General features: G+C 25.5%; 94 protein-coding genes, 1 tRNA gene, 3 rRNA genes and 1 riboswitch (2 of these 99 only partly in view). Of the genes, 85 read left to right on the top strand and 13 right to left on the bottom strand.

The window, feature by feature from the left end:
* The 9 genes from gmk to STABA_RS04565 all read left to right on the top strand — a co-directional run.
* On the top strand, nt 1–762 hold the 3' portion of the coding sequence (gene gmk, locus STABA_RS04605; protein ID WP_156006999.1) for a guanylate kinase. It extends 123 nt beyond the left edge of the window; only the last 762 of its 885 coding nucleotides appear in the window; its start codon lies off the left edge, out of view; the stop codon is at nt 760–762.
* Entirely contained in the window at nt 749–2,014 is a 1,266-nt protein-coding gene (gene rsmB, locus STABA_RS04600) for a 16S rRNA (cytosine(967)-C(5))-methyltransferase RsmB (RefSeq protein ID WP_170264706.1), read from the top strand. Before gmk ends, rsmB begins: the two co-directional genes overlap by 14 nt.
* Nucleotides 2,015–2,060: 46 nt before the next feature.
* The gene (locus STABA_RS04595; protein WP_156006995.1) at nt 2,061–4,583 is read left to right on the top strand and encodes a hypothetical protein; all 2,523 of its coding nucleotides are present in this window, start codon (nt 2,061–2,063) and stop codon (nt 4,581–4,583) included.
* A 68-nt stretch (nt 4,584–4,651) separates the two neighbouring features.
* On the top strand, nt 4,652–5,728 hold the full coding sequence (gene rlmN / locus STABA_RS04590) for a dual-specificity RNA methyltransferase RlmN (protein WP_156006993.1): 1,077 nt from the start codon (nt 4,652–4,654) through the stop codon (nt 5,726–5,728).
* A complete protein-coding gene (locus STABA_RS04585) occupies nt 5,715–6,476 on the top strand; it encodes a PP2C family protein-serine/threonine phosphatase (protein ID WP_246157318.1) in 762 nt (253 codons plus the stop codon). The genes rlmN and STABA_RS04585 overlap by 14 nt, the downstream gene beginning before the upstream one ends.
* Before the next feature lie 55 nt (nt 6,477–6,531).
* A complete protein-coding gene (locus STABA_RS04580) occupies nt 6,532–7,551 on the top strand; it encodes a serine/threonine-protein kinase (protein ID WP_156006991.1) in 1,020 nt (339 codons plus the stop codon).
* A gap of 2 nt (nt 7,552–7,553) precedes the next feature.
* Nucleotides 7,554–8,447, top strand: coding sequence for a ribosome small subunit-dependent GTPase A (gene rsgA, locus STABA_RS04575; RefSeq protein ID WP_246157349.1), 894 nt, complete (start codon nt 7,554–7,556; stop codon nt 8,445–8,447).
* 3 nt (nt 8,448–8,450) lie between these two features.
* Nucleotides 8,451–9,128, top strand: coding sequence for a ribulose-phosphate 3-epimerase (rpe, locus tag STABA_RS04570; RefSeq protein WP_156006987.1), 678 nt, complete (start codon nt 8,451–8,453; stop codon nt 9,126–9,128).
* Complete coding sequence (locus tag STABA_RS04565) at nt 9,118–9,735, top strand: thiamine diphosphokinase (RefSeq protein WP_156007524.1); 618 nt, start codon at nt 9,118–9,120, stop codon at nt 9,733–9,735. The genes rpe and STABA_RS04565 overlap by 11 nt, the downstream gene beginning before the upstream one ends.
* 34 nt (nt 9,736–9,769) lie before the next feature.
* On the opposite strand, the gene STABA_RS04560 is transcribed toward STABA_RS04565, so the two are convergent.
* Nucleotides 9,770–9,854 (bottom strand) — tRNA-Leu (locus STABA_RS04560).
* Between the two features lie 153 nt (nt 9,855–10,007).
* On the opposite strand from STABA_RS04560, the gene STABA_RS04555 reads away from it, so the two are divergent.
* The 5 genes from STABA_RS04555 to STABA_RS04535 all read left to right on the top strand — a co-directional run bounded on the left by STABA_RS04555 (nt 10,008) and on the right by STABA_RS04535 (nt 13,326).
* Nucleotides 10,008–10,319 (top strand): Asp23/Gls24 family envelope stress response protein, encoded by a 312-nt coding sequence (locus tag STABA_RS04555; RefSeq protein ID WP_156006985.1) that lies wholly within the window; start codon nt 10,008–10,010, stop codon nt 10,317–10,319.
* 105 nt (nt 10,320–10,424) lie between these two features.
* The gene (locus tag STABA_RS04550; protein WP_156006983.1) at nt 10,425–12,074 is read left to right on the top strand and encodes a DAK2 domain-containing protein; all 1,650 of its coding nucleotides are present in this window, start codon (nt 10,425–10,427) and stop codon (nt 12,072–12,074) included.
* Between the two features lie 88 nt (nt 12,075–12,162).
* Nucleotides 12,163–12,420, top strand: coding sequence for a hypothetical protein (locus tag STABA_RS04545; RefSeq protein WP_156006981.1), 258 nt, complete (start codon nt 12,163–12,165; stop codon nt 12,418–12,420).
* A gap of 9 nt (nt 12,421–12,429) precedes the next feature.
* A complete protein-coding gene (locus tag STABA_RS04540; protein WP_156006979.1) occupies nt 12,430–12,852 on the top strand; it encodes a hypothetical protein in 423 nt (140 codons plus the stop codon).
* 243 nt (nt 12,853–13,095) lie between these two features.
* Nucleotides 13,096–13,326, top strand: a complete 231-nt coding sequence (locus STABA_RS04535) for an IS3 family transposase (protein ID WP_343031708.1) — start codon at nt 13,096–13,098, stop codon at nt 13,324–13,326.
* Nucleotides 13,327–13,412: 86 nt separating this feature from the next.
* Here the strand turns inward: STABA_RS04535 and rpmB are convergent, their stop codons facing one another.
* Together rpmB and STABA_RS04525 are read right to left on the bottom strand one after the other, a co-directional pair.
* Nucleotides 13,413–13,613, bottom strand: a complete 201-nt coding sequence (gene rpmB / locus STABA_RS04530) for a 50S ribosomal protein L28 (protein ID WP_156006975.1) — start codon at nt 13,611–13,613, stop codon at nt 13,413–13,415.
* Nucleotides 13,614–14,073: 460 nt separating this feature from the next.
* Nucleotides 14,074–14,601 (bottom strand): hypothetical protein, encoded by a 528-nt coding sequence (locus tag STABA_RS04525; RefSeq protein WP_156006973.1) that lies wholly within the window; start codon nt 14,599–14,601, stop codon nt 14,074–14,076.
* 113 nt (nt 14,602–14,714) lie between these two features.
* Here STABA_RS04525 and STABA_RS04520 point away from each other — a divergent pair, with 113 nt between their 5' ends.
* The 17 genes from STABA_RS04520 to STABA_RS04440 all read left to right on the top strand — a co-directional run bounded on the left by STABA_RS04520 (nt 14,715) and on the right by STABA_RS04440 (nt 43,482).
* Nucleotides 14,715–18,725 carry an ABC transporter permease gene (locus tag STABA_RS04520; protein WP_156006971.1) on the top strand — a complete coding sequence of 1,337 codons (4,011 nt, stop codon included), beginning with the start codon at nt 14,715–14,717 and terminating at the stop codon, nt 18,723–18,725.
* A gap of 46 nt (nt 18,726–18,771) precedes the next feature.
* Nucleotides 18,772–18,987 (top strand): hypothetical protein, encoded by a 216-nt coding sequence (locus tag STABA_RS04515; RefSeq protein ID WP_156006969.1) that lies wholly within the window; start codon nt 18,772–18,774, stop codon nt 18,985–18,987.
* Between the two features lie 814 nt (nt 18,988–19,801).
* The gene (locus STABA_RS04510; RefSeq protein ID WP_156006967.1) at nt 19,802–19,990 is read left to right on the top strand and encodes a hypothetical protein; all 189 of its coding nucleotides are present in this window, start codon (nt 19,802–19,804) and stop codon (nt 19,988–19,990) included.
* Between the two features lie 1,215 nt (nt 19,991–21,205).
* Nucleotides 21,206–22,339: an ATP-binding cassette domain-containing protein gene (locus tag STABA_RS04505; protein WP_156006965.1), complete on the top strand. Its 1,134-nt coding sequence runs from the start codon at nt 21,206–21,208 to the stop codon at nt 22,337–22,339.
* Between the two features lie 29 nt (nt 22,340–22,368).
* Nucleotides 22,369–23,169, top strand: coding sequence for a hypothetical protein (locus tag STABA_RS04500; RefSeq protein ID WP_156006963.1), 801 nt, complete (start codon nt 22,369–22,371; stop codon nt 23,167–23,169).
* A 58-nt stretch (nt 23,170–23,227) separates the two neighbouring features.
* On the top strand, nt 23,228–25,345 hold the full coding sequence (locus tag STABA_RS04495) for an ABC transporter permease (RefSeq protein ID WP_156006960.1): 2,118 nt from the start codon (nt 23,228–23,230) through the stop codon (nt 25,343–25,345).
* Nucleotides 25,346–25,460: 115 nt separating this feature from the next.
* Nucleotides 25,461–25,649, top strand: a complete 189-nt coding sequence (locus STABA_RS04490) for a hypothetical protein (protein WP_156006958.1) — start codon at nt 25,461–25,463, stop codon at nt 25,647–25,649.
* Between the two features lie 1,264 nt (nt 25,650–26,913).
* A complete protein-coding gene (locus STABA_RS04485) occupies nt 26,914–28,938 on the top strand; it encodes a hypothetical protein (RefSeq protein WP_156006956.1) in 2,025 nt (674 codons plus the stop codon).
* Between the two features lie 21 nt (nt 28,939–28,959).
* On the top strand, nt 28,960–30,942 hold the full coding sequence (locus STABA_RS04480; protein WP_156006954.1) for a hypothetical protein: 1,983 nt from the start codon (nt 28,960–28,962) through the stop codon (nt 30,940–30,942).
* 1,399 nt (nt 30,943–32,341) lie between these two features.
* Nucleotides 32,342–33,349 (top strand): phosphate acyltransferase PlsX, encoded by a 1,008-nt coding sequence (gene plsX, locus STABA_RS04475; protein ID WP_156006952.1) that lies wholly within the window; start codon nt 32,342–32,344, stop codon nt 33,347–33,349.
* A 1-nt stretch (nt 33,350) separates the two neighbouring features.
* Nucleotides 33,351–34,040 (top strand): ribonuclease III, encoded by a 690-nt coding sequence (gene rnc / locus STABA_RS04470; protein WP_156006950.1) that lies wholly within the window; start codon nt 33,351–33,353, stop codon nt 34,038–34,040.
* Between the two features lie 1,393 nt (nt 34,041–35,433).
* The gene (locus STABA_RS04465; RefSeq protein WP_156006948.1) at nt 35,434–38,385 is read left to right on the top strand and encodes an AAA family ATPase; all 2,952 of its coding nucleotides are present in this window, start codon (nt 35,434–35,436) and stop codon (nt 38,383–38,385) included.
* Nucleotides 38,386–38,415: 30 nt separating this feature from the next.
* Nucleotides 38,416–39,573 (top strand): phosphate ABC transporter substrate-binding protein, encoded by a 1,158-nt coding sequence (gene ptsS / locus STABA_RS04460; protein ID WP_156006946.1) that lies wholly within the window; start codon nt 38,416–38,418, stop codon nt 39,571–39,573.
* Nucleotides 39,563–41,719: a phosphate ABC transporter permease PstA gene (pstA, locus tag STABA_RS04455; protein ID WP_156006944.1), complete on the top strand. Its 2,157-nt coding sequence runs from the start codon at nt 39,563–39,565 to the stop codon at nt 41,717–41,719. The genes ptsS and pstA overlap by 11 nt, the downstream gene beginning before the upstream one ends.
* A 22-nt stretch (nt 41,720–41,741) precedes the next feature.
* Nucleotides 41,742–42,554, top strand: a complete 813-nt coding sequence (gene pstB, locus STABA_RS04450; RefSeq protein ID WP_425505174.1) for a phosphate ABC transporter ATP-binding protein PstB — start codon at nt 41,742–41,744, stop codon at nt 42,552–42,554.
* A 12-nt stretch (nt 42,555–42,566) separates the two neighbouring features.
* Complete coding sequence (gene phoU / locus STABA_RS04445) at nt 42,567–43,265, top strand: phosphate signaling complex protein PhoU (protein WP_156006942.1); 699 nt, start codon at nt 42,567–42,569, stop codon at nt 43,263–43,265.
* 58 nt (nt 43,266–43,323) lie between these two features.
* Nucleotides 43,324–43,482 (top strand): hypothetical protein, encoded by a 159-nt coding sequence (locus STABA_RS04440; protein ID WP_156006940.1) that lies wholly within the window; start codon nt 43,324–43,326, stop codon nt 43,480–43,482.
* A gap of 709 nt (nt 43,483–44,191) precedes the next feature.
* Here the strand turns inward: STABA_RS04440 and STABA_RS04435 are convergent.
* Nucleotides 44,192–44,842, bottom strand: a complete 651-nt coding sequence (locus tag STABA_RS04435) for a hypothetical protein (protein ID WP_156006938.1) — start codon at nt 44,840–44,842, stop codon at nt 44,192–44,194.
* Between the two features lie 72 nt (nt 44,843–44,914).
* Here STABA_RS04435 and ftsY point away from each other — a divergent pair, with 72 nt between their 5' ends.
* The 10 genes from ftsY to STABA_RS04385 all read left to right on the top strand — a co-directional run bounded on the left by ftsY (nt 44,915) and on the right by STABA_RS04385 (nt 55,686).
* On the top strand, nt 44,915–45,895 hold the full coding sequence (gene ftsY / locus STABA_RS04430; protein ID WP_156006936.1) for a signal recognition particle-docking protein FtsY: 981 nt from the start codon (nt 44,915–44,917) through the stop codon (nt 45,893–45,895).
* Nucleotides 45,888–46,205, top strand: a complete 318-nt coding sequence (gene ylxM, locus STABA_RS04425; RefSeq protein WP_156006934.1) for a YlxM family DNA-binding protein — start codon at nt 45,888–45,890, stop codon at nt 46,203–46,205. Before ftsY ends, ylxM begins: the two co-directional genes overlap by 8 nt.
* On the top strand, nt 46,205–46,966 hold the full coding sequence (locus STABA_RS04420) for a TIGR00282 family metallophosphoesterase (RefSeq protein WP_156006933.1): 762 nt from the start codon (nt 46,205–46,207) through the stop codon (nt 46,964–46,966). Before ylxM ends, STABA_RS04420 begins: the two co-directional genes overlap by 1 nt.
* Nucleotides 46,967–47,187: 221 nt before the next feature.
* Complete coding sequence (locus STABA_RS04415; protein ID WP_170264705.1) at nt 47,188–47,451, top strand: hypothetical protein; 264 nt, start codon at nt 47,188–47,190, stop codon at nt 47,449–47,451.
* A gap of 71 nt (nt 47,452–47,522) precedes the next feature.
* Nucleotides 47,523–48,479 (top strand): serine aminopeptidase domain-containing protein, encoded by a 957-nt coding sequence (locus tag STABA_RS04410; RefSeq protein WP_156006929.1) that lies wholly within the window; start codon nt 47,523–47,525, stop codon nt 48,477–48,479.
* A gap of 28 nt (nt 48,480–48,507) precedes the next feature.
* Nucleotides 48,508–48,600, top strand: a riboswitch (SAM riboswitch).
* Between the two features lie 68 nt (nt 48,601–48,668).
* The gene (metK, locus tag STABA_RS04405) at nt 48,669–49,808 is read left to right on the top strand and encodes a methionine adenosyltransferase (RefSeq protein WP_156006927.1); all 1,140 of its coding nucleotides are present in this window, start codon (nt 48,669–48,671) and stop codon (nt 49,806–49,808) included.
* Nucleotides 49,809–49,848: 40 nt separating this feature from the next.
* The gene (gene trmFO, locus STABA_RS04400; RefSeq protein ID WP_156006926.1) at nt 49,849–51,141 is read left to right on the top strand and encodes a methylenetetrahydrofolate--tRNA-(uracil(54)-C(5))-methyltransferase (FADH(2)-oxidizing) TrmFO; all 1,293 of its coding nucleotides are present in this window, start codon (nt 49,849–49,851) and stop codon (nt 51,139–51,141) included.
* Between the two features lie 89 nt (nt 51,142–51,230).
* Complete coding sequence (locus tag STABA_RS04395; RefSeq protein WP_156006923.1) at nt 51,231–53,399, top strand: biotin/lipoyl-containing protein; 2,169 nt, start codon at nt 51,231–51,233, stop codon at nt 53,397–53,399.
* A gap of 64 nt (nt 53,400–53,463) precedes the next feature.
* Nucleotides 53,464–54,432: a 3'-5' exoribonuclease YhaM family protein gene (locus STABA_RS04390; protein WP_156006921.1), complete on the top strand. Its 969-nt coding sequence runs from the start codon at nt 53,464–53,466 to the stop codon at nt 54,430–54,432.
* An 894-nt stretch (nt 54,433–55,326) separates the two neighbouring features.
* On the top strand, nt 55,327–55,686 hold the full coding sequence (locus tag STABA_RS04385) for an integrase core domain-containing protein (RefSeq protein ID WP_156006919.1): 360 nt from the start codon (nt 55,327–55,329) through the stop codon (nt 55,684–55,686).
* Between the two features lie 38 nt (nt 55,687–55,724).
* Here the strand turns inward: STABA_RS04385 and STABA_RS04380 are convergent, their stop codons facing one another.
* Entirely contained in the window at nt 55,725–56,138 is a 414-nt protein-coding gene (locus tag STABA_RS04380; protein ID WP_156006916.1) for an HIT family protein, read from the bottom strand.
* A 175-nt stretch (nt 56,139–56,313) separates the two neighbouring features.
* On the opposite strand from STABA_RS04380, the gene STABA_RS06025 reads away from it, so the two are divergent.
* Complete coding sequence (locus tag STABA_RS06025) at nt 56,314–56,445, top strand: hypothetical protein (protein ID WP_281349597.1); 132 nt, start codon at nt 56,314–56,316, stop codon at nt 56,443–56,445.
* 1,709 nt (nt 56,446–58,154) lie between these two features.
* Here STABA_RS06025 and STABA_RS04375 read toward each other — a convergent pair.
* Nucleotides 58,155–59,024 (bottom strand): aldo/keto reductase, encoded by an 870-nt coding sequence (locus STABA_RS04375; RefSeq protein ID WP_156006914.1) that lies wholly within the window; start codon nt 59,022–59,024, stop codon nt 58,155–58,157.
* A gap of 122 nt (nt 59,025–59,146) precedes the next feature.
* Between STABA_RS04375 and STABA_RS04370 the strand changes: the two genes are divergently transcribed.
* The 4 genes from STABA_RS04370 (at nt 59,147) to STABA_RS04355 (ending at nt 61,921) form a co-directional block, all read left to right on the top strand.
* Nucleotides 59,147–59,512, top strand: coding sequence for a MerR family transcriptional regulator (locus STABA_RS04370; RefSeq protein ID WP_134297159.1), 366 nt, complete (start codon nt 59,147–59,149; stop codon nt 59,510–59,512).
* Between the two features lie 91 nt (nt 59,513–59,603).
* The gene (locus STABA_RS04365; protein ID WP_170264704.1) at nt 59,604–60,218 is read left to right on the top strand and encodes a flavodoxin; all 615 of its coding nucleotides are present in this window, start codon (nt 59,604–59,606) and stop codon (nt 60,216–60,218) included.
* A gap of 439 nt (nt 60,219–60,657) precedes the next feature.
* The gene (locus tag STABA_RS04360; RefSeq protein WP_156006910.1) at nt 60,658–61,002 is read left to right on the top strand and encodes a helix-turn-helix domain-containing protein; all 345 of its coding nucleotides are present in this window, start codon (nt 60,658–60,660) and stop codon (nt 61,000–61,002) included.
* Between the two features lie 115 nt (nt 61,003–61,117).
* Complete coding sequence (locus STABA_RS04355; RefSeq protein WP_156006908.1) at nt 61,118–61,921, top strand: DDE-type integrase/transposase/recombinase; 804 nt, start codon at nt 61,118–61,120, stop codon at nt 61,919–61,921.
* 458 nt (nt 61,922–62,379) lie between these two features.
* Here STABA_RS04355 and STABA_RS04350 read toward each other — a convergent pair whose 3' ends face one another.
* The gene (locus tag STABA_RS04350; RefSeq protein WP_156006906.1) at nt 62,380–64,188 is read right to left on the bottom strand and encodes a lipoprotein; all 1,809 of its coding nucleotides are present in this window, start codon (nt 64,186–64,188) and stop codon (nt 62,380–62,382) included.
* Entirely contained in the window at nt 64,188–66,488 is a 2,301-nt protein-coding gene (locus STABA_RS04345; RefSeq protein WP_156006904.1) for a lipoprotein, read from the bottom strand. Before STABA_RS04345 ends, STABA_RS04350 begins: the two co-directional genes overlap by 1 nt.
* Before the next feature lie 177 nt (nt 66,489–66,665).
* Here STABA_RS04345 and sufC point away from each other — a divergent pair, with 177 nt between their 5' ends.
* From sufC to STABA_RS04305, 8 genes are all read left to right on the top strand, one after another.
* Nucleotides 66,666–67,406: a Fe-S cluster assembly ATPase SufC gene (gene sufC, locus STABA_RS04340; RefSeq protein ID WP_156006902.1), complete on the top strand. Its 741-nt coding sequence runs from the start codon at nt 66,666–66,668 to the stop codon at nt 67,404–67,406.
* A gap of 1 nt (nt 67,407) precedes the next feature.
* Nucleotides 67,408–68,175, top strand: a complete 768-nt coding sequence (locus tag STABA_RS04335) for a SufB/SufD family protein (protein WP_156006900.1) — start codon at nt 67,408–67,410, stop codon at nt 68,173–68,175.
* 1 nt (nt 68,176) lies between these two features.
* Entirely contained in the window at nt 68,177–69,391 is a 1,215-nt protein-coding gene (locus tag STABA_RS04330) for an aminotransferase class V-fold PLP-dependent enzyme (protein ID WP_156006898.1), read from the top strand.
* A gap of 13 nt (nt 69,392–69,404) precedes the next feature.
* Nucleotides 69,405–69,845 (top strand): Fe-S cluster assembly sulfur transfer protein SufU, encoded by a 441-nt coding sequence (sufU, locus tag STABA_RS04325; protein WP_170264703.1) that lies wholly within the window; start codon nt 69,405–69,407, stop codon nt 69,843–69,845.
* Nucleotides 69,845–71,257, top strand: coding sequence for a Fe-S cluster assembly protein SufB (gene sufB / locus STABA_RS04320; RefSeq protein WP_156006894.1), 1,413 nt, complete (start codon nt 69,845–69,847; stop codon nt 71,255–71,257). Before sufU ends, sufB begins: the two co-directional genes overlap by 1 nt.
* 33 nt (nt 71,258–71,290) lie before the next feature.
* Nucleotides 71,291–72,049, top strand: a complete 759-nt coding sequence (locus STABA_RS04315) for a hypothetical protein (RefSeq protein ID WP_156006892.1) — start codon at nt 71,291–71,293, stop codon at nt 72,047–72,049.
* A gap of 15 nt (nt 72,050–72,064) precedes the next feature.
* Entirely contained in the window at nt 72,065–72,523 is a 459-nt protein-coding gene (locus STABA_RS04310) for a hypothetical protein (RefSeq protein WP_156006890.1), read from the top strand.
* Between the two features lie 106 nt (nt 72,524–72,629).
* Entirely contained in the window at nt 72,630–73,454 is an 825-nt protein-coding gene (locus STABA_RS04305) for a hypothetical protein (protein ID WP_156006887.1), read from the top strand.
* Nucleotides 73,455–73,486: 32 nt separating this feature from the next.
* On the opposite strand, the gene STABA_RS04300 is transcribed toward STABA_RS04305, so the two are convergent.
* Together STABA_RS04300 and STABA_RS04295 are read right to left on the bottom strand one after the other, a co-directional pair.
* Nucleotides 73,487–73,966: a hypothetical protein gene (locus STABA_RS04300; protein WP_156006885.1), complete on the bottom strand. Its 480-nt coding sequence runs from the start codon at nt 73,964–73,966 to the stop codon at nt 73,487–73,489.
* A gap of 20 nt (nt 73,967–73,986) precedes the next feature.
* Nucleotides 73,987–74,235 carry a NifU family protein gene (locus tag STABA_RS04295; protein WP_156006883.1) on the bottom strand — a complete coding sequence of 83 codons (249 nt, stop codon included), beginning with the start codon at nt 74,233–74,235 and terminating at the stop codon, nt 73,987–73,989.
* A gap of 88 nt (nt 74,236–74,323) precedes the next feature.
* On the opposite strand from STABA_RS04295, the gene STABA_RS04290 reads away from it, so the two are divergent.
* From STABA_RS04290 to STABA_RS04265, 6 genes are all read left to right on the top strand, one after another.
* A complete protein-coding gene (locus tag STABA_RS04290; RefSeq protein ID WP_246157316.1) occupies nt 74,324–74,650 on the top strand; it encodes a S1 RNA-binding domain-containing protein in 327 nt (108 codons plus the stop codon).
* A gap of 24 nt (nt 74,651–74,674) precedes the next feature.
* A complete protein-coding gene (locus STABA_RS04285; protein WP_156006881.1) occupies nt 74,675–75,955 on the top strand; it encodes a glucose-6-phosphate isomerase in 1,281 nt (426 codons plus the stop codon).
* A gap of 664 nt (nt 75,956–76,619) precedes the next feature.
* Nucleotides 76,620–77,375 (top strand): hypothetical protein, encoded by a 756-nt coding sequence (locus STABA_RS04280; RefSeq protein ID WP_156006878.1) that lies wholly within the window; start codon nt 76,620–76,622, stop codon nt 77,373–77,375.
* Nucleotides 77,376–77,409: 34 nt separating this feature from the next.
* Nucleotides 77,410–78,264 (top strand): hypothetical protein, encoded by an 855-nt coding sequence (locus STABA_RS04275; protein ID WP_156006876.1) that lies wholly within the window; start codon nt 77,410–77,412, stop codon nt 78,262–78,264.
* Nucleotides 78,264–80,954 (top strand): endo-beta-N-acetylglucosaminidase, encoded by a 2,691-nt coding sequence (locus STABA_RS04270; RefSeq protein ID WP_156006874.1) that lies wholly within the window; start codon nt 78,264–78,266, stop codon nt 80,952–80,954. Before STABA_RS04275 ends, STABA_RS04270 begins: the two co-directional genes overlap by 1 nt.
* 134 nt (nt 80,955–81,088) lie before the next feature.
* Nucleotides 81,089–81,802 carry a hypothetical protein gene (locus STABA_RS04265; RefSeq protein WP_170264702.1) on the top strand — a complete coding sequence of 238 codons (714 nt, stop codon included), beginning with the start codon at nt 81,089–81,091 and terminating at the stop codon, nt 81,800–81,802.
* Nucleotides 81,803–82,239: 437 nt separating this feature from the next.
* Here STABA_RS04265 and STABA_RS04260 read toward each other — a convergent pair whose 3' ends face one another.
* Nucleotides 82,240–82,935 carry an ABC transporter ATP-binding protein gene (locus STABA_RS04260; protein ID WP_156006870.1) on the bottom strand — a complete coding sequence of 232 codons (696 nt, stop codon included), beginning with the start codon at nt 82,933–82,935 and terminating at the stop codon, nt 82,240–82,242.
* Between the two features lie 556 nt (nt 82,936–83,491).
* Here STABA_RS04260 and STABA_RS04255 point away from each other — a divergent pair.
* The 8 genes from STABA_RS04255 to STABA_RS04220 all read left to right on the top strand — a co-directional run bounded on the left by STABA_RS04255 (nt 83,492) and on the right by STABA_RS04220 (nt 93,742).
* A complete protein-coding gene (locus STABA_RS04255) occupies nt 83,492–85,162 on the top strand; it encodes a glycoside hydrolase family 32 protein (protein WP_156006868.1) in 1,671 nt (556 codons plus the stop codon).
* Between the two features lie 20 nt (nt 85,163–85,182).
* Nucleotides 85,183–86,772 carry a glycoside hydrolase family 32 protein gene (locus STABA_RS04250; RefSeq protein ID WP_156006866.1) on the top strand — a complete coding sequence of 530 codons (1,590 nt, stop codon included), beginning with the start codon at nt 85,183–85,185 and terminating at the stop codon, nt 86,770–86,772.
* A 4-nt stretch (nt 86,773–86,776) separates the two neighbouring features.
* Nucleotides 86,777–88,345, top strand: a complete 1,569-nt coding sequence (locus STABA_RS04245; protein ID WP_156006864.1) for a glycoside hydrolase family 32 protein — start codon at nt 86,777–86,779, stop codon at nt 88,343–88,345.
* An 80-nt stretch (nt 88,346–88,425) separates the two neighbouring features.
* Nucleotides 88,426–88,926 carry a dUTP diphosphatase gene (locus STABA_RS04240; RefSeq protein WP_156006862.1) on the top strand — a complete coding sequence of 167 codons (501 nt, stop codon included), beginning with the start codon at nt 88,426–88,428 and terminating at the stop codon, nt 88,924–88,926.
* A gap of 23 nt (nt 88,927–88,949) precedes the next feature.
* Nucleotides 88,950–90,065, top strand: a complete 1,116-nt coding sequence (locus STABA_RS04235; RefSeq protein ID WP_156006860.1) for a hypothetical protein — start codon at nt 88,950–88,952, stop codon at nt 90,063–90,065.
* Nucleotides 90,066–90,083: 18 nt separating this feature from the next.
* Nucleotides 90,084–90,830, top strand: coding sequence for a TrmH family RNA methyltransferase (locus STABA_RS04230; RefSeq protein WP_156006858.1), 747 nt, complete (start codon nt 90,084–90,086; stop codon nt 90,828–90,830).
* Between the two features lie 44 nt (nt 90,831–90,874).
* On the top strand, nt 90,875–92,290 hold the full coding sequence (locus STABA_RS04225) for an NADP-dependent glyceraldehyde-3-phosphate dehydrogenase (RefSeq protein ID WP_156006856.1): 1,416 nt from the start codon (nt 90,875–90,877) through the stop codon (nt 92,288–92,290).
* 102 nt (nt 92,291–92,392) lie between these two features.
* Nucleotides 92,393–93,742, top strand: coding sequence for an ABC-2 transporter permease (locus STABA_RS04220; RefSeq protein ID WP_156006854.1), 1,350 nt, complete (start codon nt 92,393–92,395; stop codon nt 93,740–93,742).
* 87 nt (nt 93,743–93,829) lie between these two features.
* On the opposite strand, the gene STABA_RS04215 is transcribed toward STABA_RS04220, so the two are convergent.
* A complete protein-coding gene (locus STABA_RS04215) occupies nt 93,830–95,200 on the bottom strand; it encodes an ISNCY family transposase (RefSeq protein WP_156006782.1) in 1,371 nt (456 codons plus the stop codon).
* A 439-nt stretch (nt 95,201–95,639) separates the two neighbouring features.
* On the opposite strand from STABA_RS04215, the gene STABA_RS04210 reads away from it, so the two are divergent.
* The 16 genes from STABA_RS04210 to STABA_RS04135 all read left to right on the top strand — a co-directional run bounded on the left by STABA_RS04210 (nt 95,640) and on the right by STABA_RS04135 (nt 113,652).
* Nucleotides 95,640–97,159, top strand: a 16S ribosomal RNA gene (locus STABA_RS04210).
* A 282-nt stretch (nt 97,160–97,441) separates the two neighbouring features.
* A 23S ribosomal RNA gene (locus STABA_RS04205) occupies nt 97,442–100,352 on the top strand.
* A gap of 109 nt (nt 100,353–100,461) precedes the next feature.
* Nucleotides 100,462–100,567: ribosomal RNA gene (gene rrf / locus STABA_RS04200) — 5S ribosomal RNA — on the top strand.
* Together the 16S, 23S and 5S rRNA genes form the textbook arrangement of a ribosomal RNA operon.
* Before the next feature lie 111 nt (nt 100,568–100,678).
* Nucleotides 100,679–101,260 carry a hypothetical protein gene (locus STABA_RS04195; protein ID WP_156006852.1) on the top strand — a complete coding sequence of 194 codons (582 nt, stop codon included), beginning with the start codon at nt 100,679–100,681 and terminating at the stop codon, nt 101,258–101,260.
* Between the two features lie 35 nt (nt 101,261–101,295).
* On the top strand, nt 101,296–102,348 hold the full coding sequence (gene pheS / locus STABA_RS04190) for a phenylalanine--tRNA ligase subunit alpha (protein WP_156006850.1): 1,053 nt from the start codon (nt 101,296–101,298) through the stop codon (nt 102,346–102,348).
* A 9-nt stretch (nt 102,349–102,357) separates the two neighbouring features.
* Nucleotides 102,358–104,775, top strand: a complete 2,418-nt coding sequence (pheT, locus tag STABA_RS04185; RefSeq protein WP_156006848.1) for a phenylalanine--tRNA ligase subunit beta — start codon at nt 102,358–102,360, stop codon at nt 104,773–104,775.
* A 1-nt stretch (nt 104,776) separates the two neighbouring features.
* On the top strand, nt 104,777–105,271 hold the full coding sequence (locus STABA_RS04180; protein ID WP_156006846.1) for a YceD family protein: 495 nt from the start codon (nt 104,777–104,779) through the stop codon (nt 105,269–105,271).
* 17 nt (nt 105,272–105,288) lie between these two features.
* On the top strand, nt 105,289–105,465 hold the full coding sequence (gene rpmF, locus STABA_RS04175; RefSeq protein ID WP_156006844.1) for a 50S ribosomal protein L32: 177 nt from the start codon (nt 105,289–105,291) through the stop codon (nt 105,463–105,465).
* Nucleotides 105,466–105,585: 120 nt separating this feature from the next.
* On the top strand, nt 105,586–105,891 hold the full coding sequence (locus tag STABA_RS04170) for a hypothetical protein (protein ID WP_156006842.1): 306 nt from the start codon (nt 105,586–105,588) through the stop codon (nt 105,889–105,891).
* A gap of 99 nt (nt 105,892–105,990) precedes the next feature.
* Nucleotides 105,991–106,422, top strand: coding sequence for a division/cell wall cluster transcriptional repressor MraZ (gene mraZ / locus STABA_RS04165; RefSeq protein ID WP_156006839.1), 432 nt, complete (start codon nt 105,991–105,993; stop codon nt 106,420–106,422).
* Complete coding sequence (gene rsmH / locus STABA_RS04160) at nt 106,422–107,366, top strand: 16S rRNA (cytosine(1402)-N(4))-methyltransferase RsmH (RefSeq protein WP_156006837.1); 945 nt, start codon at nt 106,422–106,424, stop codon at nt 107,364–107,366. The genes mraZ and rsmH overlap by 1 nt, the downstream gene beginning before the upstream one ends.
* A 1-nt stretch (nt 107,367) precedes the next feature.
* On the top strand, nt 107,368–108,816 hold the full coding sequence (locus STABA_RS04155) for an acetate and sugar kinases/Hsc70/actin family protein (protein ID WP_156006835.1): 1,449 nt from the start codon (nt 107,368–107,370) through the stop codon (nt 108,814–108,816).
* Between the two features lie 20 nt (nt 108,817–108,836).
* On the top strand, nt 108,837–110,144 hold the full coding sequence (gene ftsZ, locus STABA_RS04150) for a cell division protein FtsZ (RefSeq protein ID WP_156006833.1): 1,308 nt from the start codon (nt 108,837–108,839) through the stop codon (nt 110,142–110,144).
* Between the two features lie 3 nt (nt 110,145–110,147).
* On the top strand, nt 110,148–110,639 hold the full coding sequence (gene sepF / locus STABA_RS04145) for a cell division protein SepF (RefSeq protein WP_156006831.1): 492 nt from the start codon (nt 110,148–110,150) through the stop codon (nt 110,637–110,639).
* Nucleotides 110,640–110,840: 201 nt separating this feature from the next.
* A complete protein-coding gene (locus STABA_RS04140; RefSeq protein ID WP_156006829.1) occupies nt 110,841–112,292 on the top strand; it encodes a glycoside hydrolase family 32 protein in 1,452 nt (483 codons plus the stop codon).
* Between the two features lie 103 nt (nt 112,293–112,395).
* The gene (locus tag STABA_RS04135) at nt 112,396–113,652 is read left to right on the top strand and encodes a hypothetical protein (RefSeq protein WP_156006827.1); all 1,257 of its coding nucleotides are present in this window, start codon (nt 112,396–112,398) and stop codon (nt 113,650–113,652) included.
* Between the two features lie 36 nt (nt 113,653–113,688).
* On the opposite strand, the gene STABA_RS04130 is transcribed toward STABA_RS04135, so the two are convergent.
* Nucleotides 113,689–114,174 (bottom strand): Vmc-like lipoprotein signal peptide domain-containing protein, encoded by a 486-nt coding sequence (locus STABA_RS04130; RefSeq protein WP_156006825.1) that lies wholly within the window; start codon nt 114,172–114,174, stop codon nt 113,689–113,691.
* Between the two features lie 156 nt (nt 114,175–114,330).
* On the opposite strand from STABA_RS04130, the gene STABA_RS04125 reads away from it, so the two are divergent.
* Nucleotides 114,331–115,343, top strand: partial view of a DDE-type integrase/transposase/recombinase gene (locus tag STABA_RS04125; RefSeq protein WP_170264701.1) — the 5' portion only. 343 nt of this gene lie beyond the right edge of the window; 1,013 of the gene's 1,356 nt are visible here — the first part of the coding sequence; it begins with the start codon at nt 114,331–114,333; its stop codon lies beyond the right edge, outside the window.

Raw genomic sequence — 115,343 nt, 5'->3', positions numbered from 1 at the left:
ACAAGACCTCCAAGACCAGGAGAAGTTGATGGAGTAGATTATTTTTTTGTTGATAAAGAAACATTTAAAGATGCAATTCAACATGATGAATTAATTGAGTATGCAGAATTTATTGGAAATTTCTATGGAACTCCTAGGAAGACTGTGTATGAAAGAATTGGAAACGGGGAAAATGTAATTTTAGAAATTGAAGTTGTAGGAGCAACCCAAGTTTTGAAAAAAGAAAAACAAGAAAATTTAGTATCAATATTTTTAATGCCACCAAGTTTAAAATCTTTAGAACAAAGATTGAGAAGAAGAGGAACAGAAAAAGAAGAAATTATTAAACAAAGATTAGATAAAGCGCTTTTAGAAATTCCTTTAAAACATAAGTACAAATATGTAATTGAAATAGATACAGTAGAAAATGCTGTTGAAAAAGTAAAAGATGTTTTAATGAAAGAAGAGACATTAGAAGTTTCGAAATATTATAGTAAATATCACGTTTTAAGAAAAGAAGTAAATACAGTTGTCAAACAAAGTTACATGTTTTTTGTAGACAACTGAAGAGAAAATGTTGAAAGAATAAATACTATAAGAATTCCTGATGGATTTGATTTTAAAAATTATTTAGTAGATATTTTGACAAATAAAATATATTCTCATGTTTTAGCAAATGAAGAATTGTCTGTTATTGAAAGTAAAGAATTTATTGAAGCAATCATTGAACATTTAATGATTGATGTTAACTTCTTTAGTATTGAACAAAATGCATTCCAATAATGCAAGATTAATTTCATTAAATATTTTATATGGTGTATTTAAAGAGGACAAACAACCAAATAAACTATTAAATGAATTAAGCAACACAAAGGCTATGTCAAAATCAGACATAGCCTTTGTGTTTAAAATGGTATATGGTACAATTCAATATAAAATCTATCTAGAATATGTTGTTAATAAAATTATTAAGCCTAATAAAACTAATTATAAAATTCAATTATTATTATGATTAAATCTTTATCAAATTAAGTTTTTAAATACACCTCAATACTCTGTTAATAATGAAGCGGTTGAAGTTGCTAAAATTATTGATAATAATCTAGCTGGTTTTGTTAATGCAACAACAAAAAAATTAGCAAACTTAGATTTATGAAAAGTTGATATAAAAAATAATCAAAATAAAATTCCACTAGAATATGGCTTTCCATTTTGATTGTATAAAAGTTTAGAGCAAGATTATTCAAAAGAAATAGCTTTACAAATTGTACAAAGTTCGAATAATCAAACTATGTTTAGTTTTAGAGTTAATGAAAATAAAATATCACAAATTGAATTCGAAAAACTATACAAACATAAATTTAATTTAAAAAAATCTAAAATCGCAAAAAATTGCTATCTTACAGATTTCAATATTATTAATACACAAGTATTTGACCAAGGCTTAGTTTTTATACAAGATGAAACAAGTATATTAGCAGTTGAATTATTAGATCTTGAAAAGCAATCAAAAGTTATTGATATGTGTTGTGCTCCAGGTGGAAAATTAAGTTATATAGCTTCATTAGTTGATAAAAAAAACCTTGTTGATGCTTTTGAAATTAATGAAAATAAAAAAAATATAATTTATAGTAATTTAAATAGACTTGGTATAAATAATGTAAATATAGAATTTAAAAGTGCCTTGAATATAAATAAAAAGTATGAGCGGATTTTATTAGATGCTCCTTGCTCTGGATTTGGGGTATTAAAAAGAAAACCAGATATAAAATTAAAAAAATTTAGCAAAAAAGATATGGATGCTCTTTATCAATTGCAATTTGATTTACTTCAAAAAGGTTTTGAACATTTATTAGATGAAGGAATTTTAGTTTATTCAACTTGTACAATAAATAAAAAAGAAAATCAAAATCAAATTAAAGTTTTTTTAGATAATAATAAAAATGCAAAATTAATTTTCGAAAAACAATTTTTTGGTTTTGAAGGAAATAATAATGGATTTTATATTGCTAAAATTAAAAAACTAAAAAAATAAGATACTTTTTAAATTTTTCTAACGATTAATATAATGGGAGGATTATATGGGAAAATTTAAAAAGTTTTTAATATCAATTTTAGGATTTTCGGGATTATCAATTGGTGCAGTTTCAACAAGTGGATATTCTAAAAATTATAATATAGAGAATAAAGATGAAATGAAGAAATATGATTACACTAAAAATGAAAGTGTAAAGCAAATAGATGATTCATTCTATCAAAAAACAATCGAGGTTAGTTCTAAGTTTATAATAACTAGTATTTATAATGATAGTAGTCAAGATTACGATAAAGCAGTTGAGTTTGATGGAACAAATTATTACGCAAAAAGAACATTTGATATAACAATAAGTCTAAAAGATTTAGGAATAATGAGTTTAGTAAATTACTTTGAATATTCAGATATTGATTTAAGTTTTTTATCTACGTCAAAGTATAAAGATGTTCCAGATACTCATACTCGTAACGCTATAGCTTTTGATAATAAAGATTATAGTTTTGATATAAATTTAAAAAAACAGCAAAAATATAAACAAATAGTTTATGAAACTTCAATATACAATAAATTTTCATTGCAATATTCTCAATATAAATTGAATTTTAAAATAGAAAGAACAAATGAAAAACTAGATGCTTTTAGAATTTCAGGAACTTATGAATATGAAAGAGAGTTAAGTGATTTTAGTAAAAATATTAAAATGTTACAACCTAAATTTAGTTCTCTATTTTTAGAAAATATAAAATTAACTTTTCTTACTAAAGATCCATCAATTAAAGCTGATGTTGTGCAATTAAAAAGACTTGATTTAGGGCAAAAAAGATTTGGCTATGATTTAATAAATAGAAGTTATCGAGATAAATATATGCAAGGATGAATTGATAGGTTTTCAGTACTCCATGGAGGTTTATTAGATTATTCTTATATTGAAAACGGTAAAGATTATAAAGTAGATCAAATTTTAAATGTATTTTATAGGGATTTCAAAACTAAAATAGTAGTTAAAACTTCTTATCTTTATCATATTGAAGATAAATTTGATGCATGATTTTTTGCAATAACAGGAAATTATGATAATTATATTGAAAGATTTAAATATTATATAGAAAGTAGATATGATTTTGTAGCAAGTACATTCAAATTATCTTTTATGCCAAATAGTCCAGAAGAAATAAAATTTAAGCAAATTGCTAATCGTGAAATATGAGAACATATGACTTTTTATTACTCCATTGAAGATAATGCTGGAAATAAAATAAGTAAAGCTTCTGTTATAGCTGCTTATTGTGAGCAAAGTGATAAAAATGCAAAACTAAAAACTTTTGATCAAGTTGTTTATAAAAAATTTCAAGTTAAAAAAAATAGTAGTAGTTTAAAAATTGTAAATGAAGATGATAAAGAATACAAAAATCTAGTTAAAAAAGATATCAAATTAAGCGTATATGATTTAACTTTGAATGTTGGTGAAGAGAAGTTAGTTGTTGTTGAAAATATGGATGAACTTAAAAATTTTTATATTAAAAGTAGTGATGGGTTAATGGTTAAAAATGAATCTGATAATAAATTTTATGTAACTTTAGATTTTGAAATAAATACTTGTTTAGTGTTTGATGCATATAATGCAAAAGATTTTGCAATTGTAAATGTTCATATGATTCATCATGAAGATTATAGTTTTAGAATGAATAAAACTTATTTCGAAGTTCAGCAAGGTAAAAAACAAATGTTTGAATTTAGTTGAATTAATAGCAAAGACAGTGTTTCGGTATACAATACAAATAAAGATTTGGAAGTTTATGTAGAAAAAAAAGTATTTTTTGTTTATGCTAAAAAAATGGGTGAGTATAAAGTAAAGTTTATATCGCAAAAACAAAAAGTAGAAATAGAAGTAAATATTAAGTGTGTAGAAAGTGAAATTGATTATTTTTACTATACTAATTTTTATGTTATAGAAGGTAAAAAAAATCTTGAAATAAAATTAGTTAATTTAGAGCAGGTTAATAAGGACTTATTAAAAGTTGAATCTAATGATAAAGATGCAATTTATAGTAACGGTAAATTATTTTATACTTGTGTAAATGAAAAAAAAATAACTTATACAATTATGTATAAAAATAAAAAAACTTATTTTGATATATTTTCATTTGATAAATTAGAATATGATGACCCAATCGATTTTTATAATATAGAAAAAGAATTTGAAATTGATTTGAATAAATACTTCGTAGATGTAAACACTATAACAGCACATTGAGAAAGATTTGGTAATAAAATAATTGTTAATTATAAAGTTAAAGAGCAAAAAGAGTTGAAATTATTTACAAGAGCAGGACGTGTTTTAACATACAATTTAAAAATTAATAAAAAAAACAATGATGAACAACAAAACCAATCAGATAATAAGGAAGATAATAACAGTGATAATAAATCAATAGATGATCAAGTAGATGTTGCTAAAACAAAAATAAGTTTTTTTATAAAATATGGTATTGCAATTATTATTGCTAGTTTAGTTATTATAATCTCGTCAAGTTTATTATTACTTAAAAATAGCAAAAAAAGAAAATAAGAAGCAATCTTAAAACCTAAAACTAATTAATAGTTAAATGTGTTAAAATTTGTTATGGAGTTATTTATATGGGAACAAAAAGCATTTTTAATTATTCAATTCAAGATTTACAAGAAATTTTAGTAGCAAATGGTTTTAATAAATTTGCAGCACAACAGATATTTGACTGAATATATGTAAAATTAGAAACTGATTTTAATAATATGTCAAATTTAAAAAAAGATTTAAGAGATTATTTAATGAGTAATTTTAATGCAAACCCTTTAAAAAGTTTAGTAGTTGAAGAATCGAAAGATGGAACTATAAAAATATTATTTTTATTAGATGATAAAAAAACAATTGAAACTGTTTTAATGCCTCAAAAGTATGGACAATCAGTATGTGTGACAACTCAAGTTGGTTGTAAAATGGCTTGTAAGTTTTGTGCTTCTGGTTTAATAAAAACAGAAAGAAACTTAGAAACAAATGAAATAGTTAGACAAATTTTTACAATGAATCAAATTTTAAAAGAAAAATTTAAAGATGATCTATCTAATCCAAGGTCTAGAGTAAGCCATATTGTTGTAATGGGAATTGGAGAACCAATGGATAATTTTGAAAATGTTATGAAGTTTATTGAGATAATCAATGAAACAAAAGGTTTTCAAATTGGTGCAAGACACATTACAATTTCAACATGTGGTGTTGTTCCAAAAATAATTGAGTTTGCAGATATGAAAACACAAATAAATTTAGCTATTTCATTACATGCTTCAAATAATGAAGTAAGAAGCTCAATGATGCCAATAAATAAAGCATATCCGATTGAAAAATTGCTAGATGCAGTTAGTTATTATATAGAAGCAACTAATAGAAGAATAACATTTGAATATATTTTAATAGAAGATGTAAATGATAAAAAAGAACATGCAGTTGAATTGGCAAGATTAATTAGAGGTATGAATGCTTATGTGAATCTAATTCCATATAATGAAGTAAAAGAAAACCCATATAGAAAATCAACAAAGATTGATACTTTTTTTAAAATCTTAAAAAAAGAAGGAATCAATGCAATTGTTAGAAAAGAATTTGGTGCAGATATTGATGCTGCTTGTGGTCAATTAAGAGCAAAAAGAGAAGGGGTATTCAAAAATGATGAAGTTTAATTTTGCGAAACTATCAGAAGTTGGAAATTATAGAAAATCAAATCAAGATTTTTTGGATTTCGCTATTAATAAAGATGGTGCTGCTTTTGGAATAGTTTGTGATGGTATGGGTGGTCATGCTCATGGAGAAATCGCATCAAAAATGGCAGTAGAAAAATTCATTGACTTATTTAAAGAACATAGTTTTAAAGGTGAAAATCAAAAAACAATCAATCGCTGATTGAGAAATTGTATAAGTGAAATTTTAAATGAAATGATTGAATATTCAAATGAGGATTTTTCCACAAAAGATATGGGGACAACTTTAACAGCAATTCTATTTACAGAAATTGGTGGATTTGTTATAAATATTGGGGATTCAAGAACTTATAAATTGGTTGACAATAAGTTATTTCAAATTACACAAGATCAAAACTTATGAAATTCAACTCCTGAAGCAGAAAGAAAAGATATTCAAATGTCTGGATTATATGAAAGAGCAAATGATATTACATTTTGAAAAGTTTTAACTAGTGCATTGGGACCACAAAAGACTCTTAAAATAGATACTTATTATATCGAAGCACCATTAGGAACATATATTTTAACAACAGATGGAGTTCACGATTATATTGATGAAGATATGGTTGCAGCAATTTTATCTAATAAAAAAGTTAAATTAAAAGATAAAGGTCAAGAAATTATAGAAGATGCAAAAGATAACGTTTCTACTGACAACTTATCAATTTTGCTTATTGAAGCAGAGTAATAATTTACTTTGCTTTTTTTGTTGATATAATTACTTTAAGAAGGGTTAAATAAATATGAGCGATTTTTTTGAAGGAAAAGTATTAGCCGATAGATATCAAGTTATAAGTAATCTTGGTTCTGGGGGAATGGCATCAGTTGTAAAAGCAGTCGATTTATTGACTTCAACAATTGTAGCAATAAAAATTATTAATACATCAAAAATAAAAGAAATTGAAATAGGGAACGAAAGATTTGAAATAGAAAAAGAAGCTTTTGCAAAATTAGGAGATAATCCAAATGTTGTAAAGCTTTTTGATATTATCAAAAATGATCAAACCGGTGAATGGTATATAGTTTTAGAATGTGTTGAAGGTGGAACTTTAAAAGATAAATTTAATTTCTTTGGTGCAATGACATTGCAAGAAATTAAATACTATTTTAGTAAATTGTGTATTGCTTTAGAAGGTGCGCATAAATATAAAATTATTCATAGAGATATAAAACCAGATAATGTTTTATTAACGAAGGCTGGTGAAGTTAAACTTGGCGACTTTGGTATATCAATTATGGAAGGATTTTCAAAAGAAGAAACTAAGACAATTGGTACTCCAAGATATATGTCTCCAGAAGTAATTATGAAAAAAAAGGCTACTCCTGAAAGTGATATTTATTCTCTTGGATTAATGCTTTATGAGTGTGCAACTGGATCTCCGGCGTTTCCAGGAAAAGATGCACATCAAATTGCAAGAAAACAAGTTAAAAATAAACCAATTCCTCCAAGGTTAATAAACCCAACTATTCCTCAAAGTCTAGAAAACATAATTTTAAAAATGATTGAAAAAGACCCAGAAAACCGTTATAAGTCAGCAAGAGAAGTTTATAATGAAATTCAAAAAGTTAAATTAACAGACTCCTCAAAACCATATAATTATCACATTAAAACAAAATTAAGTGATGAAAGTAAAACAAAAAGAATTAATATTGGTACTATTTATGAAAAATTACCATTAATAAACACAACTAAATACTTTGTAATTATTATTTTTTTACTTTTTGCATTGTTAAGTATTTTATTGGCAGCCATTTTAATTTAGTGATGCTCAAAGGAATTATTTTAAAAATTTTAAGTGAATACGCATATGTATTTTATGAAAATAGTTTATATGAGTGTAAAGCGAAAGGGAAAATTAGGCACCAAAATCAAAGTCCTATAACAGGCGATTATGTTATGTTTGAAATTTTAGATGAAATAAATTTAAAAGGTTCAATCGAAAAAATAGTGGATAGAAAAAACGAATTATACAGACCGAGAATTGCTAATGTTGATCAAGTTGTAATAATAACATCAGTTAAAGAACCCGATTTTAATTCATATACTCTTAATAAATATCTTGCTTTTATTGAGTTTGTAAATATTAAACCTGTATTAGCATTTACAAAAGTGGATTTATTAAGTAAAAATAGTGATGTTTGAGCTTTAGCAAATGAGTATAAAAAAATAGGATATGAAATTTATTTAATAAATAATATAATTGAAACAGATAAAGAATGACAAAAATTTATTAAATCATTAGAAAATAAAGTATCAGTATTCACTGGACAAACTGGCGCTGGGAAATCCACAACTTTAAATCATATCCTTCCAGAAGCGTTAGAAAAAACTCAAGAAATATCAAAAGCCTTAAATAGAGGAAAACATACAACTACTAAAAATGAATTATTTATGTATAAAAATGGTTTGATTGGAGACACGCCAGGTTTTTCTTCGTTTGATTTAAAATCAATTGAAAAAAGTGAATTAGCACATAGTTTTAAATTTTTCTCAGATCATATAAATGATTGTAAATTTAAAGATTGTCTTCATTTGAAAGAAACGCCAGGCTGTGCAATTACTAAGTTTGTTAAAGAAGGAATTTTTCCTGAATTTATTTATAATGATTATTTAAAAATGCAAAACGAATTAAATCAACAACCAAAAAAGAGGTGATAATTTATGAAAAGATTTATAGTTGCTCCAAGTATATTAACTGCAAATTTTTTAAACTTAGGAAAAGAGTTAGATAACTTAAAAGAAGCAGGTTTAGAATGAATTCACTATGATGTTATGGATTATAATTTTGTTCCAAATTTAACTTTTGGACCAAAGATATTAAGTGATATTACTTCTAAATATGATTTTAAAATTGATATTCATTTAATGGTTCAGGTTTTAAATATATCAGTTGAAGAATATTTAAAACCTTTTATTAATAATAAAATTAAACAATTAACTTTTCATTTTGAATCTTTAAACAAAGAACAAGTAGTAGAATTTATTAGTTTTTGCAAAAAAAATAACATTGCAGCTTCACTGGCGGTTAATCCAGATACTTCACTAAGTTATTTAGATGAATATTTAAATGATTTAGATAATATTTTAGTGATGAGTGTGTTTCCAGGTTTCGGTGGTCAAAAATTTATAGAAAAAACATATGAAAAAATAAAAGCATTAAAAAATCTAAAACTTGAAAAAAAATTAAATTTCAGAATTCAAGTAGACGGGGGAGTAAACGAACAAACTTTTAAATTAGTTCAAGAAGCTGGAGCTGAAATGATTGTTGCAGGAAGTTATTTAGTTGGTGGTCTATCGGTTGAAAAAATTAAACAAAGGGTGTGAAAACTTGAAAACTAAATTTTTAATTGTAACGTGTGAAAATGACTTAAATTTAAGTTATTATTATGATTCTTTTTGATTAATTGGAGTAGAAAGAGGTTGTCTGGATATAATTTCTAAAGGTTATAAAATTGATTTTGCGATAAGCGATTTCGATCATGTGTTTGATGAAGAGTTAGATTTAATTAAGCAAAACTCAAATGAATTTATAAAATTAAATAATGAAAAAGATTTCTTGGATGGAAAAGAAGCAATTCAAAAAGCTTATGAGTTAGGTGCTACAGAAGTTTTGATGATTGCAAAACCAACAAAAAGATTAGATATGAATTTTAGCTTAATTGATTTTTGTTCAAAGGATCGTGTTAAAGTTTTTAATGAAAATTCAATTATGTTTTGTTTGCAAAAGGGTAAAAATATAATTGAGTTTGATAAATATCAAGATTATACTTACATAACTTTCTTTCCGGTACACCAAACAACTATTACAATAAAAAATTTAAAATATGAAGTATCTGATTTGATGTTATTACCTTACTCAACAAGAGCTTATTCTAATTGTTTTGTAGATCATCAAGATGGAATAATCAAAACAGATAAAGCTATCATAGTTATTTTTAATAAATAAAAAAACCACAGATGTGGTTTTTTGGTTTTTTAATTGGTGCCCTCTATCGGAGTCGAACCGATACGATTTTACTCGGCAGATTTTGAGTCTGCTGCGTCTACCAATTCCGCCAAGAGGGCATACTTGATAATTATACAACTATTTTAAAAATTATATAATATTTTTAAAATCTAAAAAAATTACATATTACTTTTATTATTTTTAGATAATGATAGAATATATATGTACAGTTTGAAGTGTTTCGCTTTTTTTAAATTTGGAGGTATTGTTGAATGGCAGATATATCAATATATGATGTTATAAATGACATAGTTGTAACAGTACCAGGAGTTATTTCTTTTGCAAATAGTAAAGCAAAAAGTGAAGAAGAAATTTTGACAAAAGATATCACAAGAGCAATTGAATTATCTTCTTCATTAGAATTTGAAAGAGTAAAAATTCATGTAGTGTTAATTAATGGAATTAGCATAAGAGATGTTTTAAGTGAAATCCAAACGCGTGTAAAGTATGAATTGGAAAAAGCAAGTAAATTCATGCGAAATTATATTGTAGATGTTGTAGTTGACGATATTCATATTGCTTAACTACAACATAAATGTAACTGGCAAGCTAATAAAAATAGTTTTGCAATTTTTTTATTATTTTTTTACAATAAAAAAAACAAATAAATACTAGAGGGTGACAGTACTATGAAAGATGTAGAAATTTTAAAAGGCATGATCACTAGTGGTGTGAATAATTTATATAATAATTATCCACACATTGATAAGTTAAATGTTTTTCCAGTTCCAGATGGTGACACAGGAACAAACATGAATTTAACTTGCACAAATGGGTTAGCCGAAATAGAAAAAGAAAACTTTGATAGTATCGGTGCTTTAATGACAAAGTTTGCAAGAGGATTAATAATGGGGGCAAGAGGTAACTCGGGTGTTATTTTCTCGCAAATCATTAAAGGATTTTCAAACGCAATGAAGAATAATGATTCTTTAACCTTAGATACTTGAAAACAAGCCTTTTCAAAGGCAAAAGAAGTAGCGTATGCTGCTGTTATGAAACCAGTTGAAGGAACAATGTTAACTGTTGTACGAGAAACAAGTGATTTTATTAATTCAATAGAAGATGAGAACATTGATGTAAAAACTTTTTGAGCAAAAACTATAGAAGTAGCAAATAAATCATTGGAAAACACACCTAATTTATTACCAGCCTTAAAAGAAGTTGGTGTTGTAGATAGTGGTGGATATGGTTTTGTTAAGTTTTTAGAAGGTGCACAACACTATGCTGTTAATTTTAAACCAGTACAAAAATTAAAAAAATTAGAAGAAAATACTGGTGGTAATATAGATTTAGAAATTGAACAAGAGTTTGGTTATTGTACAGAAACTATAGTTATTTTAAATAACGATTTAATAAATAAATTAAAAGTGGACCCAATTCGTTCACAACTAGAACAATATGGAAACACATCAATTGTTGCTGTTATTGATGAAAATATTTTAAAAATTCATACACACGCATTATTACCAGGACAAGTTTTAACATATTTACAACAATATGGAGAATTTAAAACAGTTAAAGTAGAAAATATGAATATTCAAGCCGAACATCAAGTAAAAGATGCAAATAATTTACCAGGTGGAGCAAAAGCTACAGCGCAAAAACAAAGAACTTTAGCTAAAAAGTTTGCAACAATTGCTGTTGTAAGATCAGCAGGAATGCAAAAATACTTCAAAGAAGAGTTGAATATTGACTATGTGATCGATGGGGGAGCAAAAATGAATCCTTCTACTAACGATTTTTTAAAGGCAATTGAAGAAGTAGATGCAGAAATAGTTTATATTTTCCCAAATGACAGTAATGTTTATTTAGCTGCTAAGCAAGCAAAGGCTGTTGAAAAAATGTCAAAAGTTATTGTTTTAGACACCAAAACTATTCCACAAGGTATGACCGGATATTTAAGTTTAGATCCAGAAGAAACACCTAGAAAAAACGAATCAAATGTCTCTAAAGCAATAAAAAATGTTACTTCAGTAACAATTAATAAAGCTGCAAGAGATGCGAATATTGATGGTATATTCGTCAAAGAAGGACAATATATGATGTCTGTTGATAAAAAAGTAATAGCATCTACAGATAAACTTGTTGACCTTTTCAATAAGTATTTATCAAAATATATCTCAACCAAAACAGAAATAATCACAATATTTACTGGAACAGATGCATCTTTCAAAGATATTAGTGACCTAAGAAAAATTTTAGATGAAAATTTTGATGTAGAATATGAAGTTGTTGATGCAGGACAAGAAGTATATTCTTTCATTATGGGAATTGAATAAAAGAAGCACATTTTGAATATCTAAAATAAAATTGACAGTAAAAAAGTACTTTTATTGTTAAAATTTTATTGAGAGATGTTCTTTTTATATGGCAAAACAATGATCAAAAAACGAAAAAATTAATATTATTGAAGATTCTAAAAAAATTGGAATAACAGATGCTGCATTAAAATATGATGTTAGCACAAGTACAGTAAAAAGATGAAAATCAGAAATTAAAACTAAAGGTGAAGGCGCTCTTGAATGAGGGAACGGAATCCAAACAAAAGGAAATATTAAGAAATTTAAATCTCATGATTGAATTTTTGAAGACCCTGACGATATGACAACAGAAGAATTAAGATAAGCTTTAAAATTGGAGCGAGCTCTAAAAAAGCATTTGGCGAAGACAACTAAAGAAAAGTACTTCACCATTTTTAAATATTCAAAAAAGTTTACTTTGTCATTAGTTTGTAAATATTTAAGCGATTCAAGATTTGGTTATTTAAAATGACTAAAAAATGGAAAACCTATAAACAAAAACTATAATCGAATTCTTGCTATAAAAATTAAATTTATTTTCTATTTATTTAAAGAACGTTTTGGTTACAACATGATAACTCTACTTTTAAACAAATATTTTAATCAAAACTTAAAACCATGAGTAGTTTATAGATATATGAAAATCAATAATTTAAAAGCTGTTCGCAAAAAAAGAGTACCTAAATATGATAAATCTAGTCCTTTGAGATATGAAAACTTATTGAAAAGGAACTTCAATGCAGATTGTTTAAATTAAAAATGAGTTACAGATGTTACTTATATAAAGACGGCATCAGGAAATGCATATTTATCTGTTGTAAAAGATTTATAAAATTCAGAAATTGTTGATTGAAAATTATCTAACAGTCCTAATGGTAAATTATGTTATACAAACCTTATCTCTGCAATTAAAAAGAGAGGCACTCCTAATATTATTAATTCTGATCAAGGTAGTCCTTATACAAATGAAACTTGAAAAAGTTTATGTGATTAAAACAAGATAAGTATATCCATGTCAAGAAGAGGTAACTCTCCTGATAATGGAGCGTGCGAATCTTTTTTTGGAACAATAAAAAATGAATGTATTTATACTTATAAAATAAAAGAGTTAAACTTTTCAAATATTTATATAATAATTTCAGATTATATTGATTTTTATAATTATGTTAGACCTATGTTGAAACATAAAAAAACTCCATACGAATTTCGTATGGAGAAAGCACATTTTTAATGTCAATTTTAATTGACAAGTTCAATTTGTGCTTTTTTATTGTAAAATAAAAAAATTTCTTACAAATGTAAGAAATAATACTTATTTTATTTAGCTAATTGATTGTGTTTTTTCAAAGTTCTTAAGGTTCTGGCTGAAACTTTTACGCTTAATATTTTTCCATTTTCATCCATAACTTTAACTTTTTGCAAATTAAGGTTTCATTTTCTCTTGTTTGAGTTCATAGCATGAGATCTAGAACTACCTGATAATGGACCTCTATTTGTTAAATTGTCTTTTCTTGCCATATTTTTCACCTCGGACTAAAATATAATATAATATTTATAATACAAAAACAACTAAATTATTAAAAATTATATTTATTTAAAATACAATTTTATTAAGAAGTCTCAAAAATTGATTTAGCTTTAAACATATTTAAAACTAATTAAAAATAATATAAAATAGGTAATAAATTAAATGAAAATGAGAAAATATTAAAAAACTAATTGATTAATTAGATATATCCGTAGTTTTTTTAAATCTATGATCATTGTTGGTTGTAATATAAAATTAAAATTTCTTGATAAAACTGAAAATTAGATCTAGGCGAAATTAGCATGAAACAAGTTTGTAAATTTCACATAAGCATGTACATATGAAGTAACCTTACTAAATATTGTTGTTAAAGTTATTAATATATTTAAAATAAAATATCGCTACAAATTACATATTTTTTTATCAAATTACTTAAAAAATTTTTTATATTTATAATTTTTCTTGATTTGCTGATTCAAAACCAAACTTTTTTTGATTTATTCTTGATTTTTTATTTTTCAATCAACTTTGATAGGTATAACCTTCTAGTTCAGCCTTATTTTTCATTGTAGAATAAAAAATAATATTCAAAAAATATCCTAGAACAGGTGTTAAAACTATAAACATTATATAAAAAGTTCTTAGTGCTTTTGACTTACTATCTTTTCTAATTTTTTTATATAAATATGTACATCCAATTGAAAAAGCAATTTGTTCTAGATAAATGATAAAACCAAAAGTTGCACATATATAACCAGGAATATCTGCACAATACGAATATTTTTTTTCAAAACTAAGCTGTAGTAATAATGCAGCCGTTAAAGTAATGATAATAATAAATATATATAAAAAACCAGTTTTTAAGTATTGATTAAAATATCTTTTGTTTATTTTCTTTTCATCGTTATTAAAAATATCTCTAATATCTACTAAAAAAAACAAATTTATAACCAATAAAACAACTTCAAATATTTCCATTTTAAAATCCCCTTATTTTTTATAATTATAAACTATAATAAAAAATATTTTTTAAATTGATATTCTAGATTTTATTGCTTTTAGTTATAATAATTTAGGGAATAGGTGAAACTGTGAAAAACATATTTAAATCATACCTAAAGTTATTTACAAAAACCTGAGTAGAAACTTTAGGAACAGTTTTATTTTTAGCGGTTTTTACAATGATTGTTATGGGTATGTTAGCGATACCCTTACAACTTTCTTTAAAAGCTAACGGAGTCAAAAATGCTACTAACACTTGAGATTCTCAAATGCAAAATAAATTTAACTATAATGCAAATTTTTTGGATAAAGTTTTATATAAAGGTGAATCCTATAAAATAAAATACGAAGATAAAGACATAGAAATAACTGAAGATTATTCAAAAATTGATGAAAATGGATGGTTCACAAAAAAAGCACACCAGACAATTCAAGATTATACAGACAATTGAATAAGATTTACTGAAAGTAAATCTGAAAACCCATTTACAGATGATGAGAAAAAAGATTTAGTTCTCGAATTTGAATCACAAATAATTAGTGAATATGCTTATTACTCTACAAGATCTGGTATGAATTATGAGTATCAAATTCAAGTTGATCCAAATAAAGCAGAAGAACAAAATGGTGAAACACAAAGAAGAGAAGAAAATAAACTATATGAGTTAGATGATGAAGGAGTATTATCTATTGCTTTCAAAGATATTTTTAGACCAGAAATTCATCAAGAGTTAGAAGAATATAATGCATCAAGAAATGTTCAAGGTTATATTGCCAATAAAGTATTAGCGTTTATTTCTTCAAAAGAATCAGATTTTAGATTTAATATGTTTCAAAAGTTATTTACAAAATATAACAAAGATGGAACCAATTTTTCATATCAGATACAAGGTTACAATTCAAGGTTGTCGAGCCAAATTGATGCTAACTTAAATAATCTAGTTATTGATAAAGCATTAAAAAAAGATTTACAAAAAGTTACAAAAGATACAAATGAAATTGAAGCCTTTGTTAATGATGAATTTTTAATACAAAATGATTTAAAATTAGGAGATATGTTTTATCTAAATTTTCCTATAAGAGGAAATAAAAATGCTATTTTTAATTTTAAAATAATTGGTATTGCCAATAAATATTCAGCTTTAACTCCGGATAATAGTAATATTTTAGACTCGTCAAAAAACTATTGTCAAATTTATGTCGATAAATCATTTTTTGATAGTGACATATTATATGCAAATAATTTCTTAGGAGAAAACTATAATCTTCCAAGTAATTCAACTATGGATCAAGATAGAATGATTAAAAATAGTAAATACGATATAAATTCATATTTCGTATCTGATGCTACAAAAGGATTTACAGGAATGATAAATGCCGGAACTACTGTATTTAAAAATATGAGTAAGTTTAATCAAATTGATAATTTGACAAATTTAACAATAATGACTTATATTTTCAGTGTAATTGGTGGAATTTTGTTTGTGTTAGCTTTCTTCTTTATTACATTTGTTCTTAAAAAAGAAATTAACGCTACTAGAAAACAACTTGGTGTGTTTAAATCATTAGGTTACAAAACAAAAGATCTTACTTGGGTTTTTGCAGTTAAGACTTTTATAACGATGTTTGTAGCAATAACTATAGGTTATTTTTTATCAATACCATTTCAAATTAAAGCAGCAACAGAAGTTTATCAAAATATTGTTATTTTTGACTATCAACAAGTTTATACTAATCCGTGATTCTTAGTTGTGTTAATTATAGGCATACCTTTTATATTTTCTATAGTTTCGTATTTAGTGATTTATCGTTATTTAAATGAAGGTGCGCTTGATTTAATGAATAGTGGACCAAAACAAAAAAAATATAAATTATTATTGTTGTTTATATATATTTTCATTCCAATTACTTTAATTTATGTAGGAATTAATAAACTGGTTTTAAAATGATTAAAGAAAAAAGGTATTGGATTTACATATAGAATGCAAGAAACGTTTATTAATTTTGGTAAAGGAAAATTTATATTAATTATGATATTAATTGGATTTAGTTCATTCTTATTTACTTTACAAATGAGAGCTCTGCCGATTATTAATAATATGATTAATGGGGCATTTAATATCTTCACAGATAAAACAAATCACTATTATAATTATTGAAGACAATCAAGATTAAGTTATCGAGATAAAATAAGAATTGATCCAAGTTCTAAAACTCCAACAATTAATTATATAGATTATGCTCAATATGGAGATGTAAATAATTATACAAAATCTCAGGGATTGAAAGACTTTAACAAATATCAAGAAATTTCTGATTTATTTACAAAAATTTCAGATATAAGAAAATTCATATTAACCAACAATACATATAAAATTCCTGATGAATACAAAAAGATGATGCCATTAGTATTTAATACATTTTCTTTGATATATCCTTTTTCAGAAATTGATAATTTAGATAATAATATTTTAGAAGTTTTAAATGATCTTATTAATATAAATAATCCAAATTCTCAAGCAGATTTGAAAACCAAACTGAAAAATTGAATTGCCCAAGATAATTTATATAATGTAAAAAATTATGAACAAACTAAAACTAAAGTTACAAACGCAATTAAGTTAAGTGATGTCGCAAAATACATTTGCGTTTCAAGTGAAACAGAATATGAAGATTGTAATAATGTTGAAGCATATAGACAAAATATTTATAAAAACTACTTAGGTGGAAGTGGAAATTTTATAGAAAATAATGAAAATGAAAACATTTGAAATAATATAAACGAAAATAATAACGAACAATCAGAAGTATCAAATGTTGATAAATTTATGAGCAATATTTTAAAAACTTGATTATTTGAGTTTGCAACAAAAAATTTTAATGCAACCGATGGGACAAATGATCAATTTATAGCATCTAATGGGATTTTATATAATTCAAATACTGATTTATTAGCTTTAATAATTTCCGGATTTGCTACTGATTATCATGATATTGATATTGATAATACAAATATTGTTGCCATAGATTTTTCGAATAAATATGGAAACCCAAAAACAATATTGAATTTATCAGGTATTAAAGAAAACCAAATAGAAGAAATAAAAGACTCTTCTAATGATTATGTAAATGTTTTTGTATCTCAAAGAATTGCAAGAATTTTAAAACTTAGTGTAAATCAAAACTTTAAACTACAAGTTGGAAGAAATGGAGAAATGGTAATTGATGCAAAAATTGCAGGAGTTCTTAAAGCTGACAATATGTCTCAAAAAATTTTGATAGATTATAATGTATTAATGGATAAATTAGGAGATAAATTTTTACCAAAAGATGAATTATTTTTTAATCAAAAATATAGTATAAATCCAAGTTTAGAAGGAAATTTTGATATAAAAAATTTACAAAGTTCTCAGTTAAATATCGCAAATAAATTAACAACAACAACTGTACTTACATCTTTTGGAAAAGGTGCAAAAGAATGATTAGGTCCTTCATTAGATATATATTATAAAAACTTAGACGAATTATTAAAATATGCAAATGTCCCAATTAGCGACAGTATAAAAGATATTTTAAAAATAGTTCAAAATTATACTAAAGATGCAGACCCAAAAATGGTATATGCATTGAATGCTAGTTCTACAGATTTAACCTTAGTTGTAATTCCGATTTTAAAATCCGCTATAAATGCAATAATGCAAGAAATGTCAAATACAATGTTAATGTATATTTTAATAGATATATTTTTATTGGTTATTTTATTAATAGTAATAATGAATATAGTTGTTACTGATGCTATAAACATAATAACAATAATGCGGTCAATGGGATATAAAGATAGACAAGTCAATTGAATGGTTATGGGCAGGTACCTAACTGGAGCTTTAGTAGCATTTTTAGGGGCTTATGCAATGTCATGAGTTGTTTGATTAGTTATTAAGTATGTGATATGAATTAAGTTGCAGGTTTTAATAGCTATGCCGATATTATATTATATCCCTTTAGTCTCCTTTGTTGCGGTTGGCGGAATAATGTTTATAGGTTGATTAGCAGCAATGCGCCAAATAAAAAAACAACCCCTTACATACTTGGTTGATTAAAAAATTTTTGGTATAATTTTATTAACACTATAAAAGGAGAAGTAATATGCCTTTATCTAAAAAAATAGAAGAAAATAAAGATATTTGCTGTCCGGGTGGAGCGCACAATTGCTATAGTTGTAGAGTTTGTTCTGGTTCTTTTCATGGATGCCAAAGTTGTTTGAAATGCATTAGTTGCCAAATATGTCTACAAAAGAAATGTCCATGTTGTTCGAATGGAAGTTTAAGACAAAAAGAAAATAAAGAGAAATATAATAAATAATTGGATAAATAATTTAAAAAAAATTTTACACTATAATAGGTGTAATTTTTTTTTTAAAGAGTTAAAAACTAGACTATTAACAAAAATGCAATATTATATAAACAAAAAGAAGATCAATATAAAGTTAATATTAAGAATAGGTAAAAAATATAGGCGAAATTGACAATAATTAAACTAGTCAAGCATAATATTTTTAGCAATATTTTTACAAATAAATATAAAAGTGTTATATATAAAAAATTATTAAGAAATTAAATATAGGTGTTATAAAAATGAATTGGAAAAAGTTCTCAATTAGTGTAAATTTATCTTCTGTAGTGATAGTCCGATGTTAAATATTTAATAGCTATAAAAAAACAAATAATAAATTAAAAAATATATTAAATAATAAATAGTTCTAAAAAACCTTAATTCATTAAAAGGTCACAACAAACAATATAAAATTATGTATATAATTTTTGTAGTAGAGTGATTTTTTTATTGCAAAAACAAAGTTATTTAGCGCTGAAGAAAAAAAGAAAATAATAGATGAATTTACAACTACAGATATTATCGCAAGAATATTGCATTAAAATAAAACAATAAACAAACATCAACTATTTATGTTTTGAAAAATAGTTATGAACAAAAAGGGATGTTGAGTTAATTTATGCACAAAGAGGTAGAAGTAGAAAATATGTCAACAATTTAGTTTGGAAAATAGAAGCAAGTGTTGGAACGTTTAAGAAGAAAAACTTAATATAAAGAAAAGAGAATAAAAACTAACAAGTAAAGTCGAAGTTATAAAAAATTATACATTATCTCTAGTTAAGGAATGCAAAAACAAAAAGTAAATATTGAATTTTATAAAATAGCAAAAAATTACAATCAAAAATATATAGCAATATCATGACTAATTAATCTTTTAAACATTAATCCTAAAACTTATAAAATATGATTGGCAAATGGTTCAAAAGAATATGTAACCAAAATAGACACATGTTATGATTTATTTATAAGATAAGTTCTTATAATAAAGATCTAAAATATGGAAGATATCAAAATGAGGACATAAAAAATTGCACTAAAATTTGTTTTATGCTGAAACACTATTTTGAGTTCTATCGAAGCATAAGATTTAGTTATCAAAATGGTGAAAAAAGAAGAAAATGAAAACCTTATAATAAAAAAACAAAGATCCGATATATACATCTCCTAATTCATAAAAAAACAAAGAAAAAATAAAATGAAATTTATGTAAATAAATCATTAAAAAAATATGTTTGGATATATAAGAGTTTAAAGTAAAAATACTTATTTGCTTATAGATAAATATTCTAAACTATATTTTTAACATATTTGGCAAACAATAAAACAAATGAATAACTTATTAACAGTATGAAGTTCTGGTTAATAAATATGATTTAAAAAAATAGTATTTTCTTTATTGATAGATGATCACAATTTAGAGCTTAATTATAAAAAAAATTTACCAACAATCTCAATATTATTTAAAGCGTGATAGAAAAATATGCTTCTTGACAAACTCGATAGTAGAAAAATTTTTAAAAGTATAAAACAAAATTATTATGTAAGTTATAAATTTGAAGACAATAAAAGTTTTATAAATTATATTAAAGGTTATATATAAAATTATTCTAATAATAGACTAATAAAAATTTTTATAAAATACTTCCAAAGAATTTTTTAAAAGTAATTTATTAAAATATATATAGTTTGGGTTGACCTTAAATATGTGAATCATTTTTTTTTTTTTTTATTAATTTAATTTCTTAATAAATGATTTTTTATAATTAAATTGTTTAATTAGTAAACATCTCTTTTTCTTTATTTGGAATAGTTGAAAAAATTTAGGCTCAATCTATCTTTAACATTTGAACTCTTAAATTAAAAAAATAAATAATATTATATACAAAATCTTCTATCCTACTGGATTGTTTATATTTTTAAATTGGTATTTATAATTTAAGAAATATGTAACATATTTTTATAAAAAATTTTATTTTCATTATACTTTAATTATTTAGAAACTCTTTATAAAAATTAAATATAATCTATAAAAACAACATATTAAATTTATATTTATTTACTATATTTATGTAATATATTATTATTAATTAAACTAAATTTTAAAAATAAAGTTTTATAGATTGGTTACATTATAAGGTTGTTAAAAGTCCATTTTTATTGTATAATAAATAATATTGGGGTGAAAGTTTTGGAAAACTATGTAATGGAGTTTAAAAATTATATAAAGAAATTTAAAAAAAATGCAATAGGCCCACTGAATTTTCAAATTAAAAAAGGAAAAATAACAGCTATTTTAGGTGCTAGTGGTAGCGGTAAATCTGTAGCAATTAAAACAATGATTGGAGCAATTACAAATTTTTCAGGAGATGTAAATATTTGCGGTTATTCAAAAAAGAAAAGGAATTCGCATTTAGCAAATAAAAATGTAAGTTTTTATACACAAATGGATTTTTCGCTTTATGAAATGAATGTAGTTACATACTTACAAAATATGTGTATTGTTCTTGGTGTTGATAAAAAAGTAGTTAATGAAAAAATCGATTTCTGACTAGATTTTTTTGATTTAAAAAAAGACGCTAAAAAGAAAATCAAAAATTTTTCTTGAGGAATGCAAAATAGATTAAGTTTAATCATTTGCGCAATCAAAGATGCTGATATATTAGTTTTGGATGAACCTGGAGCAAATTTAGATTCTTCATGAAGGAATAAAATGAGAAATTTATTAGTTGACTATAAAAATAATAATAAAACTATCTTAATAACATCTCATAATATTGACGAAATTAACGATTTGATAGATGATTATATAATTTTAGAAGATGGAAAACAAGTTTTTAACGGATCAAAAGAACAATTAAATATGTACTCTAAATATAAAATATATTTTTACGGAAGTTTTAATTATAATGGTTTTAAAGAGTTTTTAATTAAAAAAAACATTAGTGTTTTTAAATATGATGAAAAAGAAAATTCAGTAGTATTTGGTACTAAATCAACAAAAGAAATTAACTGAATTTTCTTGTTTTTATTAAAAGAAGAAACCCCAGTTTTAAATTTAGTTAGATTACCAATAAATATGGAGTCAATTTATAAAGCTATTGACGGAGGAAAAAAAACAAAAGAAAAACAAAATTTAGAAGACTTAAATAATAATGAAGAGCCTAGCGAAAATAAATTAACTGAGAAAAAAAAGATGAAGAAAAAAAAGTCAAAAAATAATATTAATCAAGAAACACAAGAAAATAATTCATTTGAAATACAAGAAAATAATTCATTTGAAACAAAATTAAAAAAGAAGAAAGAAAAAAAGTTAAAATCGTAAAATAAATAAAATGAAAAAGGAGGTTATTTATGTACTACATTCTATGCTTAAAAGATAATATTTACTATATTTTAGACCAAAATAGGTTTTTTTGTGGGGTTTATAATAATTATCAAAGTGCTTTTATGGTATGTCAACAATTGAATAGAGGTATGCTACCTATGACGAATCCATACTTTAATCCATATTACCAAAACTCATTTTTTGGGCAACAAGCACCTTTAATAAATAACTCGTTATACAATAATATGAATCAGATGAATGGTTTGCCTCAGAATTTAATGGAACCTGATATATTTTCTCAAAATAGTAGTTTGCAATATCAAGGTAATTATCCATATATGAATAGTTTCAATAAAGAAGTTTTCAAACCAAATACTCAACAAAATCAAAAAGATAATTCAGCTGATTTTATTAATAAAAGCGATTTAGTAAATAACGATCAAAAATATAAAACAAATAACAATATAAATGATAATATATCTTTTAATATAAATGCTAATGAAAACAAAAACGAAAATAATTTAATTAAAGAAAGTCAAAAAACAACACTTACAAATCAGGAAAATAGCACAAAATCTTTGAATAATATTCAAAATGAGGAAAGTGAAATAAACGACAACCTTGAATTAAATAAAGAAAGTGATAATGATAAAGTAGTAATTATTGATAAAAGTATAGTAAATAAATATGAGTACGATGATGAAACTATTTATGATGAACCTATTGAAGTTGAAAAAGAACTTGTCTTTCAAGATGGCGAAGATAATATTGAAGACTGAAATATAAATACAAAAAAAGTAAAATCATTTATAGACAAATTTTCATAAAATATGAAAAAACTTTTTACTAGATTTAAAGTTTTCAAAATTATTAGAAGGTGGAATTATGGAAGAAAAATTAAAAAAAATTAGTTCTAATGTTAAAAATATATCTTTATTATCTTTAATAAGGTTTTCTTTTAAAATATTATTTTTCGAAAAAACTTTTTTAATATTTATTTTTATAGCAAATTTGTTTAGTATTTTAGTAGCTGTTATTTTTTCTTTTATGAAATCTGGAGAAATGATGAATGAAGTTTATGATTTTTATGTAATTATTTTTATAAATGTTTTTATGTTTTTAATTATTATAAGAATTATTAACTTTTATTTTGTGAGAAAAAAAGATGATAAAACAATTTTCATAGCATTATCCAATCATATTTCTAGAAGTAAGTTTTTTATTGCAGAATATTTAACAATGTTCATAACTATTGTATTTTCTGTTATTTTCTCTTATATAATTTTCAATGCATTATATTTTTTTATGCACGGCTTTAAAGTAAGTGAATATGTTTTTCACAAAACAACCTACTTTTTAATTTTTGCTTTAATTATTGTAATAGCACTTTTAAATTTTATTATTTTTTTAATTTTAATTTTAGGTTCACAACCAACTTTAATAATTTCTACAATTTTAATGTCTTTATCATTTGTTGCGAATATACCTGCCAAACTAGTTCAATCTAAATATGAAGCATTAAATTTAACTATTAACGAAAAAGATAGTAGTGCAATAAAAACTGTAATTTCAGTAAAAGATATTTATGAAAGTTTTAATTTACAAAATTCTATAAATACTGGAAAAATTAAGTATAAATATTTAGCAAAAGCTTTAAATAATTATTTAACTGATTTCTCATCAGAAAACCCAAATGATTATAATCTTAAACCAAATAAAGATTTAGCATCAAATTTAAAAAACAGATATAACAATTTTTGAGATCAACAATTAAATGTAATTGATAAAACAAAAAAAGATTACAAAATGAGCGGCAAGTTAAGTTATTTAAACAGTGATATGATTTCATCAAAAACTGGTAATTGAAAAATAACAGATCAAGTTGATGTTAACTTTTCTTTGGGGAGCACTTTCAAAACAACACAACAATTACAAGAAATGATAGCTTCTGAAGAAACTTCAATTGAGCAAAAAAATATTTTAAATGATTTATTAAACTTTAATCAAGAAATTTGAACAAAAATACCTAACATGTTAAGCGATAAATCTAGTTTATTTAAAACTTATATTTGATTATATGGAGAAGAACTTAACTCTCCAAAAGTGGAAAAATTTGTTAAGGGAGAAGATGACAAGTTTGATTTAAATAATTTGCCTCAAAAAAATTTAAGTGATATTAAATTAGAAATAAATCAAGATTTACCAAATCTTAAGCAAATAATTAATTCGCTAAATAAAGCTAATACAGGTTTGAATATAACAGAAAATGATGTTGAGATAGATAATCAACAAACACAAACAAAAACTAATTGTTCTATTAAAGCTAAGAGTGAATCTGAAAATTTCAAAGGAAGCGTAAATGTAAGTTACAATTCAATTGAACAAACAAATTATGTTTTAAAACAAGAAAACAAAGAAAGTGTTGTGTTGGCAAAATCTGATCTAATTTCTATTTATAATATATTAATGACAGGTTCTAGACCGGATGCAACAAATCCAAGTGTAGGTTTATTTGATGATGATACAAATTCTTTGAAAGAATATATAAATACAAATATGAACTTTCCATTAATGTTTACTGCTAGAATATTAGAGGAATATTTCATTCCTTACACTACTAATTATTACTACTTAACAACATTAAATTTACGAGAAGATAGTAATTATGTGCAATTCAAAAAAAACCTAAAAATAGCAGAAGCAATTTCGTATTTAAATCCATTTTATGCAACATGAAGTTATTTTACTCAATATACTGGGTTTTATAATGATAATATTTGATTTGAATATTCCAATGATTCTCTTATAAATACAAGAAAACAAGAAAACATTTTCCTGCCATATGTTATTTATAATCTTAAATCAGATGACTCTAATGTTATTATTAAAGATACTTATAATAAATATTTTGATCCACTATATTCATTATTGATTATTTTTTCATCAACAATAGTTTTAATATTTATTGCAATGAATAGATTTAGAAAAATTGACATAAGTTAATAAATTTTATATTAAGAAAAACAAAACTAAGTGAACATCTAAAATAAAATTGATAGTAAAAATTACTTTTATTGTTAAAATTTTATTGAGAGGTGTTCTTTTTATATAAAAAACAATGATAAAAAAAAGAAAAATTAAAATTATTAAATTATCTAAAAAAAGTTGGTCGAAAGATGTTGCATTGAAATATGATGTTAAAAAAAGTACAGTCAAAAGATGAAAAGTAGAAATTAAAAATAAAGGTGAAGGCGCTCTTGAATGAGGGAAAAGAATCCAAACAAAAGCAAATATTAAGAAGAGGTAATTCTCCTGATAATCGAGAATAAGACTTTTTTTAAAACTATAAAAAATGAATGTTTTTATAATTATAAAATAAGATAACTAAATTATTTAAATATCTATACAGTGATTTTAGCTTATAATGTGTTTTTATAATTATGTTACACATAGTTAAGAACTTAAAAAACTATATACATAATTCGTATGGAGAAAATATCTTTTTAATAATAATTTTAATTAATGAGTTCAAAGTCTACAAGTTTTGCAACGGGTCTTTTATATTAAAACGGGAAGTGCGCCTAAAAAATATACAAAAAATAAAGGTTCATCATAAATAAATATGACCATTGGCTACATTGGCAAATAAAATGCACAAAATATTATAGCACTTATCCAATTAATAAGGACTTAAGATAAAAATAAAAAGTTTATTGTGTTTTTAGTAAAAATAAAATTTGTAATTAAAATTGATAATGTGAGCAAAAATTAAAAATATTGCTCACTACTAAATAAATAAAATATAAAGTAAAATAAAATATAAAAAAATAATTTAGAATCTTTAATATTTTTGTATAAAAAAAGTTTAGAATTTAAATATAAGCTTAGTTTTGTAATTTCAAATTACAAAAGAGATATTTAATTAATAAAAAGTTTTCAAAAATAAAAGTACAAAGTATTTAAAAAAAATAATTAGAAAAATAAGAATGTAAAACTAAAATTTTAAAAACCCCAGTAAAGTACCTAAAAAGGTCTGTTTTAAGTAAATAAAAAAATAATAATTAAATTAGAAAGATTTAGGTAAAATATTTTGTAAAGTAGTTAATTTTGTAGGTATTGATGGAGTTAAATTTAAGGTTTTTTTAATAACTCAAAAATTATAAATAAGCTATAATTTTAATCTATTAATATCGACTATCCTTTATGATTTACATATAAAATTATGATCAATGGTAGAATATCATGTTTGCTATATTTTAAAAAAAATAAATAAACAGCTATGCACTTAAAAATATAAAATTATGCAATCAATGTTAAGAAAAATATTTAAACATATTGACACTGCTAAATGTTTGAATAATTGTATGAAATAAAAGTTTTGTAAAATACAGAGATTGATTAAAAATAATAATAGTTTAAAAATTTTAAAAAATCTCTAATTATATATTGAATTATATAAAAACAATTTCTTTTTAAATAAGAAGAAAGAAATTTAAACTTTTATATAAATATTTAATATTTATATTATAAGTTTTATATTTTGGTATAAAATAAATCTAAGGGGAGATGTTATGAAAAAATTATTAATATTATTAAGTTCTTTATGTTTATCTATTTCAGCGAGTTCTTATGAGATAGCATGTAAAGCAAAAAAAACAGGAGAAAATATTGATGATGAAAATGCAGAAGAAAATACTTATGAAACTTTATTAAACGATTATAAATCCGTAGTTAATGATATAGTAGCTAAAAAATTAAGTGAATCTAGTATAAATTGATACGCTAAAGAAGAAAGCACATATAATAATAAATTTTTAAATTTAGATAAAATAAAAAATTATATACCTAAAGATTCGCAAGCCAATTCAAACGTATTATTAAGTGATATTTTTAAAAATAATGAAGCAAAAAATTATTATTATGAAGATGTAAAACCATATATTGGATTTGACTCAATTAAGTATAGTTTAAATCTTTTGAAAAGCACCGGAAAATATGACTTGTTAATAAAAAATATAAGTGAAGACCAATTAGTTACAATAAATATGGAAAAAACTGATGAAACAGATGTAAGTGATTTTAAAGCTTTTTTAAAGCATGATAGCGATTTTAATAACGTTGATGTTCACTCTAAGATTTATTTACAATTTAATTATTTAGATAAAAGCGGAACTAAAATAGAAAATTTTGAAAATAAATTTAGTTTTGATTATTCAATAACAAAAAATATCAATTTATATGATGCTATCAACAAATCTTTAAAGACTTTAAAATATGATTTACTAGCAGAAACAGATGCGAATACATCTAGTATAATTGAAAGTTCAATTGAAGATAAAGACAAAATTATTAATGATTTTGCAAATATAGAAAAAACTTTTAATGAAAAATTTAATAATGATAATTTAAAAAATAAAATTTTAAATACTTTTAAAAATAACGCTCAAACAGATGTGAATACAAGCTTTGTGTTTGACGATAAAAATGAATCTATTATTAATAATTTTGGTAAAGATATAAAAGAAATATGGAATTATGCTTTAGATAAAAATGTTGATGAAACTAAATACGCTTGAAAAACTGAAAGAGATGTAAATGCTTGAAAAGATGAATCGATTTTAAGTAACCAAGATTTATATGATTACATCTTAAAAGATGTATCTGCAAAAAAAGATGAAAATGGTTATGAAATTGCCTTAAAAAATCACTTTATAAACAATTTTAAAGATATGTATAGTAAATATTACAATCTAATTAAAGATGATTTTAATGTAGATAAAGTATTTTCTGAGGGAAGAGAAGGGAATAAGTCGGCAGAAGACATTTTAAAGGCTATTCAATCCACTATAAATATAAAATTATTGGATATAACTGGTTTAAAAGTAAAAATTGGTGATTATGAAAATGATATAGCTAACTTAAAAATTTATTCTGGTTTTAGTGTTAATAAAAATGAAAATATATTAGAATTAACAACAAACAATGAAGCTTTAGAAAAAGCAACTATTTTTAATGCTGTCTTAACAAATGTGGAAAAAGGAATAAAATCTTTTAAAGATATTTACGGTATTGGTACTCCAACAAAAATTGACAAAGATGGATATGAAGATTATAGATTATTTGCTTTTGATGGTGGAAAATATGATATCTGAAACACCTTTGAAAATACAAAACTTGCAAATATGAATTGAGTATTCTATATATATTCTCCGTTTTATAACAGCATCCTTTCATTAAAAGAAAATATTGCCAATCAAGTATTGGCGAGAAATGATTTGTTAACTTCAGGTAATCAAAAAAACTTTGAAATTGGTTTTGATTTAAATAGAGATTCAAGTAAACCTTTAGGTTTTAGTTTAAAGCAAAGTCTATCAAATGATCCGTTTAATCAATTATGAAATCAAGATACACCTGGAATAATATTTAATCAAACAGGAGGTTCTGCGTCTGGAAATACTTTATATATGGATTTTATATATAAATTAGATTTTTTAAATTTAAGTTTTAGAACAGACAAAGTGTATGGTAGTTACACTGTTGAAAATGTTTTGTTGCATAAAAGTTATATTGAAAAAATAGTTAAAAAAGAAAACTAATATTTTTAAAAGGAGATAGAAATGAAAAAATTAATGAGTATTTTATGTACAATTACTTTGGGTATAAGTGCATCAACTTCAATTATAGCTTGTAAACCTAAATCAACACAACAAGATAGTGATCAATCAGAAGATGGTCCAATAGCAGATAGTTATGAAGAAGTTTTAAGTAAATATAAGTTTGAAGTTAACGATATTATAGCTAGTCATGTTGAAGAGGTTTCAAAAAAATGATTTCAATCTGCATCGTCAAGTGAATCAAATCAGGAGCATGAGTTTTTAAACTCTAATAGTCTTGAATCTGCAATAAAAGGTTTACAAAATAATAATAATCAGTATAAATTAAAAACTGTTTTTGAAAAGACCGACGGACCACAAAATAAAACTAAATATTTTAACGATATTCAATCTTTATTAAACTTTTCAGATCTTAAAAAAAAGGTAATTGATTTAACTAAAAAAAGTGAGTATGATATTTTATTTAAATCCTTGAATGAAGATAGTTTAATCAATATAAATAGAGAGTTTTTTGAAAATGATCCGGAAGAAGCATTTGTACAGTACTATAAAGGTAATTTTAATAGTTCTAATAATGATGTACAACAAAGAGAAGGTAATGAATCATTTTTTGCATATGCAAATTCATGATTAAAAATCAATTTAAATTGTAATTCAAAAGATGGAACTTTAACAACTTTTGAATACTCTAACCCTATAAATTTTAAGTATTCAATAACAGATAATACAGCTTTGTATGAATTTATACAAAGCAAAAAATCAAAGTTAAAGTTTGATTTTTTGCAAGATAAATCATCTTTAATAGACGGTAATAACGATTTTACTAATGATTACGAGTCTATGATAAAAAAATTTAATGAAAATTCAAACAGCATAAAAGGTAATATTCAAAATAAATTAACTGAAAACTTAGAAAATTATGGAGTTAAAATTAATACAACTAATTACGAAATTGAAACAAATTGATCAAATATAAAAGATTTTTGAGACCATTCATTTAATGCTAATACAGAATCTAAAATGGCTTGAAAAGAAAAAAAAGTAAATTGAACAAATAAAGAAGATGAAAATATTTATAAATCAAATCAAAACTTATATGATTATATTTTTAAAACTAAATATAACGAAAATGCAAAGCAAGAAGAAAATGAGTATTTAAAAAGTTACTTAAGTGAAAACTGAAATGAATGATATAAAAATTACTTAAATAGTATTATAGATAGTAACACAGAACTTAGTGATGATTCTAATTATGAAAATAAAGATGAAGTTATAAAAACTCTTAAAAAAACAGTAAATTTAAAGTTTGTAAAAATTAAAGGTTTGAAATTAGAAATCAATGATTTTGAAACAGATTTAAATGATATTGTTGTTGGAGTTGGTTATGTTTTAAATAGAAATAATGATAATACAGATTTAAGTGTCGTTGATAAAAATTCAAGTGAATTTAAGTCTGTGTTAAATAACATGATAGATGGTGTTGAGTCATATCATAAAGTTTTTGGAACAAATAAAGGAACTGATGATTATAGAATAGCTGCTTATGATGGTGGTGATTATAAATTATGAGAATCTTATAGCGTTAGTGAGTTATATTATGATAATGTGCATAAAATATATTTGCCTTTACAAAGAATCCGAGATAAATTTAGCGATAATTTATCATTAATTGCAGTAAATAACAATAAACAATTTGAGGCTAGAAGTGAATTATTAAGTAAAGGTAATCAAAAAGATTATCAATGAAAAATTGACACAGATCCATCAAACGTTGCATGAAATAGATTTTCTATTAATGTTCAACAAAGCGATTTGCAAAAAGGTTTTGTAATGGACGGTTATTATAAAAATAATGTTAGTCAATTTGATTTTGACTTTAAACTTGACTTTATAAATATAAGATTTAGAACAGACAATATTTGATTTAATTGAGGAGAACAAAGTCAATCATTTTGAAGATACAAATCTGTAATTGAAATGGTTTAAATATAATTTATTAAAAAATTTTATTTGTAAAATAAATCACTCTTTCTAAAAATTATATACATAATTTTTAGAAAGAGTGATTTTTATTATATGTAAAGTTAAATGCCCATAAATAATAAACTTATATAATATTGTAATTATCGAAATAAATAAAAAAATAACTATATTGTTAGAACGGAATAACAGTATTATAAAATTAAGTTGTTATAATAGTAATAATAGTTTTTTTTATAATGTTGGCTTTTAGATGATGAAAAAAAAACAGATAATAAAGAAAATTATTTGCTATTAAAATTTGCGCTATTCAAAACTTTAAAAAGAGCTAAAAATTTAGCAGAAAAAATTTTAAAATATAGATAAATGTAACTTAAGAAATCTAAAAATTAAATTATTGTTGAAAAGAAGCTGCTATTTAAATGAAAAATGACAAAAAAGAATGGGCTTAAAGTCGGAAATAAAAACTAAAAAATAAATGAAAAGACCTAATTAAATTGCTAATTGTTTTGCTAATTTATGAAAAATTTTTAAAGATAAGTGCATTCCCTCATTCATAAACTTTCTAAATTAACATACAATAATAAAGATATACTACTAAAAAAATAAAATAAAATTAAACATAAATAAATAGCAACTTAGTTAATAAATATTTTTAGATAAAAATAGGTTAAATTTGGTTCTACAAATATAGTTTTTGAAATTTTGATGCATTTAAGATTATTAGTAACTACAAATTTATAAAGGGGTAACGATATAATAAAATTATTATTGTTGCTAAATACAAGCAAACAAAAAAACAAACTTGAAAAAAAATTAATACTTGCTTAATTTATTAAAACAAGTTTTTACTATTATTTATAGTTTTCAAATAGTTTTTAAATAATCTTATTTAAAAATTATAATTTTAGATAAACAGTTTAATTGCTTGAATATTTTCGTATAATTAATATTAGAAATATCATAGTTTTTAATTTTGCTTAAATATAATTTTAGAAGCTGTTAAAAAACAATTTATGAAGTTATAATAATTATTAAGCAATATAAAATTTAATATGTAATACCAATAGTAGTTAAAAAACTACTGATGAATAATATATGATACAAAATTTAATAGATTCTTATTTGTTGATTATTTAGAACGTTTTAAACTTGATGCACTTAATGTAATTGAAAACTATTATTGAAAGATTGTTTTTTCGAATTATATATAAATAAATAAGAAATACATAAGTGGTTATAGGATTATCGTCTGAATTCATAATAAAAATAATAATTAGCATTAGATTAATTATATTGCCTTTAGAATCGCCTATTCCAATTTAAATATACAATATTATTCATTATGCATTTTTTTATTTTAATATATAATGTAAATATATTTTTTATAAGAGAGGAAAATTAAATGCAATACATAAAGATAGCGTTCGATGTTATGGGCTCTGATAATGGTTTTAAACCAGCGATTGAAGCTGCTTTAAAAATACTAAAAGAAAAGAAAGATCTAAAAATCATATTTGTAGGGAAAGAATTTGAGATTAAGAGTTTTTTAAAAAATAAAAAGTATAATCTTGAACAAGTAGATTTTTTCAATTGCGAAGAGACAATTGACATGAAAGATGGAATTATGGATATTAGAAGAAAAAGAGATTCTTCTATGGTGAGAGCCTTAGAACTTGTGAGAGATGATATTGCTGATGGAGTTACGACTGGGGGTGCAACCGCTCCATTTATAGCTGGATGTATATTTATTTTAAAAAGATTAGAAGGTATAGAGAGACCTGCATTTATGCCTGTTATACCTACAATTTTAAAAAATAAAGTAACATTATTATTAGATGTTGGAGCAAATTTAGAGAGTGATCCAGAAGATATTGAAAAATTTGCAATAATGGCAAATGCTTACTCAAGAGTTATAAAACAAGTAAAAAATCCCAAAGTAGCTTTACTTAATATTGGAGAGGAATCAACAAAAGGGACAGAAATTCATAAAAAAGCTTATGAATTATTAAAAAATAATAAATATTTAGATTTTTATGGTAATCTCGAACCGAGATATATCACATCTGGTTTTGTAGATGTTGTTGTAACTGATGGCTATAGTGGTAATGTGGCTCTAAAATCTGCCGAGGGTATGGGGAAGAACTTATTAACAGAAATAAAAAATAGTTTGACTAAAAACATATTTAGAAAAATAGCTGCATTTTGCTTGAAAAAAGCATTTATAGAAGTTAGAGAAAAGTTTGACTACAAAAATCATGCAGGTGCTATACTTCTTGGAGTTAACAAAATAGCGTTTAAGTCACATGGTTCGAGTGATGCTATATCATTTTATGCAACTTTAAGTATGACTTATAGTGCTATAAAAAATAGAATAGTAGAAAAAATGAAAGAGGCATTAAAAATTACCTAATATGGATATTGAAGAATTTTTTAAAAAAATGAATATAATTATAAAAAATAAAGAACTATATGTAGAAGCTTTAACTCACAACTCATATTCTAATGAAAACAAAAAAGAAAGACATTATCAAAGACTTGAATTTCTTGGTGACGCAGTATTACAATTAAATGTAAGTTTATATCTTTTTAATAAGTTTAAGAAAGCAAATGAAGGAGAATTGTCAAAATATAGAAGCTCATTAGTTAAAAGAGAAAGCCTTGCAATGATTGCAAGAAAGTTAAATCTTGGAGATTATGTAAGATTAGGAATTGGTGAACATGATTCTAGAGGTTTTGATAAAGATAATATACTAGCTGATTTATACGAATCTTTAACAGCTGCTATTTATTTGGATTTAGGTTTGGAAAGTCTTCAAATTTGATTAAATAAAACAATTTTAGAACCAAATAATTTATTAGCTTGTTTGGACTTTAAATCTGACTTTAAATCTGAACTTCAAGAATTAATACAAATAGATAAAAGAAGTGATCTAGTTTATAAACTTGTAAATCAAGAAAAAATAGATAATAATAAAATATTATTTACAATAAATTGTATTTTAGATAATATGGTTTATGGAATAGGTAAAGGTTTAAACAAAAAACAAGCAGAACAAAATGCTGCCAAGGATGCTTTGTCAAAAATAAAATTATTTAAATAAAAATATAAAAAACTTAATAAAATGATAATTTCTAATATACTTAATAGTCAAAAAATAAATTAAAAGCATTTTTGATTATACAAATTGTCTTTCGTAAAAATACTTCTCCCTATTTTGAAGTATTTTTTTATTATTATTCATGTATTTAAAAGCTTTATAAAATTATGATATTTTTTTAAATTTTACACATCAAACTTTTATATTTTAATAAAAAAAGGCATAGTAAAAATTTTTATAGATTTTTGAGTTTTTTAAATATTGTTTACGCTCTAGGCAAAACAATTACTAACTTTTATAACGCTTAAATAAGTATTTTCTTATTACATGTTATGCAAGTAATATTTTTATTTTATTATATATTTTTATATTAAAATGTTCTTTTATATACATGAATAGTACTATATATTATTTTTTAGCTTTCATTTGTTTTATACATTCTTTTATTTGAATGATTTAATATAATTTAAATTTCTCCTTATTTTAGTTTGTCTTACTATAATATATCTTTTATTATATATTTCTAATTTATGTCAATTATTGATTAATGATGATTTTTTAGATAAATAATATCAACTATTAATAGTATTTGTTAATAGATTAAATAAACAATTAAATTTATTTAATCTTTTAATTTAAATAATTTTATAATGATTTATTATTTACTTTTCGACTCCTTAATTAGTATTCATTTTTTTTATTCAATTTTTTTTAAAGTTACTTAATTGTCTTTTAAAACTTTTTTTGTGCATACTTTCTTTTAAATTATTGTATAGATATTTTTTTGTATACATTAGGTTTTTTGAATAATATATATTTACAACTACATTTTAATATTTGTTTTTTAACGGCAGTAATATAAATTGCTATATTTATAAAAAATCTTTATATATAACTGAATTAACAACTTATATTTTTTTTGCTTGCTAATTAGAATTCGTCCTTGTTATGTTTATAGTTTTTATTTTTTAAGTTTAAATGCTTTTTTAATTTAGTAAATCATAATATTTTCTACATTTTTGTAGCAAAAACTTTTATGATGAATTTTAAATATATAACTTTGCATATTAGACAAACAAATCATTTTACCTTTATAATTAACAACTCGTTCTTTGTTGTTAATTTTTCTATTTTTCAATATGTATGTTCTTTTTATAAAAAAAAGACTTATGTACATGTGCTAAACTTAAATATTTTATTAGATCAAATTTATATACGTTTTTTTGCTTATTAATATTTATTATTCAAAGTATATTTTACTTGCAACATAATCGCTTTTTATTCATATTAGTAGCCATTGTATTTTAAAAAAAATATTTTTTTTTATAAAAAGCATATATAATACAAATGTAAGTTAGATTATATAGGATTGCTATATACAAAACAGGAGAAAAACATGATTTTTTTAAAAAGAATTGAAGCCTTTGGATTCAAGTCTTTTGCAGAACCTGTAGTTATTAACTATGATTTTGCAATGACTGGTATTGTTGGACCAAACGGATCAGGAAAATCAAACATAACAGATGCTATTATGTGAGCATTAGGTGAGCAATCTTCTAAATCGCTTAGAGGAGATTCAATGGAGGACATTGTTTTTTCTGGAAGTTCTGATCGAAGCTCATTAAATATGGCAGAAGTTACTCTTGTTTTTGATAACAGTTCTAGAGCATTTAAAACATTAGATTATAATGAAGTATCAATTACTAGAAAATATTTTTTAATAGATAAAGAGTCTCAATATTTTATAAACAACTCAAGAGTTAGGCTAAAAGATGTTCAAGAAATTGCACTCGAGACTGGTTTGACAAAATCTAGTTTAGCAATTATATCTCAAGGTTCAATTTCAAATTTTGTTGAATCAAGTCCTGAACAAAGAAGAAGACTTTTTGATGAAGCGGCTGGAGTAGCTGTTTATAAAAAAAGAAAAGAAGATGCGTTAAGAAAACTTGTTAAAACACAAGATAATTTAGATAGAATAAATGACATAATTAATGAAATTGAAAGAAAATTACCATCTTTAAAAAGACAATCTATTAAGGCTAAAAAATATCAAGAAAAGTTTGAAGAATTAAAGCAAATTGAAATATCAGTACTTGTAAAAGATATAAAAGTTTATAAACAAAGAATAGAAGAAATAGAATCACAAAGAATCGATTTAAAAAATTTGATAAACTCACTAGAAAAAAGTGTTAATAATAAAGCTGATCAAGAAAAAATATTTAGAGAAAATGCTTATAGTAATGACAATGAGTTGAATGTTTTAACAAGTAAGTTTCAAAAAGTTGTTGAAGAAATAGGTAAATTAAAAGTTTCTAAGGTTAATTTAGAATCTAAAAAAACAATAACCAATGCTAATGATAAAGAATTTAAAGCAAATGATTTAAAAACAAAATCAAAGCAATTGGATATCAGATTTAGAGCAGAAGAACAAAAATTGGCAAAATTAATAAATGAAAAAATAGTAAAAGAAGGTCAACTTGAAACTTATAATAAAGAAAAACAAGAAAACAATAAAAACATAGAACAGATTAGAAAAAAACTTTTTAAAATAGAAAATGATTTAGAAACATTGATAAATAAAAAAAATTCTTTTGATGGACTTTTTGAAGGTGTTAAAAATATATTAGAAAACAAAAAAGTATTATCTGGAATAATTGGTTCTGTGAAAGAATTGATAAGTGTAGAAGATAAATACGAAGTTGCGATATCAAGCATTATGCAAAATTCAATCCAATCAATTGTTGCTAAAACTACAAATGACGTTAAACAAGCTATTGATTTTTTAAAAAATAATAAAGCAGGTTTTGCTACTTTTTTACCGCTTGACACTTTAACAGCATCATATTTATCAAGTGATATAAGATTTGCAGTTCAAAACTTAGAAGGGTTTGTTGGTTTTGGAAATGAACTTGTAAAAATAGAAAAAAAATATCAAATAATTTTAGATTATTTATTAGCAAATTTTATAGTCGTTAAAGATTATGAAAGTGCTATTAGAACAGCAAAAATTATAAAATATAAATTTAATATAGTTACTCTTGACGGGCAAAGAATATTACCTCATGGAGCAATTATTGGAGGAAGCAGAAAATCTAAGCATTCTTCATTTAATGAAAATATAAAAATAGAAAAATTAGAGCAAGAAAAATTAGAGTTAGAAAAAGTTGAAAAAGAAAAGCAAGAAAAAATAAACTCATTAAATTTTAAAATAGATCATTTAAGAGAAGAAATATCTGAAATAAAATCTAGTTCAGGTACTTCTAGACAAGTTATTTCTCAAATTGAAAATGAGCAAGAATCAGTAGAAGAAGAATATCGAATAATTACAGGAAAAGAATTAAATAAAGAAGAAAACACTTATAAAACTGTTGATGAACAAATAATCAAAATAAGTGAAGAAGTTGCTGTAAAAGAAATAGAAAAAGAAGAAATTCAACAACAACTAAGTGTAATAAGAAATTTAAAAGAAAAAGCCTTTGAAAAACAAACACTAATAAATGAAAGTTTAGATGAAGAAAGAAAATTATTAAATGCGCATAAAGAAAATTACTCAAAAGTAAATACAGATTTAACTTTATTAAAACAAAAACAAATGTCAGCTGTTGAAAGATTATCAGAAAACTATAATTTAACATTTGAGTCTGCATTTGATATGGATATAAGTGATTTTAATAACGAAAATGAAACTAGAGATAGAATTAATTGATTAAGAAGTTCTATAAAAGAATTGGGAAATGTAAATATAGAATCTATTGAAGAATACGATAAAGAAAATCAAAGATATCAAGAATACGTTGAACAGTCAAGTGATGTACAAGATTCAATAAAAAATTTAAAAGAAGCAATTACGGATATGGACGAACAAATGATATTACAATTTAAAAGTATTGTAAAAGAGGCTAATGGAGCTTTGCCTACAACATTTTCAACTTTATTCGGCGGAGGTACAGCTCAGATTGTTTATACAGATCCTGAGGATATTTTAAATACTGGAATTGACATTAAAATAGCTCCACCTGGTAAAAAAATTAGTAATTTAAATTTACTATCTGGAGGAGAAAAATCATTAGTAGCTTTATCTGTATTATTCTCAATACTTAAAGTAAAACCAATACCTTTGGTAATATTGGATGAAGTAGAAGCGCCATTGGATATTGCAAATGTTGAAAGATTTGCAAAATATATTAAAACATTTACTCAAAAAACTCAGTTTATGATTGTTACACATAGAATTGGAACAATGGAAAATTGCGATGTTCTTTTTGGCGCTACAATGCAACAAAAAGGGGTAACGAAGCTAGTTCAAATTAAATTAATTGAAGCTAAAAAATTGAGTAATGCAAATTAGTTTTTAAAACTTATAAGGAGTCTTAAAAAAATGAACAAAAAAGTTAGCATCCTCTTATTGGCAATTATTTCAATAATTACAGGATTATGAATTTGATCATCGTTATCAACTCAAAATTATGTAGTTTTAGGAGGAAGCACAAGTGTAAATACATTTATGCAATCTTTTACAAAAGATTATTTAGCAAACGAAAAAAAAGATTTTATATACAACTCAACCGGAAGTCAAGCTGGTGTTGGAGGGGTTGAAAAAGGAATGTATGGAGCTGGTTTTATATCAAAAGATGTAGGAACTGGAACTTTAACTGGAAATAATCGTTTTAGTAGTTTTGGTGAAGATGATAAATTAGTATTTTTACCAGGAGAGGCTACCGGTTTCTCAGAAGAAATGATTGATTTAAAAACTCACAACAATGATATTGATATTGATAAAAGTTATGTTGCATTTGAATTTGCGCTTGATGCAATTGTAATTATTTTTAAAAAACCAGATTGAGTAACAGAAGAAACTGTAAATAAAATTAATTTTGATATACCTAAAAATAAAACAGATGAGTCAGTTTTAAGTAAAATTTATTCAAACAACTATACTTGAGAAGAGTTGGCAAAAGATGCTGGACAAAGTGATGTGCCAAGTAGTTTAACCAAAATTGTAACATTTACAAGAGAAGATGGTTCAGGAACAAGAAGTGCTTTTGGAGATTTAACAGGAATAAAAAAAATGGAAACAGCAAACGTTGTGAACTCAAACGGTTCAATGTTTGAAAATATCCAAAAATCTCAAAGTGCAATTGGATATATATCTTATGCGTTTATAAAACAAGTAACAAAAGAATCGGGAGTAAATGTTGCAGGAGTTAATAAAACAAAATTAGGTAATCCTGCTAATTTAGGAAATGATAATTGAGAGTTTGGTATGGAGTTAAACGAACAAACAAAAGCTTTTGAAAAAATTGCTGGTGATGTTTCTAATGAACAGTTTATTAAAGGTTATGATGGCAAAGAGTATAAGTTTAAAAGACCATTTATATCAATATTTAATACTCATTTTAAAAAGTATGAATTATTGATAGAATTCTTTTCTGCGATGATTGGAATAAGTAAGGATGAAAATATTTATAAAGAAAACTTTGTAGATGAAGGATTAGTCCAAAACTTTGAAATCAGAAAGGTAGTTTATGAAAATTAATTTAAACCCAAATTTTAATAGTAAAAAATTGATGGAAGCTAAGAAAAAAATGCATAAATCTAAACAATCAAAAGTTGATTTAGTTTCCAAAAGCACTATTATAATTTTTACTACGTTTACTCTAATAATTCTTGCTATTTTGATTTCGTTTATACTATATAAGTCAGTCCCTGCATTAAAAGAAGTTGGATTATTCAAGTTTATTTTCTCAACAATTTGAGCTCCAGACAAAGATGGTGCTGGAAGTTATGGAATATTAAAAATAATTTTTTCTACAATGGTAATGCTATTTATTTCTCTATTGATAGCGGTACCATTAACTATATTTTGCTCAGTTTTCATAACAGAGTATTTATCAACAAGATTGAAAAAAACCATTATAACATTTGTGCAGTTGTTAGCAGGTATTCCTTCAGTTGTGTTTGGATTATTCGCCTTAGATCAGATTGGACCATTATTTGTAAAAATGGGTGCACCAACTGGAGGAAACATGATGACAGCAAGTGTTACTCTTGCATTCATGGCTTTACCAACAATGATAAGTTTGTCAATTAATGCGTTAGAAGCAGTTCCTGATAGTTATCGTTTTGCCTCATTAGGATTGGGAATGTCAAAAGAAAGAACAACTTATAAAGTTGTTCTAGTAAGCGCAATGCCAAAAATAATCACAGCTATTATAACAGGAGTGGCAAGAATTATCGGAGAAACTATGGCAGTTATCTTGATTGCTGGTAATTCTTCTCAAGGACTAAACTTTTCAGAAGGTTTCAGAGGTTTTATATTTTCTTCAATTAGAACATTAGCGGGAACTATTGGATTAGAAATGTTGGAAAATCATGGAACAGTCCATGAATCTGCATTATATGCAATTGGATTAGTCTTATTTTTCTTAGTTATTATTATAAATTTATTAATTATTGCAATTGGTAGTTTAAATAATAAAAAAACTAGAAAACTAAAAATTAAAAAAGATTTAAAACTTTCTAAAAATAGTGGATTGCATAATTCTTATTATTATGAACCATATAAACTTAAAGTTCTTGTAAGAACTTATACCGAAAAGAGAATATATAAAACATTTGAAACATTTATATATAAGTTTTTCATGATATTATCAACATCAATTATTGTTGCATTTACAATGTGAATTATATTAGTTGTAATATCAAAGGGGATTATTGGTTTTGATCCAGCAACGTTTATACAAATCTCTGGTCAAAAATCTGGGATATTTGCAACTTTATTAACTACTCTAATGTTAATAATTGCAACAATTATATTAGCGATACCATTAGCGTTATTTGTAGCGGTTTATCTTGCAGAATATGCACATAAAAATAGTAAGTTTGCAAAAACAATAAGATTTTCAATTAATGTTTTAGCATCAACTCCTAGTATTGTTTTTGGGGTATTTGGTCTAAGTTTATTTGTTGTAATCTTTAAATTACCAATGTCAATATTTGCAGCAAGTTTAACAATGACTATTGTAGTTTTACCATCCTTGATAACAACGTTTGAAGATGCACTAACAAGTGTTCCAGATTCTTATCGAGAAGCTGCATACGGAATGGGATTATCAAAAACCAAGGTTACTTTGAAAGTGGTATTACCAAATGCAATGCAAGGAATTATCACAGGACTAATTCTAGCAATTTCTAGAATTATTGGTGAATCTGCTCCAATTTATTTAACGCTTGGAACATCTGTAAGAATGCCAAGTGAAGGTTTTTTTGCATCTGGAGCAACATTAACAACTGAAATTTATATGTTAGCTTCTGAAGGAAGCAACGCAGAAGTTTTAAATACAGCATATGAATTAGCAACAGTAACAATAATATTAGTTTTAGGTTTAAATGCTTTAAGTAAATTAGCAGCATCAAATTTAGATCCGAATAAAAGTAAATTAAGTTTTGAAAAAAAATGGAAACAAAGAATAGTAGGTATTTTTAAGCATAATTATATAAATGATTTTAAAAAGTTTGGAAAATCAATAAGAATCAGAACAAAAAAATGATTTAACTATATCAAATTTAAAAGACTTAAAATATATGTTAAAAACTCAAGTATAAAAAACAAAGTTATTAAAGATATTGTAAAGGAAGCAAAAAATAATGGCAGAAACAAAAAAAACAGAGTGGAACAATAATCAGGATAAAGAGCTTGAAATTTTAGATGAAGCAAAAATAATGAAAAAACCCAAAAAGGTTCCTTTGAAACAAAGAGAGAATGTTATTGAAATAAAAAATTTAGACTTTTTTTATAATCACGGTGAAAAACAAGCTTTATTTAATATCAATATGAAAATAAAAGAAAATACAGTAACTGCTTTTATTGGTCCTTCTGGTTGTGGTAAATCAACTTTATTAAGAACTATTAATAGAATGAATGATTTAGTAGACGGAACAATAATTGATGGTGAAGTAATGGTAAATGATTTTAACATATATGAAGCAGGAACAGATGTTGTTAAACTTAGAACTCAAGTAGGAATGGTTTTTCAAAAAGCAAATCCATTCCCTATGTCAATTTATGATAATGTTGCTTTTGGTCCAAGAAATCAAGGTGTTAAAGATAAAAATGCATTAAATCAAATTGTTGAAGATGCATTAAAAAAAGCAGCTCTATGAGATAATGTAAAAGACTTTTTAAAAGATTCAGCTTTAGGATTAAGTGGTGGACAACAACAAAGATTGTGTATAGCAAGAGCAATTGCGATGAGACCTAAAATTTTATTAATGGATGAACCAACGAGCGCTTTAGACCCAATTGCAACACTTAAAGTTGAAGAACTTATTTTAAAATTAAAAGAAGAATATACAATTGTAATAGTAACTCACTCAATGGCTCAAGCAACAAGAGTAAGTGATTATACAGGTTTCTTTTTACAAGGAGAATTAGTTGAATTTGATAGAACTAAAAAAATTTTTACTAATCCTAAAGATAAAAAAACAGAAGATTATATTTCAGGAAGATTTGGATAGAGGTGAAAGTGTATGTCATATAATAAAATATTGGATAATGATATTAAAGCAATTAAAAAAGATTTGATATATTTAGTTGAAACTACTAAATCTCAATATGCAAAAACTTTTACCGCTTTAAAAAATAAAGATTATGAGTTAGCAAAAAAAGTAGAAGCAGACGATTTAATAATAAACGACTTACAAAATAAATTTACAAGTATGGCTTTATGAAAAATTGCAAAACAGCAAATGGTTGCGGGAGATTTAAGGCTTGCTGTTGGTGGAGTGTTGATTAGTAAGGAAATCGAAAGAATCGCTGACGTCGCAAAACATATTTGTAAATTTACGATTAAATATAAACCTATTACATTAGAAATTGATTATATTTCAAAAATGTTTGACCTAGTTAACGAGATGCTAAATATAGTTTCTTCGCTTATTGAAAACTATAATAATGATCAAAACGAAAAAGTTAAAAAAATGGAAAAAGAACTTAACTCTCAATTTTCAGACTTAAGTTTAAATTTAGCAGAAAGATTATATGGTTCCAAAGAACAAACTGAAGTCAAAAAAATTATAACTATTGTAAGACAATTGAAAAATTTAGAAAGAGCTGGAGAGCATCTTATAAATATTGATGAAACTTTACAGTTCATAAGAACTGGGAAATTTGAAGAGTACGGGGAATCTATTGAAAATAAGTTAGAAGATATTAAAAAAGATAAATAAGCAAAACATTTTTATATAAAGTATAAAAAGTTAGGACAAAAAAGAATTAAATACTTATTTGTGAGATGATGCTAAAATTCCAGTTGAAATAATTTGTATTGCTCATGATTTATGCAGGCATGCTTTTAGTCATAGCAAATATGCAAAATATTTAAATAAAATGAACTGATTAGTTATAGGATCTGATCGTAGAAGGCATGGTAAAACTGCAAATTAAGAAGAAAATTGTTTTTTGTAAAAGAAAGTGAATGAGAAACATTGGTAGAAGATTTAAAAGTATCAACAAAAATATAAAAGATAATATAAATGTTATTCTTGTTCATTTAATTGGAAGTTTAGTGGTTAGAGATTAAATTGCAAAATATTGAAATTCAATTAATGAATCAATACTTATATGAACTGGATTTTATGGAAGTAACTTTTTAAAATATTAAAAAAAGGGTCTACAAAAATCACCTAAATATGGTGAAAAACATATTGATAAAAAAGTTTGAAAGCTTACTTATAAACCCTTAAATGATAAAATTGAAGAAACCTGAAGTACAGGATTACAATGATTAAGTGTTAAAAAGAAAATTTTAACGCTTCTATAAATAATCAATTATCTATAGAAAAGTTTACAAGTTTTGCTTTAAAGATATTTTTACAGGATGACTGGATATTCAAAGAAAAAATATTAATCCATACCAAAAGATTTACTTATTTAATAAATGCCGGTAATGAAGATGGGGTTGTTAGTTTTTTTAACATAATCAGTGAAATTGTATAAAATCTATAAAAAATTAACTTAGATATAAAATTAGATTTATTTTGTAATATGAGACATAATAGTCTTTGTGAATATGGATACTACAAAATTTATCAAGATATAAATACATTTTTAAATAAAATAATAAGTAAATAAAAACACTGTTTTTGCAGTGTTTTTAAATAGTTACTGATAATTGATATAGTGGAATTGATAAAATATTTGAACCTAAAAATTCTGCTTTTAAGTTCCCATAATCATCAATTTCAAAAAAGCTTAAATAGTTGAAAAAGTCTTTTTCATCATTTAGATAAATATTTTCACTTGCTATTTTATTAAATTCTTCTTTATACATATTACTTACATAATCAACAACTTCTTTTAAATTCACTATATTCACAGGAATTACAACTTTGCTATTTAAAAGAACTTCATTTTGTAATTTTTCAAAATTATCATAATTATAAATTAATACATCAAATGTTTTAATTACACTTTTTCCTAAGCAAGATTCACCATATTTATCAAAAAATTTTAAGGTAACTTGATAATTATCATAACTTATAAATTCATAATTTGTAAGTTTTAAAAATTCTTCGCCTAAGTCATAATCAGCAAAGTTTTCTTTAATCATATCGTCTAAATTTTGCAATACAAAATCTTTGTCGCTACCAATAAAAGATAAATCTTTTTTAATGTATAAATCAATTTCTGAATCTTGTAAAAAGCCTTTGTACTTATTACTTTTTCTTTCAGTTATACTGTAAAGTTCTTTTAAAGGAGTTGCGTTCATATTTAATGCAAATAACACTTTTAATCATTTTTTCATAAATATCACCCTAAAACTCTAAATAGTATAAAAATACTATAAAATTATTATATAGCAAAAGGGGACAATATTATGGGATTTTGAGCAAATTTAAAAGAAAGAAGAAAAATAAAAAAAACACAAAAAAAACACTTAAAAGAACATAAAAATACTTTAACTTTTTCAAGTGATATAAAAAAATTAAGTAAAAAATACAAAAGCGCAAATAGTGAATTTTTTGAAGAGTTAGAAAATGTTTTGATAAAAACTGATATGGGTATGAAAATGGTTTTAGAAATATCTAATGCAGTTCAAAAAAGAGTTAAACCAAAACATAATTTTGATGATATTAAAGAAATTCTTGCAGAAGAGTTATATTATGCATATAATGATTCAGGAAAATATGATATTAAATTAAACTGAAAAGATAATCGTTTAAATATTTATGTAATGGTTGGAGTTAATGGTGTTGGAAAAACAACAAGTATTGCCAAAATTGCCAACTATTATTCAAAAATGGGGAAAAAAGTTTTAATAGTAGCAGCAGATACATTTAGAGCAGGAGCTGTTGAACAATTGGAAGAATGATGTTCAAAAAGATTAAAAGGTGTTGATTTAATCAAAGGAAATTCTTCAGATCCAGCTAGTGTTGTTTTTGATGGGGTTAAAAAAGGATTAGAAAATAGTTATGACCTTTTGTTAATTGATACCGCAGGAAGATTACAAAATAAAGAGCATTTAATGAGAGAACTTGAAAAAATGACAAAGATTGTTAAAAAAAGTGTTGAAGATGGACCTCATGAACGTTTATTGGTAATTGATGCTCAAACTGGACAAAATGGTGTAAATCAAGCAAAAGCCTTTTCAGAAGCAACAAATGTTACAGGAATTGTTTTAACTAAAATGGATGGAACAAGTAAAGGTGGAATTGCTCTTGCAATTAAAGATATTTTAAATATTCCAGTTAAATTAGTTGGTTATGGCGAAAAAGTTGAAGATATTAAAGAATTTGATTTAGATGACTACATTTGAGATTTGGCAAGTGACTTTATGGAAGAGGATTTAGATGAGTAATATTAACAAAAATGAAGAAATAAGTAGTTTATATGATTACTACAAAGAACTATTGACCGAAAAACAAAAAGAGTATTTTGAGCTATATTATTTTGAAGATTTAACATTTCAAGAAATTGGAGAACAGCTAGGAATTTCAAAAAATGCTGTTTTTGATAGTATAAATAAAACAATAAATAATCTAAAAGATTTTGAAAATAAACTTCATATAAAAGAAAAAAATGATTTTATAAAACAACAAATCGATAACTTTAAAGAGAGTAAAATAAATATTGAAGTATTAATTAGAAATATAGAGGAAGAAATTTAGTGAATATATTAATAATAGGAGATATTTACTCAAAATCAGGTAGAGATGTTTTAAAAAAACATTTAAATAATATTGTAGCTAAAAATAATATTGATTTTGTTGTTGCTAATGCTGAAAATATATCTCATGGTAAGGGGATAAATAAAAATCATTATAACTTTTTAAAACAATTAAAAGTGGATGTTATTACTTCAGGTAACCACATTTTTAAAGTAAAAGAAACTCAAGAATTTATAATAGAAACAAATGATTTATTAAGACCTTTAAATATGTATGAAAGTTTACCAGGAAAGGGAACTGTTTTATTTGAAAAAAATGGATTTAAAATCCGAATTACCAATTTACTTGGAACAACTTTTATGGATCATGCAAATAGTCCATTTGAAGTTCTTGATAAATTACTCGAAAATGATAATAGTGATATCCATATTGTTGATTTTCATGCAGAAGCAAGTGCTGAAAAAATAGCTTTTGCTTGAAATTACGATGGTAAAATTAGTGCTTTAGTAGGAACTCATACACATGTACAAACTGCAGATGAAAGAATTTTACCAAAAGGAACGGCTTTTATAACTGATATAGGAATGACGGGTCCAATAAATTCAATAATAGGAGCAAATCCAGATGAAGTAATCTATAAAGAAAAAACAGGATTACCAACAAAGTTTATTCCATCAGAAAATGCAGGGAAGTTACAAGCTGTTATAATTAGATTTGAAAATAAAAAAGCAAAAAGTATTGAAAGAATTCAAGTTATTTAATTTTAAATATAGGCTATTAAAACGTAGTATTATAGCATATTTAATAAAAAAATAATTTTTATGATATAATATAATATATCAAGGTTAGAAGTTGGCCTAATGTGGGAGAAGAATAAAAGATGAAAAGACATGATAAACTTAGAAATTTACATGAAGCATTGTTTGCCCTAGATAAAGAAGTTAAAAATGTGTGTAGAGGATTAGAGACACGTTTGAAAACAGTGGCTAAATATAGAGATACCTATGAAAGAATTTTAACAGAAGTAGAATTTGAACGTAAAAACGAAATGTATGGTAGATCTACTATTTATGACTTTGAAAGAATGCGTATAAACTTAGAACAAGATGCTGGGAATGTTATTTATGAATCAATTAATGTTATGGGTAACGATGAGTTTATCGTAAGAAAGCAAAACGTTATTTTTGCATTTTGATTTATGGGTCAATTTGATGTATATGCCTTAGATCTTTCACATGGGGATTAGTTAGCATTTATAAGTACAACCTTTGTTGTATTTTTTTATGTTAAAATCAATATGCTAAAGGGGGTACATTAATGGTTTGAGAACCTTTATTGGAACTAATAACTCCAATTTTTTATATTATTGGAGCAACATTTTTATTTTTTATTTTTTTATATTTTCTACATAGATTTATTAAAATGAGTAGTTTGAAATTTAAAACACAAGCAAAACAAAGAGGTGAGTTTGTTGATTTAAAAAGTTATAAAACAAAAGATGGATATGATTTGTCATTAAATGGTCAAATTAATAAAAAAAATAAAAAAATAATCATTAGCATTCATGATTTTAAATCAACAAAAAATGAGTATGATAATTTAATTAGTTATTTTATTAAAAAAAATTTAGATATAGATATTATTGCTTATGACCAAAGGGGTTGTGGAAAAAACGCCGTTTATAAAGATGCTAGTCAAGCAACTTTTATATCTGATTTGGATGAAATTATTGAATCGATAAATGAAAAATATCCTAAAAAAAAGATTATTTTGTTAACTTCTGGATTTAGTTCTCATATGGCCTTATATTTTAGCAGCAATCCAAAAATAGAAAAAATAATAATAACAAGTTTCAAAATAAATAAAGGTTATAGAAATGGTATTTCAAATATAATTAAATGTATAATTGGTTTTATTTTTTATCAAAAAATAAAATTAAAAGATAAGTTAAATGGTATTGATTTAATTGATGATGAAAAAATCAGTAAAGAAATTGATGTAAATCATCTTGAAAAAGGAACTTATACTTTTAGAGAAACCTTACAAAATTATATTATCAAAAGAAGAACTAAAAAATATATTAATAATGCTAAGTGTAAAATTACTTTAATTTTGCCTAATTTAGATATATATACAAAACAAAAAAAATTAGCAAAATTTATTAATAAGTTAGATAAACAAAAGTATAAATTGAACACTTTAAAAGATTGTAAACATTTTTGATTATATAAATACAATGAACAAAACTTTGAAAATATTATTTCAAAAATCTAATTTTTTGTTATGATATTAAAGATAAACATTTTTATTAAGAACTATTGAGAGAGTAAACTCGTAGAAGTAGTAGCAACCTATTAAATTAGGTGCTTAAATCAGGGGAAACCAGCAATAAGAGTTTAAATCTATATGCTTAAAAAAGACCCTTTTTGGGTCTTTTTTATAACAAATAAGGAGAAAAAATTTATGAAAAATTATTTTACTAGTGAATCTGTGTCAGAGGGACATCCAGATAAGCTTTGTGATCAAATTTCTGATGCAATTTTAGATGCATATTTGGAACAAGATCCTAATGCAAGGGTAGCTTGTGAAACTGTAGCAAGCAAAAATTTCGTTTTAGTAACAGGAGAAATATCTTCTTCTGCTAAAGTAGATTGCGAAAAACAAGTTAGAAGAATATTAAATAAAGTTGGTTATAAAGATGCTAATACTGGAATTGACCCAAATAATTGCGAAATTATCATAAAACTAAGCAAGCAGTCTATTGATATTGCTAGAGGTGTTGATAATGACTTAGAAATGGGCGCAGGAGACCAAGGAATGATGTTCGGTTATGCAGTTGATGAAACAGATACTTATATGCCTTATTCAATTCAATTAGCTCATGATTTAGTTCATATGGCTAGTAGATTAAGAAAAACAGGGGCATTTAAATATGCTCAACCTGATATGAAATCACAAGTTACTATGAATTATACAAATCCAAAAAATCCACATATTTCAACAATTTTAATGTCAGTGCAACACGACGAAGATTACAATCAAGAAGAATTTGAAACTTTTATTAAAGAGAACATTATGATTCCAGTTGCAAAAAATCATGGTTTAAATACTGATTTTAAAGTTTTGATCAACCCAACTGGTAAGTTTGTAATTGGAGGTCCTTTAGGTGACGTTGGATTAACAGGAAGAAAAATTATTGTAGATTCATATGGTGGTCATGCAAGACACGGTGGAGGAGCTTTTTCAGGAAAAGATCCTTCAAAAGTTGATAGAAGTGCTGCGTATATGGCAAGATATGCAGCTAAGAATATGGTAGCAGCTGGATTGGCATCTAAAATTGAAGTTCAAATCAGTTATGCAATTGGTAAACCAGACCCATTATCAATCTTTATTGAATGCTTTGGAACAAATAAAGTTCCTATGGATATAATTTATAAAGCCTTAAATGAAAATTTCTCATTTAAAGTAAAAAATATAATTGACATCTTAGATCTAACAAAACCAATTTATTTTAGAACCGCAAAATACGGTCATTTTGGTAAAAAAGAATTTACTTGAGAAAAACTTGATAAACTAAGAGAGTTAAAAAAATATTTAAAATAAAAGTATCTAATATTTTTATTTTTTTATACTAGGAGAACATATGGAAGTAAATATTATAGGTGCTGGATTAGCTGGTTGTGAATTAGCTTATCAATTAGCACAAAAGGGAATTAAAGTTAATTTATATGAAAAAAAGAATATTGAAAAAAATGAGATTCAAAAATTAGATACATTTGCAGAATTGGTTTGTTCAAATACTTTTAGAAGTAAGTCTACACAAAATGCAGTTGGAATTTTAAAAAAAGAATTAGAGCAATTAGACTCATTTATCTTGAAATGTGCATATCTAACTGAAATACCTAGCGATGACGCTTTAGCGGTTGATCGAATTAGTTTTTCAAAACTAGTGGATAAAAAAATAAGAGAACAAAAAAATATAACAGTTTTTAATGAAGAATTAAAAATATTGGATGCAGATAAAATTTATGTAATATGTTGTGGACCTTTGATTAGTGATGAATTTAAAAAAGAAATAGATAGAGTTGTTGGTAATCAAAAACTATTTTATTTAGATGCATCTTCTCCAATAATCAAAAAAGATTCTATTGATTTTAAAAAAGTTTATTATAGTTCAAGACATTCAAATGATAATAGTTATATTTGTGCACCTCTAAATAAACATGAGTTTGAAAATTTTTATATTAATTTGATAAATGCTCAGAAAGTTAAATTAAAAGATTTTGAAAAAGAAATTTTTTTTAAAGGATGTCAGCCTATTGAACAAATAGCTATTCAATCTAAAAAAAATCTTATAAATGGACCTATGTCTCCAAATGGATTAGAACACGAAAATAATAAACCATATGCAGTTATTCAACTTAGAAAAGATAATGCTATTGATAGTTTATATAATATTGTAGGATTTCAAACTAACTTAACTTGACCTGAACAAAAAAGAGTATTTCAGTTAATACCTGGTCTTGAAAATGCTGAGTTTGCAAGATATGGTGTTATGCATAAAAATTCTTATATAAACTCACCAAAAATCTTGAATAAAAAATTACAAGTAATGAGAAATAAAAAAGTTTATTTTGCAGGTCAAGTAACGGGTGTAGAAGGATATATAGAATCATTTGCTTCTGCATTTATTGTTTTCTTTGCTTTATATTCTGAGTTTAAAAATAAAAAGTTTATTCCTTTTCCTGATCAAACTATTTTAGGTGCATTAACAAACTATATAACAAATAAAAAGCTAAAAAAATTAAAACCAATGAAAGCAAATATGGGTATTGTCAAAGTAGATAAAGAATTTGACACAAAAACTGAAAAGTATGACTATATATATGAAAACAGCATGTTAATAATAAAAAATTATCTTGAAAAAATTTTTTAAAATTCTTTAAAGATTATTAAATTGATATAAAATAATAAAGTAGTGTTTTGGGCGAAACACATTTTTATATTGAGAAGGGCTAAGTGTTTATGGAAAAAATAAAATTTAAGAATGCAAAAAAATACAAAGGAATTATTGAAAAAATATTTGTAAAAGATGGCCAACCTGTAAACAAAGGTGACATTTTAGCTCAAATATCAACTCAACTTGAAAGAATTAGTTTAGAATCACCAATTGATGGTGTTGTAAGAAATGTATATGTTATTGATTCTTTGATAGTGTCTCATGGAGATACCATTTTTGATATTATTTCTAATAAAGAATTAGAAACTATTTTAAGAAGACCTTCTGAAATGAGTGATACTTTAAAAGATGCTTTAACTGATTTTGGTTTTTTAGATGAAACATTAGATGAAGTTCAAATGGATATAAACTTAAATAATACTGAAGTATTGACTCATACAATTGATTATTCTGATAAATTGCCAGAAAGTATTGGTAAAGAAATTAAACACGAAAATAATACTAATTTAAATCAACCAGTCGAAACTAGTAACATCACTAAAGAACTTGAAAGTCTTGAGTTTTTAAAAAAAGAAACAGATATTGAGGTTTCAAAAACTCATGCAATAGAGCAATTAAATGAAGATTTTTTAAACAAAACTAATATTCAAAATGAGCACAATAATAAGGATTTGATTATCGAAGAAAATAAAAAAGTAATAATTAATGAAAAAATAGATATTGTTGTAAAACCAATCGAAACAAATAGTTTAACTCAAGAATTAAATAATTTTGCTTTAAAAAGCAAAGAAAGTTTAACTGAGATTTCAAAAACTCAATCACTAGATCAAATTAATAATGACTTTTTGTTTAGCAACAACTTAGATGATAAAAAAGAAAAACAAAAAGAAGTAGATTATACAAATAATATGCCGAGAAGTATTGGTGATACAAAAAAAAGTGCAAATGAATATATTAATAATAAACCCATTGAGACAGATGGGGTTACAGAAGAATTAAAAAATTTAAATTTATTTAAACCTGAAATTGAAAAAGAAGAATCAAGCTCAAAAGTTATAGAAGAAATTAATAATGACTTTTTTAATAAAGATAGTAATGAGAAAAATGAAAAAACATCTAAGTATGAAAATAAGCTCTCAAATCAAGAAAAAGTAGAAATTAATTTAAATGAATTAGTTCAAGAAAATTCTAATGATCAAGCAGAAAAAAATAAAACAGAATTTAGTGAAACAGAGTTGCAAAGAAAAGTTGAAAGTTCTCAGTTTTTATCTCAATTTCAACAACAAGAAGAAGTAAATCAAAAGTTAAATATTGTAAAAAGTAGTTATTCGATTGAAGAAGTTAGTGAAATAAAACAAGATTTTTCTAAAATTAACGAAGATTATAGTCAAATAAATAAAGAAATAAACAACGCAATTACTAAAGATTTTGAAACAGATGAGTTGCTAAAACAAAATGATGACTCTATTGAAGAACTATCTGCTTTTGCAGTTTTAGAAGAAACTGTAGTAATTAATGAAGAAATAGAAGATCAAGATAGTAGCGTTGAAAATAAAGATGTAATAATTAGTGGCATCGAAAAAGAACTTGAATTATTGAGAGAAGACTTTTTAAAAGCAAAAAATCAATTAGTTAATTTAGAAAAAAAAGAAGTTAATTCTAAAAAAATAGACAATTCTAAGGAATTAAGAAAAGCAAATACTATTAGTTTTGAAGCTGATATTACTGCATTATTGAATTTACATACTATTATGTATGATTCTATTTTGGATAAAGGCATAATTTTAAATTTAAATAGTTTTTATTTAAAAGCACTAGCTTTAATTTTAACAAATTTTAAAAATATAGGTTTATTTAAAAAGCAAGTAGTATCAGTTTACAAAAATATTAAAGATAATTTTAATTTTGTTGATGTAAAAATAAATGAAAAAAACTCAATATTGGAAATAGCTATGGAAGTTGAAAAAAATAAAATAAGTGAAAAATTAAGTAAAGTAGTATTATTTGATTTATCACACTTTAATATCATTTCTTCAAATATACAACTTAATGAAGATGTTTTATTGTCAATTTCAATTGGGGATAATCAATCTCGTTTAAAAGGGGATATGATATTGTCAAATTACGTTATGGTGACAATTATTTATGACTCAAATGTAATAAATCTAAATGATGCAATAAATTTTGGTAAAGAGTTTACAAGTTTAATTTCAAACCCAGGATTATTAATTTAAAAACAAACTAACCTATTAAGGGTTATTTTTTTTTGATATTATATTAAGTATAAGCGAGGTAAATATGTGAATTAACGAAATTAAGAGTGATTCCAAAAGTATTGATTTTATAGCTAGAGTTGAAAAAGTGTCAGTTTCCACTGGTAACAATGGTGCAAATTATTTAATAATTTATTTAGTTGATAAAACGGGTAGAATTGAAGCTAGATTATGAAATTGTGATCCGGAAGATGAAGAAATAATTAAAGAAGGATCTATTATAAAAGTAGAAGGATTAATCAGTTTATATCGTAAACAATTACAACTTAAAATTAGTAAATACCATATAATAGTTGAAGAAGAATTTAACAAATACGGTATTGATCAGAGCGATTTTTTCATATCAGCCCCTTTAAATATAGATAAACATTATAATTGGCTTATAAAAACTATTGAAGAGTTGAAAAATCCGATATATAAAAAAATTACTTTAAAAATTATAAAAGATAATGAAAAAAAATTTAAAACTTATCCAGCAGCAACATCAATTCACCATAATGTATTAGGTGGATTATTTTGACATAGTTTTTCATTATTAAAAGGAGCTATTTCTTTGAAAGATATTTATAAGTATGCCAATGTTGATTGAGAATTAGTTTATTGTGGAGCTGTTTTACATGATATAGGAAAAATTGTTGAGATGAAAGGCAAAAATGCATCAGATTATACGGATGAAGGAAAACTATTAGGCCATATAACAATTGGAAGCGCTTTCATAAGTCATGCATCAAATAGTTTAAAACTTTCGGAAAAAGAATATGAAGAAAGTGTTAAATTGCAACATATAGTACTCTCGAGTCACGGTAAGCATGAATTTGGATCTCCAGTAGAACCAAGCATGTTAGAGGCAATTATAGTTTCATCCCTAGATGCTCTAGACGCAAGGATATATAAAGTAAATGAAGAACTTTCTAAAGTTGATGGCGAAGGTTGAACCGGAAGAATTTTAACAGAAGGCGGAAGAGCATTTTTAAAACATCATAAAAAAAAATAAAAAGAGGATTTATTGAACATCTAAAATAAAATTGACAGTAAAAAAGTACTTTTATAGTTAAAATTTTATTGAAAGGTGTTCTTTTTATATGGTAAATTAAAAATCAAAAAATAAAAAAATTAATATTATTGAAGAATCTAAAAAATTTGGAATAACAGATGCTGCATTAAAATATGATGTTAGCACAAGTACAGTCAAAAGATGCAAATCAGAAATCAAAACTAAAGGTAAAGGCGCTCTTGAATGAAGGAACGGAATTCAAACAAAAGGAAATATTAAGAAATTTAAATCTTTTGAATGAATTTTTAAAGACCCTGACGATATGACAACAGAAGAATTAAGAGAAGCTTTAAAATTGGAACGAGCTCTAAAAAAAGCATTTGGCGAAGACAACTAAGGAAAAGTACTTCGCTATTTTTAATTGTTCTAAAAAGTTTACTTTAACATTAATTTGTAAATATTTAGGCGATTCAAGATTTGGTTATTTAAAATGACTAAAAAGTGGAAAACCTATAAATAAAAACTACAATCGAGTTCTTGCTATAAAAATCAAATTTATTTTTTATTTGTTTAAAAAACGTTTAGGTTACAACGTGATAACTTTACTTTTAAACAAATATTTTAATCAAAACTTAAAACCATGAGTAGTTTATAGATATATGAAAATTAATAATTTAAAAGCATTTCGAAAAAAAAGAGTGCCAAAATATGACAAAACTTGTCCTTTGAGATATGAAAACTTATTGAATAGGAATTTCAATGCAGATTGTTTAAATCAAAAATGAGTTACAGATGTAAATTGCATAAAGACAGCCTCAGGAAATGCATATTTATCTGTTATAAAAGATTTATATAATTCAGAAATTGTTGTTTGAAAATTATCTAACAGTCCTAATGGCAAATTATGTTATACAAACCTTATTTTTTGCAATCAAAAAGAGAGGCGCTCCTGATATTATTCATTCTGATCAAGGTAGTCCTTATACAAATGAAACTTGAAAAAGTTTATGAGATGAAAACAAGATAAGTATATTCATGTCAAAAAGAGGTAACTCTCCTGATAACGGAGCGTGCGAATCTTTTTTTGGAACAATAAAAAATGAATGTATTTATACTTATAAAATAAAAGAGTTAAATTATTCAAATATCTATACAATAATTTCAGATTATATTGATTTTTATAATTATGTTAGACCTATGTTGAAACATAAAAAAACTCCATACGAAATTCGTATGGAGAAAGTACCTTTTTAATGTCAATTTTAATTGACAAGTTCAATTTATTTCTCTTTTTATTTTTTAAAATATGAGTATAAAACATCTAAATCGCTTAAATCATCAGGATTATTCTTGATCAAAAAAGTGTAACCTTTATTTTTTTTGTATTTAGGAATTATATGTTCATGGTAATGAAAAACTGTTTGGAAAGCCTCTTCCCCTTGATTTGTAACGAAATTATAGCCTAATGGTTTCTTAGGTAATTTTGTATTTAATATTTTTAAAACTTCAATTTTTCCGTCTAGTACATGATGTAAATAATCTTTATCTGTTTGCTCAAAATTTTCATAATGTTTTTTAGGGACTATCAGGCAGTGTCCGTCAGAATTTGGTGTAATATCTAAAAATGAATATACAAAATCATTCTCATATATTATTTTTGACGGTATCTCTTTTTTAATTATTTTGCAAAATATACAATTATTCATATAGTTGTCTCTTATCTTTCACATATATTTTATAAAAAAAATTAGCTTTTATGTAAAATAAAAAATATTTTATGAACTTAAGTTTATAAAATATTTTATTAGAATAATTGCTCAAGTCTCTACAAAAATCAAACATATAATTTTTGTAAAAGGGTGATTTTTTTATTGCTAAACAATGTTATTTAGAGCTGAGGAAATAAAGAAAACAACAGATGAATTTAGAAGTACAGATATAATCCCAAGATTTTGATTATTAAAATACAATATTAAACAAAAATCAACTATTTATGTTTGAAAATCGTTATAAACAAAAATAAATATTAATTTAATTTATGCGCAAACAGGTAGGAGTGAAAAATAAATCAAGAGTTGGAACGTTTAAGAAGAGAGATGCAATATAAAAAAAGTTAAAAAACTAACAAGTAAAGTAGAAATTGTGGAAAAGCATACATCATCTTTAGTAAGGAATGAAAAAACAAAAAATAATTATTTAATTGTATAAAATAGCAAAAAATTATAAGTAAAAAATATAGCATTATCATGACTAATTGAGGTTTTAAACATTAATCCTAAAGCTTATAAAAAATGATTAGCAAAGGGTTAAAAAGAGTATGTATTCAAAATAGACATAAGTTATGATTTATTTATAAGCTAAGTTTTTTATATTAAAGATCAAAAATATGAAACATATCGAAAGTGGGTACATAAAAAAACAAAACTAAAATTTCATTTAGGTCGAAAAAAGAATATACGTTCTATGAAAGCATAAAAATTATTTTTACTGAAAAATTGCTAAAAAAGTAGAATATAAAAAGCTTATACTAAAAAAGCATAACTTCAATAAATATAGTTAATGGTTTATCAAACGATAAACACAAATAATTGGTACTTTATGCAAATAAACCATTAGAAGAAATTTGTTTATATATACAAAGTTTAAAATAATTAATAAAAAAACTCCCTTATTTGCTTATATTAATATATTCTAAACTACCTTTAATAATATGTTTTGCAAACAATAAAACAAATGAAGAACTTATTAGTAATATTAAATTGCAAATAATAAATATGATATAAAAATAGGATTATTAATAGAAATATAGAATAACAATTTAGAAGCATAATTATGAAAAAAATATTAATAATTACAATACTATACATAGCATTACATAAGGATATGTTTTTGACAAAACTTGATAGAGAAACATCTTTTAAAAGTCTAAAACAAAATTATTATGTAGGTTATAGCTTGCAAAAAAAAATGAAACTTTTATAAATTGAATAAGAGATTGTATATGAAAATATTTGAATAATAAAAAAAATTACTCCCAAATAGAAACTTAAAGTAATTTTGTTGAAATATATTTATTTCGGTGTTGCCCTTTAGAATATCGTTATTAAAATTTATTAAATAAAAGGACCTCACTAAAGTAATTTTTTTATATATTTGGAATATATATTTTATATTGTAAAAACTTTTTTTCAATTTAAAATTCACCTACATATAATGCAAAAAATTTTTTTTATCTATTTAATTATATTTTTATTATAAAAAACTTAGATTTAGTTAAATTAAACAAATAAGATTAGATATTTCATAAGTTATTCAATCAAATCATTACTAATATAAAAATTTTCCTTAAAATGACTAGCTTAATAAATGTCTATCTTTTCTAATTATTTTTCAGATACCCTAATACTTTTATTTACCAAAATTTATTTTCTAATCAAAATAAAACCTGCCGCTGTTTGTATTAACTTTGTTATAGTTTTTTATTTATCTAAAAGTTCTATTCAATTTTACTTCTTATAAAACTAGATCGATATTTAAACTCTAAATTAGGTTTACAAAGAATATTAAATATTTTAAAGTATTTTTACTTGCATTATTTTAATTTTCATTTTTTTAAGAAATTCATTTTTAAATTTTTTTCTAATATAAAAGACTAATTTTAGACAATCCTACTCAATTTGCTTTTTTAACTCATTTATGTTTAATTTACAAAACAATTTTAACTACTTAATTTCATTTCTCTTTTTCACTAACGAATATATCATTTCAACACCATCAATATCATTATGATTAAAAAACTGAGAAACCCCTTTATCTAAAGACTTGATTTGTTCTTTATCTTCGTTAGATAAACTAAAATCAAATATAGAAATATTTTCTTTCATTCTTTCAATATTAATACTTTTTGTGATAAATGGGATATCTTGTTCGTATAATCATCTTAAAATAACTTGTGCTACTGATTTGTTATGTTTGTTTGCAATTTTTTTTAATACTGAGTTATTAAATATATCATTTTTTCCCTCAGCAAATGGAGCTCATGCCATTGGTTTTACTCCATATTTTATGTTATTTTCTATTGTGTTGTCTCTTTGAAAAAATGGATTCACTTCTATTTGATTAATAACTGGAATAAAATCGCTATTATTAAATAAGCATAAATCAGCCAATTTATCATCGTAAAAATTTGATATACCTATTGATTTTATATAACCTAACTTTTTAAGACTTAAAAGTGCAGATAACGCTTCTCTATAATAACCAAAAGGTTGATGAACTAAAACTAAATCTACATAATTTGTTTTCAATTTTTTTAAAGAATTATAAAATGACTCAATTGTTTTATTGTAATTATAATTACTAATTCATATTTTTGTAGTTAAAAATATGTCCTTTCTTGCAACATTTGTTTTTTCTAGGGCATTACCTATAGCCTCTTCGTTGAAATAACTTTGTGCTGTGTCAATTGCTCTATATCCTACTTCCAAAGCATTTAAAACAACTTTTTCACATAGTTCTAAATCTGTTATTTGATATGTACCAAAAGATATAAAAGGCATTTCATTACCATCATTTAATTTGATTTTTTTCATAATTTTTCCTCCTAATTACGCATTTGTAATTATTTATATAATAAATCATTAGAGTTGCTCTAAGTCAATACATTTTATTAAAAAAATTTATTTTATATGCTATATTTTTAATAGGTGATTTTATGAATAAAAAATATTATATAAATAATATTTCAAAAAGATATTCTATATCTGAACATACACTCAGATATTATGATAAAAAAAACATTTTAAGTTGTTTTAAAAGAGATGCTAATGGATATCGTTATGTAGAAGAAAAAGATCTTAGATTTATAGAACTTGTAATTTGCCTTAAAAAAACAAAACTTAGCCTAAAAAATATTCAAAGATATTTGCAACTTATAGAGCAAGGTGATACTACAATGTTAGAGAGATTTAAAATAATAGATAAACAATTAAAATTAGCAATAAAAATGCGAAAAGATATTGATGATCAAATAGAGTTTTTAAAAAATAAAATTAAAATTTTTCAAAAAATTTTAATTTAATATAAATTTGTATTGCATTAGTGTTGCTCTAATGTTTTATCATTATATTATAAAGTTAAAATATTTAAACTTTATATATAAGGAGGTATTTTTGAAAAAAATTTTAAAATGAGTATTTAGTATCGCGCTAATTTCAAATTTATCAATTGGTACCGTTAGTTGTTCAACATCTGATATAAATAACGAATTTGACAACAAGATAAATGAAAATACAAAATCAAAAACAATTGTGGTTTATTTTTCTTGATCTAATGGCACTGAAACTATGGCAAATTATATCGCAAACAAACTTGATGTAAAAACATTTAAAATTGAAAGAGAATTGCCATATTCTTCAAATTACTCAGAATTATCAAAAGATGCAAGAAATGAAGCGGTAAATAACTTAAGACCAAAAATGAAAGAATATCCAGAATATATAAATAATTATGATTATATATTGTTAGGTTTTCCTATATGGTGACATGTTGCACCTATGATAATAGGTTCATTTTTAGAGCACTATAACTTAGATAATAAACGTATTTTTCCATTTATTAGATCTTCTGCTTATTTAAGTGAACATTTAACTAGAGCTTTAAACTTTTTAAGAGATAATTCATCAAAAGATGCCATTATAGAAAAAGAAGTTTATTCAAGTAGTAGAAACGATGTGGACAATTGACTTGCAAACACATATTTAGATAAAGTTAAAACTTTAGAATAGTTCTTAAAACTGTAATTAATAATTTTCTTAAAAAAAATTTATAAACAATAAAAAAGCTTTATTAAAATAATAAAAATAAGTTTGAGTTATAAGAAGAATATGTAAATAAGAAATAGAATAGACAACCTATAAAAGACCGAGTTATTCAAAATAATTTAAATAACTAGTTTTTATATAAAGGTTGTTTTTATATACCGAAAGTCAAAGACAAAAAGTTCAAACAATAAAAGGAGTAAAAAATATAATAATAATTAAAAAATGAATTGAACTATTTACCTTGGGAGATTAATATTTATAGTAAAAAAGACATTAAAAATAAATTTATTATAATCTAATATTAATAAAGTTAAAATAAAGAAATCTAATATAATCTTAAAGGGTCACCCCAAACTACATAAAAATTATGTATATAGTTTTTATAGAGGGGTGATTTTTTTTTATGGCAAAAACTATTTTATTTAGTGCTGAAGAAAAAAAGAAAATAATAGATGAGTTTACAACTACAGATATAAGCGCAAGAAAGTTAGCTTTAAAATATAATATTAAACAAACATCAACTATTTATGTTTGACAAAATCGTTATAAACAAAAAGGAATTGCTGGGCTAATTGATGCACAGAGAGGTAGAAAAGCTAAAATTAATAAAGAAGTTGAGTTTGAAAAAACGAAACAAGAGTTGGAACATTTAAGAAGAGAGATGCAAATTAAAGAAAAAAAGAATAAAAAACTAACAAGTAAAGTAAAAGTTATGGAAAAGTATACAGCATCTCTAGTCAAGGAATAAAAAAACAAAAAGTAAATATCGAATTGTATAAAATAGCAAAAAATTACGAGCGAAAAAATATAGCATTATCATGACTAATTAATCTTTTAAATATTAATCTAAAAGCTTATAATAAATGATTAGCAAATGGTTCAAAAGAATATATGACAAAAGAGACACAAGTTATGACTTATTTATAAACAAAGTTTTTTACGATAAAGATTCAAAATATTGAACTCATCGAAAATGAGGGCATAAAAAAATTGCACTAAAATTTGGTTTATGTCTAAAAATGGTCTTGAGTTCTATGAAAGCACAAAATCTAGTTCCTGAAAATTGTGAAAAAAGTAGAAAATGAAAAGCTTATACTAAAAAAAGCAAAGATCCAATAAATACAGCTCCCAATTTATTAAAAAACCAAGAAACAAATAAAATCGAGTTTATTGCAAATAAATCGTTAGAAAAAATTTGTTTAGATATTTCGGAGTTAAAAATAAAAAACAAAAAAATTTACTTATTTGTTTATATTGATATATATTCTAGACTACCTTTAATAACATATTTTGCAAACAATCAAACAAACGAAGAACTTATTAATAGTATGCAACTTTTAGTTGCTAAATATGATGTAAAAAATAGCATTATCCATACGGATAGAGGATCACAATTTAGGAGCTTAATTATGAAAGAATTTTGTAACAATTACAATATTATTCAAAGCATGACAGACGGATATGCTTCTTGACAAAACTCGATAGTAGAAACATTTTTTAAAAGCATAAAACAAAATTATTATGTAGGTTATAAGTTTGAAGATGATGGAACTTTTATAAATTGAATGAAAGATTGTGTATGAAATTATTCTAATAATAGAATAATAAACAAATTAAAAAATACTCCCAAAGAAATTTTTGAGAGTAATTTGTTAAAATATATGTAGTTTGGTGTGACCCTTTATTATAATTATATTTATTTATTAAACTTTTTAAAACCAAATTTTCTATTTTTGGTCATTTATTTTTTTAAGCTTTGCATTTTTTTATCTATTAATTTTTTAAATTAATTCATATTTTCCATTGTGCTTATCATGTTTGTAGTTTTTTAAATGCGTTAGTTATCTCTAAAAGCTTCTCGATATATACACAACCTTCAAACTGCCGAATAAAAAAATATACATATTTTATAAATCTTTATAACATAAGTATTTTTAAAAACATTCATTTATCATTTTTAAGTATCAAAATATAAAAAAATATGATATATCTATTTGAAGGTGGCCATATAAAAAATTCTCCTTGTATAATTTTATGTTTTTTTAAACATAATGTATACTTAGAGAATTATATTTACTATTTTTAATAGAATATTTTTTTGATATATCACATTATATGCTATTTTTTAATCGTCTGCATCTTTATTATTTTTAATATATTTACCAATTTGATCGTATAAACCTGCATAATAAATGTGATCCGCATCTAGATATTTAGTATATAGAACTGTTTTTGCTAATTCTGAGATAGTAGAGTCTTGAGAAACCATATATTTTATCTGGTTAATCATTGCATAACCAGCTGAATTATAATTTGACTCTTGTGTAGAAACTTGTGATGAGTCTTCAATATCTTTACCTGATATTAAATTTTGAACGTCAACTGAGTGGTACTCTTTATTATTATCTTGGTTTCAAATATCTTTATATTTAGTTTTACTTGATCCATATCCAGATCAACCAAACTCGATATCTTTACCTTTTTCATCAGCGCCTTTAATTTGATATATATAACTATCATTAGATTCAGCACTAGCTCCTAATAATTCAATCATATAAATTGGTAATGTAAATACGATTTCTTCAATGTTTTTATCTTCATTATCTTCAAAGAAGGGACTACCAGATTTTAATAAAATACTTGGTTTTTTAGCCTCTTTTACAGCACTTTCATAGTTTTTTCCTGAAATTGGGTTATTACCAATTGCACTACCATTTTCAAATATTGTAAATCCTTTATATCCTTGTGCTCTAAAGAATGAGTCGTAAGCATTTGAGTTATCTTCATTATAAATAACCCCGCTTTCTTCTTCTGTTTTTAAACTTTTAGCAATATCTGACATCAATTTAATTAATGAAGATCCTTGTTTTAAGTTACCGTTTGAAAAGTCAACAACTTTATCAGAACCGCTATTAATGTCATGTTTTTTTAATTCATCTCTAACTTTACTTTCGTTATCTTTTCTAAACTTTATTGACCAAACCATTCTAACATTAGTGGTTCAATTTCTATTTTCACCAGTTGTGTTAGTTGTAAATCATGATTGTGTTTTTGAAAATAATGGTGAACTAGTATTTATAAATGGACTCATAGTTGAATCTTCTTGACTTTCAGATGAAGGTAAGATAGAAAAGTTATTAGCATCCATATATGACATTGTTAATAGGTTAGAAATAATGTTTTTAACTAATTCATTATCGAAATAATCTTGAAATCTTAGTCTTAAAGCAGTTTTTGGAGATATTTGATGTTTTGCGTTATCAGATGTATATTTACCATCAATAAAGAAAATACTTTTTGGATTTGTTAAATCAGAAAGTTCGGGTAGATTTTGTTGTTTGTTATCTCCCTCTGCTAAAATTGTTCATTCTTTGTCTCCGTCTTTATTAAATGAGATTTTTGCACCCTTTATAACATTAAATGATTTACCATTTAAATCAACTATACTTTTTACTTCTTCTATTGGATTTAAAGAATATAATTTTGTATTAATTTGACTAAAGTCTAATCTTGTACTTGAAATTGAACTTGTATACTCTGTAAATAATAAATCTTCTGCAACTGTTCCTGCTTGATTTTTATATGTATCAATGAATTGTTGGGGCAAATAACCTTCTGAGTTTTCATCATCAAATTTTTTTAAACCTAATTTTTCTAAGTTATTATTTGTTGAATCATAACCAAATTTTTTAGCAATTAATTCATTAATAATTCTTACAACAATTGTTGTTGCATCAGAACTTGAGAATATATCTCCGAAGTCTTTATTTGCAAGACTTGGATCTCCTGCAAGAGCAGCAATTAATTGTTTTGCAAGTTCTGGATTTAAGCTTACTTTTGAAACTCTATCTGGTTTGTTATCACAAGCTACTGCTAAACTACTAGTTGAAGTAATTAAGGTAATAGCGCCAAGGAAACCTAATAATTTTTTCATTATTTTTTACCTCCAATTTTTTTAGCTTCTAAATAACTATTGATAAAATTATTTTTAATTAAATCACTTTCTAATAAGCTTTTCATACTAATTGGACTTGAAATAGCTGCAGCACCTTCGGTATAAATTGCGCCTTTTGCTGGTCATATTTTTTGGATTGCTCCACCAATTTTTTCAATAGAGAAATTAGAGTTTTCAATTACTGCTTTTGGATAGTTTGTTGTTGTATTTGATTTGATTGTTTTTACTCATGCAGTATGTTTTTCGGAAAATGCTATTTGAGGTGCAACTGATATATTAATTTGAGCTACTTTAATTTTGCTTGCAACTCATCCTTGCATAGATTTCGCAATTTCTTCAAACTCTTTATTTGTAGGATTTTCTTCTCCAAAAACAACTAATTTTTTAAGGAAGATTTCAACATCTTCAAGAGAATTTGAATCTTCTTTAGTTTTTGTTGTAACATTTTTGAAATAATCAAAAACTGCTGTCATTCAAAAAGTTTCTTTATCTGTTGCACTTGTTACTGAAACTCATGATTTTAACTCATTTACTATGTCGAATGATACAGGAGCATCTGAAATTCCACTAATCAAAGAGTTATTCACAAGATATCTTAAATAATTGTTTTTGATTGAGTTATTTAAGATATTCATATAGTTTCTATTTTCACTATTTGAAGTAGTTTCTGTATCGTGTTGCATATAATAGATTTTTTGGTTATCTGATAATTTATGGAAATCATTAAATGCTTGAAGTTGAGCAAGAGGTGTTAAATCTTTGAATTTATTCTCTGTTTTATTTTTTAACTGATCATACCCATCAATTGAAACTATATGCATTCCATCAGTATCAATATATAATAATTTACCTGGATTATTTTTTAAAGTACCATAAAATACATTTGCACCCTTAGAAGCAGCTGCAGCTCTTGATTCTAATGATGGAGATCCAACACTTTCCGCTCTTGTAAGTTTGTTAGTTATTTTTTTAATATCAGCTTCAAAATCTTTTCCGTCAAAACTTAATTCTTCTGGTTTTTCATATTCACTTCCTAAAACATAATCGTAAACTACGTTTTTTAATGAATCTGAAAAATCAGTTGATTGTAAAGTAAGCAATTTATCATACTTTTTAATTGACCCGATGTTTAACTTACTTGAGTTTCTAGCTGCTTCATTTCAAAAACTTTCAGCTAAAGGTTCTTGTTTATCTGGTGTTAATTTGACTAAAAGTTTATCAATATCTTTTGCAGTTACATCAAAATCACCTTTAAAGTCTTCGTAAGAGATTCCATCTTCAAATTTACCATTTGTTGCAAACGGAATTGTAATTTCACTAATTGCAAGTGGTGCTTTAATTTCAAAATATTTCTCTAAAAAGAAAAGTTGTGAGTTACTTAACATTCCTGATCTTGTATTACTTGATGTTGCAACTCATTGATTGATGTCTTCTGGAACATCACAAATAATTTTATCACTTGTAATATTTCTAACAGCTGCTTTAGCTGCTGCAACATCTAAGTCGGCAGGTGCTTTTCAATTTTTTGAATCCATTGTTTGAGCATTTATAATTTGACTAACTGCATTTTTATCAGCTTCATAAACTGAGCTAAATTTAGCATCATCATTAATAACTTCTAATAATTTAGATAGTTTATTTTTAACTGTTTGCGCAGTTACTCAAGTAACTCCATAACTATCTGTATTTAATAAAACATCTAAAATTGCTTTTGTAGCATTGTTTGTAGTATCTGTTAATAAAATATTTGCTTTATATTTTTTTTCTAAGAAATCTAAATCCATTTCTTTTTTCTTGTTTTGATATACTGTGTATTTTTCATATAGCATATCTTTTCATTTAGATTCTCATTTTTTACCGTTTTTTACTTTGTATGTTTCTTTTTCACGTTCAATTTGTTGATCCACAGCTTTATTTAAAGAATCTCATCTATAAGATAAAGTTTCTCCTAAATTTTTGTTGTAAGCAGTATTGCTTTCATCAAGTTTTAATGTACCTTCAGCTCCAAAAAATGTATTTGAATTTGCTAATAATGATACATTCATTAATTGAAGCATTTCAATTAAAAACGCTTCTCTATTTGTTGGACCTGAAGCATTGATTAAGTCTACTAATACATGAGATGCATCAATATGAGCCTTACCGTCTAAAGAATTTAGAAATTGTACGATAACTGAGTTACCGTTGTCTTTTATGTCGTAAGTTCCACACGCAACTGCAACATTCGCTGCACTTGACACAAGTGTTAAACTTCCTAGTAGTGTTAACAATTTTTTCACACTATTCACTCCTTGAATTTTGTTTATCACAATAATTATAAAGAAAAAAATAAAAATAATATGATTAATTTGAAAGTTTTACTTTATCTGCTAAAATTTAACTTTTTTATAGTTTATTAAATTGACAATTATTTTTCATCAAATCAAATTATAATTATTTTGTTAGGAGAACTTTATATGCACACTATTGAAGTAAAAGAACTACATGTTCAAATTGAAGAAAAAGAAATTTTAAAAGGAATTAATTTAATAATAAAGTCTGGAGAAATTCACGCCTTGATGGGACCGAATGGTAATGGAAAATCAACTTTGTTAATGGCAATTATGGGTCACCCGAAATATGAAATAACAAAAGGAGATATTTTATTTAATAATAAAAGTATTTTAGATTTATCAGTTGATGAAAGAAGTAAATTAGGATTATTTTTAGCTATGCAAAACCCTCAAACTATTCCAGGTGTAAGTAATCTTGAGTACTTAAAATATGTGGTAAATGCCCATAGTGAAGAAAAACAAAAATTAAAAGACATAATGTCAGATATCAGAACAAAAGCAAAAGATTTAGATTTTGATCTAAATATGTTAAAAAGATTTGTAAATGATGGATTTTCAGGTGGAGAAAAGAAAAAAAACGAAATTTTACAAATGAAAATGTTAAATCCATTATTTAGTTTAATTGATGAAATTGATTCAGGACTTGATGTTGATGCTTTAGAAGTGGTTTCAAAAAATTTAAATGCTTTAGATTTTTCAAAAATGGGTATGGTTATTGTTTCTCATTATGATCGTTTTTTTAAAAAAGTTATACCAACTCATGCTCATGTCATAATTGATGGAAAAATCATAACTAGTGGAGGAAAAGAAATAGTTGATAAAATTAATTCAGAAGGTTATAACTGAGTTAAGGAGTTAATCTAATATGGTTTTTTTAAATGAAAAAACAGTTATAGATTTTTCTAGCAAGATTGATAATCAATTAGTTTTTGAAAATGATGATAAAAAAATCATTTTTTTAAGCGATATTCAAGGTGATATAGAAATCAATATAAAAGAAAGTTGTAATGTTAATCTACATTTTATATTTGTATCAAACAATAATTTTGACAAAAAAACTTTTAATATAATTATTAATTTAGAAAAATATGCTAATTTGGTTTTAAATATTGCTAATTTAACTAAATATGATTGTGATGATAATATCTCAATTAATTTAAGAGATGAAAATAGTTCAGTTGAGTATTATAGTGCTTCAATTGCAAACCAAGAATACAAAAAAAACTCAATTATAAAAGTATGTCATTTAGCAAGAAATACAAAATCTAATATTTGTGCATATGAAGTTTTAAAAAACAAGTCAAAAGGTTTTATTAGATGTATAAGCGATATTAAAAATGGTTCTAGTTCAAGTGAAGCGCATCAAGAATTACGATTGTTAGTTTTAGATAAAGAAGCAAAAGCAAATTCAGATCCAGTTTTATTAATTGATGAAAATGATATCGTTGCAAGTCATGCAAATGCAATTGGTATGTTAGACCCAGATCAAATCTTTTATTTGCGTTCAAGAGGATTAACAAAACAACAGTCACAAGAATTAATTTTAATGGGATATTTTGAACCTGTTTTTATTAATTTAGAAAATGATAATATAGCTATGCATTTAAAAGATATATTAAAAGGAATGATTTAATATGAGTTATAAAAAACATTTTCCATATTTTTATTTTAATAAAGATGATATTTATTTTGATTCAGCAGCAACAGCTTTAAAACCAAAGCAAGTTTTAGATGCAGAATATGAATATAATGTAAAAATCGCTGCAAATACTCATAATAATTTATTCAAAAACGCTTATATTGCAAATGAAATGCTTATTGAAACTAGAAAAAAAGTTGCAAATTTTATTGGCACAAGCAATTATGAACAAATTATTTTTACAAGTGGTACAACCCATTCTTTGAATCAAGTGGCATTTGGATTGAAAAAAGTTTTAAAAAAAGATGATGAAATTCTTTTAACTATTTTAGAACATTCTTCAAATTTACTACCATGAAAAATATTAGAAGAGCAAATTGGAATAAAAATTAACTTTTTAGATTTGAATTCTGATGGAACAATTGATGTTGATAATATAAAAAATAAAATTAATAAAAATACTAAAATAGTTTCTTTTGCAAATGTTTCTAACACTATGGGTTCGCTTAATGATGTTAAAAAAATCACAAGTATTATAAAGAGTATTAATGAAAATATTATAGTTATAGTTGATGGAGCTCAATCGGTTTCTCATATTAAATCTAATGTTAATGATTGAAATATTGATTTTTTTTGTTTTTCAGCACATAAAATGTTTGGTCCTTTTGGTTTAGGGGTTTTATGAGGAAAAAAACAATTATTAGAATCCTTAGATCCAATTATGTATGGTGGAGGAAATAACTCTTCAATTGAATACGAAAAATATATTCTTGCAAAAGTGCCTTACAAATTTGAAGCAGGAACTTTAAATTTAAGTGCTATTGCTGGTTTAAAAGCGGCAATTGATTTTATTGAAGAGCATAATATTGAAAACATAAATAACTATTTAAGAGATTTAAAAAAATATTTCATAGCAAACATTAATAAAATCGAATTGGAAAAGTTTGAGTTTTATAATATTAATAATCATGAACCAATCATTTTGTTTAATTTAAAAAATGTAAATGCTCAAGATTTTGGATCATTTTTAAATAAAAAATACAATATTTTAGTAAGAACAGGAAAACATTGTGCTCGATTAGCTAAACATTTAATTGATAGCGAATCAACAATTAGAATAAGTTTATCAATTTATAATAACAAAGAAGATATTGATAAATTAATAATTGCTTTACAAGATGCTGATAGTTGAATTGATGAATTATTATAATGAGGAGATATATATGATAGATAAAAATGACAAATTATTGCTTCGTTCTATAATTATGGAACACTTTACAAATCCAGAAAATAAAGGACTAATTGAAAATGAAAAAAATATTTATGTAAAATATCAAGATTCACCAACTTGTGCAGATGCAATTGATGTTCAATTAACTTATGAAAATAATCAAGTTAAAAATGCAAAGTTTGAAGGAGTTGGTTGTGCAATCAGTACAGCTGCAATTGATATTTTATGCAATCAAATTATTAATAAATCAAAAGAAGAAGCTTTAAATATATTGTCAAATTATCATAATATGATTGTTGGACAAAATTATAATGAAGATATATTGGATGAGTTAATTATTTTTTATCAAATCTATCAACAAGGCAATCGTATTAATTGTGCCTTACTTGGTGCAGATGGCTTAAAAAATATATTAGAAAGTGAGGTTAAGTAATGAAAAAATTAAAACAAGAAAAAGAAATTAAAGAAATAAGTAATTATAAATATGGATTTAATGAAGGAGAAACTTCAAGTTTTAAAGTAGAAAAAGGATTAAACGAAAAAATAGTTAGTCAAATTTCTCAAATTAAAAATGAACCTGAATGAATGCTTGATTTTCGTTTAGATAGTTTGAAAAAGTTTAATGCTCGTCCTCAACCTGATTTTGGACCAGACTTGAATTTTATTGATTTTCAAGATTATTATTACTACACAAGAGGGACTGATGAAATAGTTGACAGTTGAGAAAAGTTACCAGAAAACATTAAAAAAACTTATGATCGTTTAGGAATTCCAGAAGCTGAAAAAAACTTTTTTATGGGAATAAATGCTCAATGAGATGCAACTCCAGTTTATGAACAATTACAAAGTGAAATTGCAGATTTAGGAGTAATTTTTACAGATTGTGATACTGCTTTGAAAAAATATCCTGAAATTTTTAAACAATACTTTGGGAAATTAGTTTCAAATGATGACAATAAATATGCTGCTTTAAATAGTGCTGTATGATCTGGAGGAACTTTTATATATGTTCCAAAAGGAGTAAAAGTTGAAAGACCATTACAAGCATATTTTAGAATTAACTTTCAAAAATCAGGACAGTTTGAAAGAACATTAATAATTGTTGAAGATGATGCAGAACTTCATTATGTTGAAGGATGTACTGCACCAATTTATTCAAGTAACAATTTACATGCAGCAATTGTAGAAATATTTGTTGGTAAAAGAAGTCATGTTAGATACACAACTGTTCAAAATTGAAGTGATAATGTATTAAATTTAGTTACAAAAAGAAGTCTTGTTGAAGAAGATGGAAGAATGGAATGAGTTGATGGAAATATTGGATCAAAAATTAATATGAAATATCCGTCATGTATTTTAAAAGGGGATCGAGCACAAGGAGATACTATATCAATTGCTGTTGCAAAAAAAGGTGTTTATCAAGATGCTGGAAGTAAAATGATACACTTAGGAAAAGAAACTAAATCTAAGATTGTTTCAAAATCAATTACTTTTCAAGGTGGAACAGCAAATTATCGAGGTTTAGCTTTTATTGGTCCAAATGCATATAATTCAAAAGCAAGAGTTGAATGCGACACTTTAATTTTAGATAACCAAAGTCATTCTGACACTATTCCTCAAAATAAAGTTCACAATAATGAGTCGCAAATAGAACATGAAGCAACAGTTTCAAAAGTAAGTGAAGAACAATTATTTTATTTAATGAGTCGTGGTATTAGTGAACAAGAAGCTTTGGAATTAATTGTTATGGGTTTTTTAGAACCTTTTACAAAAGAATTACCTTTAGAATATGCAGTTGAGTTAAATCAATTGATAAAAATGGATATGGAAGGTTCTGTTGGTTAAGTTATAATATTGAAAGAAAGATAGAGTAAAAAAATGAATAACTTATTTTTTAAAGTTACTATGTATGGTATTTTTGATAATTTTAATTGAAAATCATCTTTAATTACTTTTGTTATTGCTATTATTGGTATTGCAATCATTTTGGTATGTTTAACTTTTTATATTAATAAAAAAAATAAAATCAAAAAAACATATAAAAATAGTGAAGATGTTAATTTAGAAGAGTTAATGACATTGACAAGAGAAAATAAGCGGGATTGATTAAAATTATTGAAAAAAAATAATCGTATATACTTATTTCCATATGAAAATTTCGAAAAACACCCTTGATATGTAACAAATTTTGAATCTGAATTTGACACTTTATATAATTATTTACATAATGGATATAAAAATGAAGTTGATGAAATTTGAGAAATTAGAAAAGAATTACTTAGTAATTTTAAATACTATAAAGATTATCAAAAATATTATAGTGTTTTTGCTGAAGAAATTGAACAAAAAGAAAATAATATTAAAAGTTTATTGATTAAACTTAAACAAAAAAAAGTGGGTCAACAATTTGTTAAAGCAGAGAAGTTAAAAAATATGGATCTTGATTTTGATAAAACTGTTGATCCATTCTTGGTTTTGGGTGTTGATGATAAAATGAATTTAGATGAAATTAAAGAAATATATTATCAAATTTCACAAGTATATAAAAATCAAGAAAGTGAATCTTTAAGAATTAAATATTTACAAATCGAATGAGCTATGGATGAAATAGAAAAGAAATTTAAAAGTAATAAATAAATTATAGAGGTAAATATGAAAAAAATAATAAGTTTAATGGTTTCAACAACAATAATATCAAATACTACAGTTATATTGTCTTCATGTGAAAAAATAAATAAACTTACATATGTAGATAATATGAATGATTCAAATTTTATTAAAAATTTTGATGATGGAGTTTTTTTAAAATATATTGATTTAGAGAAAAGGGTTTTAAAAGAAAGCTTAGAAAATGAAAAAAATGATCTAAGTAACCCAAAAATTGTATTTGGTAATACAGGAAAACAAATATCAAACAATTTTGAAGAAATGAAAAAGTATTTTAAAAATTTATCATTGATAACATTAGAGGTTAATATTGAATATATTTTGAGCGCTCAAGGTAAAAAAAATCAAAATAATTTTGACATATATATAATAAAAAAAGTAACTGCAGATGATGGTAAATATACTTGGAATGCATTATTTACAAAAACAGTTAATATTGATTAAAAAGCAAAAAAAAATTATTTAAAAAATAATTTTTTTTTGCTTTTTTTTATTTTCTTTAAAATGTAAAATGTTAAATATTATAAAAATAGAAAGTGAAATTTAAAAAATGAAATATAAATTACCTAAGAAATTAGAACTTGGATTTTATTTATGATTAGCAATTGTGCCGATTTTTTGCATTGGTTTAGATTTAATCTTATCAATTACAAATCCAGTTGATGTACCACCATTTGGTCTTAGAACAAGAGATTTTGACATTAGTTTTATGGCTCAATCTATTTATTTATCTGTTTGAGTTGGAGCTTTAACATCTATTTATGGAATTATTAATACAATTGCTTTTTTTAAACCTGACGCAATGCCAAAATGAGTTGTAAATAAAAATTTTTTTACAGCTTTAATAGCGGTAACGTTTGTGCAGTTTCTTGTTTATAATTTAAATTTAATTTATCAAAAGTCAACAAATAAACAAACTATTGGTTTCAATACATGATATAACATCATTAAATCAATTCTAGAGCATATGTTAACACCAATTTTAATGTTCACATTTTATTATTTATTTCCAAAATCAATTGTAAAAGATAAAGACTATATGAAAAAATATAGCTGATTAAATTACATATTTTTAACTATGTATGTAACTTTTGCGATTACTAGAGCGGCATTAGAAATAAAATATTATCCAGGAGCTCGAGATGAGAGCATGGGATATAATCCGTTTCCATATCCACAATTGGATTGACAAAAAGTTGGAGTAGGAGTGTTTATTGTTGGTATTATTGGATTGTATGTTGCATTGTGATTAATTGCAGTATTTTTCAACTATACTTCTAATTTAGTTTATGCAAAACAAAATAATTTAGCAAATGAAAAAAAACCTAGAAAAGTAGCAAAAGATTCTAAAAAAAGAACTAAAAATATTGAATAAAAAAACGTTAATTATTATTAATAAATAACGTTTTATTTTTTTACACTTTCTTTATCGATAAAAGGTTTGACTTTTTTATCATTAACACAGTTATAACAAAGTAAAACTGATAATTGAATTTTAAAGTTAAGTTTTCCTGACTTAAAACTAAAATTATTAACTTCAGGAACATTTCTTAATCTTGTCTTAAATCATTCATTGTATTTATCACAACTACTTACCTTACTACAGTTCAAACATCTAATAGAAGTCACATCATATTTTTTTTGAACTGCACAAATTTCTGCAAAATATCAATCAAAATCATTTATTTTTGATTGATCTGAATGATATTTATCAAATGCACTATCTATTGCTTCTTGAGCTGCATCCATTTTAATTTTTCGATTACTACTTTTTTTAACCAATATTGGAATAATTAATGTTGCAAAAATAACTGTTATTGTTGAAATTGTTGCAATTGCCGCATTATAAGCATCTATAAATCTAACATTATCTGCAAGTATTATCATTTTTCTCCTACCTTTTCTAATTATAAAATTAATTCTACACCATCAATATCATAGGGAAATTCTTCAAATAAAATACTCTCTACTCCCTCTTTATAAGTCATATTTGTTAGTCCGCAACCAACACAATTTCCTAAAAGTCGAATATAAACAATTTTATCTTTAAGGGCTACAAATTCCATATCTCCACCATCTTGACGAACATACATTTTTAGTTGATCTATGACATCGATTACTTTTTGTTCTAAACTTTTGTCTTTATTTTTTTCCATATTTTACCAACTTTAATTTTATTCTTAAACCCCTTTATAATTTCCTAAAATAAGTTTATAATTTTTATTGAAGGAGAGCAAGGAAATAATGGAAAAAGGACAAAAAGTTAAAGCAAAAATAACAAGTATTGTTAACTATGGTGCCTTTTGTGAAGTTACAGATGAATCTGATGTTATTAAAGGATTGATCCACATATCTGAGTTTTCAGATTACTTTGTTGGTGATATTACTCAATTTGTCAATATTGGTGATGAAGTTGATGTTGAGGTTATTGAATTTATAAATGATAAGAATCAAGTAAAATTAAGTTATAAACGCATTAGACCAGAACTTTTAAAAGAAAATGAATCTAAAATAAAAGAAACTGGAGAAGGTTTTGATAATTTAAAAAATGTTGTAGCAGATACAAAATAGTACATAAAAAAGAGGTATTTAAATATGATAAAAGTGAACTTTTCTAATTCTAAGATTGAAAAAGAAATTAAAGAATTTGATAAAGAAAAAATTAAAAAAGTTGATGAAATGATTAGAAACAAAACAGGACAAGGTAGTGATTTTTTAGGATGACTTGATTGACCTGTTAACTATGATGAAAATGAATATAACAAAATGAAAGAAGTTGCAAAAAAGCTGCGTCAAGAAATTGAAGTACTTTTAGTTATTGGAATTGGTGGAAGCTATTTGGGAGCAAGAGCTGCTGATGAAATGATTAGAGGTTTATATCCAAATGATAAAGTTGAATTAATTTATATTGGAAATACAATGAGTTCAACTTACATTGATCAAGTTGTAAACTATGTAAAAGATAAAGAATTTGGAATTGTAAATGTTTCAAAATCTGGAACAACTACTGAACCTGGAATTTCATTTAGAGTTTTTGAAAAACTTTTAGTAGAAACAAAATCAAAAGAAATAGCAAAAAAAAGAATTGTAGCAGTTACTGATAAAGCGAAAGGTGCTTTAAAAGAATTAGCAACTGCTGAAGGTTATGAAACTTTTACAATTCCAGACGATATTGGAGGAAGATTTAGTGTATTTACACCAGTTGGAGTTTTCCCTTTATTAGTAGCAGGGATTGATACAGATGCATTATTCGCAGGATCAAAACAAGCTTATGAAGATTTAAAAGATATTAACAATCAAGCATATCAATATGCTGTTGCAAGATACATTTTAAATACTAAAAAAGGCTTTAAAGCAGAAACTTTGGTTAGTTATGAACTACAAATGCAAATGTTTAGCGAATGATGAAAACAACTATTTGGTGAATCAGAAGGAAAAGATGGTAAGGGACTATTCCCAACAAGCTGTGTATTTTCAACTGATTTACACTCTTTAGGACAATTTATACAAGAAGGAACAAAAAATATCTTATTTGAAACAATTATTGATGTAAAACATCCAACAAAAGATATAAATGTTCCAGAAAATAAAGAAAATTTAGATGGATTGAATTATTTAACAAAAAATTCATTCCACAAAATTAATCAAACAGCACTTCAAGGAGTAATTGATGCTCATGCAAATGACGGTCAAGTTCCAAATATTGTTTTAGAATTTGAAACAATGGATGCAAAAATGTTCGGTTATGCAATATACTGATTTATGTTAGCTGTTGCTATGAGCGGATATTTACTTGGAATTAATCCATTCAATCAACCTGGAGTAGAAATTTACAAAAATAACATGTTTAAACTACTTAAAAAACCTGGTTATTAGTCATAATTAAATACTTTTAGAATATAAAAAATTACTAAATTAGATAATTTAGTAATTTTTTGCTTATTTTGTTAAATTTAAACCAATAATTACACAATTATATATGTCTAAAGGATATAAAATCTATATTTACAAAAAATATAGAGTTAACATAAATCTTTCAATTAAGTTTTATAATAATTTTTATTTAAAGATAAAAAACTTAATTCTGTAAAAAAATTATGTTTATTAATAATTACATATTTTATCTTCCGCATATGAATTTTTTCTATAAGTATATTTTTATAAAAAAAGATAAAAAATTTTATTCAATTTTCAAATTTTGAGTTTCCTTGCATTAAAAAGAAAAAATACTATTATTATGAAAAACTTTAAAATACTCTTTGCTTTTAAAACTTTCTGAATTAAATTCAATGCCTTGATATTTTTGTTATTAAATTTTATTCTCTTAGAATATATTGATTTAACTATCTTATTATCGTATTTTAAAAGATCAAACTACTATTAAATGTTTTGTAAACTTTTGGCTTCAAGTTTAATATAACCAAGTATTTAATAAAAAAGTAATAATAGAAAAAAAGTTTTTAAATGTATCATTTTAATCAATATATTGTTAAAATGTATAAGTAAAATTTAAAAAAAATTAAAAATGGAGAAAAAGTTTATGAAACAAAAAAGAATTTATTTATTGTTTTTATGTCTTTTTTTTATATTTATAGTTAATTTTGGAATTTGTGTAGCGTATTATATTAAAAATATTAATCCTAAAATTGAATCAAAAATTGAAAAAAAACTCAACTATAATAAAAATTGACCGGATGAAACAGATGAATATTTAAGCACTTGACAAAGTATGCACACACAATCTGCACAAGAACTAAATGATATAAGTCAAAAGATAAAATCTGATTATTTGAAAAACTATACAAAATTATTGTATTACTATAAAGATAATCCATATTCATGTAATCAAAATTGTGATAATAGAGGAATACCGAATTTTGAAATTGAAAAAATCTATAAAGAAGTTTGTGACTCTGATGATATTCAAATGTTTGGAGCACAAACATTAAAATCTTTATACATTGAATCTAGAATTAACAAAATTAAAAAAACAGGGAGTAGTTTAATTGATAGTAATTCATTTATTATCTTATGAGCTTTAAAATATTTCAATGCAATAACTTACTATGACTCCGTTAGAGAATGAAACTCAAACTTATGAGAAATTGTTGGATTTGCACTTGATATTAATTTCTACACTTTTGGAAACTATGTTCAAGATGGTGATTGAACTAAGGGGCCATCTGAAGAAGATTTAGCAAACTACCCAGCAGATGTAAAAGTTGAAGCCAACTCAGTTATGAAAAGTTTTATTGACGATCTTTATGATTATGTGTTTATAGAAAAACATAATTAAAAAATAATAGTAATTTGATAAAGGAAAAAAGAAAATGAAATTTAAAAGCGAAGTAAGCAATTTTAATAAAGTGTTCAGACTTTTGGCAAAAGGAGTATTTTTAAACTATAAAACTTATTTTTATACATATGTCATTTCTATAGCGACATTTATTTTAGTATTTATTGTATGATTTAAAAATTCTGCAAATTTACCTATGCCTCCATTTATAGTTTCAATTATAACAAGTTGCGTATTTTTTTCATCGATGTACATTGGACTTGTTGTGATTGATTGAAAAAAAAGAAATTATTTAGTTAAGCTAAAGATTGGAGAAGTTAACAGAATAAGCTTCTTATTGTCTGTATTTTTTATAAATCTTATAATTTCTACAACAAACATTATATTAAACATTATAACTTATAATATTTTAGTTTATTCAACAACAGTTGTTATTCATAACGAAGTGTTACAAAACTTAAAATGGTATATTTGAATATTATATATTTTATGCACTTTTATATTTATTATGTTTTTAACTGCGATAAATTTATTGCTAACTTCAATTACTAAAAATGTAGCCTTATCAATATTTTTTGTTATTTTATTTTTAATATTTTCTTTAAGTTTATCAGACTCTGTTGTACAACCGAGCATGACAAGTAATTTTAAAGTTTTTAGAATACTAGGTTACTTAAATCCTGCAAAATATTTTGTTTGATTTACCATGCTTGTTACTTCTTATTCCATTTATGATATATATGGACTTACTCAAATAATTCCAGATTATTTTTATGGAAGTCCTGCGCCTTTTTGAAATATATATCAAACTTTAATACCGGCTATAATATTTTTAGGTGTTTCTCTATGTGGATATTATTTTTTATTTAAATGGGGGTATAAATTATAATGAAAAAATTACTTAATGCAATGCTGCTTTTATCAATTCCTTCTACTTTTATTACTCAGGTTGTTTCTTGTAAAGTTAAAGAAGATATAAATAGCTTTTTGAATGGATTTAGCAATTTTCAATGATCAAATCAAGAAAATGGTGATGGAATCGAATATGATCCATATGATATTAATTACCAAATTGATAGTTCTCAATCAAACATGAATGATTTAGGAAGTATAAATCCAGATAATTATAAAACATATCTTGATTATGAAAATTTTAGTACAGGTTTTAAATGACCAAAAGATATAGAAAAACAAGTTTCAACTGGTGTGCCATTGAATAAAGGTTTTATGCCAAATGGGAATGTCGCAAGTGATTTTGGTATTAAATCTCCAGCACAATATTATCGTCGATTGAATGAGTTGCTAAACTTTGATCCTCAAAAAGATATGGATGCAAAATATGCAAAGTCTAATTTTGATATTCGTGATAGAGAATTTGTAGCTGCAAAAACAACTGATTCGCAAGATGATCGTGTTAACTTTAACTTATTAAGTTATAACTCTCAAGGTCCATCAACGAATCGTAATACAATTGTAGGATCAAAAAATCCATTTGAAACTACTCAGCTTAATTGACAATTCAACAACGTTTTTGTTGGATGATCTGGTTCATGATATGAAGGACCAATTATTCCACCACCTGCAGATAATATCGAATCAGCACATAAACAAGGTGCAAAAATTTATGGAAATATTTTTTTGGATGGTTTTCATGGATTAACAAAAGAAATGTTACAGGGCTTTTTAAAAAAAGATGAACAAGGCAATTTCTTAATTGTTGACAAATTGATTGAAATTGCTAATTATTTTGGATTTGATGGTTGATTTATCAACAATGAAGCAAATGGTTTTGCTGCAGATGGAACTATTTTAAATACTAATGACATGTTAAAAATAGTTCAAGAATTTAATAGAAAAACAAGTCTTTCAGAAGATAAAAAAATAAGAGATTTAAATATAATCTACTATCAATCATGAGCAAATCTAGAATATGATGAAACCTCAGAATCATATACTAATTATAACTTTGCCAAATTTAGTAAGTCTGGTTATAAAGATAATAATATTAACAAGTTGACAAGTTTACAACTTGACTTTGGACATTCTCCAGGTAGTTATGATCGCTTTTTAAGAGAAAATCCTGATTATAAGAGTTCTGATATTTATACAATTATTGATGGTGGTTATAACGTATTTATTCATGGAACATATAATTATAAAAACTTAATTTATCCTTTTAATTTAAATGGAAGTGAAGCATATGATAAAACTAGACCAAGTAGTTTTTCAGGTTTTTATGATGGTGGATCAGCAAAATTTGCAGAAGCAGTTGATAATATATTAGGTAAAGAAAAAAAAGGAACAATTGGAAGATACTTACTAAAAAATCAGATTAATGCTTTATATAACGATATTATTTACAGCGGAACAAATATGTTTATTAGTAATTCTGATAAAGGATTAAATGGAAGCGAATATGGAGAGAAAGTAAGAAGTTTAAGTAACTTTGCTTCAGAAGCAATTTCAGTAGATCCTAGAATTCATTGAAATAACAAACCCAAACAAAATGTAGATATGATCGAAAAAATATTTAATTATAATAGTAATGCTTCAAAAACAAACACAAGTAGTTTAGGAATCGGTAGTTTTGTAAGAGAAAAAACAGTTTTTATAGACAAAAATATAGAAAACTCATTTTTAAAAACTAATTTTTCTACTGGTGGCGGAGTAAATTTTGTAGAGGATCAAAATACAGTTTTTAAAAACTATCCATGATTAAATAGAAGATTGACAGATATATTACCAACTTATAAATGGAGAATATTTGACACAAAATCCCCCGATACAGCTTTACCAATTGATGAAATAGCTGGAGGTTATGATTATTATGATATTTACAATAAAGGTAACTCTATTGTAATAGGTTCTGGTTTTGACCAAGAAGGAAAAATATTACCTGCTACATGAGATACAAATAAAACTTATGGTTGAGATATTATCGGAACTAATATTAAAAAAGATAACAATACTTTAAGTTTGGTTTATAAAGATAATGCACCAGTTGAATCTAAATCTGATGTGAATATAAGATTAACTTTTGCTGACAGTGAAGGGAAACCCATTTATCAAGATGAATCTAAGGTATATAAAACAGAAAAAATAGAAAATCTTTCTAATGATTGAAAAAGAATAACTATTAATCTAGCAGAAGAAAATTTAGGACTAAATGAAAATAAAGTTTTAGCTAGAATTGGTTTAAATATAAAACCTAAGTCAGAAAAATTTAAATTTAATGTTGGTGAATTAAATGTACAAAGTAATAATTTTGTTACAAATCAACAAGAAAAAAACTTTAGAATCTTCAATCCTAAATCTGAATATGTTATCTATAGGAACTATGAAGATCAAGTAAAAAATAGTATTAGATTTAATTGAGAAGTTTCTGATGAAAACTTAGTAGATTATTATCAAATTTATGTATTTAAAGATAATAAATGATTTAGAATTGGAGAAACTAGTCAAACAGCTTATTACTTAAAAGACTTATTAAGTGATAATGGAATAGAAATAGGAATGAGACCTGTATATAAATCTACTGGTAAGAAAGGAGATATCTATAAATTTAAAATTAATTTATAGAAGAAAAAAACATGCGTTTTCAAAAATTAGATAAAGTTATACGTTATACCTTTAAAATTACTTTTAGATCTATATTTACTCATATTTTTATCTTTATTATCCCTTTTCTAATCGAGTTATTTATTTACTTTTATTTGATTAAGCAAAACATTATATCAAATAGAGCGATTGTTTGTGGACCACTAATTTTCATAACTATTATTTTTAATTCGTTATTTGTAACAAACTCAATTTGCTCATGAAGAGAAACTATTTTTATAAAACAGATCAAAAATTTTGGAATAAATAATTTAACATTTTTAACTTCTTTGCTTGTAGTGTTTTTTACTTACTCAATGATTTCATTAATAATCATTTCAAGTGTTATTTCAACAATTGATGCCTTTAGTTTTGATAAAAAAGTATTGCAAATGTTTGGTAATGTTTTTACTCAACCTTCATTTTTATTAATATTTATTGGTATCATTTTAAATATTGCATTTGTCTATTTTATTGCAATATTAATTGCAGGCTTTTTTAGAAATGTTTATTTAATTAATGCTTTATTTGTACTGGTTGTTATGTTTTTGATATTAACAGGTGATTATTTGTTAGATTACAAGTTTACACAAAGTTTTTATTATCAGATGTTTAGTTTTTTAAATCCTCAAAAGTATTTAAATTGAATTTTTTATACATCGTATACAAACACTTATACAAACTCTGCAAGTATATATAAGATTTTAAAGAATGTAGAAGCGTTTTTCCCATTTACAAATTTATTTGCACCATTATTTTCTTCGGTTGCAATTATACCTGTAATAGGTCTTTTATCTTATTACAATTTCAATATTTCAATTAAAAAATAAAATATAAGCAATTATATTTTAAAAGTCAACCCAAACTATATAAAATTATGCATATGATTTTATATAGTTTGGTTTTTTCATATATTAAGATATTTAATGTTAGATAAAAAAGAAGATAAGAGAAGAGTTTATAATTATCTATATAAGTGCAAAAAAGTTATATTTAAAATATAGTATTAAACTATAAGCAATTATTTAACTTTTATGAAATCTTAATAGACAAAAAAAGATTGTTATCTTTATCGATGCGAAGAGACCAAGAAAAGATAAATTAGGCAAAATTGGAGTTTGTATTAATAAATAAGAGTTAAAAGTTTATGAAAATAATTAAAAATTAATAAGTAAAGTGCAAAATAAAAAATACTCTCAAAAAAATTTTGAGAGTATTTTTTAAAATATAAGTATTTTGAGTCTAGTTTAAATTAAATGTTTATTTTTTAATTCTTGATTTCATAATAATCCATTAATCTTTTTCTTAAACTACCATATTTTTCTTTAACTTCTTTTATGTTTTTATCTTCATAAACCTCACCATCTTTTAGAATAACAATTCTATCGCAAAGATCTTCAACTTCTTCAGGAATATGAGAAACAATTAAAAGAGTTAAATTTTTATTTTTTTTATAACTTTTAAAAAAGTTGATTAATTTTATTTGCATCTCTAGGTCAAGACCGGTGATTAACTCATCTAAAATTAATACTTGTGGTTCATTTATAATTGATAAGAAGCAATTAGCTCTTTGTCTTTGACCTCCAGATAATGAATCAATCGGCTTTTTAATAAACTCATTTAAGTTAAATGCTTCTACTAATTCTTCAAACTCTTTTGTTTTTAAAAATGTTTTATTTTTATAAAAGCTTACTAAATCTAATACCTTAGTCCCTGGTGGTCAGCTTCCATCTTGAAATTGCATCCCAACTCTTTTTTGTACTTCAGAATTTGACTCATCAGTATATTTTATTGAACCGCTTGTTGGCTTTAGCAACTTAGCAATTATTTCTACTAATGTAGTTTTTCCACTTCCATTTGAACCTAAAAATGCAATTGACTCTGAATCTTTAATTGTTAAATTTATATCTTTTAATACTTGTTTTTTACCGTAATATTTATTAACTTTATCAATAACTATCATATTTTTATCTCCCTAAAATAATCTTTTTTTTACTAAATTATTATATATTATTAAATAATTTAAGCAAAAATTCTATTTATCTATAAAAAAATTATGTTAATTACAAAGCATTTCTAAAATATATTTTTCAGATATATCTTAAAATATTTTTTTTTTATTTCTTTGCTTATTAACTATTTAAAAGATTTTAAGTTTTTTATATTTTATAGTAGTTTATCTACGTGACCTTCTTTAATTAATTGTTTTAATTTATATGAAAGGTTTTTATTTGCTATATGAGTTTAGATATAGTTTTTAGTAATTGTTTTACAATGAATTATGGTTACTTTGCTAAAACAAGTTTTCCATTTTATCAAGGCAAATAAATACTCTATAACATTTATATCATTTTTTTAGATATTTATATTTCTAATATAATAGACCAGTTTCTAAATACTCTATTTAAGTGCTTTTTAATATCTCTAGTTATAATATTATTTGTTTGAACCTTACAAAAAAATATTATAAAATTATAATATTGTTTTTAAAAAAAACAATAGATAAGGGAATAAAAAAAATGAAAAGATTATTCAACATATTAGGTGTTGTAGCTTTGTCAGCAAGTTCATCATCTTTTTTAATGTCTTGTAAAAAAAGACCAATTGATCAATCTTTTGATGTTGAAAAAAGTTTTGAAATAATAAATGGAACTAACTTTAATTCATCAGAAGAAAATGATAAATATCATAATAATTTTCATGTTGATGCACCAGATTATAAAGGTATGTTAAATGATATGCAAGGTGGATGATTTGACGGAACATATTGACATATTTACTTTTTATATAATAAAGATGCAAAATATGACGAAAAGGGAGAACAAATCGGAGAAAATGGTACTGAATGATACCATATGCAAACTAAAAACTTTATAAATTGAGAATATAAAGGTTTAGCTGTAAAAAAATGAAACGCTAAAGGCTGAGGGGATGCAGCTGGAGGAACTTTATTTGTCGACAAAGATGGAGATTTTAAGGAAAATAAAATAAAAAATGGTAGAGTGGCTATTTCAACGGCATATGGTGGAGAAAAAGGACAAAACATTTTAGCTTATTACTCAAGTCCTGGAGATAAAGAAGGAAATGGCAATGATTTTGGATATAATTTTAATGTTTTAAATGATGGTGAGCCAATTTTAAAAAATGGGCAACCAGAAGGAACTTATCCTGATTTTAGAGACCCACATTTCTTTAAAAAGGACGGAAAATTTGTTATGTATGTATCTCAATTAGATAAATTTGGAGTTTATGTTTCTGATAAACCATTATCTGGATATATACATAAAGGCGATTATTATGTAAAACATGCTATGGTAGAATGTGCAAATTTATTTGAGTTAAACGTCAATGGAGACTCAGAAAATAAAAAATATGTATTTATTTATGGAGGTAACGGGAACAACAAGAATAATGATGCAAAATCAGTTGATAATTTAGGAACTGGAACATATTATTCGGTTGGTCATTTAAATGAAGATTTTGTTTTTGTAGAAGAGCAAGGTCCTCAAAGACTTGATTTTGGAGCAGATTTTTATGCTGCAAAATTCTTTGAAGATGATAGTTCAAGTGTAAAAAACGATCACTTAATAGGAACAGGTTGAATGAGCAGTTGAGATTACAATAGAGTAGTTCCAAATACTGGTTATTGAGGAAATATGTCATTGGCAAGAAAAATTAGACTTTCTCAAGATGGAACTGGAAAATACTGCATGAATCAAGAATTTTTAGGAGTAAATGATTGAGATAAAAGTATTTCAACTAACTCAGATGCTATAAACCCTTCAAAAATTGATGGAGGAAGCTATAAAATGGATATTGTCTTCAAAAGTACAAAAAGTTCTGATAATGTTATCCAATTTGTATTTAATGATGAAACTTATAAAAATATATTGAAATTAGACTTTAAAAATAATCAAATTATGACTCAAAGATCTTCTCTTGATAAAACATTAAAAGGTAATAAAGGATTTACTCAGGAAAGAGCATATAGTACAAATTTAAATTTAGAAAATGATTCTCGTATAACTTTAATAGTAGACACAACAACTATTGAAGCAGTTTTACCTGATAGAAGTATTATTTCTATGATTAAGTTTAGGGACGGAAAAACACCAGAAAAACTTAAAATTGATTCTTTATCAAGTAAGTTAAAATTTGATATGAATTACTATAGTAACATTAAAAAATAAGCATTAGGGGAAAAACATTTATGAAAAAATTATTAAAAGCAATTTTTGTTGGATTTTTAGGAACAAGTTTTTCTTTTGGTTCAGTTGCATGTAAAAGTTATCCAAACTATAAATTACCACCAATTGATGATGCAAAATATACAAATCGTTTTCACGTTCAAAACCCAACAACAGGGATGATGAATGATATTCAAGGTGGATTTTTTAGAGATAATAAATGACATATTTATTTCTTGCAAAATGCAGATGGTATTTTTGATCCATCAGGATATAACCACGGAAAGTTTGGTTCTGTTTGATATCATGTAACAACAACCGATTGAATTAATTGAAAGTATGAAGGTCCAGCTGTCCCAAAATACACTACAAAATATGGAGATCAAGCTTCTGGAACTTTTTTTGAAGATGTAAATAACGATTTTGGATATGGTTCAAAAGCTATTATTGCAGTCACAACATCATATAGTGATGAAGGTCAAAACATTATGATGTTTTATTCTATTGATGGAGGATATAAATTTGATCCTGTAAAAGAAGAACCAATTTTATGAAATCTACACAAAAAAACAAATGAAAATTTTAGAGATCCATACTTTTTCAAAAAAGATAATAAGTTTATTATGTATATTGCAGAAGAAAATGAATTTGGAGTATATGTTTCAAATAAACCTACTAGTGGATTTGAAAAAACTGGTTCATTTAAAGCTGACCACCCAATGTTAGAATGCCCAAATTTATTTCAAATGAATGTTTCAAATAATGAATGTGCAAAAAAGTGAGTAGCTATTTATGGAGGTAATGGTGAATGAGGTGATAATGCAGATGGATTATCAACAGGAACTTATTACATTACAGGAACTCTTGATGAAAATACATATATTTTTAAACCAGATGAAGACCAAACTTATAAAAGAATAGACTTTGGTCCAGATTTTTATGCAGCAAAATTTGTTACTAAAAGTAGTTCAAATGTCGATTTAGATAGCTTAATTGCAACAGCGTGAGTTAGCAATTGAAATTATAATTTCTCAGTACCAAATGATGGTAGATTGGGAAATATGTCTTTAGCAAGAGAATTAAAATTAGTCAATCAAGGTTCAATTGAAAAACCAGTTTATTACATAAATTCTAGTTACTTAGGTTTTGACGATTATAAAGTTACAAAAGAAGGTGAATACAGTAACGATTCTGATTTGATAGAAAAAGAAAATTTAGCAGGACAATTTTATAAACTAGATTTATTATTTGATAATTTAAAAAGCACAGAAGACAAAATAAACTTATATATTGGAGATGAACAATATGATGTAAATGTCATAATTGATTTTTTAAATAATAAAATTGCAGTTACAAGATCAATAAATCAAGACTTTCACTTTGGAAAAGAAGCATTTGAAAAACAAAGAGTATTTGATATAAATAGAGAAAACGTTAATGATAAAAGTATTTTAGAAATATATAATGACAAAACTATTTTAGAATTTAAATTTTTAGACGGTTCTACATTTACAATGCTTAAATATCCAGATGGAGTTACAAAAGAAAAAGTAAAATTAACTTCAGAAAAAGAATCTATTAATTACAAGTATTATCAAATTGTACAGGATTAAGATTATGAAAAAATATTTATTATCTAAGGTTAGTAAATTTATTTTTTCTTTTTTGTTTATTTTTGTTTTATTTGTAATTTATTTTTTTTCAATGATATATGTTAATAAACCTTTACAACCTTTACAACAAAGATTTTCTAATAAGTTTCACGTTGATATGAAAAAAGCGGGAATGATGAACGATATTCAAGGTGGTTTTTATAGAGATGGAACTTGACATGTATATTTTTTATACAGTGACAAAATTAGATTTAATGCGAAAGGATGAAAATTTGGTGAGCTGGGAACCAATGTTTATCATGTTACAACAAAAGATTGATTAAACTGAGAATATGAAGGCATTGCTATTAAAAAAAATATGACAAGATATGCTGATATTTCTTCTGGAACTATTTTTGAAGATTTGGATAATTGATTTGGATATGGAAATGACGCAATAATATCTATTAACTCAAGTTTTTTTGATGAGGGCCAAAATATTTTAGGTTATTATTCTACTGATGGAGGGTATAATTTTTTACCTATAAAACAAGAACCAATTATTAATATAAATCAAGAAATTCCTGAAAATAGAAGTGATTTTAGAGATCCATATTTTTTTAAAATGGATAATAAGTATGTCGTATATTTAGCTCAAAATGAATATTTTGGAGTATGAGTATCTGATAATCCAACAAGTGGTTTTGAAAAAGTTGGGAAAATAACTGTTCCACACCCTATGCTAGAATGTCCGAACTTATATCAAATGAATGTTTTTGGAAGTAATGAAAAAAAATGAGTTTTATTTTATGGCGGAAATGGTTCATGAGGTAAAGATGAAGATGGTTATTCTGTAGGTACATACTACACAATTGGAGATATAGATAATAATTATGTTTTTATACCAGATAAAAACTTTACATCAAAAAGATTAGATTTTGGACCTGATTATTACGCTGCAAATTTTATGAAAAAGGATAAAGGCATAAAAAATATCAATAGTTTAGTTACAACGGGTTGAATTGGTAATTGATCATATATTTATCAAAGCCCTAATGATGGAAGATATGGGGCTATGTCATTAGCGAGAAATTTAAAACTAAATAAATCAAAAAATGACTATTTTATTAGTTCAAAGATAATCGATTATGAAAATAGTGGTTTAACTAAGACTAAGATATTTTCAAACTCAACAAATTTCAATAATCTTAGTGGTGCATATCAGTTAAATGTTAATTTAAAAGATGTACAAGACTTTAATGAAGCAATAACTTTTAGCTTTTTTGACAGTTTTTATAAAATTGATATATATTTAGATTTTAAAAAAAATAAGGTATGCATAAAAAGAAATACAAGTTACAAAATTTTGCAAGAAAGATCTGAATTTATTAAAACAAGAGAATTTAATGTTAAGTTCTCAAAAAATGACATACTAAAGATTTTTTTAGATAAAAGAATAATTGAATTAGAATTCCCAAATGGTTATACTTTTACAATGTCTAAATTTTTAGGCACAAAAAATGACGAAAAATTAAGTATTATTATGCAAAATAATTATCAAATTTCTATGGATTATTATAATTTAGATATTTAAAAATAAAAATTAAAAGAATTAAAAAAGTAATTTTAAAAGTTACTTTTTTTATTTAAAATTATAAGCAAAGGAGAAAAAATATGCTTAATGAAAAAAACCTTAATTTCATCATTGATAAGCAAAAAGAATTAGATAAATATATAGAAACAAAGTGGAATATAACAAATAATGAAGAGATTTTGTCAAAAAAAATAGTTGCTTTATATGTAGAAATATGTGAATTTATTAATGAACAAAGAGCATTTAAATTTTGATCAAATAAAAAACCAAGCGAGAAAAATATTCTTTTAGAAGAATATATTGATGGTATTCATTTTATTGTTTCTATTGGTTATTTGACAGGTTTTAAACCAGAAGATTATAATTTTGCTTTTCAAAATAATACTATTATTGATGCTTATTTAAATTGTTTACAAAAAGTTGGAGAATTTAATAAAAATAGAAATGTACAGTTTTTTACAAATATGTTAGATGCATTTTTTTCAATAGCAAAAATTTTGGATTTTAGCGAAAAAGAGATAATTGAAGCATATATTGAAAAAAATAAAGTGAATTTTGAAAGACAAGATAATAATTATTAATAATTAATTAGGGAGGTCTATTTATGGATGATAAAAAAAATAAAAAGGTTGCAGATTTTAAACCAAGTCAAGAGTTTGACCCTAAACGTCCTACTTTAACATTGGATGAAAGTATTGATTTAGATGAAGATAAAACAAATTATACTAAAACGTATGATAGATTTGATTTAAATAATGATACTGAAACAAATAATAGTCCAATAAAAACAAATGAAGAAGACCAAACCCAAAATCAAAACTTAGAAAATAATAAAAATGATGCAAAAAGTATAATTGCAAGATTAAAAAGACAATTAGAAGAAAAAGAACAAAGAGATGAACAACTTGAAAAGGGTGGTAAAGTAGTTATGCCAGACCCTAATAGTGAAAATAGATTATATGGGAGACCAAAAGCTAATTTTGAAGATTACACAAAAGTATTTAAAGATCCAAAAACAAAATTAAGAGATGCAAGTAGACATGCAAGAGATAATTTTACTCAAGAAGAAATTGATAAAATTGTAGAAACTTTCACTTATAAAGTTGTTAAAGTTACAAAAAAAGAAGTAGTTTTAAAGTATAGTAAGTATGGATTTGAGTTCTTTAAAAATAACTCTGATGGAAGATATTGAGTTAGTACGTTGATATTTGAAGAAGTTTGAAATCCAAGAAAATATTCATATATAACATATTGAAATGGTAATACTTTCATAGGATATGGTAACAAAACACTTGACGAATGTATTCAAAAAGCAAAAGATTTAACTGTTTCTACAAGGACAGGTGATGTTGTATGAAAAGATTTTGTAATTGATTGAAATCAAAAAAATAATCGATTCATTGTTGGAGATACACCTAAAAAATTTACATGAGATGAATATCGAAAAATTGTTAAATGATGAGATGAAAATAAGATTTGAATTTTAGTTAAACAAGAAAAAGTTAGAGATATTGAAGATTTAATGAATGAAACAAGAGAAAAAAAGGCAAAGGGTGAACGTGTAAGTCCATTAGCTTCAATTCAAGCAAAATTATTAGACCCACCAAGAAGAGCGCAAGGAGTTCATGGATATCCTGTGCAAGATCCTAAATATAAAGGAAAAGATTATATAAAACCTGAAAATAAACTATATGAAATTGGTTTTACATATGTTGAATAATTAAGAAAGGTTCTTAAAATGGAAAAGATTACATCAGTAAATAATAATTTAATAATCAAGATTTTAAAATATAAAGATAGAAAAGTTCAATTTAAAGAACAAAAATATTTAGTTGAAGGTTTGAATATTGTCAGAGAAGCTTTAAAGTATCACTTAGTTGATACTATTTTAGTTACTAAAAAAACAATTAATGAGTTTAGAGAGTATGATAATGTAATTGAAATTAGTGACAATGTTGCAAATAAATTAAGTGACTTAAAAACCTCTCAAGAAGTTTTTGCGATTTGTAATATGAAAACTCAATTTATTGAAAAATCTAATGTTTTAATTCTAGATGATATTCAAGATCCAGGAAACTTAGGAACCATTTTAAGAAGTGCAATTGCATTTGATTTTAAAAACATTATTTGTTCAAAAAACAGTGTAAGTGTGTATAATTCTAAGGTTTTGCGTGCAGCCCAAGGAAATCATTTTAAATTAAATATTGAATATGTAGATTTAGATAAAACAATTAGAAACTTAAAAGAACAAAATTATCTACTAATTTCTACTAGCTTAAGTAAAGAAAATAATTTTGACAAATCTCAAGTTGCAAAAAAACAACACTTAGCATTAGTTTTAGGAAATGAAGGTTCAGGAATTAAACAAAGTATTGTTGATATATGTGACAAAAACTTTTTATTAGAAACAAATAAAGAAGTGGAAAGTTTAAATATTGCAGTAGCAGGATCGATAATAATGTTTAAATTATCAAATGAAAATTAATTTTAAAATTTTATAGTTATAATTCAGTTGAAGGGAATCAAAAAATGAGAGAACTAAAAGCATTTATTAATAATGAATTTATTAATAATGGAGAATGATTAGAAATCATTAATCCTACTACACTTTTACCGGCTGGAAAAGTAACTGCATTAAAAGCAGAAGACATTAATAAAGCATATAGCGCAGCAAGAAATGCACAAAAAGATTGAGAAAAATTAGCATTATTAGAACGAATTAGTATTTTAAAAAAATTTAGAGATGCTATTTTAAAACATCAAGATGAAATAGCAAAAATAATGAGTGAAGAAATTGCAAAAAATTTAAAAGACTCACTAGCTGAAGTTTTAAGAACTGTAGAAATAATTGATTATACATTTGAAGAAGCAAAAAGAATGGATCCGCTTGCTATGACAGGTGAGGGAATGGGTGCTAAAAATAAATTAGGAATATTTGAAAGAGTAGCAAAAGGAGTTATATTAGCAATTTCACCTTTTAACTATCCTTTTAATTTAGCATTAGCAAAAATTATTCCAGCACTTGTAATGGGAAACACAGTTGTATTCAAACCAGCAACTGCAGGAAGTTTAACTGGCGCTTATATGGCAAAATTAGCAATTGAAGCAGACTTTCCAAAAGGCATTTTTAATGTTGTGACTGGTAGAGGAAGAGAAGTGGGAGATATAATTACTTCAAATCCTGAAATTGATATGATTTCATTTACAGGAAGTGTTGGTATTGGAAATCAAATTAGAGCAAAAGGTAGTTCAACTGATTTAGTACTTGAACTTGGAGGAAAAGATCCAGCTTTAGTTTTAGATGATCGCGATTTAGAAAAATATGCTTCAGAAATTGTAACTGGAGCTTTTGGATATTCTGGACAAAGATGTACTGCAATTAAAAGAGTATTTGTAAATGATCAAATTGCAGATAAATTAGTACCAATTATAAAAAAACATGTAGAAAAATTAAGTGTTGGAACACCAGAACAAAATGCATTTATAACACCAGTCATTGATGAAAAATCAAGTGATTTTATTCAAGGATTAATTGATGATGCAAAACAAAAAGGTGCTAAAATCTTATTTGGAGATAAAAGAGAAAAAAATCTAATGTGACCAACATTAGTTGATTATGTTACTCCTGATATGAAATTAGCATGAGAAGAACCGTTTGGACCAGTTTTGCCAATTTTGAGAGTAAATAGTATTGAAGAAATGATTAAACTTGCAAATAAGTCAAACTTTGGATTACAAGCAAGTGTATTTTGTCAAGATATTTCAACAGCTATAAATGTTGCAAAACAAATTGAAACAGGAACTGTAAATATTAATTCAAAATCTCAACGAGGGCCTGATTGTTTTCCTTTTTTAGGAATAAAAGATTCTGGAGAAGGTGTTCAAGGAATTAGAGAGTCATTAATAAGTATGACAAGATATAAAGGTATAGTTATAAACTATTAAATCAGACTATTTTATTAGTTTTGTGCATAAAAATTGTAAAAAACTACAATGATAATATGCTAAAATTATATTAATGTAGGGCTAAAAGATAGGGGTTATTTTATGAAAGCAATTAAAATTATGAACTTAGTGCTTGGAATTTTTGGAGCATTATTTGTATTTATGTCTGCATCTTTAATTATTATTAGTATTCCAGGCGAAAAAATGCATGCTTATTCAATGTTTAATAGTGAATATGCTCATTGATTGCAATATTTATTAATTCTTGTGGCAATTATTGCTTTTATTGCTACTATGGTTTGTTTTTTTATCAATAACAATCCTTATATTTCAATTTTTGATTTATTAGCATCAATTTTAGCAATAATTATATCTATATCATTTTATTTTATGACATATGATGTTGTAATAAAATTATTAGGAAGTAGCAGTTATCTTATAATTTCTATAGTGCTGTTTATAGTTTTTCCTATAATTATTTTCATAGTAAGATCTGCATTGAGTATTGTTGCTATAGTTAAATCAAATAATGAAGATGGTAATAAAAATGTTACTTCAAATAAGTTTAATCAACAATTTCAACCACAACCTCAATTTCAACCACAACCTCAATTTCAACCACAACCTCAATTTCAACCACAACCTCAATTTCAACCACAACCTCAATTTAACATGCAACAACAAGTAAATAATATGAATCAGGCGCATGATGATTTATCATTTACTTCAACTCCAAATGATGAAACATTTAATATAGCAGATAAAATTCAAAAATTAAGAAATAATCTATCTGAAAATGATTTTGAAAATATGCACATAGAAGATCACGACGAAAGTGTTCAAGATCAAAATTTTGATGTACCTAATTTAGAAAATTATGATCAAACTCAAGAAGAAAATAATTTCGATCAAGAAAACTTTCAAAATCAACAACAAGATATTATGTTTAATCAATTTAAACAACAAAACCAATCAAATAGTCAACAACCAAGAATAAAACGTCCAGATAGACCTGTGGGTGTCCAAGAAGAGCAATTATCAAATACTGTACAAGAGTATTTATTTTCTGATAAGCCAAAAGACCCTTATAAACAAACAATAGTACCAAGAAGACTTGTTGCACAAAAAGCAAGTATTTATAAAGATCCAATAGGAAATATTCCCCAAAAAATAGCAAGTAAACCTCAAACTGAAAGAAAACAACCTAAGGTTGATATGAATTATGAAAATAAGATTTTTTTAGGTGATGGAGATAGAATCTGAGAAGCTTTAAAAAAACAAAACCGTAATATTCAACCTAAAAAAAACTTAGCAAATAATGATAACTTTAACATGTTAGATAATTTGCAAAAAGAAAAAACAAGAACGTTAGAAATAGATACAAATAAAATTTTTGACCCAATTAATGATGAAAATGAAGAAAAATCAGCAACAATAGAATGAGACGACTAGTAAAAGTCGTCATTTTTTTTGTTTTTTTATATTTTTTAAAAAAAATGAAAAATTTTTTCACTTTTTTTAAAAAAAGACTGTCAATAACTAATCAATTTTTCCCAAAACTTTATTTTTAGAGTTTTTGTAAAATATTCAATTAGTATATTTTCATGGACTATTGGTTTTAATTTGCTTATGTGTTTTTTGTATATCAGAAACACTTTTATCTTCATAAGCTTCTTTATAAGTTGAGTTTTGTTGAACTTCAATTAAAGGCATTCATTCACTAAATGAGTTTGAATATAATTGCCCATCAAAAGTTTCTACTACAAAGATTTTTGTTTTATTTTTATAAAAGACTGGCTCGCCATTCGAATGTGGTAAATAAAATTTATTTTGGTATTTTATTGTAGATCCTTTATTAATAGTTCTTTCAAATCTTCTTGATAAATAAAAGTCTATGTTTTTATGTTCTTTAAAAATAGAAAAAGAGTTAATGATATTATTTAATTGAAGGGAAAACTGTGAATTATATCTTTTAATATATTCATTTAAAAATGAATTTGCTTCATTTATATCTGATAAATTATTTTCTTTGAGTTCCTTTGGTAGGCGATCTTGAAGTGTATTTCACAACCTTTCAATACGGCCTTTTGTTTGAGGAACACTTGAAGTTGTTAGCTTTATTCCTAAGTTATGACATAAGAATCCGTATTGTGTTAAAGAGTCAGAGTGAAGGTCTGACTCTTTTTCTTTTTGACTTCAAAATACAGTCCTTTTGTCAGTAATTATCTCCTTTGGAATCCCATACTCCAATAAAACTTTTTTTGTTATATTGTAGTATCCCATAAGAGTTTCTTCTTTATCAAAATATAAAGCTAAAACTTTACCTGTTGCATCATCTATAAAACCATGTAAATACCATTTCTCATTATCAACTCAGTAGTGGACTGATGCATCAGTTTGCAAGCGCTCACCAAACTCTGTTTTTCGATTTTGCATAGGATGAATATTTTCTATTGAAAGCAAAGTATTTAAATACTCTCGTTTCTCAAGTTTTTTAATATTTTCATTTTTTAATAAGTTAGTAATTTTTTGTTTAATCATTTTTTTAGTTACTTTATGAATTCTTGGTGAATATAAATTATTCTTTTTTAATAAATTGATTAAGTAAGTATATGAAACACTTATTTGATGGTTTGATCAAAGCTTTTCTAAAAAGTGTTTATAATTATATTCTTCATATTTATTAATGTACAAGTCAATAATTTGATCACTTATTTGATGTTTTATTTTTTTATTTGATATTCTTCCAGTATTTTTGTGGATAAATGCTGTGTAACCATACTTTTTATATTTGTTAATTAATAAGTTAACATTTCTTATTGTTTGACAGATTTTTATTGCTGCAGCTTTTTTAGATAGTTTTTCATCAATTACAGCTTTAATTATTTCCATTTTATTTTTTTCATTCATTTTTAAATATCTCCTCATATTTAAATCCCCCATTATAAATTATATATTTGGGAAATTTTTATTTGTTATATATAGGGAAAATATCATATGTTATTGACAAATTTTTTCACTTTTTTTAAAAAAAGACTTGTATTTGTACTAATAAAGTATTATTATATGAAAGCCGCTCAAGTTAAGGTAAAAACTAATGTTTATGGCCTTTTAGAGAAGTGGTAAAAAAAATAAAAATATTTTAAAAAAAATGTCAAAAAGACTTGTATTAAATTTTAAAATATTATATATTTATCTATGTGCTCGCTTTGCAAAAAAGAGAGTCATAAAATAACGATCTTTGAAAACTAGATAGAACAACAACAACCAAATTATTATTGTACATACATACATTCAATTTTTTGAGTAAATAAACAGATATAGTCATGAATCAAAATATTCGCATTTTTTTAATGAGAGTTTGATCCTGGCTCAGGATAAACGCTGGCGGCATGCCTAATACATGCAAGTCGAACGGGGTGCTTGCACCCAGTGGCGAACGGGTGAGTAACACGTATCTAATCTACCTTTTAGTGGGGGATAACAGTTGGAAACGACTGCTAATACCGCATACGACACCATTATGGCATCAGAAGGTGTTGAAAGGCCCGTTTGGGTCGCTAGAAGATGAGGATGCGGCGTATTAGCTAGTAGGCGGGGTAAAAGCCCACCTAGGCAATGATACGTAGCCGAACTGAGAGGTTGATCGGCCACATTGGGACTGAGATACGGCCCAGACTCCTACGGGAGGCAGCAGTAGGGAATTTTTCACAATGGGCGAAAGCCTGATGAAGCAATGCCGCGTGAGTGATGACGGTCTTCGGATTGTAAAGCTCTGTTGTTAGGGAAGAAATGCTAGAAGAGGAAATGCTTTTAGTTTGACGGTACCTAACCAGAAAGCCACGGCTAACTATGTGCCAGCAGCCGCGGTAATACATAGGTGGCAAGCGTTATCCGGATTTATTGGGCGTATAGGGTGCGTAGGCGGTTGCTTAAGTTTGAGGTTAAAGCCTGGAGCTCAACTCCAGTTCGCCTTGAAAACTGGGTAACTAGAATGCAGGAGAGGTAGATGGAATTCCATGTGTAGCGGTGAAATGCGTAGATATATGGAGGAACACCAGTGGCGTAGGCGGTCTACTGGCCTGTAATTGACGCTGAGGCACGAAAGCGTGGGGAGCAAATAGGATTAGATACCCTAGTAGTCCACGCCGTAAACGTTGAGTACTAAGTGTCGGCATTAGTCGGTGCTGCAGCTAACGCATTAAGTACTCCGCCTGAGTAGTATGCTCGCAAGAGTGAAACTCAAAGGAATTGACGGGGACCCGCACAAGTGGTGGAGCATGTGGTTTAATTCGAAGCAACGCGAAGAACCTTACCAGGGCTTGACATCCAGTGCAAAGCTACAGAGATGTAGTGGAGGTTAACATTGAGACAGGTGGTGCATGGTTGTCGTCAGCTCGTGCCGTGAGGTGTTGGGTTAAGTCCCGCAACGAGCGCAACCCCTATCGTTAGTTACTAACATTAAGTTGAGGACTTTAACGAGACTGCTAGTGTAAGCTAGAGGAAGGTGGGGATGACGTCAAATCATCATGCCCCTTATGTCCTGGGCTACACACGTGCTACAATGGCTGATACAAAGAGTCGCAATCTCGCGAGAGGGAGCTAATCTCAAAAAGTCAGTCTCAGTTCGGATTGAAGTCTGCAACTCGACTTCATGAAGCCGGAATCACTAGTAATCGCGAATCAGCAACGTCGCGGTGAATACGTTCTCGGGTCTTGTACACACCGCCCGTCACACCATGAGAGTTGGTAATACCAGAAGCACGTATCTTAACCGTAAGGAGAGAGCGTACCAAGGTAGGATTAGCGATTAGGGTGAAGTCGTAACAAGGTATCCGTACGGGAACGTGCGGATGGATCACCTCCTTTCTATGGAGTTAATCATAGTAGAGATATAAAAGCTGAGCGAATCGATAAAACAGCTTTTGATTATATTCTGGTTCTATCTAGTTTTCAGAGATCGTGGACGCTACAAAGCGTTTTTGATTTCTGAGAATCGTTCTTTGAAAACTGAATATTAGATGAAAAAAGACATTTTAATTTTTCTTACGTTTCATAAAAAACGTAAAATAGTAACTTTATAATTACTAAGAAAAACTGAAATTTCATATTTATTAGATTATCTATAATGCAAAATAGGATTTCTTTTTAAAGAAAGTATAGTAAGGGCATATGGTGAATGCCTTGGAAAATGGAGCCGATGAAGGACGTGACTACCTGCGAAAAGTTTCGGGGAGCTGGAAGTAAGCTATGATCCGGAAATGTCCGAATGGGGAAACCTACTATGATTAATCTCATAGTGTTTATAACTGAATACATAGGTTATATAACGGGAACCTAGGGAACTGAAACATCTTAGTACCTAGAGGAAAAGAAAACGAATGTGATTCTGTAAGTAGCGGCGAGCGAAAGCGGAACAGGCCAAACCGGTCTACGGGCCGGGGTTGTAGGACTCTTGTTAGAGTTACAAAATCAGTGTATAGCAGAATGTGTTGGGAAGCACAAGCGTAGAGGGTGATACTCCCGTATGCGAAATGCACTGATCTCGATAGAGTATCCTGAGTACGGCGGGGCACGTGGAACCTTGTCGGAATCTACCCAGACCACTGGGTAAGCCTAAATACTACCATTTTACCGATAGTGAACCAGTACCGTGAGGGAAAGGTGAAAAGTACCCCGTGAGGGGAGTGAAATAGTCCCTGAAACCATATGCTTACAAGAAGCTAGAGCCCGTTAATGGGTGATAGCGTGCTTTTTGTAGAAAGAGCCGGCGAGTTACGATAACATGCAAGGTTAAGTAGAATATACGGAGCCGTAGTGAAAGCGAGCCTTAATAGGGCGTTTAGTATGTTGTCGTAGACACGAAACCAGGTGATCTAGCCATGAGCAGGTTGAAGTTAGGGTAAAACCTAATGGAGGACCGAACCAACGTTCGTTGAAAAGACCGTGGATGACTTGTGGCTAGGGGTGAAATTCCAATCGAACCTGGAGATAGCTAGTTCTCCCCGATATAGCTTTAAGGCTAGCGTCGAGGTTTAGAATTATGGAGGTAGAGCTCTGAATGTATGATGGCCCCACCTAGGGGTACTGATTACAATTAAACTGCGAATGCCATAATTTCATACTCGGCAGTCAGAACATGGGTGATAAGGTCCATGCTCGTGAGGGAAACAGCCCAGATCTACAACTAAGGTCCCTAAATATACGCTAAGTGTGTAAGGATGTGAAGGTGCACAGACAGCTAGGATGTTGGCTCAGAAGCAGCCATCATTTAAAGAGTGCGTAACAGCTCACTAGTCGAGTGCCTTTGCGCCGAAAATGTACCGGGGCTTAAGCGTATTACCGAAGTTTAGGATTTACAGCAATGTAAGTGGTAGGGGAGCGTTCTAAGTGCGATGAAGTCAGACTGTGAGGACTGGTGGAGCGCTTAGAAGTGATTATGCCGGCATGAGTAACGTTTGGAAGTGAGAATCTTCCATGCCGTTTGACCAAGGATTCCTGGGCAAGGTTCGTCCACCCAGGGTTAGTCAGGACCTAAGGCGAGGCCGAAAGGCGTAGTCGATGGACAACAGGTTGATATTCCTGTACCACCAAGTAAAATGATGGAGTGACGGAGAAGGATAGTGGATGCCGGCTGTTGGATATGCCGGTCTAAATACAAAGGAGTGTACGTTGGCAAATCCGCGTGCTTTAACTCTGAAGTATGATGGGGAGTGAACGCTTCGGCTAGTAGCGAAGTCCATGACTCCACGCTTCCAAGAAAAGCTTCTAGTGTTAATTTACTTGGTGCCTGTACCTATAACGAACACACGTGGTCAAGGAGAGAATCCTAAGGCAAGCGAGATAACTATAGCTAAGGAACTCTGCAAAATAACCCCGTAAGTTCGCAAGAAGGGGTGCTCACTTATGGTGAGCCGCAGTGAAGAGGGAGGGGCAACTGTTTAGCAAAAACACAGCTCTCTGCAAAGTCGTAAGACGAAGTATAGGGGGTGACGCCTGCCCAGTGCCGGAAGGTTAAGAGGAGATGTTAGCTTCGGTGAAGCATTGAATTGAAGCCCCGGTGAACGGCGGCCGTAACTATAACGGTCCTAAGGTAGCGAAATTCCTTGTCAGGTAAGTTCTGACCCGCACGAAAGGCGTAATGATCCCTTCGCTGTCTCGGCTATAGACTCGGTGAAATTTTAGTACCAGTGAAGATGCTGGTTACCCGCAACTAGACGGAAAGACCCCGTGGAGCTTTACTATAACTTAATATTGAATTTTGGTGTAACATGTAGAGGATAGGTGGGAGACTTTGAAGCGGTCACGCTAGTGATCGTGGAGTCATCCTTGGAATACCACCCTTGTTACATTGAGGTTCTAACCTAGACCCGTTATCCGGGCCAGGGACAGTGTTTGGTGGGTAGTTTGACTGGGGCGGTCGCCTCCTAAAATGTAACGGAGGCGCTCAAAGGTACCCTCAGTACGGTCGGAAATCGTACGAAGAGCGCAAAGGTAGAAGGGTGCTTAACTGCGAGACTTACAAGTCGAACAGATGCGAAAGCAGGACTTAGTGATCCGGCGGTCCCGTGTGGAAGGGCCGTCGCTCAACGGATAAAAGTTACCCCGGGGATAACAGGCTGATCTCCCCCAAGAGTTCACATCGACGGGGAGGTTTGGCACCTCGATGTCGGCTCATCGCATCCTGGAGCTGTAGTCGGTTCCAAGGGTTGGGCTGTTCGCCCATTAAAGCGGTACGCGAGCTGGGTTCAGAACGTCGTGAGACAGTTTGGTCCCTATCTGTTGTGGGCGTAGGAAAATTGAGAAGAGCTGTTCCTAGTACGAGAGGACCGGAATGGACGCACCCCTGGTGCTCCTGTTGTCACGCCAGTGGCACAGCAGGGTAGCTATGTGCGGAAAGGATAATCGCTGAAGGCATCTAAGCGAGAAGCCTCCTTCAAGATGAGTTTTCCCATTCTTCGGAAGTAAGATCCCATGTAGACCACATGGTTGATAGGTTGGGTGTGTAAGCACGGTGACGTGTTCAGCTTACCAATACTAATAGATCGAGAGTCTTTCTTGAAAGAAACCCAGAAAAACATTTTGTATTATAAATCTATACATCTAATATTCAGTTTTGAGAGGATGATTTGGTTATTTATATAACCCAACACTCTCAAAAAAATTTCAGATCTGGTGACAATAGCGCTAGGGTCACACCTGTTCCCATGCCGAACACAGAAGTTAAGGCTAGCTGCGCCGAAGATAGTATCATGCGAAAATAGGACGTTGCCAGTTCAGAAATTTAAAAAACACCTCTTAAAAAGAGGTGTTTTTTATTATAAAGTTTTGTATATTTTATCTTGTTATTATAAAATACTATTGCTTTTTATAAAGGAGTTATTAAAATTGAAAGAATTTTTGAAAGAAGTTAATCATGAAGTTACTAAAAAAAACCAGTTTAGTGAAGTTAACGGTGTTAAATTTATGTGAGAGTTTGTTGGTTTTCCAGAAATTATAAATATAAATAATTTGATTACATCAATTGAAACAAAATTAAAATTAACTTTTAACAAAGTTGAGTATGATGATATTTTTTACAAAATTAATGAAATAAGAGATATTTTTAAAAGTCAGACTTGTTTGTTAAAAACTAATAATTTAGATGAATATAAAAATATTTATACTCAATTTCTAGCAAGTTTTTATCAAAATATTAGAGATTTTATAAATATAGCATTTTTCAACTATATTTTTTTCAATTATATTCATGGTGATATTTTTTTTGAAAATAATTATTATGATAATGATAAATTTTATAAATGAAAGTTTTTAGATTTTAAAAGATCAATATTAGTAGCTAAAAAAGACTTACTATTATCAATTAACAAGAAAACCAAAGAATATGACTATATTATTAGTGAAGTTAAAGATCAAATAAAGCAAATTGATGTATTAATAAACAATGCCAAAAACAAAGCGTTTATTTAGTATAATTTAATTAACTATTTAGAAGGGGAAAAACTATGTTAAAAAAATTAGAAGAAATCTTAAAAACCTTTAGAAAAGAAATTAAAGATGCAAAAGATAAAAAAAGTCATGAAGAATTAAAAAGAAAATATGCTTCTAGAGATTCTGCTTTAGTTGAAATTTCAAGAGATTTAAAAGATTTAGACCCAGATCAAAAAAGAGAATTTGGAATTAAGATAAATGAAGTTAGAACTGAGGTTTTTTCAGCTTTAAATGAACTAGAAGATGCTTTAAAATATGAAGAATTAAAAAAACAATTAGAAAAAGAAAAAATCGATATTTCTTTGCAAGGAATGACTTTTAAAAGAGGTTCAAAACACCCTTTAAACTTAGTAATTGATGAAATTAGTGATATTTTTACTGAGTTAGGTTATGAAATGGTTAGTGGAACAGAGTTTGAAAGTGATGAATACTGTTTTCAAAAATTAAATATGCCAATTGGTCATCCTGCTAGAGATATGCAAGATACTTTTTATGTTGATGAAAAAAATGTTTTAAGAACTCATTGTACTAATATGACAGCAAGAAGATTAACTCAATTGTCGAAAATGAATGTTGAAGAAAAAAGTATCGCTTCAATTAGTTATGGAAATGTATATCGAAGAGATGATGATGATGCAACACATTCACATCAATTTATGCAAATTGATGGTTTTGCTGTTGGTAAAAAAATTAATTTCGCAACATTAAAATGAACATTAGAATATATGTGTAAAAGATTGTTTTCACCTAAAACAAAAATCAGATTAAGACCTAGTTTTTTTCCATTTACCGAACCTAGTTGTGAAGTTGATATTTCATGTGTAAATTGTAGTGGTTCAGGATGTAAAGTATGTAAAAATACTGGTTGAATTGAAATTTTAGGATCAGGAATGATTGCACCAGAAGTAATAGAACAAAATGGTTTAGATTCAAATGAAGTTGGTGGATTAGCTTTTGGAATTGGTGTAGAAAGAGTTGCTATGCTAAAATTTGGAATTAATAATATAAGAGATTTTTATGAAAATGATATTAGATTTTTAGAACAATTCAAATTCTTTGGAGATTAGGAGGTAAATATGGTTATTACAAGAAATTGATTAAAAAATTTTATAGATATTAAAGGTATTAGAAGTGATGAAATAACTGTCGCTTTAAACTCGCTAGGATTTGAAGTTGATGCAAAAAGAGTGTATAGAGACTTAAATGATCAACTTACTTTAGGGCATGTTGGAAGTGTTGCTCCAATTGAAGGAACTAAATTAAACTTTTGCTTTGTTGATAAAGGAGAAGATTTGGTAAGTCCGATTGTTTGTGGAGCAAATAATGTTAAAGAAGGACAATATGTAATTGTTGCAAGTCCAGGAAAAACTATTTCAACAGGTTTAACGTTAGAAACTAAAGAAATACAAGGAAAAATTTCAGAAGGAATGATTTGTTCTTTAACTGAAATTGGTGTAGATCAAAATGTTCAAACAGAAGTTGAATTGGAAGGGATTTATCCAATTTTTACAAAAACTGATCCTTATTCACTAATTGGAAGCAATGAAGTTTTAAATATAATTGGATTTAATGATGTCGTTTGAGATGTTGATTTAACTTTAAATAGAAGTGATGCACTTGGTGCAATGCAAATTGTAAAAGAATTAGCAAATTATTTTGATAAGGATGTCAAAGACTATACAAAAAATTTAAAACAAATTCCTTCAATTTATCATGTTTCAGTTTCATTAAAAGAGACTGAAGAAAGCAAAGAACTTGTTAGAAGTTGTGCAATGGAGTTATTTGATTTAAAAGAAGTTCACAGTATTCATGAAAATGAAACTGAACCAAATATTTACTCATTTCAAGATATATGATTAAAGTTTTGTGGATTTAAATCTCAAGAAAACTTCTGACTAGATTTAGCTAATGTAATTGCTATTGAAACTGGTCAACCAATTTTATTTTTAGATCCTGAAAAATTAAAAACACAATTACATATTCAAAATAATCCAACAGACAAAAAACCAATTAATTATCAATTAATGTGCGCTGATGAAGTTGTAAGTACTCTTGGTGTTGATTTTAATAAATATTTCTTGCCAAGTGCAAAAAGTAAACAAGTTATTGCTGTTTATTTATCATTAAACCCAATTTTAATGAGAAAACATCAGAAGTTTGCAAATTCAAATTCAGCTTTATTACAAAGATGAATTAAACCAATAAGTTCAAGATTATATTCATTAGCAAGTAAAAGATTACATTATTGATTTGATCAATATAATCTTTACTCTGCAAATACTGAAGTTGAAGTTCAAGTTGAACCAGTTGATTCATTAAAAAAAGTTGAAGTGAGTCTTGATTATATTAATGAATTTTTAGGAACTAAATTAAAAGTAGATCAAGTTAAAAAATTATTTGAAAATTTAGAATTTAAGATCAGTGAATCAAAAAAAGAAGTTTTAAAATTCGAAGTTGATCCATTTAGAACAGATATTAGTCATAAAGCACATATTATTGAAGAAATTGCTAGATTATATGGATATAACAAAATTGAATCAAAACCTCAAATTATAGAAGCAACTTTAAAAGAAAAACAACTTGAAAATAAATTATTAAAACAACTTGAAAATTACTTGATAGATAATGGGTTTAATAATATTAAAACTTATTCATTGATGAATAAAAAAGTTGTTGAAAGATGAGATTTATTTAACTTAAAAGATCCAATAGATTTAATGTCTCCTTTAAGTAATCTAAGAGAAAGTTATAGATTAAGTATAGCTCAAAGTGCGATTGAAATTGCAAATTTAAATAGTTCAAGAGGTAATAAAAACTTGAAACTATATGAAATCGCAGATGTTTATAATTTAAAAGGAATTAGAGATAAAAGACTTTCAGTTCTTACAAGCGGTGAAGTTTTTTATCAAAAAGCTTATAATTTAAACATTTCTTCTTCTTATCCATACTTAAAAGGGATTTTGGATGAAGTTTTATCAATTTATCAAATTGATTTAAATGATTTAAACATTCAAAATATGTCAAAACCAATTGATGAAATTCATCCATTTATTAATGCACAAGTTAAATATAAAGATATATTAATAGGATTTATTTTCAAACTTAGTCCAAGATATGAACAAGCAAATAAACTTGCTAATACTTTTGTAATAGAACTTAGCTTAAGTGAGATTGAAAAATTATTTGAAAGAAAAAATATTATCAAAGAAGCTTCAAAATTTCAAAAAACATCAAGAGATGTAACAATGTTATTATCTGTAAGTGATAATTACAATGAAGTAATTAAAAATATTACAAAAGATATAAATTATCTTACACATTTTAGTTTATTAGATATTTATCAAGATGAAACACTTGCAAATGAGCAAAAATCAGCTATAAGTGTTGGATTTGAGTTTAATTCAAATGAAAAACAGTTAACCGATAAAGAAGTGTCTAGTGAATGACAAAAAATACTTGATAAAATAAAAAAATTAAAAATAGAGGTAAAATAATATGCTTAAAAAAGATATTGAGCTTAAAAAAACGATAAAAATTGATGAAGTTTTTAATTGTGATAGTATTAACAACTTCAATCATGCATTATTAAAAAAAATCAATAAAATTAAAGTTTTAGGAGCATTAAAATACCAAGAAACTATTAAATGTTTAAAAGTTGAAGCAAAAATAATCACAGATATAGATTTAATAGATGCAAGAGACGGTAAATTAATTAATATAAAAAATGAAGAGTATGATTGAAATGATGAGTATTTTTTTGAAGAAATTAACAATGATCAAGTAAATGTCGTTTTAGGAGCTGAATTTGACATTTTAGAATATGCAATTGAACAAATTGTTTTAAATATTCCTATTAATTTTACAAATAATTATGGTAAAATCTCATTTGTCGGTAAAGATTTTACATTTATGTCAGAAGAAGAATACCAACAAGAGCAAGAAAAAAAACAAGACCCAAGATGGGATAAACTAAAAGAGTTTAAGTTTTAATTATAGGAGGTGTAAATATGGCTGTACCATTTAGAAAGACCAGCAAGGCTGCAAAAAATAAGAGAAGAAGTCATTTAGCATTGGTAAGTACATCACTTATGACATGCCAAAATTGTGGAGCAACAATTAAACCACATAGAGTTTGTCGTGAATGTGGATATTACAAAAATAAAGAAGTTGTAAAAAAAGATTAATCTCACAATTAATAAAATATAGTTGACCAAATAAATACAGTTTGGAAAACTATTTTTTTTTTTTTTTTATATAAGATAAATTTTTTTTTAAAAATATCGATATATTTATTGGAGGTAAATATGATTTCAAAAGAAAATATCGAAACAGAAATTTTAAATTCATCAATTTGTTTAGCTTTATTTGAAAACAAAGTAGATTTAAACCTTATCAATAATGAGATTTATAAATTAGGAGATATCTTAGACAAGCTAGATCCTGTTTTAAGTCTTAATGTAACAAACTCAATTTATTATCATTATACAAATTTTAAAAATCAATTAAAAAGCTTGTTGAAAAGAGATATTGAATCAATTGATATTCAAAAACTGGAGCAAAAAATGTATATAAAATGTGTTTCAAATTTACAAAAGAAAATCATGCATTAATGATTTTTTTATTTTGTGGGAGAGAAATTAAAAAAAATGTTGAAATAATCTTAAAAGTGTATATAATTGTATTTGTGTGGGAGAAAGTGGGGCAAAAATATGTTACTTGGCACCTTTGAACATAGTTTAGATGATAAAAGTAGAATAACTATTCCATCTAAATTAAGAAATAAACTGGGTGATGTTATCTTTGTTTCAAAAGGGATAGGGAACTTTTTGGAAATAAGAACCCCAGATAATTTTAATAAACTACTTCAAGAGTTAGGGCATAAAAGTAGTTTTAACGCTTCTACTAGAACAATTGAACGTTTAATTTTATCTAATTCAGATGAGTTATTAGTTGATTCTTCTGGCAGAATAAAAATTCCCACAAATTTATTAGAAAAAATAGGGGTTTCAAAACATGTCTATATCCTAGGGCTAGGAGATAGACTAGAAATTTGAGACAAGGTTGCATATGAAAAATCTTTAGAAGATTTGAATGAAAATGAAATTTATGCAGCTGCTGAAAAATTGGGCGGAGAAAATTAATGACGCAAGAACACATATCGGTTTTATTAAATGAATCAATAGATTTGTTAGATATTAAACCAAATGGAGTTTATGTTGATTGCACGTTGGGCCGTGCTGGACATAGTGTTGAGATTTTAAAAAGATTGAAAGCTGGTCATTTGTATGCAGTTGATCAGGATTTAGAAGCCATCCAAAATAGTGAAATGAAACTTAGGGCAGTTTCAAATAATTTTACTATTTTGGAAGGTAATTTTGTATATTTAAAGGCTTTACTAGCATTAAAAAACATTAATTTAGTTGATGGTATTTTATATGACTTAGGAGTATCATCGCCGCAATTTGATGTTGGATCTCGTGGATTTAGTTATCGTTTTGATAGCGATCTTGATATGAGGATGGATTTAAAAAACAACAAATTAACCGCAAAAGATATTGTAAACAAATATGATTTAAAAGGGTTGAATCATATTTTTAAATTATATGGTGAAGAACAGCTAAGTTATCAAATTGCAAAAAAAATTATTGAAACAAGAGTTGAAAAACCAATTAATACAACATTTGAGTTGGTTGAAATTATTAAATCAGCATTACCTCAAAAAATATTAAAACAAAAAAAACACCCAGCAAAAAAAGTGTTTCAAGCTTTAAGGATTTGTGTCAATGATGAGCTAGAAGTTTTAAAAAAATCTTTAATTCAAGCTTTAGAACTTTTAAAAAAAGATGGAGTATTAGTAATAATTAGTTTTCATTCTTTAGAAGAAAAAATAATTAAAGATATTTTTAAGACTAAAACTACCGATATAAAAGATAAATTTTTATCAAAGTTACCAGTTGAGGGATTAATCAAAGAAAAAGAGTTTAAATTATTAACTAAAAAACCAATTTTACCAAGTGATGATGAATTAAAAATTAATAGAAGAGCACATAGTGCAAAATTGTGAGCAATAAAGAAGGTGTGATAATATGGAAAACGAAATATATGCAGTTGTTGAAATAACAAAAAAAGACATTAGATTTATCGTAGGTAAATATCGAAACAATCTTGGTTTAAAAGTTATTTTCAAAGAAAGAGTCAAAGGAAACTGATTAAATGAAAATGATGAAGTTTTAGACATAAATAGTGCAAAACAGCATTTATCAAAGCTGATAAGAAAATATGAAAATACCTACAATGAAAAAATTATCAATGTTGGCATAGTATATCCGATTAAAACTTTAAAAATTGCTCAAACAAATCTTCACATAATTATTGATAATGATAAAAAAATAATCACTCATGAACATATTAAAAAACTATATAAAGATGCAGTTGTAATTAATGAAAATGAAAACACAGTTGTAATTAACGTTAGACCTTATGAATATGTTTTAAATAATAAAGACAGAAGAAATTCAATTAATGTTGGGATGATTGCAAATAGTGTCGCTATGTATGCAAAAGCTTATACATTAGATAAAAAAGTTGTTGATTCACATATGGAAGTTGTTCAAAAATGTGAAAAAAATATATTAGCAAAATATATTCAAACATATGCTCTTGCAAAACAATGTATTGAAGAAAAAAACTTTAAAGAACCTTCTGCGTTAGTAGATTGAAATATTAAAACATTAGAAATAGGATTTTTTGCAAAAGAAACATTAGTTAAAAAAATCTCAAAACCAATTGGAATAGATAAAATTTTTAGCAATATAGCTAAAAAAATTTATGCTAAAAATAAAGTAGTTGAAACATATATTTTTAAAATGTTGAACTTTAAATCAACTAAAAATGATGATTTAATTATTTATCGAAAGTATATATCAAGTGAAAAAAGAACTTTAGAAATAAGCATAAAACAATTAAAAGATCTATTTTTAGAAGAGATGAATTATATAATTGATTTAATAGATCTAGAGATTCAAAACGAGTTTATAACAAAAGTAAGAGATTTTAAAGTATTTTTTAATGGTAAAGTAACTGAAATTTCTGGATTTGATAAAATGATATCAAGAAGTAATTTCAAAAATAAAGTATTTATTTATTATTCACTTGTAACAGGAGCAAATGAAATTTGAACTTCTTCTCTTTGTGGGGCTATTAAAAGCTGTCATGATGTAAATAAAAATGCACAAATATTTAAAACAAGTACAATTGAATATTCAAAAGTTGAAAAACACCAACAATTGATGCAAAATAATCAACAAGGATTAATGCAAAACCCAATGTCTAATCTTTATACTGGTATTAATAATGTACCAAATATTGTCCAAAATCAAATGTCTCAACCACAAATGATGCATAGACAAAATTTTACTAATTTACAAAATCAATCAATATACGATATTAATAATATTAATAATCAACAAAATTATCAAAATGTAAATAATTTTGCAAATCAAAATGGTATTATTAAAAAGCAAACAAATAGATAGTTTTATAAGGAGGATGGAGAATGTCAAATAATTTCGTAAAACAAGCTGCGAATATCAAGGTAATTGGTGTTGGTGGTGGTGGATGTAATGCTGTTAACAGGATGATTGAAGATAAAGTTGAAGGTGTTGAATTTATTGTTGCAAATACTGATGCTCAAGTTTTAGCTGCAAGTAGTGCAGAAAAAAAAGTTGTATTAGGAGCAAATATCTCAAAAGGTTTAGGTGCAGGAGCAAATCCAGAAGTCGGAAAACAAGCTGCACTTGAATCAGAATCAGAAATAAGAGAAATACTAAAAGATGCAGATCTTATATTTGTTGCTTCTGGAATGGGTGGAGGAACTGGAACTGGTGCTGCACCCGAAATTGCAAGAATTGCTATGGAAACTGGAGCATTAGTTATTGCTATTGTAACAAAACCATTTGGATTTGAAGGTAGATTAAGAAATAGTTATGCAATAAAAGGTATTGATGAGTTAAAAAAATTTGTTGATTCAATTATTGTTATTTCAAATGATCGTTTGCTTGAAATAATTGGAGGAATTCCAGTTAAAGATTCATTTAGAGAAGCGGATAATATTTTAAAACAAGGAGTTCAAACAATCACTGATTTAATTGCAGTTCCTGCAACTATTAACTTAGACTTTGCTGATGTTAGAACAATTATGAAAGGTAAAGGAAATGCTTTATTTGGAATTGGTATTGGTTCAGGACCTGATAAAGCAATAGAAGCTGCTAATAAAGCTATTACTAGCGCTTTATTAGAAACTTCAATTAGAGGAGCAAAAGATGCTATTGTTAACGTAACTGGTGGTCCTTCTACAACTTTAAATGATGCAGAGGATGCAGCTGATATTATTAAACAAGCAAGTGGACAAGATATTAACTTAATTTTTGGTATTGCTATTAGTGAAAATTTAGGTGATGAATTAATTGTTACTGTTATTGCAACTGGTTTTGATAACGATCATAATAAAGAAATAAGTTCAGAACAACATGTTGAAGTTGTAAAACCACAAAATATCCAAAATCATGTTCAAGAACAAAATATGAATGTATCAAATCAAAGAAACATTAGTAATGATGATTACATTGAATCAGCTCAAGAAAAAAGAACCAGTTTTTTAAATGATGAAAATAATAAAAGACCTAGTTATGTGCAACAACAAAGTAAAATTTCTGAAAATGAGATGAAAAATGTAGCTCAAAGAATGGAAAATTGAAAAGAAGGAAATGTTTCTCAACAAAGACCTCAAGTTGCACAAAAAATTGAAGACACAGTTGATGATGAGGACGGAGATTTTCCACCATTCCTAAGAAAGAAATGATAGTTTATGGCAATTTTCAAAAAGAAGTTTCAAGAAGTAGTTGTTGAAAACAATAAAGGTGAAAATAAAAATCCGCAAAATATAAATCAACAAGGAATGGGAAATCAACAACAATATAATCCTCAACAAATCAATAATCCTCAACAAATCAATAATCCTCAACAAATCAATAATCCTCAATATGAGCAAAACTTGCAGCAACAAAGACATTCTCAACAACAATATTATGAAAGCCAAATGGTTTCTGAAGAAATATCAAATGATAATACAGAATTTGATGAAATGCACGCAACACATTTTAAACCTCAAAGTTATAAAGATACTAAACAAATTGTTGACAGCTTAATGAAGTTTAAAAGAGTAACTGTTAATTTAACAGAAATTTCTAAGGATGATAAAAAAAGATTAATCGACTTTTTAACAGGAGTTATGTATGCTCTTGAAGGAGATTATAAAAAAATTGATCAAGGAGTATTTCAATTTTGAATAAGCAAATAAGCTTATTTTTTTTTTTTTTTTAAATAAAAAATCTGAAATTTAATTTTAATATGATTAAATATATTCGAATAGAATTTTTTTATAAAAAAAAAGATATTTTTGAAAAATTTTATTAGAATATAGTTAAATGTTGTTATGTTACTGAAAACTAATTTTAAGTAAAACATATAAATTTTAAAATTAATATTAAGGGGGAAGTTAATGAAAAAAATAGCGGAATTAAAATGAAAAAAGTTTAATGAAATTGATCAAAAATATTATGATCAAGCAAATAAACTTGTTGAAAAAGATAAATATTATCGACCATTGTATCATATTGCATCACCTAATGGATTAGTAAATGATCCAAATGGTTTATTATTTAAAGATGGAGTTCATCATATCCATTATCAATGAACACCAGTTCAACCTTATCATGGTTTTAAACACTGACGTTATGTTACTACAAAAGACTTTGTAAATTATAAAGACATGGGAGTTTCTGTAGTTCCTGATTTTGAAAAAGAAGCATATGGTGCTTTTTCAGGAAGTGCTTATGATTTTGGAAATACTGTAAAAATTTATTATACTGGGAATATGGAAGATGGAAAAGGCAATATGAATGAAGAAGTTCAAATTGTAGCAGACTTTGAAAACAACAAAGTAGTTAATAAAAGAGTAGCTGTATCATGAGATAAAGATAAATTTACTCCTCATGCTAGAGATCCAAAAATATTTGAATTGAATAATAAAAAATATATGATTTTTGGAGTGCAAACCAAAGATGAGGTTAAAGGTGGATTAGCAGTTTATGAAATGAAAGATTATGATAAATTTGAATTTAAAACAGTTTTAAAACCATCAATTAAAGATCAAACATATGGTTATATGTGAGAGTGTCCAAATTTAGATAAAATTAAAGATAGATATCTTTTCTTTATATCTGCAGAAGGATATTTTAATGATGACAATAAGTACGAACTAAATTGTTCAAGAAATGTTGTTTATTCAGTAATTGAAAATTTAAATTTTGAAAGCAATAAATTAAATGAGAAATTTCCATTATTACAAGTTGACTATGGATATGACTTTTATGCGCCTCAAACATATTGAAAAGAAGATACATTAGTTTGGTTTGGATGATTTGGGTGTTGTGATGTACAATATCCAACTGATGAATATTCATGACACTCAATGCTAACAATTCCAAGAGAGTTAACTTTGGAAGGTGATGTTTTAATACAAAAACCTTTTGGTGATTTTAAAAAAAATGTTTTAGAAAATAAAGTAGTTAAAAAAACAAATGTAGTAGAAATTAATAAAGCTAAACATATTCAATTCAACTTAAAGGGAAATACAAGTTTTAAAATTTTAAATGATAACAATGAATTTTTAGAAGTTGTATTTGACGATAATGAAATTTCGATGGATAGATCAAAACAAGGTCAAAAAGTTGATTGAGATTATGAAAGCAAAAGATATGCAATAAGAAAAATTAAAGATAAAAATCAAGTTGTAGAAATGTTTATTGATTCATCATCAATAGAATTATTTGCAGATGATTATAAAACAGTATTTAGTTCAAGATTTTTTATCAAAGATTTTAATAGAATTGAATTTTCAAGTGATCAAGAATTAGAAATATCAGATATTAAAAAGATGAATTATAATTAAAAAACCATAAGCAAATCATTGATTATGATTTTTTTTAGTTCTTTAATTGTGTAAATGATTTTAAGTTATAATTAATTTTAAAGGATTAATTAGGGGTTAGTATATGAAAAAAATAATATTTGAAATAGTTTTTATAACCATAATGACATTTTTATATTATATATATAGTTCATGACTGGATAATAGCAAAGATACTGATAGTACATTATATGAAATTTTTTCCCCATTTAAATTAATTATTTTAGGATCTATTTTTACAATTGTTTATGGAGCTATTAAAACTATATTATTTTATAATTTAAAAAACTTATCTGAATACAAAAAAAATCTAAGAAATAATATATTATTTGAATTTGAAAGCACTTTAGACTATTTAGATTCTTTAAAAAACAGCTTAATTGAAAAAAATATGAACAAAATTAAATGATATGTTAAATATTATAGCAATATTAAATATAGACCTATTTATTTAAATCTCTTAATAGATGAATTAGCAAGTCGTATGTTGTCAGAACATGATTATGGAGATTTAGTTCAATCATGTAATTTAGCAATTGAAAGTATAAAAGAAATATTTCAAAAAGAGAAGGATAGACTTGGGTATAAAAAAAGTGAAAACTTATTTGAATTAAAAAGAGTAAACGAATACTACAACAAAAATAGCTGAATTGTTATTAAGTTTTATATGACTCTATTTAATAAAGATATTCATTCAGATGAATATGAAGTAAACAAATGAAAAATAACAAGCTTATATATTTTAAGATTTTCTTATTTTTTATACCCAGCATTTTTTATTTCGTTGATCTTGTTCATTTCAATTGGAGCTGGTTTATATAGTCAAGATATTGTTTTAAGCAGATACTTTTATGCTTCATTTGCTTTTTGTGTATTTTTAGTTGCATCAAGTTTGTATTTATCAAATTTAATTTATAATGCTAGAAAAAGACATATTCGTATATTCTGACCACATTTAATGATATATTTAGGCTTTATATTTTTAATATTTTTAGATATATTTTTAAATATTATATTTTCTCCAATTTTAAAAAGTTCCACAGAATGGTATGAATCCGATTTAATTACATTTTTATGTTATTTAGTGTATATTGTTTTATCAACAATGCTTTTGAGTTTCGTTTTTTCAAGCATATTAGAACTATTTGAATATCGAACATTTAGTGTATTAAATTTAATATTTAATATTATCATTCCGATATGCTTGTTTATAATTTCGTTTACATTAAATTATTTTTCAGCAAAAAATATTGAAACAAACAAATTATATTTAATTAACTTTTCAGTAATATTTGTTTATTGGTTATTTTTAATGGTATCTAGTAGATTTATTGTTAAATAAAAAAAAACTATTTTTAAACAATTTAAAAATAGTTTTTTAATTACTTTCTTTTGCTTCAGGAGCAGGAATGGTAATTTTATGTTTATAAACTGATGAAGCGCTTGTAAATCCATTAGCATCACCTGATAACTTAATTACATAAACAACCAATGATGTTTTACCTTTTTTTCCGCTAACTGATAAAATATAAGCTGTATTTTCATCGTTTTTTAATGAATCTAAACCTTTAAAAACACTTTTAATATTATCGATATTTCCCGAAATAAATGTTCCAGAATAACTTACTGGTGAAGAATCGCTCTTTTTAGTATCTAAAAAGTCTCTTTTCAATTTTCCTTCCTCAATGCAATCGTCTAAATTAGAAGCTCCAGTATCGTCGCCAAGCATTATAGGAAAACTTTTTAAAAATTTAGCGTCATCAAATCCTTCAGCGTATTCTAAATCTTTTGCACAAGCTACAACTACTGAAGCTGCACTTGCAACACTAGCTGTTACAGATAATATTCCCATTAATTTTTTCATTTTATTTTTCCTCTTTTCTATATCTATTTATTTTAAATAACTTCTATATTTTATCAAAAATTACTATAAAATCCTAAATAAATACTTTTTTTGAGATTTCATATTATGAATAACAAGAGATTATGTCACAAGTACAATATTCTTGGAGGCAAAATTATGAGAGGAATTGAATTAGACATAATGAAACAAATTAAATTAGAGGTTATAAAAGGTTTATCTAATAAACTACATGACATAAACACAAGCGCAGAAACTCTTGGTTGATCAAAAAGACACACATATAGAAAGTTAAAAGAGTATAAAAAAATTGGACCAAAAGCTTTTATTCATAAAAACACTGGGAAAATCCCAAGAAATAAAATAGATCATGATATTAAAGAAAAAATAATTAGTCTTTATAATTTAAAATATTATGATTTTAGTATGTTAGATTATTGAGAAAATTGTTGAAAAGATAAAATTAGCTATTCTTCATTAAGAAATATAATGAAAGAAAATAATGAGTTAGTTTTTAGTATGCATAAAAAAACCAAAAAAGAAATTAGATTAAGAACAAAGCTATTAAACAATGATTTAGAACCATTAGTTATAATCAAAAATAAAATTCCATTATTAAAACACCCTCACCCAACCCAAAAAACAGAAACAAACTTTGGGGCAATTTTTGAAGCAGATGCTTCAAATCACGAGTGGATTAAGGGAGTAAAAAGTCATTTACACATTGTAATTGATAAGTCAACAAAAAGAATTTTAGCAGGACATTTTAGCGAGCAAGAAACAACAGAGAGTTATTATCGTGTTTATAAAGAAACATTTGTAAATTATGGCATTCCTATTAAGAATGTAACTGACAATCGAAATGTATTTAGCTCTAAAATAAATAGAGACTCTGAAGGGTATTCAGAGTCTCGTACTCAATTGCAATTTATTTTTCATTCTTTAAAAGAATCAACAAAAACTACCTCTATACCACAAGAAAAAGCTTTGGTTGAGAGAACTTTTGGCACCCTTCAAAGAAGATGACCTCAAAGAATTCGAATTAAAAATATTAAAACAATTGAAGAGTTAAATGATTATTTACCTACACTGATTAAAGAATATAATAAAAAATATTCAACTCCTATTGATAATTGTAAATCAGTTATAAGAAAATTTACAGAAAATCCAAA

It is taken from the genome of Spiroplasma tabanidicola, from assembly GCF_009730595.1.
Taxonomy (GTDB): domain Bacteria; phylum Bacillota_I; class Bacilli_A; order Mycoplasmatales; family Mycoplasmataceae; genus Spiroplasma_A; species Spiroplasma_A tabanidicola.
The sequence above is the reverse complement of the archived record's forward strand: the minus strand, read 5'-3'. Positions and strand labels throughout refer to the sequence as shown.